This window comes from uncultured Porticoccus sp. (assembly GCF_963975625.1).
In the GTDB taxonomy this organism is placed as follows: Bacteria; Pseudomonadota; Gammaproteobacteria; order Pseudomonadales; family Porticoccaceae; genus Porticoccus.
Genome location: NZ_CAXBHS010000007.1, coordinates 1 through 115,343 on the forward strand (window position 1 = coordinate 1; position 115,343 = coordinate 115,343).

Genomic DNA, 115,343 nt, shown 5'->3' on the forward strand with positions numbered 1-115,343 from the left:
TCCTGCTCCTGCTCCTGCTCCTGCTCCTGCTCCTGCTCCTGCTCCTGCTCCTGCTTCTGCTCCAAGTCATTGTGCTGATCGGAGCTTGCGATATGGGCAGGCATATCAGCCTGAGGCGCGTCGACGAGGTTTTCGCGCGCGTCAAACACCTTGAGGCAGGCGCCGCACCGAACCAGCCCGTTGGCCGCCTGAAGATGGGCTGGCATAGCCCGGAAAGAAAGCGAGCAACTGGGGCAGCGGGTGATGATTTCGTTCATGGTTGGTTGCCGGGAAATCGCCTGAGTCGGATTAGCGTGAACAGGCCGCTAGTTTAGCGGTATGACTCAGCGCTTGATAGCGGTGAGTCTGACCCATTGCTCACGGCTGGCAGGGGGGGCGAAATCAAACCAGGGCGCATAGGCAGACATGACTTCGTCGGCCTGGGTGTCAATGATACCGGAAAGGCAGAGGGCGCCACCGGGCAGGGTGAGCGCGTTCAGTTTCGGCGCCAGCGATACGAGCGGCCCCGCCAGGATGTTGGCGATGACCAGATCAGTGGCGACCTGTGGTGCCTGCTCCGGCAGGTAGGTCAGTACCTTTTCTGGCGCCAGCTTATTGCGCTGGGCGTTGTCTGTGGTCGCCAGCAGTGCCTGATGGTCGATATCAATGCAGTTGGCCGAGTCTGCACCGAGCAGCAGGGCGGCAATGGCGAGAATGCCGGAACCGCAGCCGTAATCAGTGACGGTTTTCCCGGCCAGCTCAATGCCGTCGAGCCACTGCAGGCAAAGAAAGGTGGTCGGGTGTGTGCCGGTGCCAAACGCGAGTCCCGGATCCAGTAGCATGTTGATTGATGAGGGTTCCGGTGGTGCGAGCCAGCTCGGGCAAATCCATAGGCGTTTACCGCAGCGGATAGGTTGGTAGTGTTGCATCCACTCCCGCTCCCAATCGCGATCTTCCAACGGTGACCAGCGGTAATCAGGCAGCTGGCTACCCAGCTGCGCTGCCAACAGATGAGTCACCTCGTCAATAGATATACCCGCATCGAACAGGCCGGTAATCCGGGTTTGCTGCCACAGGGGGGTTTCTCCCAGAGCGGGCTCCAGGATGGGTTGGTCAGCATTGTCTTCGAAGGTAACGGAGACGGCGCCGCTGTCCAGCAGGGCTTCTTCAATGGTTTCGGCAGATTGGCGCGAGCTGTTAATGATCAATTGTAGCCAGGGCATATGACCTCTGTGGAACAAAAAGCCCCGGTATACGGGGCCTGGTTAAGCTGACTGGCTGAAAGCTCAGTGATATTCCTGGGGTTATTCTAGAGATTGAGCTTTTTTTCCAGATAGTGAATGTTCACCCCGCCCTTGCGAAAGTTGGCATCACAGACCAAGTCCCGCTGCAGGGTAATATTAGTTTTGATCCCCTCGATGTGCAGCTCGTCGAGGGCGTTGGCCATGCGTGACAGAGCCGCTTCCCGGGTCTGGCCGTAAGTGATGATCTTGCCGACCAGCGAGTCGTAATAGGGTGGAACGGTATAGCCCGCATAGATGTGGGAGTCGACGCGCACCCCGTTGCCGCCGGGTGGGTGGTAGGCAGTAATTTTGCCGGGGCTGGGCATAAAGGTAACAGGATCTTCTGCGTTGATGCGGCATTCGAAGGAATGCCCCCGAAAGATGATGTCGCTCTGGCGAAGGCTGAGCTTTTCGCCACTGGCGATCAGCAGTTGCTGTTTGACGATATCGACCCCGGTAATCATTTCGGTGACCGGGTGCTCCACCTGAACCCGGGTGTTCATTTCGATAAAGAAGAACTGCCCGTTTTCGTAGAGAAACTCGAACGTGCCCGCCCCCCGGTAGCCAATTTTTACACAGGCGTTGACGCAGGCTTCCAGTACTTGCTGGCGCGCATCATCGGGAATGCCAGGTGCCGGGGCTTCTTCGAGTACTTTCTGGTGGCGCCGTTGCAGGGAGCAGTCGCGATCACCGAGGTGAATGGCATTCCCCTGGCCATCAGAAAGCACCTGGACCTCCACGTGACGGGGGTTTTCCAGGAATTTTTCCATGTAGACCGTTTCATCGCCAAAGGCAGATTTTGCCTCTGATCGGGTCACCTGAATGGCTTTCAGCAGTTCACTTTCTTCGCGCACCACTCGCATGCCTCGACCACCGCCCCCTGCGGCTGCTTTGATAATCACTGGGTAGCCCACTTCCAGACCAACAGCGCGGCTGCGATCTTCATCATCGGTGAGGGGGCCATTTGAACCCGGCACAGTGGGCACACCCGCCTTGCGCATGGCGTCAATGGCCGCGACCTTGTCGCCCATCATGCGGATTACACCAGCCGTGGGACCGATAAAGATAAAGCCGCTTTTTTCTACCTGCTCGGCAAAGTCAGCATTTTCAGCCAGAAAGCCGTAGCCGGGATGAACCGCATCGGCATTGGTGATTTCCATGGCGCTGATGATAGCGGGAACATTCAGGTAACTCTGGCTGGAGGGGTTGGGCCCGATGCAGACTGTTTCGTCGGCCAGCAGCACATGTTTCAGGTTGACGTCGGTCTTGGAGTGGGCGGCCACGGTTTTAATGCCGAGTTCCTTGCAAGCGCGCAGAATGCGCAGTGCAATTTCGCCCCGATTGGCAATAAGCACTTTTTTCAGCATTGCTGATGCTCCTGTGGGCTACGGCTCAAATAATCATGACCAGGGGTTGATCGAATTCAACGGGCTCGCCATCTTCCACCAAAATGGCGCTAACGGTGCCGGCTTTGTCCGCTTCAATCTGGTTCATCATTTTCATGGCTTCGACAATGCAGAGTACTTCGCCAGCCTTGACCTGCTGGCCGACTTCTATGAAGGCGCTCGAGCCGGGTGACGGAGAGCGGTAAAAAGTGCCAACCATGGGTGATTTGACGGCATGGCCAGCGGGTTCGGCGGGCATTTCCGGCTCGGCAGTTGCCGTTGCCGCGCTCGTCGGGACAGCTTGCTGAGGTGCCTGCATCTGTGCGGGCATCATCATGGGCATCGACATGACGCCGGGGCCATTCCTGCTGATCCGGACAGACTCTTCGCCTTCCTTGATTTCGATTTCGCCAATATCGGACTCTTCGAGCAGTTCAATCAGCTTTTTGATTTTTCTAATATCCATCTGCGGTTGCTCCAAATGGTGTGAAAGTGTGAATCAGGAATCCAGTTGTTTCAGTGCGGCTTGCAGTGCCAGGCCATAGCCCAGGCCGCCCAGCCCGCAAATAACGCCTCTGGCGATGTCCGAGAAAAAAGATTGGTGCCGAAAGGCTTCGCGAGCATGTACATTGGACAGGTGAACTTCTATAAAGGGGATATCAACGGCCAGTAGTGCGTCGCGCAGGGCAATGCTGGAGTGGGTTAGCGCCGCAGGGTTGAGAATAATAAAGTTCACACCTTCCCTGCTGGCTTCATGTACCCGTTCCACCAGCTCGTATTCAGCATTGCTCTGTAGTGTCAGCAGATGGTGCCCCTGTTCCGCCGCCTGATCGGTCAGCTGTTGGTTGATATCCTGCAGAGTTTCGCTGCCGTACAGGGTTGGCTCGCGAGTACCGAGGAGATTCAGGTTGGGGCCGTGTAATACCAGTATGGTGGCCATAGTGTCCCCGCCGGTGGGATGTCATGAGAGAATTAACGAAGACCAGCTTCTGGGGCTGGTCAATGGGTGGAAGTCTGCAACAAAAATGAAAAGCTGTCCAATTTTTTATATTTTGCGGATTTTAGCTTCTTTTTGACACATGTTTAACGAAAATAACTGTTTTATCGCTATTGGTCTCAACTTGATCGGGCAGTTTTAGGCCTGTTTTCCGGTAGTTGGCTGAGGATGGCAGCAAATTCTTGATATATTCAGCAACTTCTTTGAAATGTGGCTTATTCTGTCGCCAACTGTGGCGATATGGCGGCCATTACGGTGCTTTCTGTCAGTAGTTGAGGCAAAATCACGGGCTGGCGGTGTCCTTTTCGGTAAAACAGGTAAAGGGGCACACCAGATCGCTGATGGAGATTGAGTAGCTGGGTGATCTCTGGATTATAGTTGGTCCAGTCACCCTTGAGGTACGTGATCTGTTGCTCGGCAAAAGCCGAAGTGATACGTGTGGAGCTCAACGCCATTTTTTCATTGGCGAGACAGGTGATACACCAGTCGGCCGTGAGATTGACGAAAACGGCGTCGCCCTGATCAAGCAGCTGCTGCAGTCTCGTTTCGGTATAGGGTTCCCAGTGGGTGGCCTGTGTCCCGCTGCCCCGGTAAGTTTGCCAGGGGAGAATCAGGGCAATGATGACGGCAGTCATCGCAACCAGTCGGGTGAATGGTGTTTTGCGCAGTTTGAGCAGCCAGAGGGCAAAGAGTATCAGGATAATACCCGTGACCATCGCGATGACCGTGTCGCTTCCCGCTTGCCTGCCCAGTACCCAGAGGAGCCATGCACCACTCAGGTAAAGGGGGAAGGCGAGGAACTCCTTGAACGTTACCATCCAGGGGCCGGGGCGGGGTAGCCTGGTGCCCAGCCATGGCCACCAGGACAGTAAGAGCAGCGGTAGCGCCATACCCAGACCCAGAAACATAAACACTGACAATGCTATCCAGACCGGCTGTACCAGCGCAAAGCCCAGTGCTGCTCCCATGAAAGGTGCTGTGCAGGGGCTGGCAACGACAGTGGCCAGCAAACCCGTCATGAAGGAGGATTGCAGGCTGTAGCCTGTGGTGGTGGTGTGGCCCAGGTTCATCAGTCCCGTACCCAGCGTGAGTAGTCCGGAAAAGCTCAAACCCATCAGGATGAAAAGATAAGCCAGCAGGCCGACAAACACCGGTGATTGCAGCTGGAAGCCCCAGCCCACTGCCTCACCTGTTTGCCGCAGTGCAATGAGAAGTCCTGCGATGGCGACGAAGCTGAGCACGACGCCCAGTGTGTACGCCAGGCCGTGCAGATGTCGGCCATGGGGGCTGAGATGATGGCTGGTGAGACTCAGTGCCTTGATCGAGAGTACTGGAAAAACACAGGGCATCAGGTTGAGAATGATGCCGCCCAGTAGCGCAAACAACAGGATGAGGTAAAGGCTTGTGGCGGACGAGCGCACTGGGGGCGGTTCCGCTGCCATAGCCACCGAGTCGACATCGGCGATGGATGCGATGCCGGTGTCCGGATCAATAGTGATTTTCTGGGTTCGGGGCGGGTAGCAGAGCCCCGCATCGGCGCATCCCTGAGACTCGACGAACAGGGTGCGAGCAGAAGGAGGCAGTGGCAGGTCAAAGGTAACCTGTTCATAATAAACGGTTAGCTCTCTTTCATAGTACTCGTCATAAATCTGCTTTCCCGCCGGAAAGTCTGGTTTGGCCTCAATCGGTTGCCAATCGTGGTCAAGCAGCTCAAAGCGGTGTTGGTAGAGGTAATAACCCGGCGCGATTTGCCAGTCCAGTGACAGTTGCCCGGCCTCTGTGGATGCTTCCAGCTGATAGGCCTCGTCAATGGGTAGGAAGGTGGCATCGGCTCCCAGTAGGTTGGCTGATGAGGACGAAGGGAATATCTGCTCTGCATTGGTGAGGCAGGCGACGGACAACAGAAAAATTGTCAGGATACTGGGGAGCCGTTGATGCATTCGGACTTCTCTGTAATGTTGTGGTCGTTTATTGCGGCCTGTAAATGCGGATTGAATCACCGCCCTCGAGCGAGCATTAAAAAATCTACGGCAGCGGGCAGCCATCAATATGCAGACCTTGTGACAGGCATTTGCGGAATCAGTTCGTATTGTACGGAGCCAGCGAGATAGAGGCGAGTCATTTGCCGGTACCAATGGCAGTGTTATAGTCGTCACCCAGAGCAGGAGAGAACAACTTGTCATTTTTGAAACGTTATTTTGTTATTTTTCCAATACTGCTAATGGCCCAGGTCAACGCCGGGGAACTGTTGGTGAGTGAGGCCTATATCCGGGGGTTGCCTCCGGGTCAGACGGTTACTGCGGCCTTTATGACGATCCGGAACGGCTACAATCATGATTGCCGCTTGCTGGGCGCCGACACACCGGTCGCCGATCGTGCTGAACTTCACCAGCACAGTCACCAGGGCGGTGTCATGTCCATGCGCCGGGTTCCGGGGCTGAGTATTCCCGCCGGTAGCCAGGTGAACCTGAAGCCAGGCGGTTACCATCTCATGCTGTTTGGTCTGAAGACGCCTCTGGTGGATGGAGAGGCGCATCCCCTCAGCCTGTTGTTTGAAACCTGCCCTGACGTTCAACTCAACGTTCCTGTGCGCGATGTATTACGAGAAGGTGGTGGCCGATGAAGATGACCGACAAGATCAAGTCATGGCGCAATGGCATTGCCGATGATGCCCGGGAGTTTCGTGCCGAGGGGGCTGTAACCGGTTTTCCCTGGTGGCGTACGGCCCTGTGGTTAGTAGGCGTATATCTGCTGGTGGTCTTCCTGATCGGATGGTATTGGACAGAAGAGCCACCATTATTTGATGTCAGTGAAAATGCTGCCCAGCGGGCTGAACGTCAGGTGTCGGGCAGCACCGCTACGGCCACCCTGATTACGGTAATTGAAACCCTGCTGGAAAAACGCGGCGGGTATTTGAGCAATGATATTGCGCCGCCCGGGATCTGGCTGGATAACCTGCCGAACTGGGAGTACGGGGTCATTATTCAGGTGCGTGATTTCAGTAAGGCCATGCGTGAGGCATTCAGCCGATCACGCTCCCAGTCTACTGAGGACGGTGATCTGGCATTGGCAGAACCACGTTTGAACTTCGACCATCACAGCTGGGTATTGCCTGCGACGGAGTCGGAGTACCGGGCCGGAATCCGCTATCTTGAAAGCTATCTAGCACGACTGGCTGACGACAATACCGGTGCGAGGTTCTACCCGCGCGCTGACAGCCTGCGCTACTGGCTGGGCACCGTCGAAACCCGTCTGGGGAGTCTCTCGCAGAGACTTAGTGCGAGTGTCGGTCAACGGCGAATTAATATGGACCAGATAGATATGGACAGGCAGGATACCTCAGGTCAGGCTTTTGAGGTCAATGTTAAAACGCCCTGGTTGGAGCTGGATGACGTCTTTTATGAGGCAAGAGGCACCACCTGGGCGCTGGTTCATCTACTCAAGGCCGTTGAGGTGGAGTTTGATGAAGTGTTGCGCAAGAAAAATGCCAGGGTCGGGTTGCAGCAGATTATTCGTGAGCTGGAATCGAGCCAGGAGCCTGTCTATAGCCCGATGGTGCTGAATGGTGGTGGGTTTGGCCTGCTGGCCAATCATTCACTGGTGATGGCGTCCTACGTCAGCCGGGCCAATGCTTCGATTATAGACTTGCGAGACCTGCTTGATCAGGGTTGATCGCGCTGTTTTGAGCAACAGCGTCAAAAGTGACTATGGTGCCTGCGACCTATGAGTGTTGATATCCAGTCTGAGTTCAGGCGTGATGCGCTGTTTGATCGCAGTCTGGAGAATGTGTTGCTCAACACCCAAACGGTGGGCGTGTTGTTGCTGGACAGTCGTCTGGTGATCAGATACTGGAATCAATGGTTGGGAGACTGGACCGGTATGTCGCCGGCAGATGTAGCCCAGCGCGCTTTTGACTCACTGTTCCCCGCTCTGGTTGGCGGTCCATTTGCCCAGGCGATAGATGAGGCCTTGTTTCAGGGTGTCGATACCCATTGGAATCAACGGGAGAATCCGGATTTTCTCGATTCGACCGATTCGATCATGGCAGGCAATCGTCGCGAGTTGCCCCTGCATCGCGTGAGCTTTACACCACTGGAATTACCCGATGTCGGCCACTGTTGTCTGATTCAGATAGACGAAGCGCCGTTTGACGCAACGCTGGATAAGGCGGTGCTCAAAGAGGAGTCCCGGCGAACGCCGACTTCAGCCGGTCAACGGTTTTCCGCCTACCTGGACACCGATCAGGTGCCCCTGCTGTTGCTGGACAGTCACCACCTTGTTCTGGATGGGAACGCACCACTGGAAGCCCTGTTTGGTTACAGTATTAGGCAACTAAAAAACAGACCGTTGCGGGTTTTGCTGCCGAGCATTAGTGCCGAGCTTGCCGATGATATCAAGGTGGTGCTGGAGGGCGGCGAAGAAAGGGAGCAGGGGGTTGCCCTGGAAGGGGCTACTGCGGATGGTGAAAACCTGTTGCTCAGGGTGAGCTGTTTCCCGTCCGTTACTCATCGTGATTGTCATGTGTTGCTGTTTCAGGATATTACACTTCAGTCGGCCAATCTTGAGGCCTTGTTCCATCAGCGAAAATTAATCAATACGGTGTTCAGTCAAGTGGTGGACGGTATTTTGTTGACCGACCGACACGGTCTTGTCGAGCATCTCAACCCCATTGGCATGGAACTGCTGGGCATCAACGATCCCCAGCCCAACCGTTATATTGATGATCTGATGACCTTGCTCAGTGAGTCCGGTGAGCCTGTGGAATCCCCCTGCCGGTCGGCTCTGACCCGCGGCAAGCCCGTCTCTGTTGTCGATAACGCCATGCTTTCTGTGCCGGGCCAACAACCTTTTCCAGTGGTAGCCACGGCGACACCACTGCGCAACCGGCTCAATCAGGTAACTGGTACCGTATTGGTGTTTCGCTCTGTCAGTGAAGCGCGACGGATCTCGACCCGCCTTACTTGGCAGGCGACTCACGACCCTCTCACTCAGTTGGCCAACCGTCGCCATCTGGAGAATGAGATCCTGCGGTCCATTGATGTGGCGCACTCAGACGACAGTACCCATACCCTGTTGTACATCGACCTCTATAATTTCTCCGTCATCAATGACACCTGCGGTCACAATGCCGGGGATGAGTTGCTCTGCCAGTTTGCCCGATTGCTCGAAAAGCAGGCCGAAAGCAGGGATGTGGTGGCGAGAATTGGCAACGATGAGTTTGCACTGTTACTGAATGATCGCACGGTGGAAGAGAGCCGTGAGGTCGCAGAGCAACTCCTCTGGCAGATCAAGGCGTTCAGTTTTCCTTGGGAGGAGCGGCGCCTGAAGATAGGTGCCAGCATTGGTGCCAAGGTGATTGACCGCAATACAGTTTCTGAAATTGATGTGCTGGTGGCGGCAGGCACGTCCTGTACTGCTGCCAAGGAATCGGGTCGCAATCGGATCAACTTTCAGTATCGCAGTGTCGAGGTGGCAGAGCGCCACAGTCTCGCTGAATGGATCCCCGTGATTACCGACGCGCTGGAGGAGGATCGCTTTGTCTTGTACTGCCAGCCGATTGTGCCGGTGGCAAGTCAGGACAAGGCCGCAGTTCGGCACTATGAAGTGCTGGTTCGCATGGTTGATCGCGATGGTTCCATCATCCTGCCGGGAAAATTCATTCCCGCCGCCGAGCATTATGGTTTGGTGGAAGAAATCGATCGCTGGGTGCTGAACAATATCTTCGCCTACCTGGAAAACAGTGCAAAGGCTGACCAGCGCTTCGCCGTAAATCTCTCAGGTAACACGATCAGTGATGAGGATCTTAAGGATTACATCATTGGCAAGTTTGAGACCACCGGTGTCAGTCCTTCGCAGTTGCAATTTGAAGTGACAGAGACCGCTGCTATCAGGCATTTCGACCGTGCCATGGACCTGATTCATGCCCTCAAGGACCTGGGTTGTTATTTTTCACTGGATGATTTTGGTAGCGGTCTCTCGTCACTGGGCTATCTCAAGGAGCTGCCGGTGGATTACCTGAAAATTGATGGCAGTTTCATCCGGACCATGGAATTAAACGAAGTGGGCTACTCCATGGTCAGCACCATTAATCACCTGGGGCATATCATGGGTATTGCTACTATTGCCGAATGTGTGGAAAACAGTACCCAGTTATCGATGCTTCAGGAAATTGGTGTGGATTACGCTCAGGGTTTTCTGATTGCCCGCCCGAAGCCGTTGGTTCAATTATCCTGATTCAGCTGCTGCGCCGACATGACCATTGTCGAGCAGGTTGAGCAGATGCGGGTATTGTTGATGGTCGAGTCGGGGACCATATTGGCTGACCACGCTGGCTGATGCCATGCTGGCGAGATGGCCGGCCACCTCGTGGCTGTGACCCTGTGTGATGGCGTAGAGAAACGCACCGGCAAACATATCGCCGGCACCGTTGCTGTCCACGGCGGTCACGGGGTAAGGCGGGATAGGGATCAGGGCATTGCCGTCGTAAACCAGAGCACCCTCCGCGCCGAGCGTGATAACAAAGGTTTTGGCGATCGTCTGAAGTCTTTCGGCGGCGGTGTCCAATATGTCTGTTCCGGTCCAGCCCAGTGCTTCGTCGCTGTTGCAAAACAGTAAATCGACCTGCTCACCGATCATGTCCTGCAGGCCGCCTTTGAAAAAAGCCACCATGCCGGGATCCGAGAGGCTCAGGGCCGTTTTGACGCCCTGCTGTTCGGCGATCTCCCTGGCGCGGATAGCTGCAGCACGGCCGGTTTCTGACGTGACCAGATAACCCTCGAGGTAAAGGTATTCCGACTGTGCGATCGCCTCGTGATTCAGCTCGGTTTCGGACAGGGTTTCGCTGATGCCGAGATAGGTGTTCATGGAGCGTTCGGCATCCGGTGTAATCAGTACCAGGCATTTACCGGTAATACCACTCGGCAGTTCACCATCGGTGTGGTAATCCACGCCGGCATTACTCAGGTCATCGAGGTAAAAGCGGCCGTTGTCGTCGTTGGCCACCTTGCAGGAGTAGAATGTCTTGCCACCAAAACAGCTAACCGCAATGATGGTGTTGGCGGCGGAGCCTCCGCTCGCTCTGCGACAGGCCGTCAGGTGATCCGAGAGTTGCTCCACCAGTTCAGACTGGCGCTCCTCATCGACCAGAGTCATGAGACCCTTGTCAACGCTGAGTTGTTGCAGGTCGTTATCGGTGACCTCTATCTCAGTATCCACCAGCGCGGCGCCGATACCATAGACGTGATATTTCTTTTTCATAAACTTGTGGCATTGAGGAAATCGACGGGGCGGCTATTATGCCCCGCTGACATCAGGAGTAAAGGTCGCCGGGCAGATACATTGTTGGCGATGCGGTAATTTGCAGGAGAATATGGTGGCCAGAAGGCGAAAGAAAAGCAGCAAGCGGGTGACCCGGGTACGCAGTGGACGACGCTGGCTAATAGGTCTGCTGATATTGCTAACTCTGATTGCAGCGGTGTCACTGCTGGTACTCGACGCCATGGTGTATCAGAAGTTTTCCGGGAAGAAATGGTCCCTTGCCTCCCATGTCTACAGCCGGGCACTGGAATTGTACCCCGGCCAGGCGCTCGCCCGTAAAGACTTGCAGTGGGAGCTGGAGAAGCTGGGCTACCAGCGGGTCACTGCCGCAAAAAAACCGGGGCAGTACAGCGTGGCGGCCGAACGAATCGAGCTGTTTTCCCGGGGGTTTGAGTTTTGGGATGGCAAGGAACCCGCCCAATTGATGCGGTTGAGTTTTGCCGGCCAGAAAATCCGTGCGCTGACCGATGCCACTGGCAAACCTGTTGATCTGGCTCGACTTGAGCCGGTGGTGATGGGTGGCATCTACCCTGCCCACAAAGAGGATCGGGAGCTGGTCAAGCTCAGCCAGTTGCCGCCATCGCTGGCTGATGCACTGCTGGCCGTGGAGGACCAGAATTTCTACGGCCATTACGGTGTTTCCTTTCGGGGCATTGCCCGCGCCATGCTGGCGAACCTGAAACAGGGCCGTGTGGCCCAGGGCGGTAGCACGTTGACCCAGCAGCTGGTCAAAAATTTCTACCTGAGTCACGAGCGCACCCTGTCGCGGAAACTGATGGAAGTGGTCATGGCTGTGATGCTGGAAATGCATTTCAGCAAGGACGAAATTCTCGAAACCTACATCAATGAAGTCTATCTGGGGCAGTCAGGTGCTCGGGCGGTGCACGGCTTTGGTTTGGCCAGCCGCCATTATTTCCAGCAGTCGATAACCGATCTGGATGTGCACCAGGTAGCGCTGCTGGTGGGTATGGTCAAAGGTGCCTCCTACTACAATCCGTGGCGTCAGCCGGAGCGGGCCATGGCCCGCCGTAATCTGGTGTTGGGAATGATGGCTGAGCAGGGCTTGCTGGATGCCGAGAGAGCCCGCTTGGCTCAGCAGCAGCCGCTGGATGTGATGGCGCAGTCCGATGGGGGCGGGCGTTGGCAGTACCCGGCGTATCTGGAGCTGGTGAAGCGCCAGCTGCGTCAGGATTACAAGGAGTCAGACCTGCAGACCGAGGGGCTGCGGATCTTCACTCACTTTGACCCTCAGGTACAACGCAAACTGGAACAGCGGATGACCAGCCGTATCGGCAACCTTGAATCCGGTTACCGTATCGAGCAGGGCAAGTTGCAGGGCGCTGCCGTGATTGTCCGGGTCGGAGCCGGGGAAGTGGTCGCCGTGGCCGGTGATCGACAGGCGGGTTATGCCGGTTTCAACCGCGCCCTGGATGCGCGACGCCAGATCGGTTCCACAATCAAACCGGCGGTTTATCTCAGCGCCCTGTCCCAGCCATCTCGTTACACCATCGCATCCATGATTGATGACAGCGAGCTATCCGTGAATTTGCCCAATGGCGATGTTTGGCAACCAAAGAATTACGCGCGGGAAAGTCACGGTCCGGTACCGCTCTATGAAGCGCTGGCCAATTCGTATAATCAGGCCACCGCCCGATTGGGAATGGATGTTGGCGTCGATCGCGTAGCCGAGACGGTCAGGCAGTTGGGTTATCAGGGCTCACTGCCGGCACTGCCGTCCCTGACCCTGGGGGCTGTGGCCATGTCTCCTCTGGAGGTCTCTCAAATTTATCATACGATTGCAGCCAATGGTTTCTACTCGCCACTGCGCGCCATTAACTCGGTTTTTACCTCCGTCAATGTGCCACTGAAACGCTACCCCTTCGAGGGGGAGCAGCGTCTTGATCCAAAATCCATGCACCTCCTGCACTATGCATTGCAGGTTGTCTTACGCGAAGGTACCGGAAAAACGGCCTATCAACGGCTGCCGGGGGAGCTGATGTTGGGCGGAAAAACCGGTACCACTAACGATCAGCGAGACAGCTGGTTTGCCGGCTTCAGCGGCAATTATCTGAGCGTGGTCTGGTTGGGGCGGGACGACAATGGCATGATGCCCTTGACCGGCGGCACTGGTGCTCTGCAGCTCTGGACCGACATTATGACGACGCTGGACAATCGCTCCATGGTTTTCAATCAGCCTGAGGGCGTTAGCTATTATTGGGTCGAACCCGAGGCTGGCCTCCTTAGTAGAGAGGGTTGTGCTGGTGCCAGGTACCTGCCGTTTATCGATGGCAGCCAGCCTACCCGGCAAAGTACCTGTCGCCCGAGTGCGATTGACGGCGTCATGGATTGGTTAAAGGATAAATTTCGATGGTAAACCCTATTCCTAAAGGCCTCCTGTTCGTGGTGTGGATGGTCGTTGCACTGGTCAGTGGTTGTGCGCCTGTTTATGCGCCCATCACTGAGTCGGGTTCCACTCCGCCACCGGAGGCTACCCCACCGTCGCCAGAAACTGAGCGGTCTCCGCCGGTTGCTGTGCCCGATGACGACGATAGGCGAATCACCCCTTCAGAGCCGGTTCAAGTGGCGCCAGGGGGCGCGGTAAGACGCCTGCTTGAAGAAGCCTGGCGGTACAATAAAGCCGGGGATTATGATCGCTCGAATGCCGTGGCTGAACGAGCGCTGCGTATTAATCATACTGAGCCGGAGGTCTATCTCGTGATGGCGTCTAACTATTTTGCCATGACCCGGTTGAGCCTGGCGGAACAACTGGCGCGACAGGGCCTACCTCTGGCCGGGCGGAATCCTGCCGTCAAGGCTGACCTCCAGTCACTGCTCGCGCGCATCAATGCACTTAAGTAGCACGACAGTAGCGCGATTTTCTTTAGATGTTGAGATCGACTTGTTTTTCCAGTTATTTCAGAACACTATCAGCATTTAAACAAAATCAAGCGTGGCCAGCCACACGATGAATAACAGCGGATCGACCGACAACTTGCGAGCAAACTCTGACAGGGGACTGACCGCTGTGCGTGAAATGACGCTGGCTTTCTCGCGGGATGCCATTAAAACGTTTCTGCACACCGTCCACGATCGTCTCATCGACTATGCCCAGAAACCCTCTGAAGAAACACGGGGTTTTGAGTTCCTCCATGCAAGGTCGCAAATCAGCAACCGGCACAATGAAATACTGCGTATTTTCGTGCGCGAGATGGATCGTTATTTTGATCTGTTCGCCTCCGGCGAGTTGCATGATCCCGCAGTTGAGGGCAGTGGTGATGAAACGCTGGCACTGATGAATCAGGATGTGCTTGAGGAGGATCTGGCGCTGTCGGCAATTCGCACCCGGGCCAATGTGGATTATACGGAACCGTTGTGGGTGCTGACGCGCCGCATGGTTAGGCTGGTTGGAGGAAAAAGCACGGAGCAACGGGTGCCTTTCTCGCCGGGGTGCTTCTGTCAGGCGCTGCAGCGATCCCTTGCGGATATCGATATCGAGTTGCCCGTAAAGCTGGTGATCTACAAATTGTTTGACCGGCAGTTTGTCAGGCAGCTGGCGGAGCTCTACGGGCAGTGCTCTGTGCGACTCGAAGAACTCGGTGTGCTTCCGGATCTTCGCTATCAGATCCAAAAGGCAGAATCGGCTGACTCTGCCCGGTTTACCGGGGCGCAGCCGCAGCAGCGACGTGTCCCTCAGTCGCCATCGCTGCAGATTCCGACACTGGAGGATGTGGTATCGCCTGCACCGCTGGCGTTGCCCTCGGAGCAGCTCTCCCCCGCTGAATACCAGAACCAGTTGCTCGACAGTATCCAGCTATTGCAGGATCGCCTGGTGGCTCGAACACCGGATCAGCGACCCGAGATCACCGGGCAGCCACTGCAATATTCGGCGCGCCAGCTGGTTGAGGCGACGGTTCAGTTGCAGCAATTCAATCAATTGATGGCTGCGGAGGTTCTGGAGGCTGCCCGGGAGATCAAGCCGTTTGACATAGCGCGTGCCAGAGAACAGCTGGTCAGCCAGCTTCAGCAGATCACGGACTCGGAAGAGGTCCCGGCGCTCGGCACAGACGATGCCCGTATTATTGATCTGGTGGGCATGCTGTTCGAGTACATCCTCAACGACGAGCAGATTCCCGATTGCGTCAAAGCCTTGCTCAGTTATCTGCATACACCTTTTTTAAAACTGGCGTTTGCCGAGTCGGACTTTTTCCGCCGACCAGATCATCCGGCCCGATTGTTGCTGAATGCGTTGGCCGATGCCGGCGCCAAATGGGTCAGTAACGATGGCTCCTGTGAATTCGACATGCTCGAACAGATCAGAAAAATGGTTCGTTCCGTGCTCGATCATCAGGACGTCGATACCAGACTGATGGCGTCGCTGTTAATGAGCATCAATAGCTTTGTACAGAAAGTGGAGCTGCGGGTGAAGCTGCTGGAGAAGCGGGCCATGGAGCAAGCCCGTGGTGAAGACCAGTTGTACGAAGTCAAACAGCGGGTCAACCGGGAGATTCACCAGCGTGTCGCTGAAAAAGAGATTCCCTCCGCCCCCCTATTGTTCCTGTTGCAGCCCTGGACTGATTACATGGTGCTGTTACTGCTCCGTTTTGGTGATGCCAGTGAAGTCTGGAGGCAGAGCTTGGAACTGATTGACGATATGCTCTGGGGGCTCGAGTTAACGGGCGCCGAGAGTGAATGGCGCCGCTGGCGTCAACATTACCCCTGGATGGAGTCACAAATCCAGAGGGGTTTCGACATGATCGGCTACGACGTCAATAAAGCGTTTAAGCTGAAGCGCTCCATTGATCGCATTTATCAATTGCGAGAGAAGAATCTGCAGCCAGAGGCCGCGCCCGCAGAGCTTCGCAACAAGCTGGTGCAACTGGCGGAGCGGCGTGCCAAGGAGCGCAGCCGGTCCACCGATCGGGAGAAGGCCGTGCTGGAAAAACTGCGATTGCTGGAGTTTGGTAGCTGGTTTCAATTTCGCGACGGGCGCCGTGAAAAAGTCGCCTGGTTTAATCCGGACTCCATGCAGTTTCTGTTGGTTGACCAAACCGGCAAGCGCACCGGCATGAAAAGTGGTCAGCAATTGGCGCAGGCAATACTCGCCGGTGATCTGCAAATCGTGACGGGCAAAACCAAGCCGTTGGTGGAGCGCACCATGGAGACCATTTTTAAGGATTTGAACCTGCAGGTTCAGTCGGTTTCCCAGAAGGACCGTCATGTGGGTTGAGCATGAGCGCAGGTGCTCAACACGCCACCAGCTGAATGTTGAGGTTGACGTGGTCGATCAGTTCAGCAGAGATTTACTCGGCATGTTGGTGGATGTTCATCTGGAGGGATTTCTGATGATGGGCGAGCTGTCTTTCCGTCCGAACAGGCTCTATCAGGTGGCTCTGGTCGCCCATGTTCCCGATCGTCAGCTCGAGGTGATCCCGATGGGTATTGATTGCCTGTGGACCCGGGCCATGGGTCAACAGGACAGGGTCTGGGCGGGCTGTCAGATTGTGGATCTTGCCCCGCAGGCCTGTGAACAGCTTGCCCGATTGATTGAAGACTTTTCTTCCGATCACTCGGTTCCAGCAGGCCGGGTGCTGTAGTGACGACGGCCGGCTGGCCGGGTCAACAGGATCAGCTTGAAACTGCGGTTTTCATCGAGTTTTTTTACGTCGAAGTCTGCCTCCGCAAAACGTTCCAGTGGCACGAAACGATTCACCACAAACAGTGCTCGTCCGCCGTTGCGAAGCAGCCTATGGCAGCTGGCGACAAACCGTCTGGTCAGCCCGTGTTCGGTGTTGAAGCCCTGGTGAAAGGGCGGGTTACAAATGACGGCATCGAAGTGCTGCGCAAGGTTGTCCCCGCAGTTTGAGGCGACGACCGTGCCTGTAATCTGCTGTTCAATAAAGTTCCTCTGACACGAGGCAACGGCGGCGGCGTTGTTGTCGGTGGCAGTGATTTCGGCATCGGTCAATTGTGCAGCCATGACAGAGAGATAGCCGTAGCCACAGCCGAGATCAAGCATGCTGGTTGGTGGTCGGTCGAGGCTCTGGAAAAAATCCTTCAGGTGCGTCGCCAGAAAAGCACTGCCCTGGTCAATTTTATTCCAGCCGAACTGCCCGGGTTTGCTGAACAGCAGTCCTCCCTCCCAGGTCACACAGGGTCTGATCAGCGCATACTGTTGATCCTCCAGTGCTGGTTCAGTGGAAGTCAGATGACGGACTCGGGCTCGATAGAGGCTGCCCTGCTTTTCCGGACGCTGCTGATCACCAAAATAGTGTCCGGCTTTCTCTGCATAGGTCTTGATGCCATCGTTTTTCGCACCGGTCATGGTCAGTACGCCCCCGGCTGGGAGCAGACGGCGTGCCTGGTTGATGATGTGGTGAACAACCGGTTTTTCCTTGGACACCCGATAGAGAATCTGGCTGAAACTGCCATCCGCGAAATGGTCGAAGTCAAAATCGCTGTATTCACTGTCAATACCCTGTGCACGACTGATTTCGTAGAGGTCGTGGCGATTGGTGACCAGCAGGATGTCCCGGTTTTGCAGTTCGTACAGTGGCGTATCGTGCAGGTTCTCGTCGGTCACCAAGAGTTGCCGACCCGATTCCTGTCGGAGCGGATCGAGCAATAATTGAAAAGCGGGATCAGTCAAGGGTGTTTACGCTCGCAATTTCGGTTTTCGTCAGTGCCCGGTATTCGCCGGGCTCAAGGGTGCTATCCAGCTCAATCCCCCCTACGCGGAGTCGGTGCAGGCGGAGAACGCTGTTGCCGAGGGAGGCGAACATACGTTTGACCTGATGATACTTGCCTTCACTGATCGTGAGCAGTGCCTCTGTATTGTCGATTAATTCCAGCGTGGCTGGTAGACAGCGGCGCTTTTCCCCCGCCAGCCATAGCCCACTGGCAAATTTTCCAATGATGCCTGCATCGAGGGGTTCAGCGACCCTGACCCGGTATGTTTTCAGGCATTGGCTGCGGGGCGAAGTGACCCGGTGGTTCCATTGACCGTCATCCGTGATCAGTAGCAGACCGGTGGCATCGATATCGAGGCGACCGGCAATTTGCAATTGCTCCGGCCGTGGTTCATCCAGCAAATCCAGTGCGGTAGGGTGCTTGCCGTCCCTGGTGACGGATACCACCCCGGCCGGCTTGTGGAGCATGAAATAGCGCATCACCGGTTTGCTGATAGGGTGCTCATCCACGCAGACCCAGGCGTCATCTCCGATAACCAAGCCCGGGTCGTGGGCAATTATTCCCTCGACTTTTACCCTGTTTGCCCTGATCAGGTGCTTGACCTGGGAGCGGCTGAAGTCGGTGGCATTGCTGATGAATTTGTCTAATCGCAAGCGTGTGGCAGCCATTGGTAAATACTCTGCAAGTGGGCTGAATGGACGACGCCCGGGCGTGCCTGCTGGGGGTCAGCCCCGGAGGCTGATGATTTCCCAGCCGCGCTGTTCCGCCACCTCGCGCAACGCATCACAGGGATCGACAGCGACGGGTCTATCGACAATCTGCAACAATGGTAGATCGTTGATGGAGTCGCTGTAGAAGCTGCTACCGACCAGGTTGTGTCCGGTCTCAGCCAGCCAGGCCTCAAGGCGTACAACCTTGCCCTCCCTGTAGCTGGGAATACCGGATACCCGTCCGGTATAGCGGCCATCCCGTTGCTCCAGCTCAGTAGCGATCAGCTCGGTAACGCCCAGTTTCCGACAGATGGGTTCCACGATGAAACGGTTTGTCGATGTGATGATCATGAGGAGATCGCCCTGCTCCCGGTGTTTCTGCAATAATCGTTCGGCACTTGGCAGCCACATCGGTGCAATGACCTCTTCCATGAATTGGTGGTGCAGTCGGGTCAGGTCGGCAGGTGTCAGTGTTGCCAGGGGTTGCAGGGCAAAGGCAAGGTAGTTGTTCATATCCAGAACACCGTTCAGATAGTCCTGATAGAACTGGTCATTCATGCGCCTGTAATGCGCCTTATCCACGATCTGGTGGTTGACGAGGAATTCTCCCCAGCCGTGATCACTGTCGCCTGCGATAAGTGTGTTGTCGAGGTCAAAGAGGGCAAGCGCCATGGGTTTCCCGAGAATGGTTAGTCAAAAAGGCGGCTTAGCTTACCCATAGATAAGGCTGTCCTCAACTAACTATTTGATGTAACTTCGTGGATAGGCGTTATTATTAAAATAACAGGGTAAGGGTTGGTTCGGTGGTCGATCGAGAAGGTTTTCGCCCGAATGTGGGCATCATGATTTCAGATGGTGCGGGCAGGTTGTTGTGGGCCAGGCGTATTGGTCAGGATGCCTGGCAATTTCCCCAGGGTGGCATTAATCCAGGAGAAAAGCCAGAGCATGCCATGTATCGAGAGTTGTATGAAGAAATAGGCCTGGAGCCCGATGATGTCGAGCTGCTCGCCTGTACCCGTGGCTGGTTGCGTTATCGGCTACCCAGGGCGATGCAGCGCAGACACAGTAAGCCACTGTGTATCGGCCAAAAGCAGAAATGGTTCATGTTGAAGCTGCTGGCCGAGGAGGATCGCATTAGACTGGATCTCAGCGGCAAGCCGGAATTTGATCATTGGCAGTGGGTGAGTTATTGGTATCCGGTCAATCAGGTTATCGAGTTCAAGCAAGAGGTGTATCGCCGGGCACTGAAGGAGTTGGCACCCATGCAATGCGAACTGGAGCGTCAAAGCTAAATGCTGGAATCACTCAGGAACATTGTTCAGCAGGTTAACGCTGCCAAGGACTTTGGCGAGGTGTTACGGCTGATTGTTCAGCTGGTGAAAGAGGTTATGGATACCGGCATGTGTTCGGTCTACCTCTACAGTCCAAGTACCAATAGCTATGTGCTGATGGCTACCGATGGCCTCAATCCAAATTCGGTGGGCAAGGTTCATCTGTCCAGTAGAGAGGGGCTGGTGGGTCTGGTGGCATCGCGGGCCGAACCGATCAATCTCGAAGATGCTGAAGTTCACCCCAATTTTGCCTTTTTCCCCGAAACGGGGGAGGAGCGTTTCCGCTCTTTCCTCGGTGCTCCCATTATTCACCACCGGAAAGTACTCGGTGTGTTGGTGGTGCAGCAGCAGGATCGCCGTCGCTTCGACGAGAGTGAAGAATCCTTTCTGGTAACCGTGTCGGCGCAACTGGCCGGTGTGATTGCGCATGCAGACGCTACCGGTGAGCTGGATCAATTGCTCAATCCCCAGCAGGCGGTTATTCACGAACGGATTTATCCCGGTGTGGCCAGTGCGCCCGGGGTGGCCATCGGTACCGTGGTGGTGATCTCTTCACCTGCCGACCTGAAAGCCGTGCCGATGAGAAAGGTGTCCGATACCGATGCCGAGTTGGCGTTGTTCCGTCATGCCATGGAGCAGACGAAAACCGATATCCGCGCTCTTGATCAGACGATGGTGAATAAACTGAGTGAAGAGGAACGCGCCCTTTTCGATGTTTATGTCCGGATGCTGGATGATCATTCCATGGGCGGTGAAGTGCTCAGTCTGATCAGGGAGGGTTTCTGTGCCCAGAGTGCCTGGTCACAGGTTGTACTGGGGCATATCCGTCTGTTCAAAAGTATGCAGGATGCCTATCTTCGCGAGCGTGCCTCTGATGTGGAGGATTTGGGGCGCCGGGTGCTCGCCTATCTTCAGCAATCGGAAGTCAAGCGTACTGTCTTTCCCGAGAGAATGGTCATGATTGGTGAGGAGCTGTCAGCGGCCTCCTTTGCCGACGTGCCACTGGAAAATGTGGCGGCCATTGTATCCGTGAAAGGATCCCGCAACTCGCATATGGCTATTCTCGGCCGCGCTATCGGTATTCCCACTGTCATGGGGGTGATGGATTTGCCATGGGGGCGACTGGATGGTGAAGAGGTCATTGTGGACGGCCACACCGGTCAGGTGATTGTCTCGCCCCGTGACGAACTGCTTCAGGCCTACACTCAGCAGATCTATGAAGAGAAGCTGCTTGCAGCCGACCTGGAAAAGCTGACGGATAAACCCTGTGTGACGGCAGACGGGCACCATGTCTCTTTATGGGTCAATACCGGCTTGCGGCTCGATTCCATGCTGTCACTGGATCGCGGCGCTGAAGGAGTTGGCCTGTACCGCACTGAAATTCCATTCCTGATGCTGGATCGCTTCCCCTCGGAGGAGGAACAGCGCAAGGCGTACCGTGAGCATCTGGAAATGTTCGCTCCTCGCACTGTCACCATGCGGACACTGGATATTGGGGGCGACAAGGATCTGCCCTACTTCCCCATTGAGGAAGAGAATCCGTTTCTGGGATGGCGCGGTATCCGTATTTGTCTTGATCATCCCGAGATTTTTCTGGTGCAGTTGCGCGCGATGATGCGGGCCAGCGAGGGGCTGAATAATCTCAGCATTCTGTTGCCGATGATTTCCAACGTTCCGGAGTTGGAAAGTGCGCTGCAGCTGATTTACCAGGTATACGATGAGCTGACAGAGGAAGAGGGTTACCAGATCGAAATGCCCAATGTCGGAGCCATGATCGAAGTGCCCGCTGCGGTCTACCAAATCAGAGAGCTGGCGCGGCGCGTGGATTTTCTGTCGGTGGGTACCAATGATCTTACACAGTACCTGCTGGCGGTGGATCGCAATAATCCACGGGTGGCGGACTTGTATCACGCCTGCCATCCCAGTGTATTGCGAGCCTTGCTCGCTATCTCTGAGGGCGCCAGGGGCGAGTGCACCCCGGTCAGTGTCTGTGGCGAGATGGCTGGCGATCCGATCGGTGCAGTATTGCTGATGGCGTTGGGTTTTCGGGTGTTATCGATGAGTGCCACGAATTTGCTTAAAGTGAAAGCGATACTCCGCCAGGTGAGTCTGGTGGAGGCGACGAAATTGCTGGAGGAGGTCATGCTGATGCCGGATGCCGATTCAGTCTGGCGTCACATGGAAAAAGCCCTGAAAAAGCCCGATCTTGCCGCCCTGTTTCGCGGCACGGCAATGCATTGAATCCCCGCCCCCTACTTTAACGCTTGCGGTCGAGGCTAAAGGTAAAGGACAGGCGCTGTCCCGGTCGGCCGCCCGGTTGATAATTCTGTTCGGTCATTTCCATAGTCCCTGCACGACTCATCAAAAGCACGCTGGTGCAGCGAGTGCCGTACCCATGACCACAGATAAAGGGTGGGGACAACATTCTTTCCAGTGCGATACCCACGCCTGTATCCGGCAGGACTTCATCGGCAAAAGGTGCCTGCCGTTGCAGGCAGGCTGCCAGGGAGGAAAAATCGGGCGTCTGCTGCCTTTGCAGCAATGCTGTCAACGCAGCTTTCGCATGTTCCGCTTTGGGCCAGGGGCTATCCAGCAGATGGTTGGACAATGAGTAGATGCCTGGCGGCAGAACCTTTGCAGCGCTGTGACGGTTTGAGCAATAGGCCAGTGTTTCGCTATCCCCGACCAGCAGGTTGAAGCCATTGTAGTCCGCCCCATGGCGGATAACCTGCCCGGCGTAGTCGACAGCCGGCATGCTGCCCAGTAAAAATTCCCGGGTGAGGTCGCCGCGGGATCGCGGGGCCGGGTTTTCCCGACCCTCCCGGTAATTGGTGACCCCGGCCCAGCGGCCGCTGCGGTTGACCCCGAGCCATGTACCACCGCCCTTCAGGTCCCGACCCGCCAGAATATCCGGCGCGTCTGTCCAGAAATGCAGCGGTGTCGAAGGCCGCTGGTGGTATTCATCGCGGTTGGCGACAACGATCAGCGGGTACTCGGAGTGGGTTTGCCAGGCCAGTATCATCAAACACATACCGTCATTGTACCCCACCCGGTGACAAGCTATGATCGCCGCAGAATATCCCGCTGTAGATGAACTGATTGCATGCTGAGCTATCCCCAGATTGATCCTGTCGCCTTTGCCCTCGGCCCACTGACGGTCCATTGGTACGGTCTGATGTATCTGGTTGGGTTTATCGCGGCCTGGTTGCTGGCGTTACGTCGCAGCGAACGGCCCTGGTCCCCGGTGCGCCGCACGCAAGTGGAGGATCTGGTGGTTTATGGTGCCTTTGGTGTGATCCTCGGTGGCCGTTTCGGGTATGTCATGTTTTACAATCTCGATAAATGGTTGTCGGACCCTCTTTGGTTATTCCGGATTTGGGAAGGCGGGATGTCCTTCCATGGCGGTCTTTTGGGCGTGCTGATGGCCCTCTGGCTGTTCAGTCGTCGCATCAATCAATCTTTTCTGGCACTGGGGGATTTTGTCACCATCATGGTGCCTATTGGTCTGGGATTGGGCAGGATAGGTAATTTTATCGGGCAGGAGCTATGGGGGCGGTATACCAGTTCGTGGCTGGGTATGGTGTTTCCCAATGATCCGTTGCAGTTGCCAAGACACCCTTCGCAGCTTTATCAGGCATTTCTGGAGGGACTGGTGCTGTTCCTGGTGCTGCTGTTTTTTACCCGGAAGCCCCGACCCGTCGGCATGGTAAGTGGGCTGTTCCTGGTGCTCTATGGCAGCTTTAGATTTGCCGTTGAGTTTTTTCGGGAGCCCGATGGCCATATCGGGTTTGATCTTTTTGACTGGGTGACGCGGGGGCAGCTACTCAGTCTGCCGATGATTGCCGTGGGCGTTGGCCTGATACTCTGGAGTTGGCTGCGGCAGGGTAATATCGATACCGTCCGTTAGTGGCGGAAGAGGGGCAAATATGAAGCAATACCTCGATCTGATGCGCCACATTCGGGATAGTGGTATTCGCAAGGAAGATCGCACTGGTACGGGCACCCTCAGCGTGTTTGGTTATCAGATGCGCTTCGACCTGACCGAGGGCTTTCCGCTGGTCACGACCAAGAAGGTTCACCTGAAATCGATCATTCATGAGCTGCTGTGGTTTATCCGCGGTGATACCAATATCCGATATCTGGTGCAGAACGGCGTCAACATCTGGAACCATTGGCCGTTCCAGAGCTGGCTCAACCAGACCGGGCAGGCCGACGACTATCCCATGTACAGCGCCGAGTGGCGCGAGCAGATGAAGCTGTTCGTGGCGAAGATTCGCGAAGATGAAGTCTTTGCCGCTCAATACGGCGATCTGGGGCCGGTCTATGGCCACCAGTGGCGCAACTTCGAGGGTGTGGATCAACTGGCTCAGGTGATTGGGGATATTCGCAGCAATCCGGATTCCCGCCGTCTGATCGTCTCAGCCTGGAACCCCAAGGACATTCCGGTGATGGTCAAGTCCGGCCTGCCACCCTGCCACAGCCTGTTTCAGTTTTACGTCACTGATGGGCGGCTGTCCTGTCAGTTGTACCAGCGCAGTGCCGACGTGTTCCTCGGAGTGCCGTTCAATATTGCCTCCTATGCGCTGCTGACTCTGATGGTGGCCCAGGTCACCGGTCTGAAACCGGGGGATTTCGTGCATACCTTTGGCGATGCGCATCTCTACGCCAACCACGTGCAGCAGGTGGAAGAGCAGCTGGGGCGGTCGCCTTTGCCGCTCCCTCGCATGGTCATCAACCCAGCTGTGACCGATCTGTTCGACTTCCGCTTCGAAGATTTCGAACTGCTTGATTATCAGTCCCACGCCCCGATTTCAGCGCCGGTAGCGGTGTAACCCGATGGTTTGTCTGACACTTTCCCTGATTGTTGCGATGGATCGAAATCGTGTTATTGGTAGAAATAATACGTTGCCCTGGCGATTGCCGGACGATTTAAGGTATTTCAAGTCGGTTACCATGGGCAAACCAATTCTGATGGGCCGCAAAACGTTCGAGTCCATTGGTCGGCCCTTGCCGGGTAGATTGAACATCGTGATCAGCCGGGACCCATGCTGGCGACACAGCGGGGTCTCCACGACTTCTTCTCTAGCCGATGCGATGGCACTGGCTGCTGCTGACCCCGGTGCTGTGGCCGCAGGAGAGGTGATGGTGATCGGTGGCGAGCAGATCTATCGCAGCGCCATTGAGCTGGCTGATCGGCTCTATATTACCCGGGTTGATACAGCGGTAGAGGGCGATGCCTTCTTCCCTGATTTCGATGAGACCTGTTGGCGGGAAGTGGCGCGAAAACAGCCGGAAAATCAGGCTGATATCCCCTACTACTTTCAGGTGCTCGAACGCCGCAGATGCTGATACCGGTTACAGTCGGACTATTTGCTTGTTCAGTAAATTGTAATGATAATGGTTAGCTTCTTCTGTTTTGGTTGTGTTGGAGTTTCTGTGATTTTCAATCGATTGCTTTCACGCTGCACGCCTGTAGGTGGCGTCACCGCCCGGGTTGCGGAAAACCGGGGTTGTGGCCCGCTCAGGGGTGTGTTACTGCTGGTTAGTGCTTCTCTGATGATATCCGTTGCACAGGCGACAGATGTCGATGATGTTGTGGCAGCGGAAAAGGCCAAGATTGGCGCCGCGAAATCGTCCCAGCAACGGGTGGACACAATCGCCGACGAAGCAGATGAATTGTTTCAGAATTTCAAGCAGGTCAACAAACAGATTGAGGGACTGAAGGTCTATAACGCCCAACTGGATGCGCAGTTGGCGGATCAGCGCCAGACCATCACCGATCTGGAGTCCTCTATCGAGAATGCCACATTGATGGAACGGCAGATCACGCCACTCACCCTCAAAATGATCAACGCTCTGGAGCAGTTTGTCTCTCTGGATATGCCGTTTCTGCTGGATGAGCGTCGCGACCGCATTGCCCGTTTGCACGCCAACCTGTCGCGTGCTGATTTGAGCAGTGCAGAAAAATTTCGTCAGGTGTTGGAAGCCTACAAAATCGAGAGTGAATACGGTGCCCGCATCGACAGCTACACGGACACCGTCATGATGGATGGCAAGCCTCGCGAGGTGATCCTGTTGCGTGTGGGCCGCATTGCGCTGATTTACCAAACGCCCGATCAGCAGATCACTGCGGCCTGGGATCAACGGAGTGGCAGCTGGCAGGTTCTCGACAGCGGTGATTATCGCAGTGCGGTCGCAGAGGGTATTCGCATTGCCCGAAAACGGGCGGCTGTGGATATGCTTCAGTTGCCGATTCCGGCACCGGAGGTGGTGCAATGAACCGCTCTTTCCTTCAATCACTGCTACTGGGGTTCGCCTTGCTATTGCCGGCATCCGGTGCCGTTCAGGCAGAGGATGCCGCTTCCCTGGATGAGCTGCTGACGCTGATCAAAAATGCCCGGCTGAGTGAGTCCAGAGAACAATCGGAACGGGAGGCAGCATTCCGGCGAGCCAGGTCCGAGCGGGCCGAATTGTTAAAGCAGGCAAAGGCTGAGCTCGCTGCAGAGGAGCGCCGCTCCGAAACACTGGAAAAGACCTTTGCTGAAAACGAAATTAAAGTGGCTGCCCTGCGCGAGCAGTTGCAGACCCGGCTCGGCTCCCTCAGGGAAATGTTTGGTCATTTGACGGCAGCTGCCGGGGATACTCGCACAACTCTGAACAACTCTCTGGTGAGTGCCCAGTATCCGGATCGTACGGATTTTCTTGATGATATGATCGAACGGATGAGTGGTAACACCCGTTTGCCTTCTCTGGACGATATTGAGCAGCTCTGGTACGAAATCAATCGTGAGATGATCGAGGGTGGGCGTGTGGTGAGCTTCCCTGCCACTGTGGTCACCGCAGAGGGTGAGCGAGTCCAGCAGCAGGTTGTGAGAGTCGGCCTGTTCAATTTGCTCTCGAATGGTGCCTATCTGCACTATCCGCCAGGAACCGGGATGATCACAGAGCTGCCGCGACAGCCGGGGCGCGATTACAGAAAAGCCGCGCAGACGTTACAGGCGGCCAAAGAAGGTTTTACACGTACCGGCATTGATCCCACCGGACCGAGTGGCGGCACTCTGCTGTCTGCCCTTATGGATAGTCCGGGTTGGCTGGAGCGCTGGCATCAGGGCGGCTGGATCGGTTATCTCATTACAGCACTCGGCGTGATAGCACTACTGCTGGCAGGTTGGCGTTTTGCCGTACTTTCCATCATATCCCGCCGGGTCACAGCGCAGCTGAACAATCCAAGCGCCGATCTCAACAATCCACTGGGCCGGGTGCTCAAGGTGGGCGAGGATCATCGTGGCGCTGATGCAGAATCGCTGGAGTTAAAACTGCACGAGCAAGTGCTCAAGGAGCGGCCCACTATTGAGTCAGGTCTGGGGCTGTTAAAAATCATTGCCATGGTGGCCCCGTTGATGGGATTGCTGGGTACTGTCACCGGCATGATTGTCACGTTCCAGGCGATTACCCTGTTTGGCACGGGCGACCCGAAAACCATGGCCGGCGGGATTTCAGCGGCACTGGTGACGACGGTGCTTGGCCTGTGTGTGGCGATTCCCACGGTGTTGCTGCATGCCCTGATTAACAGCCCGGCTCAGCGAGTGCTGCATATTCTGGAAGAGCAGAGTGCCGGCATTGTGGCAGAGCAAACCGAGGCTTGAGCCGTGTTGTTGTTGGAAGATATTGGCAAGTTTCTCGATGCCGGCGGACCTGTTCTGCTGGTTATAGCGCTGTTGCTGCTGGTGATGTGGACCCTGATCTTCGAGCGGGTATGGTATTTTCGCACGGTGCTCAGGAATGACATCCGTGTGGTGCTCGATTATTGGGAAACCCGCGCAGAGCGACGTTCGGTGAGGGCACACCAGATCCGTGAGGCGTTGATCTCCCGGGTGGCGCTGAAGCTCAATCGTAACCTGTCACTGATTCGGGCGCTGATGACTGTCGCTCCCCTGCTGGGTCTGCTGGGGACAGTGACCGGTATGATCGGTGTCTTCCAGGTATTATCCCTCAGTGGCGGTGGTGATGCCCGCGCCATGGCCGCTGGCGTCTCCCAGGCCACTATCCCCACTATGGCCGGGATGGTGGCAGCGTTGTCCGGGGTTTTTGCCAATACCTATTTGCGTCGCGTAGCCGAGCGGGAGCGGTTGCTGCTGGCCGACCATCTGACCATGGACCACTGAGGTAATGGACGACGATGCGTGACAGAATTTACCGACAGCCGGATCCTCCCCAATCGATTGACTTGACACCCATGCTTGACGTGGTTTTTATCATGCTGATTTTTTTTATTGTCACAGCCACGTTTATTCGCGAACCCGGTATTGATGTGGACCGTGCGGTCGCGGTTACCGGTGCCGGGCAAACACCTGCCATTCTGGTGGCGGTTGGTCAGGATGACAGCATCTGGATCGACCAGCAAAAGGTGGATCCAGGCAACTTGCGACTGCATATTCTGCGTCTGCGCACTGAAAATCCCCACGGAGGCCTGGTGATCCAGGCAGATGGCCGGGCGGCCATGGCAACCCTGTCCCAGGTGGCTGATGCAGCGCGCTCGGCCGGGATAGAGAACGTCTCCGTTTCCACCCGGAGTCCCTGAAACCCATGGTGTTGATGCGGTATGCACTGGCGGCAGTTCTCGGGTTGATCATGACGTTGGCATTGTTGCTGGGCATGCATGGGCTCATCACATCCTCGGGTGGGGCGGAGCCGGACAGGTCATTGCGCAAAATAGCGGATATCTGGCAACCGCAACGAACCATTGAGGAGCACCGCAAGGTAATCCGGCCGGAAAAACCCCGGGAGGCTGAGCGTCCGCCACCCCCGGTACCCGACCTTCAGGTCAATATTGAGACGCCGAAAGGTCCCGTCGATATGATGACGCCTGCAATGGAGGGCCTGCAGGTGGGGCTCGGCGGCTCATTTACCCGCGATTCGGATTACATTCCCGTCTATGTGCCCCAGCCCGATTACCCCCCCATGGCCCTGCGACAGGGTGTGGAGGGTTATGCGGTGGTGGAAGTGGTCATTACGGTGACCGGCAGCGTACGCGATGTCAAATTGCTCGAAGAGTCGCCCGCCAATAAGGGCTTTGGTAAATATGCCCTGAGAGCGGCAGAAAAACTCAAATACAAGCCCCGGGTTATTGATGGCAAGGCAGAAGAGGTCGCGGGTGTGTTGTATAAATTTTCTTTCCAGATTGCCAGGTAGGTAATGAAACTATTGCAACAGCGGATGGCGTTGGGTCGTTGGTGGCTACTGGTGGTACTGGTATTGGGGCCGGTCCAGCCTTGGGCTGTGTCAGAGGAGGCCGCCGAACAGCGACAGTATCAGGATACCAAAACCCGTCAGAGGCAGGCGGTGGGACAGGCCTGCGCCAATCAACTGGAGCCTCTTCAGACGGCGTTGCAAGGAGATAGTGCGCCGTCCCGGGCCCAGCTCGCCAAATTGATTGAACAGGTGGGTAAGCTGCTTGATCGACCCTGCAGTTCCAGTTATGAAAAATCACAAATCTACAACTTGCTGGGCTATAGCCACTATTCTCTGGAGCAGTATCCCCGCGCGATCGACAACTACCTGAAAATGCTCGCCGAGCCAGAGGTGGATGATCGGCAGAAAGTGGCTACCCGCTATACCGTGGCCCAGTTGTATTTCATACAGGAGGATTATGGCCGGGCTGCCCGACAACTGGAAACCTGGCTGACGGAAGCGCCGGAGCCGGGCAGTGATGGACGCATGTTGCTGGCCCAGGCGTATTATTACCTCAAGCGTCAGGATGAATCCCTGCGCCTGGTTAACCAGATCGTGGCGGAGGCCCTGTCCAGTGGAAAAATACCCAAAGAGAGCTGGTGGTCCCTGCAGCGTGTACTTTTCTACGAGCGGGGCGAGTATCAGAAAGTGATAGCGGTACTCAAACGATTGGTGACGCACTATCCCAACTCGCGTTACTGGCAGCAGCTGGGGGGGATTTTTGGTCAGCTTGAGCGGAGTGGCGACCAGCTTGCCGTGATGGACCTGCTGCATTTGCAGCGACAATTAAAAGATCAACGGCAGCTGCTGTCCCTGGCGTATCTCTATCTGGGTGCCGAGGTGCCTTTTCGGGCCGCCAGAATCATCGATGAAGGCATGAGCAGTGGTGTCATTGAGCCGACGGCAAAGAACCTGGAGACACTGGGTGGCGCCTGGCAGCTGGCGCGCGAGACCGACAAGGCGTTGCCGGTGTTGCAGCGGGCGGCCAATCTGTCGGATAGCGGAGCAATTGCTTCACGGTTGGCGTCTGCCTATCTGGATGCCAACGACAATTCGGCCGCCGTTCGGGAGGCGCGCAATGCCCTGCGCAAAGGCGACTTGTCCCGCCCGGCCCTCACACGTCTTACCCTCGGTGCGGCACTGGTCAACCTGAACTGCTATCGGGAAGCAGAGCCGGTATTTGAGGCAGCGGCAGCGGATCAAAATGTTCGTAAAACTGCCCGACAGTGGTTGCAATATGTTCGCAGCGAGGCGGCTCGCAGAGAAAAACTCATGGAGATGGACGCGGATATCGCGGGTTGCCAATCTATTTAGAGTCTGCGCACACGACCAATTGATCAGATAAAAAACCGGCCTTGTTGGCCGGTTTTTTTATATTGGCAGCCTTTGGCTATTTGATAGTGATCAGGTTCAGATCACGCACGGCGCCACGGTCGGCGCTGGTCGCCAGTGCGGCATAGGCCTGCAGTGCAGCAGATACCCGGCGAGGCCGTTTTTCCACTGGATGCCAGCCCAGGTCATCCTGTTCGACGCGGCGCTCCGCCAGCTGCTGGTCGCTGAGTGCCACGTTGATGGTGCGCCCGGGGATATCAATTTCAATGATATCACCATCCCTGACCAGGCCGATGGCCCCGCCGGCGGCGGCTTCAGGAGAGACGTGGCCGATGGACAGGCCGGAGGTCCCTCCCGAAAAACGCCCGTCGGTGATCAGCGCACAGTCCTTGCCCAGCCCTTTCGACTTGAGATAGCTGGTGGGGTAGAGCATCTCCTGCATACCCGGGCCGCCACGGGGCCCTTCATAGCGAATAATAACAACGTCGCCGGATTTGACCCGGTCGTTGAGAATATCCTCGACGGCCTGATCCTGGCTTTCACAAATATGGGCCGGACCAGAGAAAACCAGAATTGAGTCATCCACACCGGAGGTTTTCACCACACAGCCGTTGAGGGCGATATTGCCATACAGTACGGCCAGCCCCCCCTCCAGACTGAAGGCGTGCTCAAGGCTGCGGATACAACCGTTTTGGCGGTCGGCATCGAGAGAGCCCCAACGGGTATCCTGGCTGAAGGCCTGTTGGGTGGGGATGCCGGCGGGGCCGGCCTTGAAGAATTTTGTCAGCGCCTCGTCATTGTTGCGCATGATATCCCAGCTGGATAAGGCCGCCGCCATGGTCGGTGTGTGAACTGTAGAGACATCAGTGTGCAGCAGTCCCGCGCGATCCAATTCGCCGAGAATGCCGAACACGCCACCGGCGCGATGTACGTCCTCGACGTGATATTGCGGGGTGCTGGGCGCCACCTTGCAGAGTTGTGGCACTTTCCGCGACAGTCGGTCGATGTCGGCCATGGTGAAGTCCACATTCGCTTCCTGGGCAGCGGCCAGGAGATGGAGGATGGTATTGGTGGAGCCGCCCATGGCGATGTCCATGGTCATGGCATTTTCAAATGCCTCGAAGCTGGCAATGGAGCGGGGCAGTACGGCCAGGTGATCCTCTTCGTAGTATTCCCGAGCCATTGAGACGATGCGGCGACCCGCTTCTTCAAAGAGTCTGCGGCGATCCGCATGGGTCGCCAGTGTGGTGCCATTACCCGGCAGGGACAAGCCCAGCGCTTCGGTAAGACAATTCATCGAATTCGCTGTAAACATCCCCGAGCAGGAACCACAGGTGGGGCAGGCGGAGCGTTCATATTCATTGGCTTTTTCGTCGGAGGCCTCGGGGTCAGCGGCTATCACCATGGCATCCACCAGATCCAGCTTATGCTCGGAAAGCTTGGTTTTGCCGGCTTCCATGGGCCCGCCTGAGACAAAAATGGTCGGTATATTGAGCCGCATCGCCGCCATCAGCATGCCGGGGGTGATCTTGTCACAATTGGATATACACACCAGTGCATCGGCACAGTGGGCATTCACCATGTATTCCACCGAGTCGGCGATAATATCCCGCGAAGGCAGTGAGTAGAGCATGCCGTCGTGGCCCATGGCGATACCGTCATCCACGGCTATCGTATTGAATTCCTTGCCCACCCCGCCGGCTTTTTCGATTTCGCCGATGACCAGTTGCCCCATGTCTTTCAGGTGAACATGCCCCGGCACGAATTGGGTAAAGGAATTGGCAACGGCGATGATCGGCTTGTCAAAGTCGCCATCTTTCATGCCGGTGGCCCGCCACAGGGCGCGGGCACCAGACATGTTGCGGCCTTGGGTGGTGGTGTGTGAGCGATATACCGGCATGATTGGTCTCTTCTCTTTCGCAATAAAACAGGGCTTGAAGGATAGCAGAGACGGGCCCGGGTAATCAGCAGTTATAGGAGATTCTTGCAGAATATCCGGGAGTTGCGCTGAAAGTTGTACAGGGATTTGCGCTCGGCCGGCAATTCATCGAGCGAGCTGTCCACAAAACCCTTTTCCTTGAACCAGTCGCTGGCCCGGGTCGTCAGTACGAATAGTTGCCTGATGCCCTGCAGGGCCGCCTGGGTTTCCAGCTGTGCCAGCAGGCGACTGGCAAACCCGCGATTGAGAAAGTCGGGATGGGTTACCACACAGGCCAATTCCGCTGACACGCCATCCCTGAACGGGTAGATTGCCGCACAACCCACCAGCATTCCCTCGGCATGGAGCATGACAGTAAAGCGGGATATCTCCGTTTCGAGTAATTCCCTGGAGCGTTTGACCAGAATGCCTTTTTGCTCAAGCGGTTCGATGAGCTCCAGCAGCCCACCCACGTCATCAATCGTCGCCTGGCGAATCACCTCCCGGCCGTTTTTCAGCACCAGCGTGCCGCTACCTTCGAGAGTAAACAGCTCGGTGAGCAGGGCGCCGTTGTCTTCATAGCTGATGATGTGCCCTCTTAGCACCCCGTTTTCACAGGCCTGGTAGCAGGCCATCAAGGCATGCTGCAGCGACACGTTATCCTTCAGCACGTTGAGGCATTGGGGTACCTCGTTCAGTGACAGCATCTTCAACAGGTCGCCCTGTGGGGTTTTTACGCCACCACTCGTGCTGAAAATGATCAGTTTTTCCGCCCCCATGCTGACGGCGGTCTGGGTGGCGATATCCTCATAATTGAGGTTGTAGGCTTCACCGGTAGGTGAGTAACCGATCGGTGACAGCAGTACGATGGCCCCGTCTTCCAGTTGCCTCTGAATGGCTTTGTGATCGATTCGCCTCACCTCCCCGGTGTGGTGAAAATCGATGCCTTCGCGAACCCCCAGCGGTTTGGCCGTGATCAGATTGCCACCCAGTACCCGGATTCGGGCGCCGTGCATGGGCGAGTTGGTGGCACCGGTTGAGAGCTTGGCCTCAATGGAGATACGGGCGCTGCCTACGGCATCCTTGACGCAGACCATGGTGGCTGAATCGGTAATCCGTGTGTACTGGTCAAACTGTGGGCTAATAGCGCTGCCCTTCAGCCGTTCCGCAATCTGCGGCCTGGCACCGTGCACCAGTACCAGCTTTATGCCAAGACTGTGCAGCAGTGCGATGTCGTGGACGATATTAGTGAAATTGGCATGGGCTATGGCCTCGCCACCCAGGGCAAGTACAAAGGTTTTCCCCCGGTGCGTGTTGATGTACGGGGAGGTATCGCGTAGAAATTTTACGTAGTCGGACACAGTGTTGGCCTGAAGGTTATCCGGTGCCATTATAAGCAACAGCGACCGATCAGTTGTACCAGAAAATCAACCGTGGGTTGTATGCGGTCAATGGCCAGGTATTCATCGGGTTGATGTGCCTGCTCGACGCTGCCGGGCCCAAGTACCACCACATCCATCCCCAGATCTTTCAGATAGGGCGCTTCGGTAGCAAATGACACTGATTCGCTGGTGTGATTGGTCAGGGATTCACACATTTTTACCAGCGTGGAATCAGCGCCTGAAGCAAAAGCGGGGACACAGTAGTGCTCCAGTGAAATAGTGACCCCGTCACGCTCCCGAAATGGCAGGATGCGGTCATTTATCTGTTGCTGCAATGCCACGGTATCCATACCCGGCAAGACTCGAATTTCAAAGCCCAGTTCACAGTGGCCACAGATACGATTGGGGTTGTTACCGCCGTGAATGCAGCCCAGGTTCATAGTCGGATGGCCGACATTGAACATCGGGTTATGATGCTTCTCTCGCAGTTCGTTCCGCAGTGACAGTAGTTCGCCCATCGCGCTGTGCATGGTTTCCATGGCATTGCGCCCCAGGGTGGGATCACTGGAGTGGCCGGACCGACCCTCTATGATCAGCTTTTCCACCATGATGCCTTTGTGCATATTGATGGGTTTCATCCCGGTGGGCTCGCCGATCAGGGCATAGCGGGCTCTGGGTTTGCCCGCCGCGGCCAGAGCCAGTGCGCCGGACATGGAGGATTCTTCATCTGCCGTTGCCAGCACAATCAGTGGCTGTTGAAGTGTTTGACGGGAAAACGGTCTGGCGGCTTCAATGATCAGTGAAAAAAACCCTTTCATATCACAGGTTCCGAGACCATAGAGGCGTTGGTCTCGCTCAAGCAACTTGAAAGGATTGTGTGTCCAGCGGGCTTCATCGCAGGGTACCGTGTCGGTGTGACCCGCTAACACTAATCCGCCGGGACCACTGCCCAGCGTGGCGATCAAATTGGCTTTGCGGGGATCCTTCAGGGGCATGATGTCCACGGTAAAACCGAGATCTTCCAGCCAGCCCGCCAGCAACTCAATCACCGCCCGGTTCCCCTGGTCGAGGGCGGGATTGACGCTGCTGATTGATGGGGTGGCAATCAGCTGTTGCAGCATGGGCATAATTAGCATGGCATGCAGTGTACGGGCGGCGGGTTAAAAAGCAATTGCCACCGTGTGGCGAGGAGTTAAAGGCTTGTGGTGCGAGGCAGGTAGCAGGAGTGACTTACTTGCTGGATAGGGCTTTCATCAGTACACGGAGGTTGGATAGGGCCTCAACGTCGGAATATCCGCTCTCTATATCCTTGATATAGGCACAGGCCGCCTTTTGTGCGGCCTGCCTGGTGGGAAAAGGGCCGAGCATGCCATGGGTCTCGCGCACGGCAAAATACCAGGAACCGTTCATGCACTCGATACGTTCCGAACGAAAGTGGGTGGCGCTTTCCTCGCCGTGCCTGATGGTCATGACAGACTCCTTCACCTGCTGAAAACAGGGGCAATTCCCTATTCGAAGTATGCGTTAATTTTCCCCGGAAAGCCCGGGTGAGAAAACAAATATGTTTTGTTTGACCGGATTCGGTGAGGCGTATTGCTACTATGCGCGCGGTGATCATTGTCGCTACCACCCTCAGCCGTCATACTCTGATCTGTGAATCGGATAAATCGGGTAAATGTTATGGTACCAGCCGCTGAGATGCCGGAGCGCCAACTGGACCTGGGCAATGTGCTCAACGATCTGGTGGCCGATGGCCTGTTGTCGCGCAGTGATGCCAATATGCTCGCCGGAGCGCAGCGCAGCCGCGAGCAGGCACTGCTGCACCCGTTGGCCTATATCGCAGGTCAGCGTCCAGACAACCCCCTGGAACCCGGCAAGCAGCTCAATATCGATACTCTGACCCGCTGGCTGGCAGAGAAGGCCAACCTGGAGGTGGCACATATCGATCCATTACAGGTTGATGTTGCCAGGGTAACCGAGGTCATGTCTTTTCAGTTTGCCCGCCGCCACAGTATTCTGTGTATTGGCGTCAATGATACAGAATTGCTGATTGCGACGATGCAGCCATTTATCACTGAATGGATGGCAAACCTTGAACAGACCAGCCGCAAAACCATCAGGCGGGTGGTAGTCAATCCAGTCGACCTGGCCAAGTACACCGTGGAGTTCTACTCGCTGGCCAAATCGGTGTTTGGTGCAAAGGGCATTGCCGGCTCTAACCGGTCGGGTGTGACGAACTTTGAGCAGCTCTTGCAGATCGGCTCCCTCAAGGATCCCGATGCCCAGGACCAGCACATTATCAATATTGTGGACTGGCTGCTGCAGTATGCTTTTGACCAGCGGGCCAGTGATATTCATCTGGAACCGCGTCGGGACAAGGGCCGGATTCGCTTTCGCATCGATGGCGTGCTGCATCAGGTCTATGATTTACCCGACCAGGTGATGACCGCCGTCACCAGTCGCCTGAAAATTCTCGGTCGCATGAATGTGGCGGAAAAACGCCGCCCCCAGGACGGCCGGGTCAAGACTGTCACACCGGCGGGTGGCGAAGTGGAGCTGCGTTTGTCCACCCTGCCCACCGCCTTTGGGGAAAAGCTGGTGATGCGGATTTTTGATCCCGATGTACTGCTGCGCAGCTTTACCGATTTGGGGCTCAGTGGCGATGACCTGAAACGCTGGGAAACAATGACCGGTCGGCCACATGGTATCGTGTTGGTCACCGGCCCCACTGGCTCGGGCAAAACCACCACCCTTTACTCCACCCTCAAACGGCTCGCCACCGAGGATGTCAACGTCAGCACCATCGAGGACCCCATCGAGATGGTCGAGGACAGCTTCAACCAGAGTCAGGTGCAGCATAAAATCGAGTTCGATTTCGCCGCAGGCATTCGAACCCTGATGCGGCAGGACCCGGATATCATCATGGTGGGTGAGATCCGGGATCTGGAGACCGCGCAGATGGCGATCCAGGCCGCTCTCACCGGGCACCTGGTGCTGTCAACGCTGCACACCAATGATGCGCCCTCGGCGATCACCCGGCTGCTGGACCTGGGCATTCCCGCACACCTGATCAAGGTGACGGTCAACGGTGTCATGGCCCAGCGTCTGGTGCGGACACTCTGTCCGCACTGCAAGGAGGCGGTAACCGTTGATCCGGCGGACTGGGAGTCGCTGGTACGTCCCTGGAAAGTCAAATCACCGGCGACCATCTACCGTCCGGCAGGTTGCCTGGAGTGCCGAAATACCGGTTATCTGGGACGGCAGGGTGTCTACGAGATTCTGCCGTTGACGGAAACCATCAAACCGCTGATCACCTCGGATACCAATATTTCCGCACTGCGCCTGCAGGCCATGAAAGAGGGGATGAGAACATTGCGTCTCAGTGGTGCCCAAAAAGTGGGAGCCGGGTCTACCTCTGTGGAAGAAGTGATGCGTGTGGCCCCTGAATCGGGCGGTTAGAGCGTCCCCGGTCGTTGCCATGTCCGCTTCAATGCCAACAATACTATCCCGTCGAGTCGAGAACGCCGCGCTATGTTGAAAAGCCCCGAAGAACTACCGTCAGTCCTGCAGGAGCAATGGACGCTGCGCAGGCATTACTTTGCCGGGCGGGCCACCGCTGGGCAGGAAGACTGGCTGGCCTCATTACTTGAAAGCGGGGATACCTTGGCGCGACAGCTGCCATTGGTCTGGTCCTGCAGTGAATACGTTGCCGCCGCCTGTGCCGGCCAGCCGGCGATGTTTCAGGAGTTGGTGGAGTCCGGCGATCTCGAGGCCAGCTATTCCGATACCGCGCTAAAGGAGCGCCTTGCCCTGTGGCTGAGTGATGTCACCAGTGAAGATATGCTTCTCAAGGTGTTGCGGCAACTCCGGACGCGGGAAATGGTGCGCATTATCTGGCGGGATCTCACCCGATCAGCTGAGCTGGAGGAGACCACCGCAGACATGTCCCGGCTGGCCGAGGCCTGCCTGCAGGGTGCACTGGATTTCCTGTATCCCCGGGCGTGCGACGAATGGGGCACCCCGCTTGATGCCGATGGTGAGCCCCAGCAGCTGGTGATTCTGGGAATGGGGAAACTGGGTGCCCGCGAGCTGAACGTGTCCTCCGACATCGATCTGATTTTTGCTTACCCCGAAGCCGGCGAGACCCGCGGTGGACGCCGCAGCCTGAGCAACCAGGAGTTTTTCATTCGTCTCGGCCAGTGGCTGATCAAGGCGCTCGATACCCCCACCGCCGACGGCTTTGTCTTTCGTGTGGATATGCGTTTACGGCCCTACGGCCAGAGTGGCGCGCTGGTGCTCAACTTCGATGCTATGGAAGAGTACTACCAGACCCAGGGACGCGACTGGGAGCGCTACGCCATGATCAAGGCGCGGGTGGTGGCCGGCGACCGGGCGGCGGGCAGCAGGCTGATGGCGATGTTGCGACCCTTTACCTACCGCAAGTACCTCGATTTCAGTGCCTTTGAATCCCTGCGGGGCATGAAGACGATGATCAACAGGGAAGTGCAACGAAAGGGTCTGGTGAGTGATGTCAAGCGCGGTGCGGGTGGTATACGCGAGGTTGAATTTGTCGCTCAGGCCTTCCAGATTATTCGCGGTGGCCGCGACCGGCGGTTCCAGACGCCACCGCTGAAAGAGGTGCTGGAGCTGTTGGGGCAGGAGGGGTTGCTGCCGCTCGAAGACACCGAAAGACTCTACCGTGGTTATCGGTTTCTGCGCAATGTGGAGCATGTGCTGCAGGGGTGGCAAGACAAGCAGACCCAGTCATTACCGGGTGATGAGCTCGGCCAATGCCGGGTTGCTTACCTGATGGGTTGTACAGACTGGCATCAGTTTCTGGAACAGCTGGAAGAATACCGCCAGTTTATTCACCAGCTGTTTGAAGACGTGGTTGCCGAACAGCACCAGGGTGATGGGGGAGAAAATGTGCCTGAGGAACACCCGTTGGCGGAGCAGGTTTGGCAGGCTGTCGATGGCGATGAGTTAATGCCCGATGAGCTCGGGACCATGGGTTACGATCTGCCGGAAAAGGCGGCGGAGATGATCAACACGCTGCGCGGCAGCCGGTCGGTGCAATCCATGGCCAATGATACCCGCGGTCGGCTGGATAAGTTGATGCCCCAGCTGATCAGCACATGCGGGCAGCGGGACAATGCCACTGAAACCCTTGGACGGGTACTCAAGCTGGTGGAAGCCGTCGCCCGCCGCAGCGCCTATCTGTTGCTGTTGAAGGAAAACCCGGCGGCGCTGCAGAGCACCGTGAAGCTCTTTTCCGGCAGTTCCTGGGTGGCAGACCAGCTGGTTCGCTATCCGGCACTTCTCGATGAGTTGCTGGACAGCCGGACACTGTTTTCGCTACCGGAAAAATCAACCCTTGAGGACGAGTTGCATCAGCAATTGCTCCGGGTGCCCACCGATGATCTGGAATCCCAGATGGAAGTGCTGCGCTATTTTCAGCAGTCACACAGCCTGCGGGTGGCCGCCTGTGAGCTGGAAGAAATATTGCCCTTGATGAAGGTGAGCGATTATCTGACCTGGCTGGCGGAGGCGATCCTGAGCCATGTGCTGCAGTTAGCCTGGAATCAGATGGTGGAGCGGCATGGCTATCCGAAAACGGCGGAGGGCGACACGGCGGGATTTTTGATTGTCGGTTATGGCAAGCTCGGTGGCATTGAGCTGGGGCACGGCTCTGATCTGGATCTGGTATTCCTCCACGACGCCGATGCGGCGGCGTCCACCGACGGCGTCCACCCATTGGATAGCGCGACTTTTTTTGCCCGGTTGGGGCAGCGCATTGTGCATATTCTCACCGCCAAAACGTCCTCCGGCGACCTCTACGAAGTGGATATGCGCCTGAGGCCCTCCGGTAGCTCCGGCATGCTGGTTTCTTCCCTGACGGCATTTGAAAAGTACCAGTTGGGTGAAGCCTGGACCTGGGAGCACCAGGCGCTGGTGCGCGCCAGGCCAGTAGCCGGACCCGAAAAGCTGGTCCGGGCTTTTGCCGAGATTCGTCAGCGAGTGCTGGTGCTGCCGCGGCAAAGAGACAAGCTGATAGCTGACGTGCTGGAGATGCGCGGCAAGATGAAAAAACACCTCGCCAGTGGCAAGGCTGATCAGGACCGGGTGTTCAACCTGAAGCAGGATCCGGGAGGTATCGTCGACATCGAATTTATGGTTCAATTTGCGGTCTTGGCCTGGTCCCACGATATTCCCGATTTGACTCGCTGGAGTGATAACATCCGCATCCTCGAATGCCTTGAGAAAAGTGATGTCCTGTCAGTTGAAGATGTGGACATTTTGACCAGTGCCTATAAAAATTACCGATCTGCCGGACATCGACTTCAGCTGCAACAGGCGGAGCTTGTCGTCAGTGCGGCCGAGTTTGCGGCGCAACGGCAGCAGGTGGTGGCACTCTGGCATCGGTTGCTCGGAGAATAATAAACATCTGACCGGTGGTTCTTTCGGTCAGCCTGAATTTTTTAGGAGACACCCATGTCATTTGCCGATCGCGATGGCTATATCTGGTTTGACGGTGAGATGGTGCCCTGGCGCGAGGCCAAGGTTCACGTACTGACCCACACGTTGCATTATGGCATGGGAGTCTTTGAGGGTGTGCGCGCCTACCAGACGCCGGATCGCGGGGCGGCTATCTTCAGGCTCAAGGATCATACGGACCGATTGTTCAATTCCGCCAAGATCATGGGTATGAAAATGCCCTTCAGCAGGGATCAATTGAATGCAGCACAGAAACAGGTGGTGCTGGAGAACGACCTGCATGAAGCCTACCTGAGGCCCATGGCCTTTCTCGGTTCCGAAGGCATGGGTTTGCGGGCTGATTCCCTGCAGACCCACGTGATTGTCGCTGCCTGGACCTGGCCTTCCTACATGAGTCCGGAATCGCTGGAAAAGGGTATCCGCATTCGCACCTCGTCCTTCACCCGCCACCATGTCAACATTGCCATGACCAAGGCCAAGGCCAACGGTAACTATATCAACTCCATGCTCGCCCTGCGGGAAGCACTGGATTGTGGTTGTGAAGAAGCTTTGTTGCTGGATCCGGAAGGGTATGTCGCCGAGGGCAGCGGTGAAAACGTCTTCATTGTTCGTGACAATGTGCTCTATACACCGGAACTGACCTCCTGCCTCGACGGTATTACCCGAAAAACAGTCATGCAGTTGGCCGGGGAAGCTGGTTATCGGGTAGTGGAAAAACGGATCACACGCGATGAGGTCTATATTGCCGATGAAGCATTTTTCACAGGCACTGCGGCCGAGGTGTTGCCCATCCGAGAGCTGGATGGCCGCACCATTGGCGAAGGCGCAAGGGGTCCCATCACCGGGGAACTGCAGTCACAGTACTTTGATCTGGTGCGCGGTCTTCGCGGTGAGCACCAGGAGTGGCTTGCGCCGGTGGGGCAGTAAGCCCGGTTCCGCCGGGAAATTGCATGGTATCGGGTAAAAAAATTCTCATCATCGGCCCCTCGTGGATAGGGGACATGGTGATGGCGCAGTCCCTGTTTATTCTTCTCAAGCAGCAGTTTCCGGACGTTCAGATTCACGTGCTGGCCCCGGCCTGGAGTCGGCCACTGCTGGCGCGTATGCCGGAGGTCGAGCGGGCGATTGATATGCCCGTTGGGCACGGCAGCCTGATGTGGTCGGTGCGCCGCCGGATTGCCCGGGAATTGCGTGCCGAAGGTTACAGCCAGGCCATTGTGCTGCCGAATTCCCTCAAGTCAGCGCTGATTCCCTGGCTGGCCCGGATTCCTCTCCGGACCGGCTGGAAAGGGGAAATGCGCTATCTGCTGTTGAACGATCTCCGCCATCTGGACAAGCAGCAGTATCCCCTGATGGTACAGCGTTTTGATGCCCTGGCGTTGCCGGAGGGCACTGCGCTGCCGACCTCGTTGCCGGCCCCCGACCTGCATGCGAAAACAGACCGGGTTCCGGCATTGCGCCAGCAGTTTGGCCTTCAGGCCAATCAGAACATTCTGGCACTCTGTCCCGGCGCCGAATTCGGCCCCGCCAAGCGCTGGCCAGAGCAGCATTACACGACCGTGGCTGCTCACCAGATTGCCAGGGGCTGGCAGATCTGGTTGCTGGGCTCGGCAAAGGATCGCCCGGTGGCGCAGGCCATTATCGACGGTTTGCCCGAGCAGCAGCGGGACCAATGCCATAACCTGGCGGGTAAAACCAGCCTGGATGAGGCGATCGACCTGATGTCGGTCGTCGATGCCGTGGTGAGCAACGATTCCGGGTTGATGCACATAGCCGCTGCCCTGAACCGTCCGCTGGTGGTGGTTTATGGTTCCACCTCTCCCGCCTTTACGCCGCCGCTCAATGATGAGGTGGCGATTTTGTCAATTCCGGTGGATTGTGGGCCGTGCTTCAAGCGCGAATGCCCGCTAGGACACCTCAAGTGCCTCGTGGAGTTATACCCGGAACGGGTGACGGCGGCTCTCGATCGACTGGTGCCTGCACCATGACATCGATACTGTTGATTAAAACCTCGTCTCTGGGTGATGTGATCCACAGTTTGCCGGCGCTCACCGATGCGGCCGCCGCCATCCCCGACGTTCGTTTTGACTGGGTGGTGGAAGAGTCCTTTAGGGAAGTTCCGGCCTGGCACCCGGCGGTTGATCGGGTCATTCCGGTTGCCCTGCGGCGCTGGCGAAAACACCCGTTGCAGGCACGACGCAGCGGTGAGTGGTCCGAGTTCAAAAGCCGTATTGCCGAGCGCTCCTACGATGCCGTGATCGATGCACAGGGGCTGTTCAAGAGCGCGTGGCTGATCCGTTATGCACAAGGCCGAAGATTTGGTCTGGACCGCCAGTCGGCGAGGGAATCGCTGGCGGCACTGTTTTACCACCAGCCCATTGCCGTACCTCGAGACCAGCATGCAGTCGAGCGGGTGCGGCAGTTATTTTCAGCGGCGCTGGGTTATGCCATGCCGACGGGCTTCGGTGACTACGGTCTGGATCGTCAGGCCCTGGCCGGGCTCTCTTCGGGACAGCCCCAGGTGCTGTTTTTTCATGGCACCACCTGGTCGAGCAAGCACTGGCCTGAAATGTACTGGCGAGAGCTGGCTGAAAAGTTGGTCGAACGTGAAATCGGGGTTCAGCTGCCCTGGGGCAATGTCGAGGAAAAGGCCCGGGCAGAACGGATTGCCGAGGGCCTGCAGCGGGTGCAGGTACTGCCTCCATTGTCATTGGCCGGCATGGCCGGGGTGGTGGCGGGAGCACAGGCCTGCGTCGCCGTTGATACAGGACTGGGACACCTCGCCGCAGCGCTCAATGTGCCCTGTCTGTCGCTGTTTGGCCCCACCGATTCGGGGCTTACCGGCGCTTATGGCCTCTCGCAAGTTCATCTTGCCAGCAACTTTCCCTGTGCGCCCTGCCTGCAGAAAACCTGTCGATACCGGCCCACCGCTGAAGATGCACGGCTATTCGACCTGCAGCGCGAACAACCGCTATGCTTTACCCGTGTTGCCCCCGACAATGTGTTTGAGCGCCTGCAGAAACTGCTGGCGGACCACGGAGCGATTTGATGCAACTGGCGTTTTTACTCTACAAATATTTTCCGTTTGGCGGTTTGCAGCGGGATCTGGTCAGGATTGCACAAACCTGCCAGCAGCGCGGCCACCGCATCAGGGTTTATACGCTAAGCTGGCAGGGGGACGTGCCGGAGGGGTTTGAGGTAGTAACAGTGCCGGTGCGATCCTGGCTTAATCACCGCCGCTATAAAAAGTTTACCCGTTGGGTTGAGGCTGACATGCACAGGCGCCCGGTCGATCGGGTGGTCGGCTTCAACAAGATGCCCGGCCTCGATGTCTATTACGCAGCGGACCCCTGCTTCGAGGATAAATCCCGCCGATTGCGAAAGCCATGGTATCGCTACAGTCCGCGCTACCGGCATTTTTCTGCCTATGAAAGAGCGGTTTTCTCGCCTGCGGCAAAAACCGAATTGTTGATGATCTCGGCCACCCAGCAGGCCCTGTTCAAACAGTATTACGCCACGCCCGAGCACCGTTTCCATCTGTTGCCGCCGGGTATTTCTCCCGACCGGCGCGCTCCGGACAATGCCGCCGAGTTGCGGGTTGCCGCCCGCCAGAAGCTGGGCGCAGAATTCGCCCTGCCAGCCGATGGCTTGTTGCTGGTTCAGATAGGGTCAGACTTTGAGCGAAAAGGGCTCGATCGCAGTATTCAGGCTCTGGCGGCGCTGCCTGAAGCGCTGCGCGCCCGAACCCGGTTGGTGGCGCTGGGTTCTGACGATCCTGCGAAAATGCAGGGTCTGGCGGATCAGTTGGGCGTCGGAGCGCAGGTCTTTATGCCCGGCGGCCGGGCCGACGTACCGGATTTTTTGTTGGCGGCAGACCTGCTGCTGCATCCGGCCCGCCATGAAAACACCGGAACTGTGCTGCTGGAGGCTTTAGTGGCCGGCCTGCCTCTGCTGGTGACCGAAGCTTGTGGTTATGCTCATTATGTACTGGATGCGGACTGCGGTCGTGTAGCTACTCAGCCGTTCGACCAGTCGGCTTTCAACCGTCTGCTTGCGGAGATGCTGGCCAGTGACCGGGATCGCGCACGCTGGCACGACAATGCCCTGCGGTTTGCCGACGAGACCGATTTATACAGCATGCCCGAGCGCGCGGCGGACGTTATTCTGGGGAGCACAGCTTGAAGTTGTTTCTGGCAGAGCCCTTCGCGTCGCGATGGCGGGACAGCGATCCGTTTGAGGCGGCGTTTTCCCTGACCGGTGAACTGTTTCGGGATATGGGCGACCGTCGCACAACCCGTTTTGAGTGTGAAGGTGCCGCGTACTTCGTGAAAACCCATGCCGGTATCGGTATCGGGGAGTTGCTCAAAAACCTGCTCTATCTGCGCGCCCCGGTGTTGGGCGCCGAAAATGAATATCGTGCCATCTCCCGTCTGGCAGAGTTGGGGGTGGAGACCATGACGGCAGTGGCGTTCGGTCGACGCGGCTGGAACCCGGCCAACGAAAAATCCTTCCTGATTACCCGGGCGCTGGAGCCCACATTGCCCCTGGATGAATATTGCAATCCCCAGGTGCTTTCTGCCATGGGGGTGAGCGAACGTCGCGCCCTGGTGCGACGGCTGGCACGTATTTCCAGAACCCTGCATGACAACGGCATCAATCACCGGGATTACTATCTGTGCCACTTTCTGCTCGATACCTCTCCGGCAATGGACACGGTTGCCGTATCAAAGCGACCACTTTATCTGATTGACCTGCACCGGGTGCAGGTCCGTCACCGCACTCCCCGCCGCTGGCGACACAAGGATCTGGCGGCACTCTTCTATTCTGCGCGCCGGGTGGGTTTCGACGAACGGGATGTGGCTTGTTTTCTGGTGGAGTACAAACAGCAGCCCCTGCGAACGGCCCGCGACGAAAACCGTCGACTTTGGCGGGCCGTGCGCGAGGACGCCGATCAGCTACACCGCAAGGGCATCAGAAAGGGGTATCACACCTGATGTCCTGCTGGTTTGTTGACAGGGCGATTCTCAGTGAGGCCGCCGCAGAGCAATTCTCCTCACTGGACAGTGTCTTCGCCATTACCGGCCGGCGGGTTACCCGTTGCCCTATCAGTGAGTTGATCCTGACGGAAATCGACGGAAAATCCTATTACGTGAAACGCTATTCGCGGCGAGGCAAAGTCATACGGCGCTGGCTGGGGCGAAGCCGCGTCAGGGCTGAATGGGAAAACCTGCTGTTTTTTCGCGAACTGGGCCTCAGGGTGCCGCCCATCGCAGCCTATGGTGAATCCGGAGCCAGGGGCGTATTGATAACCGAGGAAGTGCCCGGCGCTGTCGACCTGCATTCACTGGTCAGACAGCGGCCCGAGTTACTGCGGGATCGCAACTGGCTGGCTCAGGTGATGGTTCAGGTGGCTGAGGTGGCCAAACGGCTTCATGCCGCCAGCTTTGCCCACAACGATTTGAAGTGGCGCAATATCCTGGTTGTCGGGGAGGTGACGCCAGAAGTGTATTTGATCGATTGTCCGATGGGGCAGACATGGTGGGGGCCGTTATTGGCTTACAAAAAGATCAAGGATATCGCCTGTCTCGATAAGGTGGCGAAATACTGCCTCAACCGAACCGCGCGATTGCGCTTTTACCTTCTCTATGTCGGTAGGGACCATCTCACTGCATCTGACAAGACATTCATCCGCAAGGTGCTGGTATTTTTTGCGGGGCGGGAATAGATGAAAACACAGTTTTTTCAGCTTGAGCCAGCGTTTACCGCGTTTTTTGAATCGCTGCACCTGGACCATTTCGCCGCCTGGTGGAATGCTGACATTGAGCGGGTGGACGAGCCTAACCTGACCCGCGGTGGCCGAAGCGAAGTGGGGCAGTTGTCGATTCCCGTGAGTGGTCAACGACAAACCTTCTATCTCAAGCGTCAGGCCAATTATAACTGCCGTACTCCCGGTAGTCCCCTGCGTGGTATTCCCGTTGCGTTGCGCGAGTGGCAGAAAATAAACTGGTTGAAAAAGCAGGGGATTCAGACACTTGAGGTTGTCTGCGTCGGGCGGGAAAGTCTCAGCGAGGACCGGGCGATTCTGGCCACTGCCGCACTTGAGCAGTTCTCATCTTTTGATATCTGGCTGGCCCGGTCGATGCCGGATCGTGAGCGCGCCAAGGGGCTGCGCGCATTGGGGCAACTGATCGGCCGGCTGCATGCCGCCGGGGTCAAGCACGGTTGTCTTTACGCCAAGCATGTATATTTCTCGGATCATGATTCCACTGAGTTGCGCCTGATCGATCTGGAAAAGTGCAAGCGGATCTTCAGCCGCTGGGGCGGCCTGCGAGATCTGGACACCCTGATCCGCCGCAGTCCATCCCTGACCCGGGATGAGCGTCGACTGCTCTACACCGCCTACAATGAGGAGTGTCCTTATCCCTGGTCCCTTGATTCACTGGAGCAGGCCGTGATGCGAAAAATGTATGCCAAGGAGGAAGTTCGGGATGAATGACCCGCTGACTCTGGATGCGCTGCAGCGCAGTGATCTTTCGTTGGCGGCACCGTTTTCCCTGCAGGCCAGCGGGCTTGACAACATGGTCTGTGAAGAGATTTATCGCCATCTCCCCGGTCGTCGACTGGTCTTCAGAACGCATTGGGGCGGTGCCCATGTACTGGTGAAACTTTTTTTTCGCCGCAAGGATTTTGACCGCGAACGGTCCGGTCTGCTGGCCATGCAGAATGCCGGTATCCCCTGTCCGGGAGAAGTCTGGATACTGAAGGACGGCAGTGGCAAAAGCGGTGATTTTCTTGCCACCGTGTTTCTTGAAGGTGCGGTAAGTCTGCGCCAGATATATGCGTCCCAGCCACGGGAGGCGATGCCGGCATTACTGAGCGATGCCGTTGCCATGATAGGCCGTTTGCACCGTGCCGGTGTCATGCAGGCAGATATTCATCTCGATAATTTTCTTTCCAGAGATGGCTCGCTCTTTATGATCGACGGCGGCGGTATTCAGCCGCTAAAAAAACCGCTGCACAATCTCGCCATGTTCTTTGCCCAGATGGTGCCGGAATATGATCAGCTGATGCCGGAGGTGATTCAGGCCTACGGAGTCGGTGCGCCGGAACCCGAACAGTTGCAGCCGCTGATTGCCAGAATGCGGGAAAAACGGATTCGCCACTATTTGGCGAAGACCATTCGCGATTGCACCCAGTTCCAGCGGCTGAAGGTCAGGGGTGCTTTTGTTGTGATGGCCAGACAGCGGGTCACTGATAGACTGTTACAGGTCATCACCCAGCCGGAGGTGGCTGTGGGGCAGGCGACCTTTCTCAAGCGCGGTAATACCGCGACTGTGATGAAGCTGGCCGGAGATAGCGGTAGCTGGGTGCTCAAACGTTACAACATCAAAGACGTCTGGCACGGGATGAGACGTGCTTTCAGGCGCAGTCGCGCCTGGATTTCCTGGCAGAATGCCTATCGGCTGGAACAGCTGGGCATTGCCACACCCAGGCCACTGGCCATGCGGGAAAACAGAGCTGGTCTCTTTCGTCAAGAGGCATACCTGGTTACCGAGTGGTCCAGTGGCGAGAGTTTGCAGGCCTGGTTGTTGCGGTATGGGCCCGCGGGGATTCCGGATTGGCTGGATCGGGAAGTCACTCGTCTGTTTGCTATCATGTGGCTGGGGCGAATCAGCCACGGCGACATGAAGGCCACGAACCTGATTGTATGCGGGGAGCAGCTCCAGTTGATCGATCTGGATGCGCTGCACCGCCATCGTTGCAAGGGGTTCTTCAAGACTGCATACGGTAGGGATTTGCAGCGTTTTATGGATAACTGGCAAGGCAATACCTGGCAGCATTTTGAGCAGCTGTTACGGCCTTATGCCAGTCAGTGCGGTATTAAACTCATCAATAAAAAGGTTTAACAGTGTCGACAATTGTTCTCGGTATCTCCGGTGCGCTGAATCACGATTCATCCGCAGCCCTGTATGTGGACGAAAAACTGGTGGCAGCAGCGGAAGAAGAGCGCTTTATCCGCGATAAGCATGCCAAGGGAAAAATGCCCTACCATGCAGCGAAATTCTGTCTGGAGTTCGCGGGTATCAAGCCGGAAGCCGTGGATGTGGTTGCCGTTCCCTTTGCGCCCATTTCACTGTTTACCCCGGCGCGCTGGCATTTTGCCAAGCGTTATTGGTACGCCCCTGACCGGGCACTGGATGCACTGCTCAACGGCAATCGCCGCTACCGTCGTTATCGCAACCGGGTCTTCGGCCTGCTTCGCGACCTGGGTATTGATCCCGCCAATGTGGAGTTCGAACCGGTAGAGCACCACCTGGCCCACGCTTCCAGCGCCTACCACCTCAGTGGTTTCAACGAAAAGACCGCCATCATGGGAGTGGATGGCAAGGGCGAATATGCCACCACCTTTTTTGGTTATGGCGAGAACGGAAAAATCCATAAAATCAAGGAGTTTTATGATCCGGATTCCCTCGGCGGCCTGTACGGTGCCATGACCGAGTACCTCGGTTTCGAAATGCTCGACGGGGAATACAAGGTGATGGGTATGGCACCCTATGGCGATTCGAGCAAATATGATTTTTCCCGGTTGATCGACTTCGATGGCAAGGATTTTCGGGTCAATACCAAACTGGTCAATACTGTGGGTCTGCGCCGCTACAAGCAGGACGGTGTCGGCTTCTATTTCAGTCCGCAACTGATTGACTGGCTCGGGCCGAAACGCGAGGGCGATATCGCCGACGAGCCCTACATTGACTACGCCGCCACCATTCAGGCCCTGTTTGAAAGCGTAGTGCTCAAACTGATGGACTATTACCTTGGCGATATTCTCCGGGAGACGGGCAAGCTGGCATTCTCTGGGGGCGGTGCACTCAACGTAAAGCTGAATCAGAAAATCATTGCCCGGGAAGAAGTCAAGGAGCTCTATGTGCAGCCGGCTTCCGGGGATGCGGGTACAGCGGTGGGTGCTGCCTCCTATGCGCTGGTAAAACGCGGCATTCAGCCGGAAGCCATGCAGCATGTTTACCTGGGGCCGAATTACAGCAACGAAGATTGTATCCGCGCCTGCGAGGTACATCCGAATAAGCCAGAATATCAAGTGATCGACCAGGTGCCGCAAAAAATTGCCGCACTGCTGGCAGAGGGTCACCCGGTGGCCTGGTTTCAGGGCCGGATGGAGTTCGGCCCGCGTGCATTGGGCGGCCGCTCCATTCTGGGTTGCCCAAGCGCTCCGGGCGTGGCGAACCGCATCAATGAGCAGATCAAGTTCCGCGAACGTTGGCGACCCTTCTGCCCCAGCATGCTTGATCGAGTGGCCCCGGAAATGTTCAAGATAGACCACCCGGCACCATTCATGACCTTTACCTTCGAGGTGAACGATGAGTGGAAAACCCGCGTACCGGAAGTGGTGCATGAAGACGGCACAGCCCGCGCCCAGGCCCTCAGGCGGGAGTACAACCCCCGTTACTATGAGTTGATGGAGGAAATGGAAAGGCTCACCGGCAATGGGGTGGTGTTGAACACATCGCTGAATCGTCGGGGTGAGCCCATGGTCTGTTCGCCGACCGATGCCCTGAATATGTTTTTTGGTTCGGATTTGCAGTATTTGATTATGGAAGATGTGTTGGTGATAAAAGCGGGCGCATGAAGCTAAATAACGAGGGAGAATGTCAGTGCTGCAACATTTGCTAAAAGCTGCGTACAGTAGTAAGAAAAGTTTATCTTACCATTTGGTCTCTAATATATTGAGATCTAGAAATAAAATAATAAAAAAACACCTTGGACGGAGGGTGAAAAAAGCAATCAAAATTTATGCAAAAAATACAAGGATAAACCTTGGTTTCAATAATATTATTGAAAATGAAAAAACAGAAGTTGAATGCTTCTCATCTGATCTCAGTACAGCAGTGGTTTATTTTAATGTAGCCCCGGACTGTATATACGAATTTTACAAAAAATATCTATTAGATGACTGTTTATTTTTAGATGTGGGTGCAAATGTAGGCATTCATACGTTAATCGCATTGGCTGCAAACAAGCGTGTTTTTGTTCATTCATTTGAGCCTTCGCCGAAAATATTTTCCAGGCTTGAAAAAAATATAAAGAAAAATACAGCCGACCGTGTTGAATTACATCAGCTGGCAGCTTCCAATAGCAATGGATTCGTTTTTTTTCAAGATTGTAGTGAGGAGGTAAATATTGGTATTTCGCATATTTCAAGCGAAAAAACAGGGATAAAAGTTCAATCTGTGACCATCGACTCGTTATTGAGCGATGTCGAGAAAAGGGTTTGTTTGGTAAAAATTGACGTTGAAGGTTATGAGCCGGGTGTTTTAGAAGGCGCAAAAAGTCGGCTTCTCAGAGATAAGCCAGTTATTACATTGGAATTTAATCGGCGTCATTATCCGCTGGAAAATATTTGTGAAAAAATTCCCTACGACCACGACATACTTCTCTGGGAAAGGTCTCGATTCACTCCTGTGACGGATTCTTCTGTGTTAAACAAAATTAAGAATGCTCGGGATATTGTCATTATTCCGAGAGATTAATTTTATTTGATATGGTTGGATGGAAAATTGGTTAGGTCGGTGGAAATAATCAAGGTCAGTCGAGGGAATCAGGTATTTGAGCTTTATAAGGCTAAGTCGACCTGGAGTAAAAGCACGACCGCAAAGCCCTCACCCTGCAAATTCTCCCCGCTGACAACCTAGTAGATCAGCTTTCGGATGCGCTTGGCAATATGGTCGGTTTTCACCTGTATGCTGGCGTAACTGCTAAAGCTCATGAATGCAAAAGGCTGGAACAGTTGTGTCGCGTTATATTGTTAAGTCCGCTCGTATCCGAGAAATGGACTTACCCAAAATGTTTTGTGCGCCGTAAGACCAAATGCAGGTCAAAAGTCGTGTTGCCATGCACCCAAATGCAACTCCTCAATTGCGTCTTCAGTATCGATTTTGAGACGTGCGTGCTGGAAACAGGTGGGGTGGGTGTGGCGACCGCATGCAGTGTCGGAATGAAGATCGAATAGGCTGGTTGAAAAGGTGTGCTGAATTCAGTCTGTTGCGCTGGTATTTGGACAAAAGGGTGTTTATATTTGCTAGAGACTAAAAATTAGAGAAAGAAGTTATCTAAAGATGGTGCAGCAATTTTTGTCTAATCCGGATTCTCCGAAAGGTTTGGTTGGCATTGGCGATGTTGATACCAGGCTCATACTGAGGGGTGGCTTGATCAGGTATACCAGCATTGCTGCTGGATAAGGGTAAAGCCTACAAGCTCAAAGAGCAGAGCATTATTACCATTGAAAATACCATTCTCTCAATTATGAAAAAATTCGTTAGGCCTTTCAGGTATGTCAGCAAATGGTGCCCCAACCCTTAATGTACTTATATGAGTGATCGTCAATATTACCGGCAAGCTCGCCCCGAGATGCTGGACCATATGGCCTGGAATGTTGGATGTTGCCTGGAGGTAGGTTGTGGCAGCGGCAATTTTGCTCAATTAGTAAAAAAGCATAAGAATGTCTCTGAGTATTGGGGTATAGAGATTGAAGAGCAATCTGCAAAAGAAGCAAAAAAAACACTAAACCGTGTTTTACTGGGTAACGCAGAAGAGTTGGTGGAGCAGCTGCCAAATAATTATTTCGATACGGTTGTATTCAATGACAGCCTAGAACATCTAGTAGATCCATTAGGTTTGTTGAAAATAATAAAAACCAAACTGACAGCCAAGGGTCACATAGTTGCCTCCATACCCAATGTCAGGTATTACAAAAACCTTTACAACCTGATTTTCAAAAAACAATGGTGTTATGAGGATTCAGGTATTCTGGACAGGACCCATTTGCGGTTTTTTACCCAGCAATCCATCATTGATACTTTCGCAGAGGCAGGGTTTAACGTTAACAGTATCCAGGGAGTTAATGGTACGAGAAAACTTAAAATAAGGTTACTTGGTCCTTTAACGTTTGGTTTGTTGGGTGATATCAGCTATCTGCAATTTGCAGTTAATGCTTGTGCAACTGGACACAAGGTCTAAAAGGTATTTTACGGCATGGTTCTTATGCAGTCCCCACTGGTAACCGTCATTATCGCATCCTATCAGCATTGTGACTTTGTTATAGAAAGTATCCAGTCCGTCATAGACCAGGATTATCCAAACATAGAACTAATCGTCATTGACGATGGTTCAACGGACGACTCGGTTGAGATTATCCAGCAGCTTGCAGCCCAATACTCATTCACTTTCAGGTACCGGGAGAATCGTGGCCTGGCAGAAACCCTGAACGAGGCGCTTGCAATGGCCGGCGGAAAATATATCTGCCAGCTCGGCTCTGACGATGTAATGCTGCCGGGTAAAACCCGTAGACAAGTAGAGTTCATGGAACGAGAGCCCGGGATTGCTGTTTCCGGTGGCAATGCGGAAATGATTGATGGCAAGGGCCGCATCATCGCAAATCGCAAACCGCCACCTGGTTACCGAGAAATCAGTTTTGAAAACCTGTTTGCAGAAACCGGCCCCGGCATATTCGCATCGTCGGCCATGATCAGGAAATCGGTGTTGGATGAATTGGGAGGCTGGAATGCCGATATACAGCTGGAAGATATGTATATGTGGTTCAAAGTCACTTCTCGCGGTTATCGAATGGTCGGATTAGGGGAAAACCTGATTAAATACAGGATTCATGGCGATAACACGTATAAAAAAGCCTGGAAGATGTACAGCGCATTGCTGAAAACAATTGAAGACTACAAGTCGCACCCTTTATATCAACAAGTGTATGCCAAACACACAAAAAGTTATTTTATTCGAGCCAGTAAAACTGACAGGGAAAGTGCAAAAAAAATACTATCCAACATACCGCTATCCTCCTGGGACCTGAAAATTACCCGTGCTGTGGTAAGAACATACTTGGGTATTTAGCCTCGATTTGCAGGTTGGAATCCTTCGGCACTGATCGTCCAGCAAGCTTCTTTGTAGAGAGCCGGGTCTGCCAGTAATTTTTCTTTGGGCTGATTTTTCCAGTCTTCCATCTTCCACATAAAAAAATGCAGATAGGGAAAGTCCTTATTCCCGGTTAAATTATTTGTCAGAAAGCCATTATTCCAAGTCCAGCAGGAAGGAAAATTTTTGCTGCCATCTATCCATGAAACCCGTGCGTGTGTAGTGCTAAAGGCTTCGCGAAATAGGGCCCGTCGATGCCGGGTATTAAAAAAGAAAATACTTTTGCGTAACCATGTGGGGAAATTTTTCCTCAGTAGGAATAAGCGAGAAAAATGATTTTCATCAAAAAAACAGTGGTTCGGGTTTTCAAAAACCTTTTGCCAGTCAGGGACAAGCTGGAAAGCGTGGCGTAAGTTATATGTGTTACGCAACAGGCATAAATGACCGGAAACCCGGGTATTGTGGGTGGAGATCAGGTCGTATTTTTTCAGCACGTCGGGGGTAAGCCAGTGGCGGAGCTGACCGTAAACAACGTCCATATCCCCAAAAGCAAAAAAATCGAATTCGCTGATCTCCTCGGCATGTATGAAACCGTAGGCAGGTTTTATATCACAAAGCTTGTATGGGCTCGATGGTTGGAAGTTGATACCCAGGACAGAGGAAACTTTCTGGCAGTAGTCATGGAAGCTGCATTCTATAAAACGCGCATTCGGAGGAGGGTTGTCAGGTAGGCCACAGTCGGTATAAAACAGCCAGTTAATGTCTGGATTATGGCTCAAAGATTCAAAAAAGAAATCAGACCAAAACGGCCACTGACCAAAATAGGGGATAATAATGCAAATAGAGGTTGGAGCTGGCGTCATGGAAAGAGCCGCCACAGTAATAATGGCAAGGGATAATCTTCGGGCCGGCGCAGATTACCTACGATGGATTTGTCAATGCTATTCCACCCCAAGTTGTGTTCAACGTGTTGTTGGCCAGCAGCAATACGTTTGGCTAATTCGGGGGAGGTGCTACGAGTGTGGTATTTTTTAAGAAATTCAGCCTTGTTTTGATAAAGCACAACGTTGTCCATATTTTTCAGGCCTAAAGCCGGTTTTTCTTGATTGTAGGCAGAGAATAACCAGCCGCAGGCGATGGATTCAAAATTTTTAATCATATGCCCACCCATACCAATATCCGCACTGGCATAAGACTGGATTCGGTTCAAGGTATGGCCATCCCCCATTATATAACCGAAGTTAAATGTAAAGGGTTAAGCCGCATCCGGCAAATACCTAGGCGACACTCGAACAATCGCTGAGCTAAATCGTTCATTATTGTATGCTCAAAGCCATTGCGTGGCCAGATATCGCGTATGTTCAATGGTTTTAACATGTGTAATTCGAGCTATGCGTAAAGCACAATTCGGTTAAATCACTCAGCAAAGACGTTTTGTGTGGGCTTGCCGGGTTGGCTATGTATGAGCTGAATATGCTGGGTATTTGCCCAACCAATATCTGGTTCATTGAGGTTGGTAGATTCAATGCGTCCGGTTTATCGCGTTTATTCCGGTGTTTCGACTGGATGCCTAGGTTAAGCTCTAATTCGCGGTAAATTCGATAAACCCGGTCTGGTGGTCTGGTGGTCTGGTATTTGGGCAAAAAGGATGCTTATACTTCTATACATAAAGGATCAGACGACGCTAATAACGACCTCTGCAAAAGTCTTGGCAAATATGGCGACTACTCGTCTGGTCATTGTTGGCGAAGGTCTCTTGAAATCTCAACTGGAAGCGCTGATCAAAAAATATCCACTAGAAAGCTTTGTCGAAATGAAAGGACGTGTTTTTGAGGCACACCTTTTTTTCGTGCCGGTTATCGGTTTCAATTGTAGTGGAGTCCCTGATGTGCGGGGAGAGGATGGATTATTGTTTCCTGCGACAGGGGTGAGAATTCTGGCAGTAGAGCTGGTTCAACTCTACCGGACTGAAAGTACGTTGGGTGCGGCCATGTCTGGCGCGCTGCTGGATCGTCTGAAAACCCACTTTACCTATCAGGCTGTGCGTGAGGCTTTCTGGAGCTCGCCATTTAAAAGGACTCTGTGGCTGAGATGAAAGTACTGTTTCTTGTGCAGAAAGAACAGCGTGTCATTCTTGACCGTTTTTACGATTCCATCTGTCGTCACCTGGGTGATTGTGAGTTGCGCTCGCTGACCTCAAGAGAACAGGATAATTTGAAGCAGTATTTTCACAATATTGATGTGGACGCCTATGAGCGCATTATTTTCTTTTTGCGCTTCAAAAAAGAAATCAGACAGGTACGGTTCATCCAGAGCATCCCCAATCTGGTTATTCTCGAGCACGATGCTTTCCAGAACTATATTGCTGGCAAGTATCGAGGGAAATTCAGTAAGCATTATCACAAGTTGCCATGGGCAAGAGTGATTTGTTCAGGTTATGAGGTGACTCAAAATCTGTGCTCGGAGGGGTTCGATGTTGAGTTTGTGCCAAAGGGTTATGATCAGGCGTTGTTGGGCAACCGAGGCCTGGAGCGGGACATTGAGTTGGGGTTCCTGGGCAGCATCGGCAATCAGATGTACGGCAAGCGCAGGTCGTTGTTGGAGGCATTGGCTGAACAGGAAAACCTGGTGGTCACCCGCACCCAGTCCGGTGATGAATATGTTGCGATGTTGAACCGAATCCGTATTTTTGTCGGTGCGGATGTGGGGTTTGGCGAATATATGATTAAGAACTTCGAAGCCATGGCTTGTGGTTGTCTGTTACTGACCTGGAACCAGGGCGAGCAGGAAAACCGGGCGTTGGGCTTTCGGGATATGAAAAATGTGGTGCTCTATAGTTCCATCGACGAGCTAAGGGAAAAGCTGGTTCTGCTTCGCACAACACCTGGTCTGGCGGAGAGTATTGCTTCGGCGGGCCAACGGCTGGTGGAACAGCACTACAGTTGGGAGGTTTTGGGGGGCAAGGTGGCTAAAGCAGTCCAATTGCCTTTGCGTAAAAAACATGTGAAACGCTTTATGGGATTTAAGCATTATTCACTCGGCACTTAAACATGATAGCTGACTTGAAAGCGTGATGGTGTTTAAGACGGCGTTCAACGTTTTGTCTGTTTTTTGCCGTATTATTAGCTCACAAGAACCTAATGGATTAAAGCTTACTAAAATGAAGGCGGAAAGAAAAAGGAAACTTCTTTGATAGCGAACATGATGTACAGCTCGGATGAGCGCCACAAGGCTACTCAGTCTATCCACAGATTAATTACCCGGGCATTGCAGGAGAAGGGCATGCCTGTCGATGAGTACTTTCTGGTGAAAGGTGAAAAGCCAGAATTAGCTGATTCGCATGTGCCGACCATCACCAGTGTGCGAGTCGCAAGGAAAAAAGGAATCTGGCGTTATCTCCCACACATGCTTTCGGGCAAGATAGAGCGTTTGTTGGTTTCTCGGAAGGTGGATGTTGTCGTCTGTGATGGCTTGGGGGTTATGCGGACCTTGATTCCTGTCATGAGGCATCTTGAGAGATTAAGTCTATTGGTAGTTCTTCATAGTCTGGTTAAATTTAAAGCAGAAGATCTGGATTTTTTACAGCATTATTCAGACCGAATCCGGTTGGTTGCAGTTTCGCCTTCTCTAGCAAGAGACGTGAAAGCAGAATATCCCTCCATACGCGAAATTACGAGTGCTGTGGCCAATAGCCTAAGTCCCGATTTTCAGGCGAACCTACTTGATAGAGGCCTAGCAAGGTCTATCTTGAACCTCCCCAAATCGGGACACTTATCTGTTGTGCTTTCTCGTCTTACGGAAAAAAAAGATGTTTCATTGGTTATTCAAGCCTTCGCCAAGGTCGTTTCAGAAAATCGTTATCTCGTGATTATGGGTGATGGGCCGCAAAGACCGGCTTTGACGCGGCTGGTAGCAGATCTGGGTATGGAGTCCCATGTGATCTGGTTGGGATGGGTTAATTCTGCCAGCCAATATCTTAGAGCTTTTGACTTGTTCGTCTCAGCATCGACTGCAGAGGGCTTTGGATTGTCTGTTCTGGAAGCCCATGCTGCTGGGTTGCCTGTGGTTTGCTCTAGGTTGCCAGCTCATGAGGACGCACTCGAGCATCACGCTGCTTTCTTTGATGTTGGTAATATAGAAGGTTGTGTCGAGCATTTGTCCTCAGTGGTTAATGGGGACGTTGTCTGTGATTTAAAAACCCGGTACGAGCAGTTTTCTTTGGGATATTTCGGATTGGTTTCTGAGTTGCACCCCTAAAAAGTCGTGAAACCTTTAATTCTTGTCTTGGGACTCCCTGTCCCATTTTGAAAGCGAGTAGTTAATTTCAATGCAGTGGATTACAGAGAGCAAGGCCCATAGAGTGGTTTACTGGCTAATGGGCGTGGGACTATTCCTTCAACTGAGCAGTAAGGTGCTGTACACGTCTGACAGTACAAATGGTGTGCACGTATATTTGTTACTAATTCTTCCTGCATTGCTGCTGACAGTTTGGAGCTTTTTGAAAAAAGAGAGCCTGTTTTTAGTGGAAGCAAAGAGATTTCTTGTTGCTGCCGGTCTCTTCATGACAGTTTGTAGCGTGTCTGCTTATTGGAGTGACAGTGGCCAATCTGTTTTATACGTCCTGAGGAAGAGCTTGGTTATTTTTCTCTACCTCGCAGCCATCATCTATTTGGTCACGGTAGCAAAATGGCAGCACATCAAGTTTTTCATCATGATGTTATGCGTTGTTGCCGCAGTGGGTGCATTGGTGTCCCTTTGCTATCAATTAGTTGTCCTCGATGAATCATTTGGTTGGCGAACTTTCAGAATCTACCGTATGGGCCATGGTGAGTGGATAGATTTAGGCTATCCGGTAATAGCCGGGATTTATTTTGCCCTGTTTGGCGTGTTGGCAGCCAGTTTAGTGGCGCTGGGGCACCAGAACCATTCCCAGAACTTGGTGCTGATGTTAGTGATACTGGTATTACTTCCCTATGTCTTTTTGACTTTTTCTCGAACATCCTGGATTGCCTGGGCGGTAGCTATCTGCTATCTGATGGTAGTGTTCCGACACAGGGCAACTATTGCTTTGGCAACAATTTTGGCATGTATTGCATTTGTAATGATCGCTATTTACCAAAATGAAATGGCTGTGGAAGTAACAGAAAGGCAGCTTTCCGGGCGGCCGCAAATTTGGCTGTGGACATTGCAGCATTTTCTTGAACACCCCCTCCTGGGTCATGGATTTGCTCATTCATTCTGGCCGGAAAAACCGTATGCACATGCGCACAATTTTTTTCTGCAAGTCCTTTTCGAGCATGGAATACTTGGATTGACTTGCTATCTTTTTATGTTGACTTCGGTATTTGCGGGTGTATGGCGCTATCGGCGAAATAAGCTGGTTTTGGCAGCATTTGCGTTGGTGATATATATACTGACAGCGATGATGGTGGATGTGCAGCATGTCATTACCCGTCCCGGCCTCTTCTGGAGTATTTTCTGGTTTCCACTGGCATTTACGATAGGTGCAGTAAATCGGGCTCAGTTGGCAGCCCCAATCAACACGCTATCTGAAGATTATTAAAAGTAACGCTGTCTTCTGGTAAGGGGAAATGTAGTCGTTCAGTAAACCTGGATATTGATTGGACCGGTTGGTGGTTTTCCGTAATCCGTATAAAAAACCAGTTGATATCCGGGTTATGTTGGCAGCTCTCAAGATAAAATTGATCCACTTGGACCACTTGCCGAAGTAGGGAATAATTTTTCAGAATAGATGAAGTTTTCGAGCCGGGTTGTCACTCTGTTTGAACTATTATTCCGAAGCAGCGGCAACCGGTTTGCTCAGAGTGCTAGTGACCTGAGGCAGTTGCCAGAACTGCTCCCTGATCGCGCAATCGGAGAAATGGTTTTGTAATCGTTGGAAGATCTGGTTGTGGTCTGCTTCTGTCAGCTGCTTTTGTGAAACCCGTATTAATCCTTCAGCCAGCGCGTCAGCGTCCCCGAAGGGGAACAGTTCGCCAGTGTCTCCTACCACCTCAGGGCCGCCGCCGCAGTCTGAACAGATAATCGGCAGCTCCGCGGCCATGGCCTCGAGCAGAACCATACCGAATGGCTCGTGATCCGAGGTCAGGGCAAATGCATCAAAGGCTCTGAAGTAGCGCCTTGCCTCAATCACGTTGCCCGGAAGCAGGACGCTGTCGCTGATATTGAGCTCAGCGGCGAGCGCCTTCAGTGGTTGCAGCAGTTTTCCGTCCCCGAGCATCACCAGCAGCGCGCCAGCGGGAAGATCGGGCAGCGCCCGGGCAAAACCCTTGATCAGCGTCTGCGGATCCTTGTCGGGGTGGAGTCGGCCAACGCTGCCCAGGACCCAGCTGTTCTCGGGTAGTCGGAGTTTATGCCGTGCTTCCTGACGGTCGAGCAGGTCCTGACGTGCGGTATCAACATCAATACGGTTGTAGAGTGTGATGATCCTGTCCTCGGGCCAGGCAGGCAGGTGGGATCGTATTTCATCGCGCACGGCGTTCGAGACGGCGAGCAACGTCAGCCGGGATTTGAATAGATTGCCCATAAGGCGGCGGCCAACGCGGTCAAAATCCCCAAAGGAATGACGCACACTGAAAATGGGCAGGTCTGTTGCCAGTAGTCCCACATAGGCAGATTTGGCGCGGTGAGCGATACAGGCAGAGAAAGGGTATTGCCGTGCGATTTTTTTGACTTCACTGATAACTGTCAGCTTGGCCCCTGCAAGCGCTTTGCTGTTGTGGCCGAGAAAAATAACTTCGTCAGAGCAGGCTTTTTTTGCAACCTCCGGGTCAGGTTCTCCGGTCATGAAAACGGTAATCACTTTATAGGGCGTGTCCTTGAACAAAACGGCATATTGCCGGGCACAATCCAGAAAGGGATCATAGTAGCAATGGCAAAGTTGCAGGATATATTGTTGATCACTGTTCATCTTCGGTTACACAAATGCTTTGCTGGGCAATGATTTCAATTCGTAGCGTGATAATACAATAAGTGGCAACCAGAAAATCAGCCAGTAGCCGCGGGGTCTGGAAATGACAGAATCGAGATTGACAAGGCCCATGGTACAGGCGAATGCAAATAGAATAGTGGCCACTATTACATAGGGGTTGGCCCGCAATTTCCAGCCAGTGAGCAATACCGTCAATATCATCAGTAGCAGCAGGGTGAGGCCGACAATGCCGCCGGACAGCAGGGCGCCAAGATAGACGCTGTGGTAGGCACTCCAACCGGCCAGCCCGCCTTCAGTGATATAGATGGTCGTTCCATGGCCATGGCCGAACCAGTAATGATGGAACTCCTTCAGATAGCCCGACCAGAGATGAAATCTGGAGCTCTGCCCCTTTTCGATATAGGCATCAATCAGTGGTGCGAGAAAAATGCAGGCTGCTATCAGTAGCATCAGGCCAAGTCCGATCAGCAAAAGCTTGGATCGGTTTTTGATGGGAGAATGGGCAACCATGACAAAACCGAAAAACAGGGTTCCGGCAATGGCCAAGCGGGTATGGGTCAATACCAGGGTGACCAGAAAAACCGTTAACGCAACCAGCAACAGCAGGATAGTGGACTTTCGCTCCCGGATGCCCGGTTCATAGAGAAGGCTGCCAAGACAGAGCAGGGCTCCTGCACCCAGACAAAACCCGGTGCGCACTTTGTCGACCAAAGGGCCGGGAATGGTAAATCGTCTGGTGAGAGGGTAATCCAGATAGAGGTAGTGGTAGGCCGCATAACAGGCGGCGGTAGTGCTGCCGGCAATAATCAGCCATTTGACGAGGCACTGTAGCCGTCGGTCTTCGCCGTTAAAAGTAAATAAAAAAATAACCCAGAAACTGACCAGATAAAAAATATCTTTTATCGGATTGAGAATGTCGCGGCTGCTTTCAGGTTCAGACCAGAGCAGGCTAAGCAAGGAATAACCCAAAAACAGGAATGAGGCGATTGCTATTCGTGATCCAAGCAGGGCGGACCATTTGCACAGGCCTTTGAAGGCGATTAATGGAAAGGCAATACAGACAAATAGTATGAATAATTTCAGGTGAAGGTTTTTTTCGGGGATAAAAAAAAGGCTTGTCAGCAAAAAAACAACGCTGTAAAAAAAGAGTGTTTTTGTCTTTTCTTCAAACTGTGAAGTCGCAATCATTGTGATGCTAAATCCAAAACGGTTTTTTTAGGGGAGGATGCGATAAGTCCGCTACTTCTGTTTGGTGTAGATGGTCGTCAATAAATCCTGCAGCTCATCTGTTGTAAAGGGGGAGCCCTCGCGGGCCTGGTATCCCTGAATAAAACCGGGGAGGAATCGCATGAGGGCCGCCATATCTTCGGGGTAGCGAGCAGTGTGCTGGAAATTCCTCAGTCGCAATTCCCTGTCCAGTGGCTTGTGGTATATCTTCATGTCGGCAATATCGATAAGTCCCAGCCGATTTTCCGGCGTGACAACAATATTTCCCATGTGCAATGAGCGGAAATGAATGCCCTGTTCATGCAACTCCCGGATAAACCTGCCCAGTTTGTTGATGAGGATGAGGTCTATATTGTCGCCAAGCTTCTTGAGCGTTTTGCCGGTTAACGGGGAGTAATGCACAGCGGTTCGGTGAATGCATGGAATGCGTAACAGCTCAATCACCGTCACTGTGGGGATCCCTTTTTCGAGCAGCTTCTGCGCATTGCGAATAAACCGCTTCGAGTAAGGGTATATCCGGGCCAATGATAAGAGGTGTCTCGCCCGAAACAGCTTCAAGTAGGTGCCATCGGATAAAAGTAAGACTTTTTCACCGAAAGGGTCCGACTCAATCACGGTGGCACCTTCCCGGAGGACCTGATACTCCTGCTTGGTCAGTTTTTTCATAAGACTCCGGTCCCTGCTGCGGGCCCATTATAAAGGTCGTGCCCTATGGTAAGATACCCTCAATTTACCCTTGGATAATTCCGATGAAATTGACTGTTCCTCGCTTTGACAAGGCTCAGGTTCTGGTGGTTGGTGATCTGATGCTGGATCGCTATTGGCATGGCAATACTTCTCGGATATCGCCTGAAGCCCCGGTGCCGGTTGTCAACGTAGCCCAGTGTGAGGACCGTATGGGCGGTGCAGGCAATGTGGCCCTGAATATTGCCACGCTGGGCGCCGGCGCATCGCTGGTGGCCATTGTCGGTCGGGATGAAGCCGCCACAGCGTTGCGGGCCCGTCTCGATTCTGCAGGCGTCCACGCGGATCTGCAAGTTTCTGACACAAAACCGACAATCACGAAATTGCGGGTGATCAGTCGACACCAGCAATTATTGCGTCTCGATTTTGAGGAAAGCTTTTCAGCAGCGGACTGCGATCAGTTGCCTGCCAAAGCCGCTTCCCTGTTGGTCAATGTCGGTGTACTGGTGCTGTCCGATTATGCCAAAGGGGCATTGCAACAACCCCAGGAGTTTATTCGTGCCGCCCGGGAGGCGGGTATTCCCGTGCTGGTGGATCCAAAGGGAACCGATTACGAGCGTTATCGTGGTGCCACACTGCTGACACCCAACTTTGCCGAGTTCGAGTCTGTGGTGGGGCCCTGTGAAAACGAACAGACACTGGAAGATAAGGGTGCCGCATTACTCGAGCAGCTGGATATCGATGCCCTTTTGATCACTCGCAGTGAGCAGGGGATGACCCTGTTGCGCAAGGGGGTGCGGGAACTGCACCTGCCGGCCAGAGCGCGTGAAGTGTTCGATGTTACGGGTGCCGGGGACACCGTTATTTCGGTGTTGGCCGCTGCACTAGCCGCCGGTGAGAATTTGCCCGAGGCCGTGGCCATGGCCAATATTGCCGCCGGCATCGTGGTGGGTAAACTGGGCACAGCAACCGTCAGCATGCCAGAGCTGCGCCGCGCCATTCAACAGGAGCAGGGCTTTGAGAGGGGTGTGGTTAATGAAGAGCAGTTAGCCGCCGATGTCGCCGATGCCCGTGCCCATGGCGAGCGGATTGTATTTACTAACGGTTGTTTCGACATTCTCCATGCCGGTCATGTGGGCTATCTGGAGCAGGCGCGGAAATTGGGTGACCGGCTGGTTGTTGCGATCAATTCTGATGCCTCCGTGACCCGGCTTAAGGGTGAAGGTCGTCCGATCAACCCGGTAGACCGGCGTATGACGGTTTTGGCGGGCCTGGAGGCGGTCGACTGGGTGGTCTCTTTTGAAGACGACACCCCGGAGCGGCTGCTTGAGCTGATCCGTCCTGACATCCTCGTGAAAGGGGGTGATTACAGCCGTGAGCAGGTAGTGGGCTGGCAAATTGTCGAAGGCTATGGTGGCCAGATCGCAGCCCTGGATTTTCTGGACGACTGCTCTACAACGGCTATTGTCAGCAAAATTCAGGAAAAGTAAGCAGTTACTTACTTACTTACTTACTGTTGACTGGATAGCCTTGTCAATATTATCTAGCAGGTGAGAGGGGTTAATGGTGCCGATAATCGCACTGCTCACGCCGGGATGCTGAAAAATCATCTGGAAGGTTTTTTGCACGGGATCCTCCCCTGTCGTCAGGGTGGCGTGGCCGCTGGCCAGTGCTTTCTTGATCAGGACGCCTTTGTGCTGTGCCAGGCAATAATCGACCACCGGCAATTCGCGGTCGTACTGAAGATTCCAGGTCACCATGACCGCATCGGATTTTTCGGCGGCTAGCAGCCCCCCCTCAATGGTTTTTGTGGACATGCCAAAGGCACGAATTTTCCCCTCTGTCTTCAGTTGGGCCAGCATATCCAGGGTGCCGTAGTCTCGTATGATGGCCTCATCGTTACCATCGGAGTGAACCAGCACGATATCGATCATTTCTGTGCAAAGGCGTCTCAGGCTGCGTTCAACACTGAAACGGGTGTGTTCCGGGGTGAAATCAAAGAAGGACTTTCCCTGCTCGAACTCCTCGCCGACCTTGCTGCAGATAACCCACGCCTCCCGCTGTCCTTTCAGCAGCTGGCCCAACCGGGTTTCACTGGTCCCGTAGGCGGGCGCGGTGTCGATCAGGTTAATACCCTGTTCCCGGGCGATGCCGATGAGTTGAGCGGCCTGTTGATCATCCGGTATGACAAAGTCATTGGGGTATTTAACACCCTGGTTGCGGCCGAGTTTTACGGTGCCGAGACCGAGAATACTCAGGTCGATGCCAGTGCTCCCAAAAGGTCTTCTGGGCAGCACCGCTATTCTCCGAAAACCGTATGCCACGGCGTCGTAGCCAGTGGTGGATGTCCGAGAAAACCAAGCTCGGGAATGGGTGCTGCTGAAGGTTGCAACAGGGATTGCCCCTGTATCAGGGCAATGGCCTGGTCGGCAAGGTTGGGGGTCAGGGTCAGCTTGGTGGGCCAGGCGACCATGATATTCGGGCAGTTCTCTGCCCGAGAGACAAATGCTTTATCGGGGCGGGCAAAATTGCGTTGTCGGGGTTCAGCGCGGTCCACCCGCAAGGTTGCCCACTGTGCGTTGCCGAGATCGACCCAGGGCATCAATGCAGCTAACTCATCTTTGGCTGCCCCGATCAGTTGTTCAGCTGTTTGGTGAACGCCCTTCTCTGCCAGACTGCCCCCCAGATACCAGACCTGAGCGCCGTCGGCGCAGGGGTGGCTGGATATTGTCAGTCGGGGCGTGGCTTCTGTTCCCAGGCAGTGGCCGTAGAACCGATGTGGGTAATGGTGTTTGATCATGACCTGATGCAGTGGTCGGCGCTGCATTTGTGGGGCGCTGATGCCGAGTTCGTTGAGCATCGCTTCATTGCCCTGACCCGCAGTCAGTACGAATTGGTGAGCGTCGAGCCGACGGCTCTGCTGGTTGTGCTCAAAGTTGATGGCTACAGATTGGTCGCCGTTACGAAGCCAGTGGGCATGTTGCCAGTCAATCTGAAAAATCCGTTCCGCGCAGTTATCGGCCAGCGCCTTGACCACCGTGGGGACATCGAGAACCATATCCACCAACTGGTAGAGGCTGCCCTTGAATGCACTGTGCTGGAAAATATCGGGCCGGTCCTTTTTGTCGACCCTGTTGACCCGGCCCCGGGTCGCCTTGCTGGCGAGAAAGGCGGTCATCCGCGACAGTGTGCTGCTGCTGGACCACAGATAAAAATGATCGCTGAGAATGGCCGCTCCACGAAGGTCAACGTCGCCTTCACCCGCGAGGCAGGCCCGCCAGTGATCCGGCATGTCGGCAATGGCTTCCGAGGCACCAGTGAGCCCGCCGCCGAGTGTATATTTTATACCGCCGTGAATCATGCCCTGGCTGGCGGCTGTCTGATCGCCACCCAGCGCCATTTGCTCAAGCAGTACCGCATTGTAGCCAGCCTCGACCAGCCTGTTGAGCAACCAGAGACCGGCGATACCTCCACCAATAATGGCGATATCGCAACTGAGGTCGGTGTGGTTTTGGCTTTTTTCCATAGAAAATAGAGGGTCTTGTTGCTGCTCGCCGAGCGATGAGTGGTGGGCCGGTCAGCCATTTGTTTTGACAGGCCACAAAGGCGCTAGTATACCCTGCCCAATATCTTTATGCTTTCCGCAAATCCGCCCATTACAGGGCAGGCAGGAGACAATTTTTTGGCACGTTTTTTTTATTCAGCATTGTTCTACCTGCTGATACCTCTGATTCTGATACGCCTACTGTGGCGAAGTGCCAAAGCCCCGGAGTATCGCCGGCGCTGGCCGGAACGCTTTGGTTTTTTGCCGACCACCAACCAGTCTACGACAACAAAAACCATTTGGGTTCATTCGGTATCACTGGGGGAGACGCTTGCAGCGGTGCCAATGATTCGGCGGCTTCAACAGCGCTATCCCGAGGCGCAACTGGCGGTGACCACGATGACGCCGACCGGCTCAGCCTGTGTCAAAAACACGTTTGGCGATACGGTCTATCACGTCTATGCGCCCTATGACCTTCCCTGTGCGGTGAATCGCTTTTTGCGACGGGTCCGCCCGGACTTGTTGATCATCATGGAGACCGAACTCTGGCCCAACCTGATTCACGGCTGTGCCGATCAAGATATCCCTGTGGTGCTGGCCAACGCCCGCCTGTCGGAAAAGTCGGCCCGTGGTTACCGGCGATTTGCCGCTCTGACGGGGCCGATGTTGCGGAGTATCAATTACGTTGCTGTGCAGCACGAAGAAGACGGCAATCGGTTTCTGGCATTGGGTTTGCCGGCACCACAACTGCTTGTGACGGGGAATATCAAGTTTGACCTGACGCTGGATGAGCCGATGCGGGCCAGGGCTGCGCGGCTGAAGGCCCAGTGGCAGGCCGGGTGTGGGCGTCCGATTCTGTTGGTCGCCAGCACACATCGCGGGGAAGATGATATTTTGCTCGATGCTTTTGAGCGGATTCGCCAACATGTCCCGGCACTGTTGTTGGTGCTGGTGCCCCGGCACCCGGAGCGCTTCGACGACGTGACACAGCGTTGTCTGACGAGGGGGTTAAACACTGTGCGCCGCAGTAGTGGAAAGCCCCCTGCTGAGACGGATCAGGTACTGATCGGCGATACCATGGGCGAACTGCTGGTGTTTTTTGGTGCCTGCGATATCGCCTTTGTCGGCGGCAGTCTGGTGCCCACCGGCGGCCACAACCTGATTGAACCGGCAGCCTGGCAGGTGCCGGTATTGAGTGGCCCACACCTGTTTAATTTTGCCGATGCTTCCAGGTTGTTGCTGGAGGCCGGCGGCATGGCGATCTGCAAAGATGCCCGATCAATTGCTGACAGCGTGACGTTGCTGCTGGGCGACCCCGAAACTGCCGCCCAGATGGGGGTGGCAGCAAAAATCGTGGCCGAGAAGAATCGCGGTGCGCTTGATCGGTTATTGGCGGTTATCGAACGCCAGCCTTGGTAACATTGATGGCGGGGTCCAGCCAGGCATTGAGCTGATAAATGTCTTCCGGACTCAATTGACCGGCTACTTCCTTCAGGCGCAACAGGCTGCCGATATAATCGAAACGTGCATTAGCGTAGTCGCGGCGTGCCTGGTAGAGGTTTTGCTGGGCGAGCAGCACATCGACAATGTTGCGAGTCCCCGCATCATAGCCGGCCTGCGTTGCTTCCAGCGCACTGGCTGCCGAGGTGATAGCCTGGTTTCTGGCGTTGACCCGGGCTTTGTCGGTGAGAACGGACAGGTGTTGGGAGCGGGCCTGCTGCACAGTGTTGCGTTGTGCGCCGGTAAAAATTTCCTTTGCTTCAACCGATTGATGAAAGGCCTGCCGGCGCTCGGCGCTGATCAGACCCCCGGTAAAAATGGGGATAGTCAGCTGCAGCCCCACCACATGGCCGTCCTGCTTGGTTTCCGACGGGCTGATGTAATACGGGTTGGGGGGATCACGGATATCCCGCCCTCTAAATTCACTTTTTGACTGATCGTCAAAATAGGATATCGAGCCCGACAAAGTGGGGGCATGCTCGTATTTTTTCGAGTTGGCGTTTTCTTCGGCTGCATCCCGCTGGTATTTGGTGGCCTGCAGTGTGAAGTTATTCTGCAGGGCAAACTGAACCCAGTCTTCGCGGCTGAGGGGTTGGGGATCGACAATCGGGAAATCCGGCATCAGACCCGCCAGTTGTTCATACCGCTGGCCGGTGAGTACGGTTAAACCCTCAAAGGCGATATCCAGTGCACCGCGGATTTCCAGGGTGTTTACCTTGGCACTATCAAAGGCCGCCTGAGCTTCGTGGACATCGGTAATGGGCAGCAGGCCCACTTCGAAGCGTTCTGTGGTTTGTTCGAGTTGCCGCTGGATGGCTTTTTGTTCGGCCAGGGCCGTTTCCAGATTTTCTCTGGCCCGCAGAACCTCAAAATAGGCGTCGGCAGTGCGGAGGATCAGGAGCTGCTGATCGGCGGCAAACTGCAGCCGGGCCTGTTCGCTGAGCGCCTTGCCCTGCTGAAAGGTGAACCAGGCGGGCAGGTCGAAAATTGGCTGTGTCAGGCTGATGGAATAGCCCTTTGTATCCGTATCCGTATGACCCTCACGACCGAAGACAGCGCCCTGTCCCAGCACGGTGGTGTTTGCTCCGTCAGACTCCAGTTCTTCGTACTCGCCTCTTGCGGTAATTTGTGGCAGCAGGCCGGCACGGGCAATATTTTTTGACTCACTGCCCGCCCGGAATGCAGCCTGAGCGGCCCGCAATTGTGGGTCGTGTTCCACCGCCTGTTCATAAATCTGAGACAGCGTCTCGCCGACGGCAAAAGGGCTGATCAAAACCAGTGCCAGACAGCGTAGATATTTCAAAGGGTGCATCGGAAATCCTTCCATCAGGTGGCTTGTCAGCGCGAGAGTCTAGCAGATTTTGAACATTGGAACATGGCCCTGTCCTTGGAGCTGGGTTTCGAAATAGCCTGCGCAGCTGATGAGGTTTCAGGTATTGTGAATGCTGGGAGTGACATGAGTTTGAGTCAGGAAAATTTGCCGGTTGGCCGTTTTTTGATGAGAGGATGTGCTGGTGGCGTGCTGGCCGTCAAGAGCCGTTTATTGCCCCTGAAAGCATGACCCGCGAATGGGTATCGGTTACAGTGTAAAAAAAGGGGGTTGGCTATGTCCGAGGCGGATCGCTACACAGGGAAGGATGTCGAGGTGCTCGGCCGTGAACAGCTGTTTCGTGGCTTTTTCTCGATGATAAAACTGACCCTGCGCCATAAACTGTTCTCCGGCGACTGGTCAGAGCCCATTGTGCGGGAATTATTCGAGCGGGGCAGTTGCGTGGGTGTGCTGCTCTATGATCCACAACATGAACTATTGGCTCTGGCGGAGCAGTTTCGTGTGGGGGCGCTGGAGGGCGCCGAAAGCCCCTGGTTATATGAGGTGGTTGCCGGGATGGTTGAACCGGGTGAACAACTCGAAGAGGTGGCCAGACGCGAGACCCTTGAGGAGGCGGATCTGATTCCCGATCGGCTGCTGCCGATCTGCGATTACTGGGTCAGCCCTGGTAATACCAGCGAGCGCATGTATCTGTTCTGCGCACTGCTGGACTTGAGTGCAGCGGGTGGCATTTACGGGCTGGATCATGAGTCGGAGGATATTAAGCTCCATGTTATGTCGCGGGCCGAGGCTTTTGACCTACTTGATGAAGGCCAGTGCAATAATGCAGCAACAACAATCAGTTTGATGTGGTTGCGCATGAACTATCCACATATTGTGTGACGGGGTACGCCATTTCTGATGCCGGGGAACAAAGCCTCTAAAAATGTGACTGAGTACAGTGATTGCCAAGATGAAAGTACGCTACAAAGTAGACCTGATCGGGTATATGGCCGAATGTGATGCGAATTACATGCGGCTCATGAAGCTATTTCCCGGCATGACGGATGGTGGCGAGCGCAGAATCGGTCTGTGTCACGACGGTGAGCATGTATTGCGGTTGATTGCGCGCGAGCAGACCGCTTACACCACGCTGCTTGAACTGTCTCAGGGCGCCCGGGATGGTGGCAGAGATGGTTGGTTTAAACTGCCGATACTGAAGTTGCGTCTTTATCACGATGCCCGCGTTGCAGAGGTGTTGTCTTGGGAGGGTGTCCGGCAAATCAGGCCTCGTTACGATTATCCCAACCGGCAGATGTATCATCAGGATGAAAAGGCACAATGGAATCGTTTTTTGGGAGAGTGGTTATCCCATTGCCTGAAATATGGTTATCATCTGGAGCCGTTATTCGGCGAAACGCCATACGGATGCGACTGACTGGCTTGCCGTTGCCAGTGAGTATTAAAGGGGAGTCGAATCATCTTGCAGCACAGCACCCGGCACATTGCCCGAATACTGCAATTATCGGATAGCCATCTCGGGCCCGGTCGTGATTTCAAATTGGCGGGCATCAACACTTATCAGAGTCTTGGTCAGGTGCTGAAGGCCCTGCCCGACCAGGATGTGGCGCCTGAGCTGTTGGCGGTGACCGGGGATATTGCCGGTGACGGTGATGAAGCTGCATACCATTTATTCAATGAAGTCATGGCAGAACAACCCCGGTCTTTTGCCTGGCTGCCGGGCAATCACGACGACTTCCCGCTGATGCGCAAAGTACTCCGTCAGCCGTTCAGGCGAGTCGTCGAACTGGGTAACTGGGTGGCAATTTTTCTGGTCAGTGCCCAGGCGGATGAGGTGGGGGGGCACTTGTCTGAGACCGAATTGGCTGAGTTGGCAGACCTGCTGCATCGCTACCGCGATGAGTATGTCCTGTTGTTTATGCACCATATGCCGGTTGAAATCAGCTGCCGGTGGCTCGACAAACACCGGGTTGGCAACCATGGACAACTGGCTGAGCTGGTGGCCAGGTGTCCCGGGGTCAGGGCACTTTTTGCCGGCCATGTACACCAGGCATTTTCGATCTCCTGGCAGGGCGTGGGTGTGCACAGTGCTCCTTCGACCTGTTTTCAGTTTGCCCCGGGCAGTGATGGTTTCGAATTGTCCGAGCAGCCCCCGGGCTATCGCTGGATTGATCTCTACTCGGATGGCCGCCTGAAAACCGGTGAAGGTTTCGTTGCCGGTGTGGAGCAGCAGGTGGACCATCGCTGCAGTGGGTACTGATATTTTCTGATCGTTAGGGCAGTTGGGCATGACCGTCACAGTCTGTCACTGTCCATCGATAGCGTTATAATCCCTCCTCGATTGCTGCTGCAGGCTGTATTTCAATCATGCCCCTCGTCTACATTCATGGTTTCAACAGTTCGCCCGCCTCGCTCAAGGCGCGTCAGACGGCGGCCTGGTTGCAGAAAAACTGTCCGGAGGTCTCTTTTGTCTGCCCGGCGCTTGCCAGCGATCCGGCAAGGGCCATTGCTCAATTACAGCTGGAAGTGGAAAAAGCGGGTGGGCCGGTGGGGTTGGTGGGCAGCTCAATGGGTGGTTACTATGCTACCTGGCTGGCAGAAAAATATCGATTGAAGGCGGTGCTGATAAATCCCGCCGTAAAGCCTTATGACATGATGGTGGATTATCTGGGTGTCAATGCCAATTACCATACCGGCGAGCGCTATCATCTGGAGCAGTGCCATGTGAATGCCGTAAAAGACCTGGAGGTGCCGGTATTGCAGAATCTCGCCAATTACTGGGTACTGCTGCAAACCGGTGACGAGGTGCTGAACTACAGACTGGCCGAGTCCCGATACAACGGCTGCCGAATGACCATTGAGCAGGGTGGTGATCACAGCTTTCAACACTATGAGCGACATCTGCCTGCCATTATCGAATTTTTGGGGTTAGCAACCGGGGTTTCATGAATAAGTATACCGCTGAAGATATTGAAGTTCTCACAGGCCTTGATCCGGTCAGAAAGCGTCCGGGAATGTACACGGATACCACCCGCCCCAACCATCTTGCCCAGGAGGTTATCGACAACAGTGTCGACGAAGCCCTTGCCGGTCACGCCAGCAAGATCGACGTCACGCTCTACCGCGATGGCTCTCTCGCGGTGGCTGACAATGGCCGCGGCATGCCCGTGGATATGCATCCGGAACAGGGCTTGCCGGGGGTGGAAGTGATTCTTGCCACGCTGCACGCGGGAGGCAAATTTTCCAACAAAAATTATCAGTTCTCTGGCGGTCTGCACGGTGTCGGTGTTTCGGTGGTGAATGCATTATCCAGCAAGCTGGAAGTGACGATTCGCCGCGATGGCCAGGTTTATCGCATGGGTTTTGCCGGCGGTGACAAGGTTTCTGATCTGAAAGTGGTGGACAGTTGTGGCCAGCGCAATACCGGTACCGAGCTGCGCTTTTTACCGGATCCGAAATACTTTGATACGGTCAAGTACTCGGTTTCCCGCTTGCGGCATGTGCTGCGAGCCAAAGCGGTGCTCTGTGCTGGGCTGACGGTAAATTTTACCGACGAGAACAGCGGTCAAACCGAAAGCTGGTGTTACGAGGATGGCCTGGCCGATTATCTGCAGGGGACGACCACTGGCTGGGAGGTGCTGCCGATAACCCCCTTCACCGGCAGTTACGCGTCCGAGAGCGAGGCCGTGGACTGGGCGCTGCAGTGGCTGCCTGATGGCGGCGAGTTGACCCAGGAGAGCTACGTTAATCTGATACCCACCACGCAGGGTGGTACTCACGTCAATGGCTTGCGCACTGGCTTGCTGGAGGCTCTGCGGGAATTCTGTGAGTTTCGCAATCTGCTGCCGCGCGGCGTGAAGCTGGCGCCGGATGATATCTGGGACAAATGCTGTTTTGTCCTCTCCTCCAAACTGGCAGACCCACAATTTTCCGGCCAGACCAAAGAGCGCCTTTCCTCTCGCGAAGCGGCGGCATTTGTATCGGGCGTGGTGAAGGATGCGTTCAGTCTGTGGTTGAATCAGCACACGGAAGATGCCGAACAGCTTGCCGAACTCTGTATCAACAACGCCCAGCGGCGACTCAAGGATAGCAAGAAGGTGGCGCGCAAGCGCATTACGGCCGGGCCGGCGCTGCCGGGGAAGCTTGCAGACTGTTCCAGCGACAGCCCCGAGCTGTCGGAACTGTTTCTGGTGGAGGGCGACTCCGCCGGGGGGTCTGCCAAGCAGGCTCGCAACCGAGAGTTTCAGGCGATCATGCCGCTGCGGGGAAAAATTCTTAATACCTGGGAAGTGGACAGTCAGGAAATCCTCGCCTCTCAGGAGGTACACGATATCTCTGTGGCCCTGGGCATAGACCCGTCGAGTGAAGGGTTGGCGACGCTAAGGTACCACAAGATCTGTATTCTCGCCGATGCGGACTCCGACGGTTTGCACATTGCCACCTTATTGTGCGCCCTGTTTGTACGGCACTTCCGGCCACTGGTGGCGGCGGGGCACGTGTATGTGGCCATGCCGCCCCTGTATCGGGTCGATGTGGGCAAAGAGGTTTATTACGCGCTGGATGAAGGGGAAAAAAGAGGCCTGCTGGATCGCATTGAAGCGGAGAAGAAACGAGGGAAAGTCAATGTACAGCGATTCAAGGGGCTGGGTGAAATGAACCCCATCCAGTTGCGTGAGACCACCATGGATCCGGACACCCGCCGGCTCGTTCAACTGACCATTGAAGCCGGTGACGATACCAATAGCCTGCTGGACATGCTGTTGTCGAAGAAGCGGGCGTCAGACCGCAAGGCCTGGCTGGAGCTGAGCGGCAATCTGGCGGATGTCTAGGCCCTGGCCAATGAGTAAGTGCGCGGTATGATTCGACGGAATGTTTCCGGGGAGAAAATTCCATGAAAAAGCTACAGATGTTTCTCCGCTGGAGTCTGATCAGCGTTGCGCTGCTGGTAGTTGTGGTGCTTTCACTGCTGCCGTTTATGATTCGCTGGCAAGGCACTGTCTGGCTTGAGCAGCAAGGGCTGGATGCCGATATCGGTTATGTGGAAATCCGCCCGATGCTGGGCACGGTGCAAGTGAACAACGTCCACATCCAGTCTCCCGACGGTGAGCGATTGATACTCGACCAGCTGTTGTTCGATATTGCCTGGAACCCCCTCTTTGAAAACAGCCTGTACATTGAAGAGGTATCCATTGAAGGGTTGACGCTTGATCTGGCGATGACGCCTTCCGGTCTGCGTGTGGGCGGTATCCCATTGCCCACCGACGAGGCCGCGCCGGATACAGCGGGCCCGCCACTGTTTGAGCGATTGGCGCTGGATCAGTTTCAGCTTCGCGATCTGACATTTTGTTACCTCCCGATGAATGAGCGCGGTGAACAGCAGGCGAACCAGTGTGCCGGGCTGGATGCATTGCGGCTCAGTGACCTCACCATAGCATTGGGTGAGATGCCCTCACTGTCGCTGCCCGGCGTATCACTCCGTGGGCTGCGCTGGTTTGACCGGCTTGACCCCCTGCAACTGGCGGCGGTCGAGTCACTGTCCGTCACCGGTCTGAGCAGTCCCGATATGACTCGCTGGCAGTTGGAGACGGTCAATCTTCAGTCGCTGGCTCTGTTGCCGGGGGACACGCCTGCCGTGCAACTGAATGAGCTGGTGTTGACCGGTTTCAACCTTGCGGAAGATGTGGAACTGAATTCCGTATCGCTTGATGCCCTTGCTGTCGGGCTGGCACTCGACCAGACCAATGGTCTGACATTTGCGCCGGCACTGCTGAAACGCGTGGGCCAGCTCTCGTCCGAGACTGCTTCCCAGGGGGCTGTCGATGCGAGTGGCGAGGCAGACGACAGGCAGATCAAGCTGAAGCAGTTTGCCCTGCGGCAACTCGACATTGCGGCTGACCGACCACTATTGTCTGCCGGCAAACTGCGGTTCAGCGATATGCGGTTGGCAGGTGCAGCGGTGGCGGTGGATACCCTGGCCCTCGGCCATCTCAACCTGCTCCCCGGTGCAGAGGAGGCACTGGCGTTGGACAGTCTTGAGGTGCGGGGGCTTGATGTGAACCGGGATGTCGCTATCGCCGGACTGACGCTGGGCGACCTTCAGGTGCGCCTGGAGACCGGCCCGCAGGGCGCACTGGCATTTGCACCAACGCTGATCAATCAGCTTGCGCTGACGCCGGAAAAAAATGATGGTGTCGCGGAGGGTGTTGAACCGCCAGCGGAGGAACCCGTTGCCATGGGTTTTGAGATGGGTGATCTGCAACTGGGATCGCTGGCCGTTTTCGCCGATCGTGAGTTACTGTCGCTCGATGCGCTCGGTTTGCAACAGTTGAAACTTGCCAGCGATCAGGTCGAGCTGGCCCGGCTGGAGGTGTCCACGGTGGATTTTCTTGCGCCCGCCCCGGGTACCGCCAAGGTGAGTCACTATGTGCAAATCCCCCGGTTATCCCTGGACAACCTAGCAAAAAATTCCGGTACGCTCAGTCTCGGGAAACTCCAGATAGGCGATCCCGAGATCTTTGTGCACCGCAATGCCGATGGCATGCTGTCGATGTTCAGCGAGCTCGCCGTTTTGCTGGGGCAGGATGACGAGCCGGCTGCGGGTGGGTCAGAGGATTCGCAACCCGCCACAGAAAACGCGCCGCCGTTAAAGCTGCAACTGGCGTCTCTGACGATTGGCGAGCAGGGCCGGTTGCACGTATTGGACGAAAGTGTGTCGCCGCCGCTGGATCAACACTTTACTGACGTTGATGTAAGGGTCAGCCATCTTGGCGGTGACAGACCTGATACCTCTGCTGATGTGAATCTGAATATGGCTCTGAATCAGTTTGGTGCGCTGTCCCTGGCAGGCCAGATTGCCCCCTTTGGCGACACCATAAGCACAGATCTCGAAGGGGAGATCAAAGGCATTGATGTGCGCGACATTTCCGGTTACGCAAAAAAATTCAGCGGTTATCACCTCGACCAGGGGCTGGTAGATGTCGACATGAGTGTCGATATTCTTGAAGATACCATTGATGCGGTGGTCACCACCCGCTTCCACAAGCTGCAGGTATCACCGGTGAGCAAAGCCGACCTTGAAGCGGGTGCCGCTGAGCTGGGCGTACCACTGGAGTTCGCCCTGTCATTGTTGCGCGATAAAAATGGCATGATCGAATTGAAGCTGCCGATTAGCGGCAATATCAATTCGCCGACTTTTTCCATCAGGCATATTGTCAACAAGGTCATGTTCAAGGTGATTAAAGAGACGGTGATCAATTATTACCTGCCTTTTGGGCTGGTGGTGAAGACGTTGGTTGGCGACAGCCTGGCCGGGATGGGGTTTGAGCCGGTGGTCTTTGCGCCGGGTACGGCGGCATTGGATGATGCCGGCGAGGCTAATCTCAACCGTCTCTCGGACATGCTGCAAAAACGCCAGCAGCTGCAATTGGTGTTCTGTGCGCCCGCTACCCTGCAGGACTGGGCCGCGCAATTTTCACCGGATGAGCTGGCAAGTCCGCAGTCATCAGAGGAAAATCCCCCGCCTCCCGACATCACGGCAGAGCAATCTGCCGGTTTGGCCGCGCTGGCCAATCAGCGCACCGCAGCCGCCAAGCAGTACCTGATTGATCGGGGTATTGATCAGGGGCAGATGGTCCTCTGTACTGGAAAACTTGATCAGACCAGTACCCTGCGCCCGGAGATGTCCATTACCGTTGGCCAGTAATCCATAACCGCAAACCCGTTGTCACCGCACGAGCAGTAAAATTTATGACAGAGACCACCATCATTAATCCGGCGATTGAACAGATACCGCTGCGCAGCTATACCGAAAAAGCCTACCTTGATTACTCCATGTATGTGATTCTCGATCGGGCATTGCCGCATATCGGTGATGGCCTGAAGCCGGTTCAGCGGCGAATCATTTATGCCATGAGTGAGCTGGGGCTCAAATCCACGGCCAAGCACAAGAAATCCGCCCGCACCGTGGGTGACGTCATCGGTAAATTCCATCCCCACGGGGACAGCGCGGCCTATGAGGCGATGGTATTGATGGCGCAGCCGTTCTCCTACCGCTATCCCCTGGTGGACGGCCAGGGTAACTGGGGTTCATCCGATGACCCAAAATCCTTTGCTGCAATGCGTTATACGGAATCGAAGCTGGCGCATTTTGCCGAGCTGCTGTTGTCGGAGTTGGCTCAGGGTACGGTTGACTGGAAAGCCAATTTTGACGGTACCCTCGATGAGCCCATCACACTGCCGGCACGCGCCCCCCATGTGTTATTGAATGGTACGACCGGTATTGCTGTGGGCATGGCTACAGACATTCCACCGCACAACCTGCGGGAGTTAATCAGTGCCTGCGTACATTTACTGGATCAGCCAGGCGCTACCACGGCGGAATTGTGTGAGCATATACAGGGACCGGATTATCCCACCGAAGCGGAAGTGATTACGCCCCGGGAGGATATCCTGAAAACCTATGAGACCGGCCGGGGCAGCCTGAAAATGCGCGCTGTCTGGCAGTCGGAACAGGGCGATATTATCGTCACCGGCCTGCCTTTTCAGGTATCTGGCGCCCGGGTTCTGGAACAGATTGCCGCCCAGATGCAGGCCAAAAAGTTACCGATGGTTGCGGATTTGCGCGATGAGTCCGATCACGAGAATCCGACCAGGCTGGTGATTGTACCCCGCTCCAACCGGGTTGATCTGGACGGGTTGATGCAGCATTTGTTTGCCACCACGGACCTGGAAAAGAACTATCGGGTTAACCTCAATATGATCGGAGTGGACGGTCGCCCCGAAGTGAAGCCCCTCAATAAAATTCTTACCGAGTGGCTCGCCTACCGCATGGATACCGTGCGCCGTCGGTTGCAGTTCCGGCTGGACAAGGTGGACCACCGGCTGCACCTGCTGGAAGGCCTGTTGATCGCCTTTCTGAATATCGATGAAGTGATTCACATTATTCGCAGTGAGGATGAGCCAAAACCGGTATTGATCCAGCGTTTTAGTCTCAGTGATATCCAGGCAGAGTACATTCTCGATACCAAGCTGCGTCAGTTGGCCCGATTGGAGGAGGTTCGCATACGTGCCGAGCAGGAAGCGCTGGCGGCGGAAAAACTCGAGCTGGAAAAAATTCTCGGTTCTGCAAAGCGTCTCAAGACCCTGGTGCGCAATGAACTGCTGGTCGTGGCCGATGAATTCGGTGATGAACGCCGTTCACCACTGACCCGCCGCGAAGAAGCCAAGGCATTTTCTGAAACCGAACTGCTGGTGTCCGAACCGGTCACGGTGGTGTTATCGGAAAAAGGCTGGATACGCGCTGCCAAAGGCCATGAGGTCGATGGTGCATCACTCAGCTATAAATCCGGCGATCGCTTTCTCTGTGCGGCCAGGGGGCGCAGTAATCAGTCAGTGGTTTTACTGGATTCCACCGGTCGAACCTATTCGCTGGCGGTCCACAACCTGCCCTCGGCGAGGGGGCAGGGTGAGCCCGTCACCGGTCGCCTTAATCCCCCTTCCGGCGCCGGTTTTGTGAGCGTGATAATGGGCGATGATTCGCAACAGGTACTGATGGCCACTGATGCCGGTTACGGTTTTATGGCCAATCTGGCAGACCTGCACAGTAAAAACCGGGCGGGTAAAACGACCCTGACGATTCCCAAGGGTGGTCGGGTCATCAAGCCGGTGGCGATTTCTGACCGTGAAAACAGTCTGGTGGTGGCTGTCAGCAACGAAGGCCGTATGTTGGCGTTTCCACTGGCAGAGCTCCCCCGTTTGGCGCGAGGCAAGGGAAACAAGATCCTCAGTATACCCTCCTCCCGAGTTCAGTCCCGGGAAGAGTTTATGGTGGCGGTGGCGGTCGTGACCCCGGCGCAGCAATTGCTGGTGTTCTCGGGTAAACGTCATCTGAACATCAGGGCCAGCGATCTTGAGCATTATCGCGGAGAGCGCGGCCGCCGTGGCAATAAACTGCCCCGGGGCTTCCAGAAAGTGGACAGGGTGGAGGTGGCCGGTAATGATTAACGCCGGTTTGGTCGCGTTGCTCACTTTGCTGTTTACCGGCTGAGTGATTTTCACTATATTTGAAGTGGTTAGAGCGGGGCTGCTGCCCACCGTATAAATCTCGTCCAGAGGATGAACAGATGGATAATAATAAGGTGTTGCTGGTTATTGCGTCGCTGTTACTGCCACCACTGGCCGTGTTCCTGAAAAAGGGAGCCGGTAAGGATCTGGTGATCAATATTGTGCTCTGCCTGTGCTTCTGGGTGCCGGGTATCCTGCATGCGCTTTGGGTGACGTTGGCCTGAACCGAAGATTGGCAGGGGGGTGACAGGAAGTTCGCATGGCATTCAGTCAATACAAGGTGATGGCAATCAGCGAGGGCGCCCTGGGAACGATTTTTCTCGGTGCCTCCGGCTTTCCCCTGAAAAAAATGGAAACGGTCCTCAACGAGCAGGCGGCTGAGGGCTGGCAGTTGGTTTTCCAGGTGGTGGAAAGCCGTCGTCTCTGGTTGTTCTGGGCACGTGAAACCGTCATCGTTACCCTGGGCAAATAACCGGTGGCTCTCCGCGACGAACAATGCCGGGAGGACCGGCTTCGCAACCGAATTGCGGAACTTCCCGCAGAGCAGCGCAGGGTTTTTCACGGGCGCATGGCGAGGCGTCTCAAAGATCCGGACAGCTATGCGGTGCTGAACTATTTGTTTATCGCCGGGTTGCATCATTTTTACCTCAGGCGCTGGTTTCGCGGTGCAGTCAATCTGGCTGTTTTTCTGGTCGGTCTGGCTTGCCTGCTCACTGGTCAATGGCGCTGGGGGCTTGGCTTGTTACTTTTGATTACGTTGATTGAATTGCCAGCGCTGTTCTGTTCTCAGCGCATTGTATTGCGATATAACAACGACCTGGCTGAATCGCAGTTAGCGGAGACTGGTCACAGTCAGAACTGATTTTTTACTTAATGGAGCGTGTGATGGAAACGATAGGAAATGCCATTATTTTTTATGGCCTGAAGGTTGTTATGGCAGCCGTTATCTTTTTTGTGGGTAAATTTCTGGCTGGCTGGCTGAGGGGCCTGGTAGCCGGTTTGATGAAAAAGAAAGACATGGATGTGGCGATTCAGCAGTTTGTCTCTACGCTGGTTTACTACGCACTTTTGACCTTTGTCTGTATTGCAGCACTGGGTCAGCTGGGTATACACACGGCCTCCCTGGTGGCCGTGGTGGGTGCCGCCGGTCTCGCCGTTGGCCTGGCTTTACAGGGCTCGCTGGCCAATTTTGCCGCCGGTGTACTGATTCTGATTTTTCGTCCCTTTCGTGTTGGAGACTATGTTGAAGTGGCCGGTGTCGGTGGTACGGTGTCGAAAATACTGGTATTTACTACCGAGCTGAACACCCCGGACAACAAGCGGATTGTGATTCCCAATGGCCAGGTGATGAGCGGCACCATTACCAACTACTCCACCCACGATACCCGCCGGGTCGACCTGGTTATCGGTATCAGTTACGGCGATGACATCGACAAGGCCAAGGCGGTGCTGCGTGAAGTGGTCGAAGCGGATGAGCGTGTGCTGGCAGATCCGGCGCCGAATATCGCGGTTACCCAGCTGGCGGACAGCAGTGTCAATCTGATAGTCCGGCCCTGGGTTGCCACGGGTGATTACTGGGGGGTCTACTGGGATCTCACAGAAGCCATCAAGAAACGCTTTGATAAGGAAGAGATTTCCATTCCCTTCCCGCAGCGCGATGTGCACTTGTACCCGGCGGCCGAAAACGCTTGAAGGTCAATGCTCAAGGCCCCTGTGAAGGGGCCTTTTTTGTTCTATAAATAGAGAGGCATATATGGGTATTCTTTCCTGGATCGTACTTGGCCTAGTGGCTGGAATTCTTGCCAAATGGATCATGCCGGGCAGGGATGGTGGTGGGTTTATTCTCACGGTGCTGTTGGGTATTGCCGGCGCTTTTGTCGGTGGCTGGATTGGTTCGCTACTGGGCTTTGGTGGTGCGGGTGGTTTCAGTTTAGCCAGTATTGCTACGGCCACGGTGGGCGCCATTCTGATCTTGTTGCTTTACCGGCAGTTGAGAAAATAGTGAATTCCGACACTTGTAGTGATTGACTGCTCCTCTTTCAATTTTTGCAAGCCCCGGCCCCCAAAAACGCAGCTTTTACCAAGCTGCGTTTTTTTAACGTATCAAATTGGTTGAATAATTGAGGGGTTAGGAGCGTGTTACCGGGCGCGATCAAAGCGTCGTTTGCGACGGTAGGGAAATACATCGACAATTTTGCCGTTGCGAATTTGTTCCTGCAGCCCCCACCAGAATTCCACATCATAGATATCGCTGTGCAGCGCTTGAAAGGCTTCCCGGGCAACGGGATTGCCGGAGAAGAATAACCGGAATTCCTCTGGAAAAATATCGTTGGTGCCCACGGTATACCAGGGGGTGGCAGACATCTCCTCCTCGTCAGTCTTCGGTTGAGGGATGCGCCTGAAGTGACACTCGGTCAATGGGCAGATTTCATCGTAATCGTAAAACACCACCCGGTTGTGGCGGGTGACCCCGAAATTTTTCAGCAGCATGTCACCCGGAAAAATATTTGCCGCCGCCAGTTGTTTGATGGCGTTGCCGTATTCTTCGATGATGTTACAGGTTTGTTGTTCATCAGCCCGCTGCAGGTAGATGTTGAGCGGTGTCATGCGGCGCTCGGTGTAGAGGTGCTTGATGATCAGCCGGTCTCCCTCGAAGGTCAGCAGGGAGGGTGCGACTTTCTGTAACTCGGCGAGCAGTTCGTCGGAGAAGCGATCCACCGGAAATGAAAAATTGGCAAACTCCTGGGTATCGGCCATCCGCCCGATACGGTCGTGCCGGGAGACCATGTTGTACTTTTCCCGCACGATTTCGTGGGTGACCTCCTTGGGTGGATCGAAGCGATCCTTGATGATTTTAAAGACGATATCGTAGGACGGCAGCGTGAATACCGACATCACCATCCCCTTGATGCCCGGTGCAATGACAAACTGATCCTGAGAGTTCCTCAGGTGACTGACAAATTCCCGGTAAAATTCTGTCTTGGCGTGTTTGGGAAAACCGATGGACGTGTAGATTTCGTTGTCGCCCTTGTGGGGCATCAATTGCTTTAAAAAATGCAGATAGAGGTAGGGCAGTGGGGCATCCACCATGAAGTGGGTTCGGGTAAAACTGAACACCACGCTCATCTCTTCCTTGTTGAAAATGGCTGTATCAATAAACAGGCCGCCTTTTTCATTGTTCAGTACGGGCAGCACCAGTGGAAAAAGCCGGTCGCCGTCGATGATGCGACCGACGATATAGGCCGCCTTGCTGCGATAAAACACCGAGTCAAGCGTATCAAATTTCAGTGCCGAAACCGGATTCTTCAGGTGGGGCAGTAGCTGCTCGTTAAATTCCTGCACGATGAAGTTCACATCCCTGGTGAGGTTTTCCGGTGGCGTAGAGAACTCTGCATCCAGCAGAATCTGCTCAAACACGGCGGCGATATCGTCAATACCCTCATAGCGCACGTAAATGCTGTATTCCGCTTCCGGTATCGACGCCATTTGTGAAGACAGTACGTAGATCAGATCATCGTCAATCTTGTCGTGATCATTGATGCAGCCAAATACGGAATTGAAAAAAGTCTCGGCAATTTCGTAATTGGGGAAGTTGAAAACCAGTTGGGTATAGACAGCCTTTGCCTGGCGCCATAATTCCAGATCGGTAATATCCTTATTGGTCACCGTGGCGAGCAGCTCCGATACCTGGCGCACTTTGGTCTTGTAGAGTTCCAGTCGGTCCACGTTGGCGCTCTGCACTGCATGCCAGTCGGCTTTTTCAAAGCGCGCCTTGGCGCCGAGAGTCATATTCAGGTAATCGGCAAAATAGCTGCGGAAGCCATTGAGGATGGTTTTCGACATCCGCCGCGCAGTGCTGTTACGAAAAAACCGGGGGTCCGGAGCGGTCATGGAATCAGTCCAGCTGGGTTATTCATCGAGCTTTAAATCAGCTTTCAGTTCTGCCAGTCGTTGCCGCGACACTTCGCGACTCAACGGCGGTTTCTCCGTTGCTTCCCCTGCGGGATCCGGTAAGGCCAACTGCCGACCCTTGCCAAGTTCGCGACATAGCCGCCGATAATGATCGAGAAACAGGGGGTAGCTGACCGTCTCTGCCTCATGGGCCAACAGGTACCAGCCAGTGGCCAGTCCGGCGTGATAGACCACCGGGTGAGACCAGTGATGAGCCGCTTTTGGAGAGGGCGCATTGCAGGCTTCGAGATACGCACTGCGCGGCGAGGGCAGCCCCGCCGGGTTCTGACAGGCCTCACAACATTGCAGCATGCGATTCAGCGTGGGCAGATAGTCGGATGTTTCGATCACCCGTTTGGCGCCCAGCAGAATCTGATCCCGATCGAAGTGTGCCAATGCGTCCAGCCACAGGCGTTTTGCCTGATTGAGCAGATCGGTATCGGAGTAGGCACTGTAGAACTGGTTGTGAAAGTTCAGCCGAAACAGGGCGAACACCTGATTGATGGTGTCTACCAGATGTTCCGGCAGGGGTTCTGGGCGCTCAGGGGGTCGCCCAGCTGCGGTCACTGAGTTCGTCGACGAGGGTGCGACTCCGCGTACTGCCTGGTCGATCAGATCGTTGTTGTTTTCCATCGCTTGAGTCCTGGGTATGTGTTTGGTGACGCGACCATTCCCGTTTTACCTGCTGCAGGAACTTGGTGTTCCAGGAGCCATAGAGCTGGCCGCTATCTCGCCAGTACAAAACAAATTCCGGTACCAGGCGTTTGGCAAAATCGCGTGGGATATTCGCCAACGTCAGCACCTCAAAAAGCTCTTCCCTGGGCTGCCAGTCCGCCGCCAGTGGGCGGGGCATGGTGTCCTGCTCCATCGTGTGTGTGAATCTGGCCCATTGGCGTTTCACATGCATGATAAAGCGGCTGTTCCAGGTGCTGGAGGATTCGCCCCGCTCCAGCCAGTAGAGGACAAACTCGGGGATGGCGTCCTCGACAAAATTACGGTTGATGGCCGCCTGTTGGGTAAGAATATCCATGGCATCCTGTGAGGGTTGCCAGTCCCGGCTCATAAGCGTGTCCTGACCGCGCTTGGCCGTTTCCGTCTGCTGTGCCCGCCAGAGACGCAGTACATGCTTGATAAATTTTGAGCCCCAGCTGTAGCGCGGCTCGCCACGCTCCGTCCAGTAAGTAATGAACTCCGGCAACTGGTCGGCAATGAACGCCGCTGGAATGTTGTACTGGGCCAGTTGTTGCAGAACGTCATTTTCCGGTCGCCAGTCAGGGGGTATGGGCCGGGTACTTTGGTGTGCCGGGGTTGCCGGAAGTGTGGCGGGAAATTCGCCGTGCTTCGTTGTATTGGTATTGCCGGCACACTGCTCATTAAAGGCAAAGCGCAATAGATTGCCCTCGGTCAGGGGGGGCGATGCTACCAGCAGAATGCCCTTGTCCCGAAGATTGCCGACGACTCGTTGCAGGTCAGCGAGACACCAAAAGGGGGTAAATTTCTGCAGTTGCCCGCTATCGATATTGAGCCACTCGTAGTCGCCCTGCCGTTCGGGCTTGCCATGACACATCAGCTCATTGAGTAATTGCAGTAAAACTGTCTCCTCCAGGCCAATGGTAGCGGCCAGGGAGGGAGAAATAATGAGCGGTTTTTCCGGGAGCAGTGACATGCTGACACTCTATCAGAAAGCGGTGGGCAAGTTTATCGGTCGCATTCGCTCAGAGGTGGTTTTCTATGTGGTTGCCGCATCGTTACAATAGCGCTTCAAAAAAAACAACAAACAGCAAGGTGGCAATGGAATGGTTCCGAAGCAGGTCAGTTTGGTAGGAAGGCGACCAGCAAGCTGGCTTTGTTGTGTCCTGTTGTCGCTCAAATGGCTGCCGGTATTGGCCGCTTCGGTCGAGGGTTATACTGAGGATGATCTGATCGCAGACATTCCGGTGGCTTTGTCTGTCACACGACTGCCCCAGTCAGTGACCGATACCTCCATGGCCGTTTCGGTTGTTGACCGATCCATGATTGAAGCGTCCGGATTTATCGAAATTCCCGATTTGCTGCGCCTTGTGCCGGGCTTTCAGGTCGGACTCAGCTGGCGTGATCACCATGCATCGGTGACCTATCACGGTCAGTCCGACGGTCTCTCGCGGCGTATGCAGGTTTTGCTCGACGGTCGTGTGGTGGTGGGATCACTGTTTGGGCTGGTGGATTGGGATCGGCTGGGAATCACTGTCGATGACATTGAGCGGATAGAGGTGGTTCGCGGTCCGGCGGGTGTTTCCTTCGGCTCCAATGCTTTCGTTGGCGTCATCAATATTGTGACCCAGAAACCCTACCACAATCCCGGCTGGCGGTTCAGCGCAACGACAGGCAGCCGCGACACCAGTCTGCTTGCCGCACGCTATGCCCATAGCGGTGATCAATTGGATTACCGGGCTTCCCTCAGTTACTTCAACACCGATGGCTTCCGCGGTGTCAATGACGAGTCGATCGCTCGTTCCGGTCGCTTTCAGGGGACTTTTCAGGCGACGCCTGAAACTTCCCTGGATTTTCAACTGGGTTACGCCGAGGGCCCCTGGGGTCGTGGCGGCAATGGTGTCTCTGTGGATCCTGTCGGCACCAAGGAAGCCAGCGAGCAATATGGCAGCCTCCGTCTGACCCGCACCACGGACCCTGGCAGTGCCTGGTATCTGCAGTTCGGCTTCAGCTCCGGTGAAGAAAACGATAAATTTTCTGCCGGGCTACTGTCGGACTTACTGGGGGTCGATCCCGCCGATATTGGTGGGGTGATCCCCGGTCAACAGGAACAGGAGGTGATTGGTCGCACCTTTGACTATCAGGTCAACCGGCGCGATATCGAGTTTCAGCAACTGTTAAATGGACAGCGCTACCGGATTGCCTGGGGCCTGGGTTATCGCAAGGATATGGTCAATAGCCTGGAAATCGTCGGCCAAAAAGAGTGGCAGGCCATGGAGACCTATCGGGCGCAGGGTAATATCGAGTACCGGTTGACTGATCAACTGTTGTTGAACGCCGGTGCCATATACGAAAAGAACAACATCAATCCCGGTGAGCTGTCCTGGCGGTTGGGCCTGAACTTCACCCCGATTGAGGGACATATGTTCCGGGTCTCGGTTGCGGAGAGCTGGCGGCAACCATTTCTGGTGGAGAATTTTCACAATATTGCCGTGCGGCTGAACGACGGTACCGAGATCGAAACTGTTCAGATAGCACCGGAGCCGATCGATGCAGAACGGCTGCGCAGTTACGAATTGGGTTATATCGGCAATTGGCTGGATGAGCGGTTGACCGCCGAGGTGAAATTCTACCGCGAAGAGTTTGAAGACGAGATTGAATTTGTCTGGGATCCCGCTTACCCGGAGGTGGCATCAATTTTTAATCAGGGCGCAATCCTAGACATCAATGGCGGCAGTACCGATATCGACGGGTTTGAAACTGGTGCGCGCTGGCTGGCATCCGATCGCACTCGCTTCTGGTTGTCCTATGCTTACGCCGACGCTGATCAGTCCAGTTTGCCGATGGCCTTTCGCAGCCTCTATCAAACGTCAGCGACACCACGCCATACCGCCAGTCTGTTGATGTCCCATGATTTCGGTCGCCACTGGCAGGTGAGTGCCGGTTATTACTATCTCGACGATATGGTCTGGATTCTGTGGGGCTCCGAAACCGATGCCTATCGACGGCTTGATGTGCGGATTGCCCGCCAGTTCCCGCTGCGCAATGCTGACCTGAAGCTGGAATTGATCGGTCAGAACCTCGGTGGCGATTACGTCGAGTTCAAGCAGGCCAACCGTTTTGAAACGCGGACATTTTTGCGTGCCACACTGCAGTTTCACTGATATCCCCACGGTCAAACCCCCTGATCGGGGGGTATCACATGGTAGACTGAAAAGCATTTTCGGGAGATTGTTACTTGGCCAGAAAGAAAACCACCGCCTATGTTTGTAACGACTGTGGTGCGGATTACACCAAATGGCAGGGGCAGTGCCCCGACTGCGGTGCATGGAATACGTTGACTGAAGTGCGTCTCGGCGCTGTTGTCACCTCGGGTAGCCGCAGTGGCGGTGGCTTTGCCGGGGCTGCCGACGGTGTGGTGAACACGCTGGCGGAAATCGATCTGGCCGATATTCCCCGTATCAGCGCGGGTAGTCAGGAGCTGGATCTGGTGCTGGGTGGTGGGCTGGTGCCCGGATCCTGCATTCTGGTGGGTGGCGAGCCGGGCGCGGGCAAAAGCACCTTGCTGCTGCAAACCCTCTGCAAACTGGCGGAGAGTCAGGTGGCGCTCTATGTCACCGGTGAAGAATCCCCGCAACAGGTCGCCATGCGGGCCCATCGCCTGGGTCTGCCGGTCAACCGGTTGCAGATCATGGCGGAAACCTCCGTGGAAACGGTCTGTGCCACTGCCGCGCGAGTGCAACCGAAGATCCTGGTGGTTGATTCCATTCAAGTCATGCAGCTTGAAGAAATCTCCTCGGCCCCCGGCAGCGTTTCGCAGGTGCGGGAATGTGCCGCGATGCTGGTTCGCTACGCGAAACAGACGGGCACAGTGCTGTTGCTGGTGGGTCATGTCACCAAGGATGGCAGTCTGGCCGGTCCCAAGGTATTGGAACACATGATCGATTGCTCGCTGATGTTAGAGGGGACCAGCGACAGTCATTTTCGCACCCTGCGCAGTCACAAAAATCGTTTCGGTGCGGTCAATGAGTTGGGCGTGTTTGCCATGACCGACAAGGGGCTGCGCGAAGTGGCAAACCCGTCTGCCATCTTTTTACAACGGGGTGATGAGGTGGCTTCCGGCAGCGTGGTCATTGTGGTCTGGGAGGGCACCCGGCCCCTGTTGGTGGAGCTGCAGGCGCTGGTGGATGACAGTCACCTGAGCAATCCGAGGCGCGTGACCGTGGGGCTGGAGCACAATCGCCTGGCGATGCTGCTGGCGGTGTTGCACCGTCACGGCGGAATCATGGTCGGTGATCAGGACGTCTTTGTGAATGTGGTGGGTGGTGTCAAGGTATTGGAGACCAGTGCCGATCTGGCGCTGATCCTGGCGGTTATTTCCAGCTTCCGCGACCATCCGCTGCCCCGCGATCTGGTGGTCTTCGGTGAGGTGGGGCTGTCCGGTGAGATCAGGCCGGTGCAAAACGGTCAGGAACGACTGCGAGAGGCCGCCAAACACGGCTTCACGCGAGCGATTATTCCCTTTGGCAATGCCCCTCGCCAGCCGATTAGGGGGATGGAGGTGATACCGGTGCGCAAGCTGACCGATGCGCTGGATGCCCTTGGCTAATGCCTCCCTGCCCGCGTCTCTCATGCAAAACCCAAATTGACTTTGCCCGGCTCCGGGCGTAAATTCCTCCACCTTGCTTAGGCAACAGGTTCTCGACGCAGCGTTCAGTGCGTCGAGTGAAACGGGAAGTCGGTGCGCTACATGACGCCAGTCAAAGGCAAACCCGACACTGCCCCCGCAACGGTAATTGAGTGAACCCGCAGTACGGGTTCAAAAGCCAGATCACACAGCCACTGTGCATATGCATGGGAAGGCGATCTGGCAGGGGAAACCGCTCATGAGTCCGGAGACCGGCCTGTCGCTACGCAAACGAACCACGGGGTGTGGTTGCGTTGGTGTCGACAGTTTTTCTGTTCCATCGCCAATGATAACTCCGTGGACTGATCTCACTCAGCACGCGTTCGGGGTCGAACGCCGGAGACCTGTCAATGAAAAAACGTCCCTCCGCCAGTTGCCTGGCACTCCTTGTCATTTCCTGTGCCAGCGCTCAGGCCACAGAAACAGCAATTGACGCTGAAACCGGTAAGAATAATCTTCAGGAGGTCGTGGTCACCGCGTCTCTGGCACCGGTTCAGTTGCAGCAGACCGGTAACGCCATTCATGTTATTTCCGCCCGGGATATCGAAACCAGTGGCGCCGCTGTAGTCAGTGACCTGTTGCGCGATGTGCCCGGTGTCGCCATCAACCGAAGCGGCCCGCTCGGTTCCACGACCCAGTTGAGAATGCGTGGTGCCGAAGGCAACCATGTGCTGGTGTTGGTGGATGGCGTAGAAGTGAACGATGGTGGCCAGGCCGACGAATTTAACTGGGCTCATATGTCCACCGCCGGAATCGAGCGGATCGAAGTGGTGCGCGGTGCACAGAGCGCCCTTTGGGGCAGCGATGCGGTGGCGGGGGTGATCAATATTATTACCCGCCAGACGGAGGAGCCCTTTCAGGCACAGGTCTTCTCCGAGGGCGGTAGCCACGGCATCAATCATACCGGCTTTACGCTCGGGGCCAGTGTCGGAACGGCCCACTTCAATCTCAGTGGATCACACCTGTCATCCGACGGCGACAACATTTCCCGTTCCGGCAGTGAAGATGACGGTTATCGCAACAGCACCCTTAATCTTAATGCCGGCTGGCGACCGCTGGACAACCTGGGACTGTCCCTGACGGCCCGCCAGACAGAGGGCGAAAATGAATTTGATGGCATTGATGACCTGATCACCGGTTTGCCGGAGGACGGCGATCTTGAGTCGGATTTCCGTCAGCGTTTTATACGCGCCCAGGCGGATTTGTCCCTGCTGGATGATCGCTGGCAGCATCGGGTCGCTCTGGCGGTCAGCCGCCACAACAATGAAAACTATACCGATGGCGAGAGCACTGGCTCGAACGCCACGCGAAAAAAACAGTACAGCTATATCACCAGTTTCAGTTGGGATGAGCAGGCCCAGCGCCTGTCGCTGCTGCTGGAACGGGAAACCGAGGATTTCCGCCAGCGAGGCCCGATTCTCTTTGGCGACCCGAATCAGAACCAGAGCCGCGAAACCGACAGTGTGGCACTGGAGTACCGGGTGGTGCTGTGGGATGACCTGACCCTGGGTGCCAGTGTGCGTCACGATGACAACAGCGAGTTTCAGAATGCCTACACGCGGCGCTTTGATGCCAGTTACCGCATCCCCGAATCGGCCACGCGTTTGCGTGCCAGCTGGGGCACAGCGGTGAAAAATCCCACCTTTTCAGAGCGCTTTGGCTTCTATACCAACTTTATCGGCAACCCCGATCTGCGTCCGGAAAAATCCACCAGTTGGGACATGGGTGTCGATCAGTCGCTGTTTGATGGCCGCTTGATGCTCGGCCTGACCTATTTTCGTGCCCGCCTGGAAAATGAAATCAACGGGTTTGTCTATGATCCGGTTGCCTTTGCCTTCACCGCAGAAAATGTCGATGGTAACAGCGACCGGCAGGGTGTGGAGCTGACCTTTGATGCCAGCCTGACACAGACCCTGTCCCTCAAGGGCAGTTATACCTACACGGATGCCACCGAACCTAACAGTGGCGGCCGGGATGTGGATGAATTGCGCCGCCCGCGCCATCTCGGTAGCACCACGCTGAACTGGCAGGTGGCCGAGCGCCTCAATATTGTCCTCAATGCCCAGTACAATGGCCACCAGGATGACCAGTATTTCCCGCCTTGGCCGCAGCCTTCGGCGCGTGTTGAGCTGGATGACTATACACTGGTGAATCTGAGTGCCCAGTATCAGGCGAGCAAATCACTGACCGTTTATACCCGGCTGGAAAATCTGTTGGATGAGGATTATGAGGAAGTTTTTGGCTATGAGTCGCTCGGTTTTGGCGCCATGGTCGGTGTTCGCTACAGTTTCAACCAATAAGTCACCGGATCAGGAGGGCAGGTTGTCGTGACCGATTTGAGCAGACCCGGCAAAACCCGGGTGTTGTTGTCTTGGAGCAGCGGCAAGGATTCCGCCTGGACACTTTATCAGTTGCAGCGGGATCCCACCGTGGAGGTTGTCGGGTTGTTGACCACCTACAATCAGGCATTTGCCCGCTCGGCCATCCACGGTGTTCGCTTGACCCTGGTGCGCGCCCAGGCGCAGGCTGCCGGGTTGCCGCTGGTTGAAATTCCTCTGCCGTGGCCGTGCAGCAACGAACAGTATGAGCAGGCCATGCGTGCCGGGCTGGATGAAGCCATGCAGCGATTCGTACCGGATGCGATTGCCTTCGGCGATCTGTTTCTGGAGGACATTCGCGCCTACCGCGAAAGCCGTATGGCGCAGACCGGACTCGACGTGCTGTTTCCAATCTGGGGCACGCCGACGGATCAGTTGGCCCTGACCATGATCAGCGGCGGCCTGCAGGCCGCTGTCACCTGCCTAGATCCCGCCAGGATGCCCCAGTCACTGGCGGGCGCCGCGTTCGATCTGGATTTTCTGGCGAAGTTACCGGCAACGGTTGATCCCTGTGGGGAGAATGGTGAATTCCACAGCTTTGCCTGGAGTGGACCGATGTTCAAATGGCCGATACGGGTTGCCGTGGGTGAAACAGTCATCCGCGAGGGATTTGTTTACACCGACCTGACGGCGGTGGTGGCTTGAGGATTGTCTCGCTGTTGCCCAGCGCCACAGAGATCATCTGTGGCATCGGCCTCCGCGACAGCCTGGTGGGGGTCACCCATGAGTGTGATTATCCACCCGACGTGGTGGGATTGCCCGTGGTGACTGCCTCCAGGATTCCCAAGGGGCTTGCCAGTAGTGAGATTGATACGCTGGTGAGCGACCAGCTGGAAACGGACACGGCGCTGTACAGCCTGAACGAGCCGGTGCTACGGCAGCTTGCCCCTGATTTGATCGTCACGCAGGCCCTTTGCGATGTCTGTGCGGTCTCTGCCGGTGAGGTGAACGACATGGCCTGTCAATTGCCCGGTAATGTCCGGGTGATCAATCTGGAGCCAGCCTGTTTGCGGGATGTTCTGGATACGGTGTTGCTGGTGGGTGAGGCGGCGGGTTGTACCGCGGCGGCCGCTACCTATCACGCCGAGCTCTGCCGCCGGGTCGATCGGGTGGCGGCGCGGACGGCGGCTGTGTCGGCACTGCGTCCCCGGGTGGCCATTCTGGAGTGGCTTGACCCGATCTATGATGGTGGGCACTGGTACCCGGAGCTGATCGAGCTGGCCGGTGGCATTCCCTGTTTTGGCGAACAGCAGCGGCCATCCCGCCGCCGCTCCTGGGAGGAGTTGGTGGCCGCGGTACCGGATGTGGTGGTGGTTTCGCTGTGCGGATTTGACTTGCAGCGCACGGCCCTGGATATTCCCCTGCTGACGGGCAGGTCAGGTTACGGTATGTTGCCTGCGACAGAGTCCGGTCAGGTCTATATGGTAGACGGCAACAGTTATTTCAGCCGACCCGGCCCCCGGCTGGTGGACAGTCTGGAAATACTGGCCAATCTGCTGCACCCCGAAATTCATCCACTGCCGCAGGGTATGATGGGCGCAGTGAAAATTCCGAACACCCCCTGAGGACATGCAATGACAGACAAACACCAGCAGAAGATGCAGAAGCTCAAGGAAAAAGTGGACGCCGGTATAGCGGCCGCAGACCAGGAGCGCGGTGTGATGGTTTTGCTCACAGGTGATGGCAAGGGTAAATCCAGCTCTGCCTTTGGCATGGTGATGCGGGCGTTGGGCTATCACTACAAGGTGGGCGTGGTGCAATTCATCAAGGGCGAGCAACTCTCGGGGGAAGAGCTTTACCTGCAGGAAAAGTGCCCGGAAGTGGACTTCTACCAGATGGGCACCGGTTTTACCTGGAACACCCAGGATCGCCAGGGTGATATGGAGGCCGCCCTTCGCACCTGGCTGGTGGCCAAGCGAATGCTGGCGGATGAAAGTTTCCATCTGGTGGTGCTGGATGAGCTGACCTACATGCTCAGTTTTCAGTATCTCGATGAGGCCGAAGTGCTGGATGCATTGCGCAACCGACCGTTCAGCCAGAGTGTGGTGGTAACCGGCCGCGGTGGCGGGGCCGGGCTGCAGGCGCTGGCGGATACCGTCTCGGAGATACGGGATGTCAAGCACGCCTATCGCGCCGGTATTATGGCGCGACGCGGTGTGGACTTCTGACGGGCCGACCGAGGAGCTGCGCGTTGCATCGTCTTCCCCCGCGGGCCTTTATGGTGGTTGCCCTGGTTTTGCTGGTGCTGGCTGTATTGCTTGGCTTGCTCGTGGGTCCGGTACAGATTGCCCCGGTAAAACTGCTGACGCTCTGGTCTGCTGATCAGGATATGGACGGCCGCGTGCTGGAACTGATCCGTCTGCCACGGGTATTGCTGGCGGCTCTGGTCGGCGCCTGCCTGGCCAGTTGTGGTGCCGTGATGCAGGGTCTGTTTCGCAATCCACTGGCCGATCCCTCCCTGATCGGCGTTTCCAGTGGCGCCTCGGTAGGCGCCAGTTGTGTAATTTTCTTCGGTGGTTTTGGCTTCCTGGGTTCCGGGTTGGGGCTGCCAGCCATTGCGATCGGTGCCTTTCTTGGCGGTATGGCTGCCACAGCCGTCGTTTACCGGCTGGCAACCTCGGTAACCGGCACCTCCGTATCCACCATGTTGCTGGCCGGAATTGCCATTACGGCACTGGCGGGGGCGGTAACCAGCCTGTTCAGTTTTTTCGCCGACAATGAAATGCTGCGTCGCATCAGTCTCTGGCAAATGGGCAACTTGGACAGTGCCAGTTGGCACCGTGTGATGGTGATTGCCGCGGTGGTGATACCGCTGGTATTGGTCCTGCCGCGCGAAGGTCGCGCTCTGAATGCCATGTTGCTGGGAGAATCCGAGGCCCGCCATCTGGGGATTGGCGTCGAGCAGCTGAAACGGCGATTGATCGTACTGACGGCACTCGGGGTTGGTGTGGCGGTGGCGGTGTCGGGTGTGGTCGCTTTTGTGGGGCTGATTGTGCCCCATCTGGTGCGGTTGCTGATCGGGCCCGATCACCGTTACCTGATTCCCGGTTCTGCCCTGTTGGGGGCGGTGTTGCTGTTGCTGGCGGATACCGGGGCCCGGACCCTGATGTCGCCAGCTGAATTGCCCACCGGGGTGATCACGGCCCTGCTGGGGGCACCATTCTTCGTTGCCCTGTTGCTCCGGCAGCGCCGGGATCTGGTGAGTTAGCGCGATGCTGGAAGCACAGGGTCTGTCATTTTCCATCGCCGGGTTTTCGCTGCTGCGGGATATCGATTTACGCGTGGAACCGGGCAAGGTCACGGCCATTATTGGTCCCAATGGGGCCGGTAAAACCAGCCTGTTGCGCCTGCTGACTGGCGAACAGCGGCCCACGGCGGGCAATATTGCGCTGAGTGGCCAGCCACTGGGGGACTGGTCGCCAACACAACTGGCCAGCGTCATGGCCGTGCTACCGCAGAGTTCGAGGCTCGATTTTCCCTTTACCGCCCGGGAGGTGGTGATGATGGGCCGCATTCCCCACGCCACCGGACTGGTCCGCGATACCGCCATTGTCGATGCAGCCCTGGCGGCTGTGGATGGCAGTTATCTGGACAAACGCTTTTATACCCACATGTCCGGCGGTGAAAAACAACGCGTTCAGCTGGCTCGGGTACTGGCCCAGATCTGGGAGCCGGTGGCCGACCATGCCCGGGTGCTGATACTCGACGAGCCCACCTCCTCTTTTGATCTCGCACACCAGCAACTGACCATTGCCAATATGCGCAGCTTTGCCGCCCAGGGGGTTGGCGTACTGGTGGTGATTCACGATCTGAATATGGCAGCTCGCTGTGCCGACCAGTTGCTGGTATTGAGCTGTGGGCGGATTGCCGCCTGCGGTTCGCCGCAACAGGTACTCACAGCCATGACGATCAAGCAGGTCTTCAATGTGGATGTGTCCATCGGTATCAACCCGTTGACGGGCACGCCACTGGTGATTGCCTGAGATGCCACGAACCCTGCTTGCACTGTTGTTGGCACTGTGTGGAGCTGCGGTGTCTGCAGAAATCCGTGTTCAGGATGATATCGGTGAACAGCTTGTGCTCGAGGGCCCGGCCCAACGGGTGATCACCATGGCGCCGCACCTGACCGAGCTGGTGTATGCCGTGGGTGGTGGGGACCAGATGACCGCTACCGTGGCCTGGAGCGATTTCCCCGCAGCGGCAAAAGCCCTGCCGGTGATTGGCTCCAACAATAAAATCAATTATGAGGCCCTGCTGCAATATCAGCCGGATCTGGTGTTGGTATGGCTGAGCGGCAATGGGGAGAGCATGATCAACCGGCTCAAATCCCTGGGACTTAATGTCTATGTCAACAAGCCCCGCCACCTGGACGATATTCCCCGCACTGTGTTGAATATCGGCAAGCTGTTGGGTCGCGAAGAGGCCGCCGAGCCTGTGGTTGGCCAGTTTCGCCGGGCCATGAAAGCACTGGGTGATGAGTACGGTCAGTCGCGCCCGGTGACGGTGTATTACCAGATATGGCAGTCGCCGCTGATGACCTTCGGTGGCAGCCACCTGGTCTCGGATGTGATGGCCCTGTGCGGCGGGCGCAATGCGTTTGCCGATACCGCAGGGCTGGTGCCAAGACTGGGCGTGGAATCAGTTCTGGCAGCCGATCCGGAAGTGATTGTGGTGGGACAGTACACGGAAGCCGAGACAGCGTTTGATTACTGGCGTCAGTGGCCACAGCTGCGCGCTGTAGCGGGGGGGCATATCTACGGTGTGGACCCCTATCTTTTGCACCGCCATACCCCGCGTATCGTCAAGGGTGCCCGGCAATTGTGCGAGGCCATCGACCGCGCCCGGTGACACAACGCCGGACCGCAGCAATATTGCACCCGGAAAAAAGCCGCCCGTGGGCGGCTTTTTTTTGCTGTTTTCCTCGACTGGAAAACCAATAGGAAACTACTCAGATATCGTAACCCCTCTCATCGTGCTGGGAGATATCCAGCCCCTGGGTTTCCTGCTCGTCGTCTACTCTCAGACCAACCATCAGGTTAACCAGTTTCAACAATGCAAAAGTCAGTACGGCAGTATAGACAAGCGTACTGAGTACTCCGATAAACTGGACTTTCAGTTGGGAATCCATCGCCATGCCCTCGGCATAGCCCTGACCGCTGAAGACGCCGAGATCGGCGGAGATGAATATTCCGGCTAGCAAAGTGCCGAGGATCCCGCCGATGCCGTGTACCGGGAAGACGTCGAGTGAGTCGTCAATCCGGAAGCGCAGTTTGAGTGCCTGGGTTGCAAAATAGCAGATGATGCCGGCGCTGAAGCCGATCAGCACTGCACCCCCGGGGCCGACAAAGCCCGATGCCGGGGTGATGGTGCCGAGACCCGCCACCATACCTGTAACGATACCCAGTACCGAAGGCTTGCCGTGTTTAATCCACTCCATCATCATCCAGGCCAGTGAACCGGTGGCGGCGGAGATGTGAGTTACCAGGATGGCCATGCCCGCGTCACCATTGGCGGCCAAGGCCGAACCGCCATTAAAGCCAAACCAGCCAACCCAGAGCATCCCCGCCCCGGTAACCGTCATGGTCAGGTTGTGTGGCATCATCGGCTGTTGCTGGAAGCCACGGCGGCGTCCCAGCACGATCGCCGTCACCAGCGCGGCGACCCCTGCGGTAATATGTACCACCGTGCCACCGGCAAAATCCAGCAGACCCATTTCAGCCAGCCAGCCACCGCCCCACACCCAGTGGGTGATCGGCACATAGACCACCAATAGCCAGAAGCAGCTGAACAGCATGACTGCCGAAAAACGCATACGCTCGGCAAAACCGCCGACAATTAGCGCCGGGGTGATAATGGCGAAAGTCATCTGGAACATGAAGAATACAGTCTCGGGAATATCCCCGGCCAAACTATCCTTCGTTACACCGGCCAGCATCACGTTTTGCAGGTTGCCAATCCAGGCGTTCATTGAACCGCCATCACCGAAAGCCAGGCTATAGCCGCAAATCAACCATATCAGTGAGGCCGCACAGGTAATGGCAAAGCACTGCATTAATACCGACAGCACATTTTTTGCCCTGACCAGCCCCGCGTAAAAAAGCGACAGACCGGGAATTGTCATGAACAGCACCAGCGCAGTGGCGGTCAGAATCCATGCTGTATTTGCACCATTAACGGTCTCTGTGTGACCCATAGTCGGTGCAAGCAAGCCTAATAACAGTGCATACAGGGTGGTGCGGTGTCTTACAGACCTGAACATAATTAATCCCTCACAGTATTGCACTATAAGTGTGCAATATTTTGGCTCATACCGGTGCGAATGCATCAGAATAGAGCGATTTTTTGTTTTTTTAGCCTTTAATAAGGCGTTCAGATAGGGTTTCGCAAATGCTGTGCCAGAAAAGTCGATTTGGCGCTATTATGGTGCTTGAAATTTTTTGGTCTCTGTATAGAGCGGATATCCATATGTTTGCTTGCCGACGACAAGGACTTGATTCAGGATTGATAGAAACCAGAAACTCACAAGAACCGGCGCGGTTCTGTGTCCGGAGGAGTAATGACCATGTCCAATGAAAATGATGACTTGCGTGACCAGCTGACCACGCTGCACAACGAGCTGGAAAAGGCAAAGACGCTGGATCCTGAAGACCGGGATATGCTGGGACATCTAATGTCTGACATGATACGCATTGCCCAAGGGGATCTCGAAAAAGAGCCTCACCATGAATCGCTGCGGGAGCAACTTGAGCGAAAAGCCGGTGAATTTGATCTGGACCACCCCCGCCTGGCAGGCGTCGTGCGTCAACTGCTGGATTCACTCGGGAAAATGGGTATCTAGCTCTGAGGCTCTAGCGGTCCGGGTTGATGGAGTCTATTGGGAAATGGAGAGCAGAGTCTTTAGTCTGATTGTAGTCGGCGCGCTGATTGCCGGCTGTGCCGGCTCCGATACAAATGAAGACAGCGATAACTACATTGGCTGGGTCTGTAGTGGTGCCAGACAAAGTGATGACTGGTCCTGTGATATGCGCGAAATCAGGAACGGTCGGGCGGTTGCCACATCAACAGTGGCGGCAGTAGGGGATGCGACAGTTTCCGATGGACAGGGCATCAGCCCGTCTTCCGAGCGGGACCGGCGGCACAACCTGCAGGTTGTCCATCCTCCCAGTCAGCACTGGCGAAATCAGCTACCGGGGCTTGACAGCACGCCGGTGATCCCCGAGTCGGCGTCTTCGACACTGGCAGAGCGTAACCTGAGGGAGCGGCCGCCCCGTGTCCCCGAGCCGGTGCCCTCAGTCGTGGCAAGAGAGACCTCACCTGCACCAACGCCTAAGTCCATTCCGCTGCCCCAATCCTCTGTCGCAGAACCGGTCGCTTATGCGCTGGGCGACGATATCGGAGGTGACTTGTCCATTGATGCCAAAAAACCGGCGTACACCCTGCAGTTGGCGGCCTTCAAGGATCCCTCCCAGATCCCACTATTTGTTGAGCGACATCACCTCGGTGATCTGGGGATACAGCAGTTTCAGTCCTACAGTGAGAAACAGCACTGGCAACTGCTGGTCTGGGGTACTTTTGAGAGTCCGGCCAAGGCGAGGGAGGCCTGGCGGGCCATCGCCAGACAGTATCCCGGCGTTGAGCCCTGGGTCAGATCAATGAGTTCCCTGGACATGGAATCCAGTCAATCGGTAGCTGCGGATGGTTGACCGGGCCGCCAGATCTCCCTCGGAGAGACTCACGGTATTCTACGAAGGTGCCTGCCCCATCTGCGTAAGAGACCGGCGCACTTATGAAAAGCTGGCCGGCGAGCGAGACGACGTCTGCTGGGTGGATATCACGGGTGCAGAAGCTCGATTGCGGGAGGCGGGTATTGATCCTCGAAAAGCCCTCACCGAGTTGCATGTGCAGGATGGAGAGGGCAATATCTTTTCAGAGATAGATGCTTACCGGTTGCTGATGGCGAGGATTCCGCTATTGAAGCCTCTCGGTTGGCTGATCGGGTTGCCATTGGTGCGCCCGATCCTGAGCAAACTTTATCGCTGGTGGGTTCGCCGCCGGTTGATACGTGACGGGAGGCTTTGATGGCTACCAACAGCGAGGTGATGGTCGGTAACCTGTTTTCGAACATTCCGGTGTTGACACTGGGTGAGCTGTTTGAGGACGTGATTGTTACCGACTTCACTCGCATCCAGCGGATTGTGTCCAGGGGGCAGAGTTCCCCGGAGGGTTTCTGGTATGACCAACCGGAAAATGAACTGGTGGTGATTATTCAGGGGAAAGGTGTGCTGGAGTTCGAAAATGGTGACCGAATGGACATGGAAGTGGGTGATTTTGCCGCCATTCCGGCACACCGCAAACACCGTGTTGCCTGGACCGATCCCGATACCGAAACGATCTGGCTGGCTATATTTTATTAGAGTCTGAGTTAACCGATTAAACGGCTGGTCATCAGCCAGGTAGCCAGCGTTCCCGCCAACAGAAATCCCGCTGCGTAGGCTAGCGCCCCCCGGCGAAAACCTCTGCTCAGGTGGGTCTGTTCCGCACTGCTGACGATAAAGGGCAGGCCGCTGTGTTCCGGCTGGCTCAACAAATGATCGGGTGGTGCGCCTGCCACCGCCGCCTGTTGCTCGCGCGCTTTTCCCAGAGCGGCTTCCCGAACGAGTTGCCATTCTCTCAGGTCAAGTTCTCCATCACGGTTGTGATCAAATTTCGTCAACAATGCCGGAAAATCCGTCTTCCAGTTTCTCAGGATATCACCGGCCAGCTGATCTGCCGACAATGTTCTCTGGCCCGTACTATCCGTCGTGAAATGCCCCAGCGTATAAAGTGGGTCGCCCTCCATAATCAGATATTCTGTGTAGCGATATCGGCTGCCAAATGAAATCACACGATTGAGACTGAAAAAGCCGTTATTGAGCTGCGCGGGTTTTGGGATGCCAATCGGGCGGCGGGTATTGCCATACCAGACCTGGCGGTGTCGGGTGCTGATATCGCCACCAGCCGGATCTACCTGGCAAATACCGGTGGTGTCCTGCAGATAAAAAGGTCGACTCGAGGCGCGCTTCTCAACGGTACTCCAGCGGCTGGATCTGCCGGTACGCTGATATTTCTCGATGGTGTAGCGCCACCAAAGACACAGGGTACTACTCAATGGTGCCAATTGCGGATGGCCCTGTCGGGTGGCCACGCCAATCAGCTCCGTGTAACCCTGACTGGCGGAGCGAATTTTTGAGGTGGGCATGTCTTCCACCAGTCGGGCGCGTTTCAGCAGGCGATAGCTTTTCCACAAACAGAACAACGAAATAGCAACGGCCAGTGTTAACCAGAGGGCAAATTCCCCAGTGGAGAGGTTTGCCACGCATTCGGCACAAAACAGGCTGTTATTGGCCACGCGGTATCAGCCTGGCACCAGCAAGGCATTGCGGGGGATAGTGGGCCGCCACATCACGAATGGAACAGTCCCTTGATGTCCACATCGGCAATCTGGGCTTCGCTGAATCGCAGCAGGTCGTGTGGGCCAAACTTGAAGAAACCGGCTACCAGCCTGTCCGGGAACTGTTCGATGCGGATATTGTTCTGGTTTACTACTTCGTTGTAGAGCTCGCGGCGGTCGGCAATAGCGTTTTCCAGATCTGAGATCCGCAGCTGCAGATGACGGAATGAATCATTGGCCTTCAGTTCCGGATAGTTTTCTGCCAGTGCAAACAGCTGGCCCAGTCCCCTGCGCAGGGCTGTTTCGGCAATACCCAGCGCCTGCATGTCACCATCCTGCGCCGCCGTGGCTACCTGGTTGCGAGCGCTGATGACCTGCTCCAGTGTGGTCTGCTCGTATTGCATGTACTGCTTGCAGGTTTCCACCAACTTCGGCAATTCCTCGAAGCGCTGTTTCAGTAACACATCGATATTTGACCAGGCTTGGGCGACCCGATGCTTCAGGGCTACCAGATTGTTGTAGATGACGATGCCGTAGCCGATGCCCAGTATCAGCAAGCCGAGCACAATAAAACTGAATATACCCATGACATTCACCTGTTTTAAAAGGGTCTGTAGCGGAAGGCTTTGAGAATAGGGGCTTTGGCCATTGGCGGCAACAAAACCTGAGCAAAACATCTGTGATGATTCGCGATGCCGGTAAGCGGGCATCTGAAATTATCGCAGTAGAGGGTTGCAGAGCTGCACACCCGGTATTGGTGTGAAGCCCTGCAAATTGTATGGGGCGGGGTCAGGTTTTCAGGCGCTTGTATTTCAGTCGTCTGGGTTGGGCATCCTGGCCTTTGCGCTTGATAAGATCCTCGTGGTATTCGGTGTAGTCGCCCTCGAAGAACACCACTTCGCTGTCGCCTTCGTAGGCCAGAATATGTGTGGCTACCCGGTCGAGGAACCAGCGATCGTGAGAGATCACCAGCACGCAGCCGGGAAAGTTCTGAATCGCCTCCTCCAGAGCCCGCAGGGTTTCGATATCGAGGTCATTTGAAGGCTCATCGAGCAGCAGCACGTTGGCACCCTGTTTCAGGGTATCCGCCAGATGCAGACGGCCGCGCTCCCCGCCGGACAGTTCGCCGACCCGCTTTTGCTGGTCGCTACCCTTAAAATTGAAGCGGCCCAGATAGGCCCGCGAAGGCACCTGATAATTGCCGATCTGCAGGATGTCCTGCCCGTCGGAAATGGCCTCCCAGACGGTTTTTTTGTCATCCAGGTTTTCCCGGCTCTGTTCCACAAAGGCAAGGTTCACTGTATCGCCCAGTGTGATGGAGCCGCTGTCGGGTTGCTCTGTGCCAGCGATCATCCGGAACAGAGTGGATTTACCGGCACCATTGCCACCGACGATACCCACAATTGCGCCCTTCGGAATACTGAGGGTCAGGTTGTCGATCAGCAGTTGGTCGCCAAAACGCTTGCAGACATTTTCCAGCTCGATGACCTTGTCGCCGAGTCGGGGCCCCGGCGGAATATAGATCTCGTTGGTTTCGTTGCGTGTCTGGAATTCCTGGGAGCTCATCTCCTCGAAGCGGGATAAACGGGCCTTGTTCTTGGCATGGCGGCCTTTCGGGTTCTGTCTCACCCATTCCAACTCATTCTTGATGGTGCGCTGGCGGGCGTCCTCCTGCTTCTGTTCAGTTTCCAGCCGTTTTTCCTTGGCCTCCAGCCAGGTGGTGTAATTGCCTTCGTAGGGAATGCCGTGGCCGCGGTCCAGCTCCAGAATCCAGCCCGCCACATTGTCGAGGAAGTAGCGGTCATGGGTCACAGCCACCACCGTGCCGGAAAATTCCTCGAGAAATTTTTCCAGCCAGAATACCGATTCGGCATCCAAGTGGTTGGTGGGCTCATCCAGCAGTAGCATATCGGGCTTTGACAGCAGCAGGCGACACAGGGCCACCCGGCGTTTTTCACCGCCGGACAGCTTGCTGACATCGGCATCCCAGGGCGGCAGGCGCAGGGCGTCGGCAGCCACTTCCAGAGTGTGGTTCAGATTATGGGCGTCCCAGGTCTCGATAATGTTTTCCAGCTCGCCCTGGCGTTTGGCCAGCTTGTCGAAATCCGCATCCGGTTCGGCATAGGCGGCGTACAGTTCGTCCAGTGCGTTCAGAGCGTCCACCGCTTCCCGTACACCGTCTTCCACGTTGCCGCGCACATCCTTGGCGGGGTCCAGTTGCGGCTCCTGTGGCAGGTAGCCCACCTTGATACCGGGCATCGGGCGCGCTTCCCCCTGAATGTCGGTGTCGAGTCCGGCCATGATTTTCAGCAGGGTGGATTTGCCTGAACCATTAAGGCCGAGTACGCCGATCTTGGCGCCCGGAAAAAAGGACAGGGAGATACCCTTGAGGATCTGGCGTTTGGGCGGAACGACCTTGCCCACCCGGTTCATGGTGTATACATATTGGGCCATGGAATGCTTGCCTGAGTTTTTGTTAAAAGAGTGGTGCCTGTCAGTGCCGATCGGGGTGTTATACCCGGCAGGGACGGAGCCGTTTGTCTCTCCTGTGGAGAATCAGCGAACAGGCCATATCAAGTGCGTGGATTGTAGCGGAAACTGAAACGGGTCAGAAGCACCCCGCCGGGTTCATGCTGGGGCGGCAAATGGCAATACGGTCTGTGAGAGCCACTGTCTGCTGGAGAAAATACTCAATACTCTGTCACCACACGATTGCGCCCAAACTTTTTCCCCCTGTACATTGCGTTGTCCGCAGCCTCAATGGACGCTTCAACGGACCGGGATGGGTCGAGCATGGCCACACCCAGTGACGCTGTTACCTGCAGAATGTGATCGGAGCCGTTGGGCTGGATTCGCTGGGCGGCAACGGCATGACACATCCGCTCGGCCACTTCCCGCGCTTCCTCCGGCGTTGTGCCGGGCATGCAAAGCAGGAACTCCTCTCCTCCATAGCGGTATATCCGGTCGTATGGCCGGAGAATGGCCTGCAGGCATTGCACGGTTGAGATGAGCACCCTGTCGCCGGCGAGATGACCGTGCTTGTCATTGACCTGCTTGAAGTGATCCAAATCCAGCATCGCCAGTGCGCAGTGCTGCCCTCGTCTCTGGCTCAGCGCCTGTTGTTCGCGAAGCCAGGGTAACAGGCTGGCTCTGTTTTGCGCCCCGGTGAGGGGGTCCTGGCTCTGGATAACTTCTGACAGCTCGTGTCGCAACGACTGGATCTCCAGTCGCATTTTGTCCAGGGCATTTTCGAATTGATCCAGCTGACCGGTGGTAACGGGTTTGTTATCCGAGACAAGCTGGAGCAGGGTGCGCGCATAGACGTGCATTTTTTCGTGGGCATCGCCGAGTGAGATAAAGGCAGGATGATCTCGGAGTAGAGCTGTGGAGACGTTTCCATACCACTGCCCAAAGCGACAATGCTGGTGCGCATCCGGCCTCAGGTCGGCCGGTTCCGCCGGCACCCTTGAAATGAGGATGCGCAGCAGGCTTTTGTACCATTGTTCGTGGCTGAAAATCGCCTGATCCAGTTCCGCGATGGCCGACTGCAATTCCTGCGTAGTAAAAGGGGGCATGATGGGACTCGTCCAGTGTTTGATGGTTCAGGCAGCCCGACCAACCTGCGCGGACGGCAATCCGGCGGCCTTCGAAACTGCTGTTGCGGGGCCGCCCCGTCTACTGTAGACCAAGGTGCGCCATGTTTTCCAGTTATTGAAGTCCGGCGATTGCCGGGACATGGCTGGAAAATTTGGATGTTCAGGGACAGAAAATTCAGGGGCAGAGCCATTGGCCATTGCCTGGCCTGCCGGTTTCGACTACAAAGAACATAGAATGCCGGTGCGCGCCGGCTGGCAGGAATAAACCGATGCCTGTAATCGAGCCTGGCGTCGTCGTGCAAACTGTCGAGCGTCAGACGTCAGCAAGGGTCTGGTTACGGTATGAGGCATACCGCCAGTAAATTCAAAGCCGACTACAGGTGAAACCCGCCATGACCATAAAATCAAAAGGCACAGACCGATGAGGGCGTCGATTGACCCTGTGGGGGATGGCGTCCAGCTCAGTGATATTGACCCGGATCGGGCGCTCAGGGACAAGGACGAATACAAACACCTGCTGGGCAAGTTGCAGGAAAAAATGCTGCAAATCCAGCTGGCCTATTATACCCAGGGCCGACGTGCGGTGATTGTGCTTGAGGGGGCAGACTGTGCCGGCAAGGGCGGTATTATCCGTCGACTCACGCAACCACTGGATGTGCGGGGCGTGCAGGTCTGGCCGGTCGGCGCCCCCAGTGAGGAGGAGCTTCGACAGCACTATCTGCAACGCTTCTGGCAGCGACTGCCTTCGTCGGGTTCCATTGCGATCTTCGATCGCTCCTGGTACGGTCGGGTGCTGGTGGAGCGTATCGAGGGCTATTGCAGTAAATCCGCCTGGCAACGAGCCTATGCCGAAATCAATGATTTTGAGCGGATGCTTCACGACGATGGGGTGCCGGTTGTCAAACTGTTGCCGGTGATTAGCAAAACTGAGCAAATGCGACGTTTTGAAGAACGCCTGCGCAATCCACGCAAGCAGTGGAAAATTACCAGCGAAGATATTCGTAACTGGCATCACTGGGATGACTACCAACAGGCATTTCAGGAAATGTTGGATAAAACCTCGACGGATTTCGCCCCCTGGCACCTGATTCCCGGCAATCGAAAATGGTTTGCCCGTGTCGAGGCCCTGAAAGTGGTGACCGAGGTGCTGGCCAGGGGGGTCGACATTTCAGTGCCGTTGTTGGAGCCGGAACTGATGCAGGAAGCGCTGGAAATGTTGCGCCGGGAGTTAAAGGATTCGTAACCATCCGCAATCGGTGCTTTCAGCCTGTTTGCCAGAATCTGATGCCAAAAATATCGAGAGGGGCGAGTAAAGCGATTATTGTCCAGATACGCAAAGGCTGAAAAGAGGCGGTATTTTTCTTGGCAGCCTACGTGCGTTCAGCCAGTAACTTTCCGGCTTTTTGTGGGGAGATGGGTTCTTTGACCAGAATTTCGTTGCCCGACCAGGGCTTGCCATCCATGGAGATGGCTACCAGTACACCCTGAATCGCGGTAATTTTCTTGTCCATGGGTTCCGAAAAGATATAGAACATTTCTTCGGAGTGGTTTAGCCCGCGCAGATGTACATAAATAAACCGGTCTTTTACCCTGATAGCACCTTTATATTTGAAGGGGTTTTCATGATTGAGCTCTTCGATTGTCACGCCGATGGAGCCGTTTAGTTTTCGTGCAATTTTCCACTTGTGGGAAACAAGTTTATCGGCATCTGTGGTGGAATAGCGGTATGAATAGAATTCACCCTTGTAAGCGAGCTGGATGAACGTCTGGTTTTCGATAAATGTCAGGAGTTTGTCGACAGCGTAACTGATCAGGCCACCAATGAGCGCCCCGAGAAGAAGTGTGCTCCAGTCCATGGTTATGTTCTCACGTTGGGAATTCGAACCTGGTTACACAGGCTCGAATAGTCAGCTGGATGATTACTTCCTGATTTTAATTTTGGCGGGTTGCCTTGCCATCGGAATGACCTCCTTTTGTGATATTCCTCGGTCGATTTTGCTGGATGCTGTCAGCGACATCAACGGAAATCTGTTTTTCCATCCTGTTGTCAGGTGTTAGAACCAGTCAGGCTTTCTTAATGATGCTGACAATATATAACAAAATAACAGCGCCAATGGTGGCCATAATAATCGAGCCTAATAAGCCGCCAGTGGTTATACCGAGCAAACCGAACAAAAATCCACCCAGTACGGCACCGATAATTCCCACAATAATGTTGGCTACGACGCCAAATCCACTTCCCTTTACGATGTTGCCAGCAAGCCAACCGGCCAGTGCGCCAACGGCTAAGAAGATGATTAAGCTGATGATATCCATGTTGCCTCCTGTATTAATTTTTAATGAAAAGGTATAGACCAACCACAAAACTGGCAGCACCAGCAATGTAGAGCGTCATGACCTTATCCGTCTCCGATCCTGTAACGGCCTGGGTTATTTCCGAGCCGATGGACTCCGACAGTTGATACCCCCAGAGTGCCAGCCCGGCGCCCACAACCAGAAGGATAAGGCCGATTATTTTTATTGTGCTTGCTGATCCCATTGCCATATTAAATACCTCACTGTTGAATGAAATGTTGGTCGTGAAAACGCTAACGCTTCAGTAACCGGCACGGAACAGTTGCTGCTTTTTAGTGCCCGGTGCCGAACACACAAAGTCATACTGGTTATAGTTCAGTTTGATCATCGGTAGAGCCCTGAGCTTTTGAACGTTGCCCGAATACACGAACGATGACATAGGCAATTAAGGCGAATACAAAAAATATGAGCAGCATCCATGCAATGGATTGCAATGACTCGATAATGGTTCGGTAGATCTCCAGCACCCAGCGATCAGAGGTCAACGCAGGTGGGGTGAAATGTTCCGTTGGCTCTCGCAGGAAGTTCTCAAGGTAGTGAATGCGAACACCGCCGGAGATACCTACCACATAGACGGCAAATTTCAGATAGGTAGTCCAGGCATAGGCGATATCGTTGGCAACTATTCGCTCAAGTATCCCTTTGATAGGCCTTGCAAATAATTTTGAAACGACGAAACACACAACCAGTGAAACCGCAAATGTGATGCCCAATAACGATAAAAACATTTTACTCTCCCCTAGCGCTATAGGCTGTCAATGCCAAGTCAGGCTGCAACCTCGCCCTGACAGTATAGTGGTTGGAGGTCGCGATCCAGTGTTGGTATCAATAATTATAGATAGACAGCCAATGGCCGGTATTTTTTGCCGGAAGAGAATTCACAGTTCGCATCACCATTTGGGGCAGGGTGTCGGTCAGCTTTGGGTCGGTTATACCTGGCCCCGTACCGGTTTATCGAATCCCAGATTGCCGAGTTCGATGCCCCGGCGGAAGTCGCGCATATGTTTTTCCATCCACTCTTCTGCTTTTTCCTGATCACCCGCGCAGATGGCATCGTAGACATGTTGATGGGCTACCAGGATACGTTCACCCGGTGACAGGGCGCGAATCACGGCACCCCAGGCGGGGTAGAACAGTTCGTTGAGGGGTGCGCGGGCCAGCAGCAGGGCGCTGTTGTGGGTGGCTTCGGCCACCAGGTTGTGAAATTCGATTTCCACTTCCAGCAGGACGTCGTGGTCGTCCATCACCTGTGCGGTGCGCGCCAGGTTGTCCGCCAGCAACTGTTTTTCTTCTTGGGTGGCAGACAGGCACGCCAGTTTGCCCGCCAGGGGTTCCAGCCCCATGGCCACCTGCCACAGTTCTTCGAAGGTCACCCGATGCATCAGCATGGCGGCGCTGACGGAGCGACCGATGGCCTCGGTACCGGGTCTCGTCACTACCAGCCGCTTGCGGTCTGCGCGCCCCAGAATGCCGACGTGCTCCAGCAGTCGGATCGCTTCCCTCACGGTGGAGCGGGTGACGCCGAATTGTTCGGCCAGATCGGTTTCGGTGGGGAGCAGTTCTCCCGCCTCAATATCGCCGGAAATAATGGCGTGGCGGATTTTCTCACTGACCAGTCGGTAGGCAGGTTGATGTGCCAGGGGGCCAAAGTTGACGGGTTGAGCCATGATGAATGATCCGTTGCCGACGGTCTGTTAATAGTGGCAGAAGGATAGCAGAATTTTCTAAATTGACATATTGTCGGACAATATGTCAGCATCGATTCATTCGGCTGATGTTTGGTACTGAATACCTATGATTAAAAGGCTGTGAACCTGACGGGCAGAGGGTGCTACCCCGGTTCTGCGTATCCGGTCTTGTAAAGGAGGTGACTGTGACAGAAGCAATGTGTGATAACCCTGCGCGCCCGGAGGTCGAGACCACGCCGCTGCGGATTGTGACGGCCACTTCGCTGTTTGATGGTCACGATGCCGCCATCAATGTGATGCGCCGGTTGATTCAGGGCGGCGGTGTCGAGGTGGTGCATCTCGGCCATAATCGCAGTGTCGACGAGGTGGTGCGGGCGGCGATTCAGGAGGATGCCGACGCCATTGCCATCAGCTCCTATCAGGGCGGCCACATGGAGTATTTCCGTTACATACTGGAATTGTTGCGCGACAATAATGCCTCACACATTCAGGTGTTTGGTGGGGGTGGCGGCACTATAACGCAAGACGAGATTGCCCAGCTCGAAGCTGAAGGTGTTAACCGTATCTATCACCCTGCTGACGGGATGAAGCTGGGCCTGACCGGCATGATTGATGATCTGGTGGCCCGAGCCCATCAGGCTCGCCGTCGTCCCTCCTCTTACCCCAAACAACCATCGCTGGATGATGATGTTGCGGTGGCGCAGATGATCTCTGCTATCGAAGAGGACGCCATTGCCCCCCCTGAATTGGCGCGACTGAAGAAGACCTGGCAACTGGCCGCCGGCAAAACCCCGGTGGTGGGTGTCACGGGTACCGGTGGTGCGGGTAAAAGCAGTACCGTGGATGAGCTGCTGAGCCGTTTTCTGTTGCAGCGCCCCGGCATGCGCATCGCCGTGCTGGCGGTGGATCCGACCCGCCGCCGCACCGGGGGTGCACTGCTCGGCGATCGTATTCGGATGAACAGCCTGTCCTCACCACAGATTTATATGCGCTCCATGGCGACCCGTCGCCAGCACCTGGCCACCAGTGAGATGCTCGGCGATGTCACCCTGTTCCTGAAATCCCTCGGCTACGATCTGGTGCTGGTGGAGACCGCCGGTATCGGCCAGAGTGATTCCGAGATTGTCGATCTGGTGGATTTCTCTCTCTATATCATGACCAGCGACTACGGCGCGGCGAGCCAGCTGGAAAAGATCGACATGATCGATTACGCCGACATGGTGATTCTCAACAAGTACGACAAGCGCGGTGCTGAGGATGCCTTGCGGGATATTCGCAAACAGTGGCAGCGCAATCACAATGCCTTTGCCGTGACTGCGGAGCAGATTCCGGTATACCCGACCATTGCCAGCCAGTTCAACGACCCCGGTCTGAACAGTGCCTTTTATCACCTGTGTCGCCTGCTGGTGGAAAAGAAGGCCCTGGATGAAAATCTCTGGGTGCCGCCCGCCGTTGATGGCGATATTGCATCGCGGTCCGTGGCGCTGATCCCTGGCAGTCGGGTGCGCTACCTGGCGGAAATCAGTGAGAGTGGCCGCCAGATCAAGGTGGACAATAACCACCAGGCAGAGCTTGCGGCCAGTGCGTTTCAGCATTATCAGGTATTGGCATCCCTGGGCGATCCGCTGTTACCTGAGCCGCTGGGGCTCTACTCGGCGGCGGCCATTAGTGACGGCGAGGCGGACAAGACGCTGTGTGCCCTGCGACGGGGTTATCAGGATGCCATCGGTGAGCTGAATGGCGAGTCGATCCGGCTGTTGCAGGAATGGCCCGCTCGCAAGAGCGGCGTGGAAGACGAACACTATTGTTATCAGGTGCGCGGCCGGGATATCAGTGGCGACAACTATGTGGAATCCCTCAGCCATCTGAAGATTCCCAAAATTGCAGCGCCCCAGTACAAAAATTGGGGCGAACTGCTGGCCTTTCTGTTGTCAGAAAACCTGCCCGGCAGCTATCCCTATACGGCGGGGGTGTTTCCCTATCGTCGCGCCGGGGAGGACCCCACCCGGATGTTTGCCGGTGAGGGCACCCCGGAGCGCACCAACCGGCGTTTTCACTACCTGTCCCGTGGACAATCCGCCACCCGACTGTCCACTGCCTTTGATTCCGTAACACTCTATGGTGCCGATCCGGATCCCCGCCCGGATATCTGGGGCAAGGTGGGCAATTCCGGTGTGTCGGTGGCGACCCTGGACGACATGAAAAAACTCTATTCCGGTTTTGATCTCTGTTCGCCCTCCACTTCGGTGTCCATGACCATCAACGGCCCGGCACCGATCATTCTGGCGTTCTTCATGAATACCGCCATCGATCAGCAGGTGGAAAAATACCTGAAAGACAACAATCTCTGGGATGAGGCGCAGCAGACAATCGATGCCTGGTTTGGCGATGAACCGCGTCCACAGTATGCGGGTCAATTGCCGGAGGGTCACGATGGCCTGGGGTTGGCACTGTTGGGCATTACCGGCGATCAACTGGTGGATACCGAGACTTACGAGCGTATCCGTACCGAAACCCTGGCGTCAGTGCGCGGCACCGTGCAGGCTGATATTCTCAAGGAGGATCAGGCCCAGAATACCTGTATTTTTTCCACCAGTTTTGCCCTGACCATGATGGGCGACATGCAGGCTTTTTTCATCGAACACAATGTTCGCAATTATTACAGCGTGTCGGTGAGTGGGTATCACATTGCCGAGGCGGGGGCCAACCCGATCTCCCAGTTGGCGTTTACCCTGTCCAACGGATTTACCCTGGTGGAGTACTACCTGTCCCGGGGTATGAAGGTGGATGACTTTGTGCCGAATTTCAGCTTCTTCTTTTCCAACGGTATGGACCCGGAATACACGGTGATGGGCCGGGTGGCGCGGCGCATCTGGGCGCGAGCCATGAAGGCCCGTTACGGTGCCAGCCCGCGCAGCCAGATGTTGAAGTATCACATCCAGACGTCAGGTCGCAGCCTGCACGCCCAGGAAATGAGTTTCAACGATATTCGCACCACGTTGCAGGCGCTTTACGCGATTTTCGACAACACCAACAGCCTGCACACCAACGCCTACGACGAGGCCATCACCACGCCCACCACCGAATCCGTGCGCCGAGCGGTGGCGATTCAATTGATCATCAACCGGGAGTTTGGCCTTAATATCTGCGAAAACCCCTGGCAGGGCTCATTTATTATTGATCAGCTGACAGATCTGGTCGAGGAGGCTGTCTACAGCGAATTTGAAAAAATCTCCGAGCGCGGTGGCGTATTGGGTGCCATGGATACTATGTACCAGCGCGGCAAGATTCAGGAAGAGAGCCTTTATTATGAACACCGCAAACACGACGGCTCTCTGCCGTTGATTGGGGTCAATACCTATTTGCCGGAAGCCGGTACAGAGGAAACCATTGAGGGCCGCGAACTGGCCCGCTCCGACGATGCCGAAAAGCAGCAGCAGGTGGATAATCTGAAGGCCTACCAGACACTGCACAGCGGACAATCCCCAGCCGCTCTGGGGAAGTTGCAGCGGGTAGTTCTGCAGCGGGAGAACTCCTTCAGCTGTCTGATGGAGACCGCCAAATGCTGCTCACTCGGACAAATGAGCATGGCCCTGTATCGTGTTGGCGGGTTGTATCGGCGAAATATGTGAGGGTGGTGACCTGATCTCGCAGAATTGCGACCAATGAAATGTCACTATGGTTATTCCCAAAAAGTCACTTATTTGATCTTTAACCCCGCAATGGGCCAAACTGATCCCATCAATGCTGTTGGTGCCGTGGGTATGTATTGCCGAAGCGGGCCTGTGGCTTCAATGCCTACCAGGACAGGAGGCTGTTGTTTGGCTCGCACACCACGGAGGAGGATCGCGGTATTTCCCCGACAGAGGGGATGGATGTCAAAATTCATGCCGGGTGTTTCGGGGTATAATCTCTTCGCCAAGTGGTGAGTCAATTGCCTTTTTCGGAAGGGACGCAGCAGCATGCTTATTTTGGATTTCAGGGGTGCAGGTCCAGCAGGAAGACAAGGCTACCAATCGTTTGGCATTCAGTACGCACTGGCGGCTGGTATATCTTCGGTATGGAGCCCCACGCTGCCCGATTTGCTGAAGTATCAGGAATAACTGGATTTTTATGTCTGAGGTTTATCCGGAAACAGACTCTGTCAGCCCAGCTGAGCTGACAGACGTGATCGAAAACTCCCTGGAGCAGGCGGTTGGCCGGTTGGAGTGCAGTCGGGATGTTGACAAACTTGCGGCGACGTCTGAAGTGTTGGAGCTCTGTCGTCGATTGATGGTGCAGCCGGGAGGCATTGAGCGACTCTATTTCTGGGCCCCCAGGCTCGATTGCGCCGGGGTATTTTGGGGCTCCGACTGGCAAGACCCTAAAACGTTGCTGGCCAGTCTGGTGGCTAATACTCTTGAGCTGGGTGACCAACAGACGATTATGATTGAATGTCTCAGTCAGTTGCGGGCGCTATCAGTGGCGAATGGCAGCTATGTCCGGGCCGGGTTTTCAGCAGAGCAGGCGCACCATTTTCTTTCTCAGGTACTGGCACATAACCTGAGCAAAGTGTTTTCTGCCGGTGTGTCTGAGGCAGAGAGGCAGAGCGAGCCCGGTATGACGCAGATAGTTAATACGCTGCTGCGTTTTCTGGTGGAGCACGTTGGCTACGAGAATATTCTGGGTAATCTGACCGATGAAATCTGGCGCGTTCTCGGCCAGCGGCCGATCCAGGTCAGTCATGTCAAGGCCATGATCACCCAGATCGCGATTACACTGGCCAATGGCGATTACAGTCTCGGCGATGCCCGCCTTGGGGCAGACCGGCTGATTTCGGCATTGTACGGCCCCACCAAGACCAGCCTGGGCGATTTTGGAATACCCCACTATCGGGAATATCTTGCCGCCATGGATTTCAATGCCCTGCAACAGGAAGCCCGCGGGTTTGCCCGGGCCATGCATGATGTGGGGCTGGTCTCCGATTACCATGCGGCGTTTTTGCGCTGGCTGCTGGAAAATGAACGGGTTGAGTTGATTCCCGATGCGCTGGGTCTGAGCAATACCGGGCTGGATTCACTGCAATGTTACAGCAAGCTGGTCTATCAGCTGATTGAAGAAGCCATCTACCCTGAAACCGCCCAGGCGGTTTACGGACTGGCCATGTTGCTGGAGCGCGGCGTCCTCTTCATTCCGCCGATTGGCCCCGGTCTTTGGCGGCAGATATCGCTCGATCTTTCCGAGAATGCCAACGCTGCGATCAGTGCGGCCTTTGGTCACGCGCTGCCGGCACGCGTCTTCTTGCTGGCCGGGACCATTTCTGTACTCGGGCAGCCCCTGGGGCTCGGGCAGGGCAACAATCCCACCTGCCAGTCGGTGCGTGCGATTTCCATGTGGTCATTCAATGCCCCCGACTACCTGCTGCATCTGATTGATCAGGTTGGCCATTTTGATGGCATGTTGATGCACTTTGAGGGCGCGCCCATCAATTCCGCAGTGTTGCCAGTGGACCTGACGCGAGCGGTGCCAATTGACAGCGACCCGGTTTCCAATTTGCTGGTGCCACATCTTGATCGTATTTATCTCCAGATGGGGCGCCTCTGCGCCGACCGCGGTGAGGATCCGCACCGTTGGATCAATCCGGAGTTTCACGGCTGGTGGGTGGGTCGTGGTTTTAATATTGCTGTCGACGTGGCCACCGGTAAGCTGCACGACTACGATGGTTTTCTGCGCAATTTCTTTGCCTGTTATCATCCGCTCAACAATGGCAACCAGTTAGTGATTCACCCCCAGCCGGCAGGTTTGGCAGTGACCGACAGCTCAGCGAGGTTTGTGGGCTGGCATGCCATTACCATTCTGCGTGTGGCGCTCGATCAGTCGGGAGAAATGCGGGTTTATTTCTATAACCCGAACAATGACAGTGGGCAAAACTGGGGCAATGGCATCAAGGTTTCAACTCAGGACAATGGGGAGCGCTATGGTGAGTCTTCGCTACCCTTCAATCAGCTGGCCTCCCGGCTGTATATTTTTCACGATGATCCACTCACATCCAATGCTGTCTGGGGTGTGGCAGAGGAAGAATTGCAAAATGTCAAAGAAATGGCTTTTTCAAGCTGGGCTTCTGACCGCATAACTTGATGGTTAAGGGCTGGCCGCTGGGTAAGGTGATATCTTACCGGTGAGTCAATAGCGTCCAACGCATTGCATTTAGCTTGGGATTCGCTGGTGGATTTGTGTACAATTCACGCTCTTTTTCCCCAGCCACCAGTGTGAGATCCATGTTCGATAAAGATATCAGCATTGCCAGCTTTGACCCCGAAATCTGGGCTGCCATTCAACACGAAGAGCAGCGTCAGGAAGAACACCTCGAGCTGATTGCTTCCGAGAATTACACCAGCCCAGCAGTCATGGCTGCTCAGGGCACCAAGCTCACCAACAAATACGCGGAGGGCTACCCCCACAAGCGCTACTACGGTGGTTGTGAGTTTGTTGATCAGACCGAGGAGTTGGCCATTGAGCGGGTCAAGGTACTATTTGGTGCCGGCTATGCCAATGTCCAGCCCCATTCCGGTTCTCAGGCCAACAGCGCGGTCTATCAGGCGCTATGCATGCCGGGTGATACCATCCTTGGTATGAGCCTGGATGCCGGTGGGCATCTCACCCATGGTGCCAAACCGAATTTCTCGGGCAAGATTTACCATGCTGTCCAGTATGGACTCGATCCGGAAACCGGTCTGCTGGACTATCAGCAGGTCGAGACACTGGCGCTGGAACACAAACCAAAAATGATTGTGGCCGGCTTCTCTGCTTATTCAGGGATACTGGATTGGGCTAAATTTCGTGAGATCGCAGACAAGGTGGGTGCCTACCTGCTGGTCGATATGGCCCACGTGGCAGGTTTGGTGGCCGCAGGCGTTTATCCCAGCCCGATTCCCTATGCCGATGTGGTAACGTCGACCACCCATAAAACCCTGCGGGGCCCTCGCGGCGGTATCATTCTGACCAATAGCGAAGAGTTGGCGAAAAAAATTAATTCGGCGGTATTTCCCGGTGGCCAGGGTGGTCCCCTGTGCCATGTGATTGCTGCCAAGGCGGTATCTTTCAAGGAAGCGATGACCGAGGATTTTCGCACTTACCAGCAGCAGGTGGTGAAAAATGCCAAGGCCATGGCTGGTGCCTTTATGGAGCGCGGTATTCGGATTGTCTCCAAAGGCACTGAAAATCACCTGATGCTGGTGGATCTGATCGGTAAGGACTATACCGGTAAGGATGCCGACGAGGCCCTTGGCCGGGCCTTCATCACCGTCAACAAGAATGCCGTACCCAATGACCCCCGCTCACCGTTTATCACCTCGGGGCTGCGGATTGGTACGCCGGCAATTACTACCCGTGGGTTTGCCGAGACGGAGAGTATCCAGCTCACCCACTGGATCTGTGATGTGCTGGACAGCCTGGAGAATGGTACCGCTGAGCAGGTAATTCCACAGGTGAAGGAAAAGGTGCTGGAGATCTGCGCCAGATTCCCCGTCTATGGCTAAATGACCGCCGCGACCAGATGGTCAGAAAAGCCCTGCTCAAGCGGGGCTTTTTGTTTCTGATTAGGTTCTGATGGAAGGTGTCGTTTTGTCCCTGTGGCCGGTTTTACAGAGCGGGTGGCAATGACAAGATGTGGTACCATTTGCGCCTGTTCGAATTCATTGGCAAAGCCCATGCACTGTCCTTTTTGTAGCGCCGACGACACCAAGGTGATTGATTCCCGGCTGGTTGCCGAAGGCGATCAGGTACGACGTCGGCGCGAGTGCCTCTCCTGCAAGGAGCGCTTTACCACCTATGAGGTGGCAGAACTGCTTATGCCAAGAGTCATCAAGCGTGATGACGTGCGCGAGCTGTTTGACGAGGACAAGCTGAGGGCGGGGTTGTTGCGTGCGCTGGAAAAAAGGCCCGTGAGCATTGAACGTATTGAAGCAGCCATTTCCCATATTCAGCATCAGATCCGCGCTACCGGGGAGCGTGAGGTGACGTCCCGAATGATTGGCGAGCAGGTGATGGAACAGTTGCGCGAGCTCGATGAAGTGGCCTATGTCAGATTCGCCTCGGTCTATCGCAGCTTTCAGGATCTGAATGAGTTTCGTGCAGAACTGGATCGGCTGGAAAAAAACCTGCCTGATATTAAAGGTGCCTGAAACCGGTGAGCAGTCGTCTTGATTTGAGCCTGATGGCCAGGGCACTGCAACTGGCGGCCCGGGGGCGCTACACCACAATGCCCAATCCGGCGGTGGGTTGTGTTGTTGCCAGCGGTGATCG

The 115,343-nt window shown here is 55.3% G+C and carries 107 protein-coding genes and 1 riboswitch (1 of these 108 running past the window's edge); of the genes, 70 read left to right on the forward strand and 37 right to left on the reverse strand.

Annotation, left to right across the window (positions count from 1 at the left end):
- From AACZ64_RS07615 to AACZ64_RS07640, 6 genes are all read right to left on the reverse strand, one after another.
- On the reverse strand, window positions 1-257 hold a 257-nt coding region (locus AACZ64_RS07615; protein WP_339639853.1), incomplete at its 3' end, for an MJ0042-type zinc finger domain-containing protein.
- 66 nt (window positions 258-323) lie between these two features.
- The gene (gene prmA / locus AACZ64_RS07620; RefSeq protein ID WP_036859029.1) at window positions 324-1,202 is read right to left on the reverse strand and encodes a 50S ribosomal protein L11 methyltransferase; all 879 of its coding nucleotides are present in this window, start codon (window positions 1,200-1,202) and stop codon (window positions 324-326) included.
- A gap of 86 nt (window positions 1,203-1,288) precedes the next feature.
- Entirely contained in the window at window positions 1,289-2,629 is a 1,341-nt protein-coding gene (gene accC / locus AACZ64_RS07625; protein WP_036859031.1) for an acetyl-CoA carboxylase biotin carboxylase subunit, read from the reverse strand.
- Between the two features lie 25 nt (window positions 2,630-2,654).
- Complete coding sequence (gene accB / locus AACZ64_RS07630) at window positions 2,655-3,113, reverse strand: acetyl-CoA carboxylase biotin carboxyl carrier protein (protein ID WP_036859033.1); 459 nt, start codon at window positions 3,111-3,113, stop codon at window positions 2,655-2,657.
- A gap of 33 nt (window positions 3,114-3,146) precedes the next feature.
- A complete protein-coding gene (gene aroQ, locus AACZ64_RS07635; RefSeq protein WP_293615029.1) occupies window positions 3,147-3,587 on the reverse strand; it encodes a type II 3-dehydroquinate dehydratase in 441 nt (146 codons plus the stop codon).
- Window positions 3,588-3,859: 272 nt separating this feature from the next.
- On the reverse strand, window positions 3,860-5,584 hold the full coding sequence (locus AACZ64_RS07640; protein WP_293615030.1) for a protein-disulfide reductase DsbD: 1,725 nt from the start codon (window positions 5,582-5,584) through the stop codon (window positions 3,860-3,862).
- Between the two features lie 236 nt (window positions 5,585-5,820).
- On the opposite strand from AACZ64_RS07640, the gene AACZ64_RS07645 reads away from it, so the two are divergent.
- Genes AACZ64_RS07645 through AACZ64_RS07655 form a run of 3 tightly spaced genes read left to right on the forward strand, consistent with a single transcriptional unit; the run spans window position 5,821 to window position 9,878 of the window.
- Window positions 5,821-6,267: a copper chaperone PCu(A)C gene (locus AACZ64_RS07645; RefSeq protein WP_051921180.1), complete on the forward strand. Its 447-nt coding sequence runs from the start codon at window positions 5,821-5,823 to the stop codon at window positions 6,265-6,267.
- Window positions 6,264-7,316: a DUF2333 family protein gene (locus AACZ64_RS07650; RefSeq protein ID WP_200877033.1), complete on the forward strand. Its 1,053-nt coding sequence runs from the start codon at window positions 6,264-6,266 to the stop codon at window positions 7,314-7,316. Before AACZ64_RS07645 ends, AACZ64_RS07650 begins: the two co-directional genes overlap by 4 nt.
- A 51-nt stretch (window positions 7,317-7,367) precedes the next feature.
- Window positions 7,368-9,878 carry an EAL domain-containing protein gene (locus AACZ64_RS07655; RefSeq protein ID WP_339639854.1) on the forward strand — a complete coding sequence of 837 codons (2,511 nt, stop codon included), beginning with the start codon at window positions 7,368-7,370 and terminating at the stop codon, window positions 9,876-9,878.
- On the opposite strand, the gene AACZ64_RS07660 is transcribed toward AACZ64_RS07655, so the two are convergent.
- Complete coding sequence (locus AACZ64_RS07660) at window positions 9,870-10,901, reverse strand: adenosine kinase (protein WP_036859038.1); 1,032 nt, start codon at window positions 10,899-10,901, stop codon at window positions 9,870-9,872. The two genes, AACZ64_RS07655 and AACZ64_RS07660, sit on opposite strands and share 9 nt — an antisense overlap.
- Window positions 10,902-11,016: 115 nt before the next feature.
- Here AACZ64_RS07660 and mrcB point away from each other — a divergent pair, with 115 nt between their 5' ends.
- From mrcB to AACZ64_RS07680, 4 genes are all read left to right on the forward strand, one after another.
- Window positions 11,017-13,335, forward strand: coding sequence for a penicillin-binding protein 1B (gene mrcB / locus AACZ64_RS07665; RefSeq protein WP_293615033.1), 2,319 nt, complete (start codon window positions 11,017-11,019; stop codon window positions 13,333-13,335).
- A complete protein-coding gene (locus AACZ64_RS07670) occupies window positions 13,329-13,820 on the forward strand; it encodes a hypothetical protein (protein WP_036859041.1) in 492 nt (163 codons plus the stop codon). Before mrcB ends, AACZ64_RS07670 begins: the two co-directional genes overlap by 7 nt.
- Before the next feature lie 106 nt (window positions 13,821-13,926).
- Window positions 13,927-16,188, forward strand: a complete 2,262-nt coding sequence (locus AACZ64_RS07675; RefSeq protein ID WP_339639855.1) for a DUF1631 family protein — start codon at window positions 13,927-13,929, stop codon at window positions 16,186-16,188.
- Window positions 16,178-16,555 carry a PilZ domain-containing protein gene (locus AACZ64_RS07680; protein WP_036859045.1) on the forward strand — a complete coding sequence of 126 codons (378 nt, stop codon included), beginning with the start codon at window positions 16,178-16,180 and terminating at the stop codon, window positions 16,553-16,555. Before AACZ64_RS07675 ends, AACZ64_RS07680 begins: the two co-directional genes overlap by 11 nt.
- On the opposite strand, the gene AACZ64_RS07685 is transcribed toward AACZ64_RS07680, so the two are convergent.
- From AACZ64_RS07685 to AACZ64_RS07695, 3 genes are read right to left on the reverse strand one after another with little or no spacing between them, the layout of a single operon-like run.
- Window positions 16,525-17,607 carry a methyltransferase gene (locus tag AACZ64_RS07685; RefSeq protein ID WP_339639856.1) on the reverse strand — a complete coding sequence of 361 codons (1,083 nt, stop codon included), beginning with the start codon at window positions 17,605-17,607 and terminating at the stop codon, window positions 16,525-16,527. The two genes, AACZ64_RS07680 and AACZ64_RS07685, sit on opposite strands and share 31 nt — an antisense overlap.
- Window positions 17,600-18,316, reverse strand: coding sequence for a pseudouridine synthase (locus AACZ64_RS07690; protein WP_339639857.1), 717 nt, complete (start codon window positions 18,314-18,316; stop codon window positions 17,600-17,602). The genes AACZ64_RS07685 and AACZ64_RS07690 overlap by 8 nt, the downstream gene beginning before the upstream one ends.
- A gap of 57 nt (window positions 18,317-18,373) precedes the next feature.
- Window positions 18,374-19,030: an HAD family hydrolase gene (locus AACZ64_RS07695; RefSeq protein WP_293615036.1), complete on the reverse strand. Its 657-nt coding sequence runs from the start codon at window positions 19,028-19,030 to the stop codon at window positions 18,374-18,376.
- A 131-nt stretch (window positions 19,031-19,161) separates the two neighbouring features.
- On the opposite strand from AACZ64_RS07695, the gene AACZ64_RS07700 reads away from it, so the two are divergent.
- Together AACZ64_RS07700 and ptsP are read left to right on the forward strand one after the other, a co-directional pair.
- Window positions 19,162-19,650, forward strand: a complete 489-nt coding sequence (locus AACZ64_RS07700) for an RNA pyrophosphohydrolase (RefSeq protein ID WP_036859049.1) — start codon at window positions 19,162-19,164, stop codon at window positions 19,648-19,650.
- A complete protein-coding gene (ptsP, locus tag AACZ64_RS07705) occupies window positions 19,651-21,930 on the forward strand; it encodes a phosphoenolpyruvate--protein phosphotransferase (RefSeq protein WP_293615037.1) in 2,280 nt (759 codons plus the stop codon).
- 16 nt (window positions 21,931-21,946) lie between these two features.
- Here the strand turns inward: ptsP and AACZ64_RS07710 are convergent, their stop codons facing one another.
- The gene (locus AACZ64_RS07710; protein ID WP_293615038.1) at window positions 21,947-22,720 is read right to left on the reverse strand and encodes an NRDE family protein; all 774 of its coding nucleotides are present in this window, start codon (window positions 22,718-22,720) and stop codon (window positions 21,947-21,949) included.
- A 72-nt stretch (window positions 22,721-22,792) separates the two neighbouring features.
- Here AACZ64_RS07710 and lgt point away from each other — a divergent pair, with 72 nt between their 5' ends.
- From lgt to AACZ64_RS07755, 9 genes are all read left to right on the forward strand, one after another.
- Entirely contained in the window at window positions 22,793-23,596 is an 804-nt protein-coding gene (lgt, locus tag AACZ64_RS07715; RefSeq protein ID WP_036859054.1) for a prolipoprotein diacylglyceryl transferase, read from the forward strand.
- A 19-nt stretch (window positions 23,597-23,615) separates the two neighbouring features.
- A complete protein-coding gene (thyA, locus tag AACZ64_RS07720) occupies window positions 23,616-24,521 on the forward strand; it encodes a thymidylate synthase (RefSeq protein ID WP_036859055.1) in 906 nt (301 codons plus the stop codon).
- A 4-nt stretch (window positions 24,522-24,525) separates the two neighbouring features.
- On the forward strand, window positions 24,526-25,038 hold the full coding sequence (locus tag AACZ64_RS07725; RefSeq protein ID WP_036859056.1) for a dihydrofolate reductase: 513 nt from the start codon (window positions 24,526-24,528) through the stop codon (window positions 25,036-25,038).
- A gap of 87 nt (window positions 25,039-25,125) precedes the next feature.
- Entirely contained in the window at window positions 25,126-25,968 is an 843-nt protein-coding gene (locus tag AACZ64_RS07730; protein ID WP_293615039.1) for a DUF3450 domain-containing protein, read from the forward strand.
- Entirely contained in the window at window positions 25,965-27,335 is a 1,371-nt protein-coding gene (locus tag AACZ64_RS07735) for a MotA/TolQ/ExbB proton channel family protein (protein ID WP_036859059.1), read from the forward strand. Before AACZ64_RS07730 ends, AACZ64_RS07735 begins: the two co-directional genes overlap by 4 nt.
- Window positions 27,336-27,338: 3 nt before the next feature.
- Window positions 27,339-27,854, forward strand: coding sequence for a MotA/TolQ/ExbB proton channel family protein (locus tag AACZ64_RS07740; RefSeq protein ID WP_036859062.1), 516 nt, complete (start codon window positions 27,339-27,341; stop codon window positions 27,852-27,854).
- Window positions 27,855-27,868: 14 nt separating this feature from the next.
- Window positions 27,869-28,270 (forward strand): biopolymer transporter ExbD, encoded by a 402-nt coding sequence (locus AACZ64_RS07745; protein WP_293615040.1) that lies wholly within the window; start codon window positions 27,869-27,871, stop codon window positions 28,268-28,270.
- Between the two features lie 5 nt (window positions 28,271-28,275).
- Complete coding sequence (locus AACZ64_RS07750) at window positions 28,276-28,881, forward strand: energy transducer TonB (RefSeq protein WP_293615041.1); 606 nt, start codon at window positions 28,276-28,278, stop codon at window positions 28,879-28,881.
- 3 nt (window positions 28,882-28,884) lie between these two features.
- Window positions 28,885-30,234 (forward strand): PAS sensor protein, encoded by a 1,350-nt coding sequence (locus AACZ64_RS07755; RefSeq protein ID WP_293615042.1) that lies wholly within the window; start codon window positions 28,885-28,887, stop codon window positions 30,232-30,234.
- Between the two features lie 76 nt (window positions 30,235-30,310).
- Here AACZ64_RS07755 and ilvD read toward each other — a convergent pair whose 3' ends face one another.
- The 4 genes from ilvD to AACZ64_RS07775 form a co-directional block, all read right to left on the reverse strand.
- On the reverse strand, window positions 30,311-32,152 hold the full coding sequence (ilvD, locus tag AACZ64_RS07760) for a dihydroxy-acid dehydratase (RefSeq protein ID WP_293615043.1): 1,842 nt from the start codon (window positions 32,150-32,152) through the stop codon (window positions 30,311-30,313).
- 71 nt (window positions 32,153-32,223) lie between these two features.
- The gene (argA, locus tag AACZ64_RS07765; protein ID WP_339639858.1) at window positions 32,224-33,531 is read right to left on the reverse strand and encodes an amino-acid N-acetyltransferase; all 1,308 of its coding nucleotides are present in this window, start codon (window positions 33,529-33,531) and stop codon (window positions 32,224-32,226) included.
- Window positions 33,532-33,560: 29 nt separating this feature from the next.
- Entirely contained in the window at window positions 33,561-34,679 is a 1,119-nt protein-coding gene (gene argE / locus AACZ64_RS07770; RefSeq protein ID WP_339639859.1) for an acetylornithine deacetylase, read from the reverse strand.
- A gap of 103 nt (window positions 34,680-34,782) precedes the next feature.
- A complete protein-coding gene (locus tag AACZ64_RS07775; RefSeq protein ID WP_293615045.1) occupies window positions 34,783-35,022 on the reverse strand; it encodes a DUF6316 family protein in 240 nt (79 codons plus the stop codon).
- Window positions 35,023-35,232: 210 nt separating this feature from the next.
- Between AACZ64_RS07775 and AACZ64_RS07780 the strand changes: the two genes are divergently transcribed.
- The 14 genes from AACZ64_RS07780 (at window position 35,233) to AACZ64_RS07845 (ending at window position 52,965) form a co-directional block, all read left to right on the forward strand.
- A complete protein-coding gene (locus tag AACZ64_RS07780; protein ID WP_293615046.1) occupies window positions 35,233-37,011 on the forward strand; it encodes a GspE/PulE family protein in 1,779 nt (592 codons plus the stop codon).
- Between the two features lie 72 nt (window positions 37,012-37,083).
- Entirely contained in the window at window positions 37,084-39,990 is a 2,907-nt protein-coding gene (gene glnE, locus AACZ64_RS07785) for a bifunctional [glutamate--ammonia ligase]-adenylyl-L-tyrosine phosphorylase/[glutamate--ammonia-ligase] adenylyltransferase (protein ID WP_293615047.1), read from the forward strand.
- Between the two features lie 54 nt (window positions 39,991-40,044).
- A complete protein-coding gene (locus AACZ64_RS07790; protein ID WP_293615048.1) occupies window positions 40,045-40,974 on the forward strand; it encodes a branched-chain amino acid transaminase in 930 nt (309 codons plus the stop codon).
- Between the two features lie 23 nt (window positions 40,975-40,997).
- Window positions 40,998-42,035 carry a lipopolysaccharide heptosyltransferase II gene (gene waaF, locus AACZ64_RS07795; protein ID WP_293615049.1) on the forward strand — a complete coding sequence of 346 codons (1,038 nt, stop codon included), beginning with the start codon at window positions 40,998-41,000 and terminating at the stop codon, window positions 42,033-42,035.
- Window positions 42,032-43,096: a lipopolysaccharide heptosyltransferase I gene (gene waaC, locus AACZ64_RS07800; protein ID WP_293615050.1), complete on the forward strand. Its 1,065-nt coding sequence runs from the start codon at window positions 42,032-42,034 to the stop codon at window positions 43,094-43,096. The genes waaF and waaC overlap by 4 nt, the downstream gene beginning before the upstream one ends.
- On the forward strand, window positions 43,096-44,229 hold the full coding sequence (locus AACZ64_RS07805) for a glycosyltransferase family 4 protein (RefSeq protein ID WP_293615051.1): 1,134 nt from the start codon (window positions 43,096-43,098) through the stop codon (window positions 44,227-44,229). The genes waaC and AACZ64_RS07805 overlap by 1 nt, the downstream gene beginning before the upstream one ends.
- Complete coding sequence (gene rfaP, locus AACZ64_RS07810; protein ID WP_293615052.1) at window positions 44,226-45,041, forward strand: lipopolysaccharide core heptose(I) kinase RfaP; 816 nt, start codon at window positions 44,226-44,228, stop codon at window positions 45,039-45,041. The genes AACZ64_RS07805 and rfaP overlap by 4 nt, the downstream gene beginning before the upstream one ends.
- Window positions 45,041-45,772: a lipopolysaccharide kinase InaA family protein gene (locus tag AACZ64_RS07815; RefSeq protein ID WP_293615054.1), complete on the forward strand. Its 732-nt coding sequence runs from the start codon at window positions 45,041-45,043 to the stop codon at window positions 45,770-45,772. The genes rfaP and AACZ64_RS07815 overlap by 1 nt, the downstream gene beginning before the upstream one ends.
- A complete protein-coding gene (locus AACZ64_RS07820; RefSeq protein ID WP_293615055.1) occupies window positions 45,773-46,543 on the forward strand; it encodes a lipopolysaccharide kinase InaA family protein in 771 nt (256 codons plus the stop codon).
- Complete coding sequence (locus AACZ64_RS07825; RefSeq protein WP_293615056.1) at window positions 46,536-47,954, forward strand: lipopolysaccharide kinase InaA family protein; 1,419 nt, start codon at window positions 46,536-46,538, stop codon at window positions 47,952-47,954. The genes AACZ64_RS07820 and AACZ64_RS07825 overlap by 8 nt, the downstream gene beginning before the upstream one ends.
- A 2-nt stretch (window positions 47,955-47,956) precedes the next feature.
- Window positions 47,957-49,693 (forward strand): carbamoyltransferase, encoded by a 1,737-nt coding sequence (locus AACZ64_RS07830; RefSeq protein ID WP_293615057.1) that lies wholly within the window; start codon window positions 47,957-47,959, stop codon window positions 49,691-49,693.
- Window positions 49,694-49,835: 142 nt separating this feature from the next.
- The gene (locus tag AACZ64_RS07835; RefSeq protein ID WP_293615058.1) at window positions 49,836-50,594 is read left to right on the forward strand and encodes an FkbM family methyltransferase; all 759 of its coding nucleotides are present in this window, start codon (window positions 49,836-49,838) and stop codon (window positions 50,592-50,594) included.
- An 838-nt stretch (window positions 50,595-51,432) separates the two neighbouring features.
- Window positions 51,433-52,080 (forward strand): class I SAM-dependent methyltransferase, encoded by a 648-nt coding sequence (locus AACZ64_RS07840; protein WP_272992651.1) that lies wholly within the window; start codon window positions 51,433-51,435, stop codon window positions 52,078-52,080.
- A 15-nt stretch (window positions 52,081-52,095) separates the two neighbouring features.
- Window positions 52,096-52,965, forward strand: coding sequence for a glycosyltransferase (locus AACZ64_RS07845; protein WP_272992650.1), 870 nt, complete (start codon window positions 52,096-52,098; stop codon window positions 52,963-52,965).
- Here the strand turns inward: AACZ64_RS07845 and AACZ64_RS07850 are convergent.
- Window positions 52,962-53,849: a DUF6625 family protein gene (locus AACZ64_RS07850; protein ID WP_272992648.1), complete on the reverse strand. Its 888-nt coding sequence runs from the start codon at window positions 53,847-53,849 to the stop codon at window positions 52,962-52,964. The two genes, AACZ64_RS07845 and AACZ64_RS07850, sit on opposite strands and share 4 nt — an antisense overlap.
- A complete protein-coding gene (locus AACZ64_RS07855; protein ID WP_293615060.1) occupies window positions 53,846-54,196 on the reverse strand; it encodes a hypothetical protein in 351 nt (116 codons plus the stop codon). The genes AACZ64_RS07850 and AACZ64_RS07855 overlap by 4 nt, the downstream gene beginning before the upstream one ends.
- Before the next feature lie 438 nt (window positions 54,197-54,634).
- Between AACZ64_RS07855 and AACZ64_RS07860 the strand changes: the two genes are divergently transcribed.
- From AACZ64_RS07860 to AACZ64_RS07875, 4 genes are all read left to right on the forward strand, one after another.
- Window positions 54,635-55,081, forward strand: coding sequence for a hypothetical protein (locus AACZ64_RS07860; RefSeq protein WP_272992643.1), 447 nt, complete (start codon window positions 54,635-54,637; stop codon window positions 55,079-55,081).
- Window positions 55,078-56,034: a glycosyltransferase gene (locus AACZ64_RS07865; protein ID WP_272992641.1), complete on the forward strand. Its 957-nt coding sequence runs from the start codon at window positions 55,078-55,080 to the stop codon at window positions 56,032-56,034. Before AACZ64_RS07860 ends, AACZ64_RS07865 begins: the two co-directional genes overlap by 4 nt.
- A gap of 234 nt (window positions 56,035-56,268) precedes the next feature.
- Window positions 56,269-57,243, forward strand: coding sequence for a glycosyltransferase (locus AACZ64_RS07870; protein ID WP_272992639.1), 975 nt, complete (start codon window positions 56,269-56,271; stop codon window positions 57,241-57,243).
- Between the two features lie 70 nt (window positions 57,244-57,313).
- Window positions 57,314-58,549 carry an O-antigen ligase family protein gene (locus AACZ64_RS07875; protein WP_272992638.1) on the forward strand — a complete coding sequence of 412 codons (1,236 nt, stop codon included), beginning with the start codon at window positions 57,314-57,316 and terminating at the stop codon, window positions 58,547-58,549.
- Window positions 58,550-58,777: 228 nt separating this feature from the next.
- Here the strand turns inward: AACZ64_RS07875 and AACZ64_RS07880 are convergent, their stop codons facing one another.
- From AACZ64_RS07880 to AACZ64_RS07890, 3 genes are all read right to left on the reverse strand, one after another.
- The gene (locus tag AACZ64_RS07880) at window positions 58,778-59,917 is read right to left on the reverse strand and encodes a glycosyltransferase (protein WP_293615061.1); all 1,140 of its coding nucleotides are present in this window, start codon (window positions 59,915-59,917) and stop codon (window positions 58,778-58,780) included.
- A 6-nt stretch (window positions 59,918-59,923) separates the two neighbouring features.
- Complete coding sequence (locus tag AACZ64_RS07885) at window positions 59,924-60,895, reverse strand: hypothetical protein (RefSeq protein ID WP_339639860.1); 972 nt, start codon at window positions 60,893-60,895, stop codon at window positions 59,924-59,926.
- A gap of 282 nt (window positions 60,896-61,177) precedes the next feature.
- The gene (locus tag AACZ64_RS07890) at window positions 61,178-61,831 is read right to left on the reverse strand and encodes a hypothetical protein (protein ID WP_293615063.1); all 654 of its coding nucleotides are present in this window, start codon (window positions 61,829-61,831) and stop codon (window positions 61,178-61,180) included.
- Window positions 61,832-61,914: 83 nt separating this feature from the next.
- On the opposite strand from AACZ64_RS07890, the gene hldE reads away from it, so the two are divergent.
- Window positions 61,915-63,339, forward strand: a complete 1,425-nt coding sequence (gene hldE / locus AACZ64_RS07895) for a bifunctional D-glycero-beta-D-manno-heptose-7-phosphate kinase/D-glycero-beta-D-manno-heptose 1-phosphate adenylyltransferase HldE (RefSeq protein WP_293615064.1) — start codon at window positions 61,915-61,917, stop codon at window positions 63,337-63,339.
- 12 nt (window positions 63,340-63,351) lie between these two features.
- Here hldE and AACZ64_RS07900 read toward each other — a convergent pair whose 3' ends face one another.
- Both AACZ64_RS07900 and AACZ64_RS07905 read right to left on the reverse strand, forming a co-directional pair.
- A complete protein-coding gene (locus AACZ64_RS07900; RefSeq protein WP_293615065.1) occupies window positions 63,352-64,146 on the reverse strand; it encodes an aldo/keto reductase in 795 nt (264 codons plus the stop codon).
- Window positions 64,147-64,148: 2 nt separating this feature from the next.
- Window positions 64,149-65,375: an FAD-dependent oxidoreductase gene (locus AACZ64_RS07905; protein ID WP_293615066.1), complete on the reverse strand. Its 1,227-nt coding sequence runs from the start codon at window positions 65,373-65,375 to the stop codon at window positions 64,149-64,151.
- Between the two features lie 156 nt (window positions 65,376-65,531).
- Between AACZ64_RS07905 and waaA the strand changes: the two genes are divergently transcribed.
- On the forward strand, window positions 65,532-66,812 hold the full coding sequence (waaA, locus tag AACZ64_RS07910) for a lipid IV(A) 3-deoxy-D-manno-octulosonic acid transferase (protein ID WP_293615067.1): 1,281 nt from the start codon (window positions 65,532-65,534) through the stop codon (window positions 66,810-66,812).
- Here the strand turns inward: waaA and AACZ64_RS07915 are convergent.
- Entirely contained in the window at window positions 66,790-68,205 is a 1,416-nt protein-coding gene (locus AACZ64_RS07915) for a TolC family outer membrane protein (protein ID WP_293615068.1), read from the reverse strand. The genes waaA and AACZ64_RS07915 overlap by 23 nt on opposite strands.
- Between AACZ64_RS07915 and AACZ64_RS07920 the strand changes: the two genes are divergently transcribed.
- From AACZ64_RS07920 to AACZ64_RS07980, 13 genes are all read left to right on the forward strand, one after another.
- Window positions 68,200-68,454: a hypothetical protein gene (locus tag AACZ64_RS07920; RefSeq protein ID WP_293615069.1), complete on the forward strand. Its 255-nt coding sequence runs from the start codon at window positions 68,200-68,202 to the stop codon at window positions 68,452-68,454. The genes AACZ64_RS07915 and AACZ64_RS07920 overlap by 6 nt on opposite strands.
- A 45-nt stretch (window positions 68,455-68,499) precedes the next feature.
- Window positions 68,500-69,105 (forward strand): NUDIX domain-containing protein, encoded by a 606-nt coding sequence (locus AACZ64_RS07925; RefSeq protein WP_293615070.1) that lies wholly within the window; start codon window positions 68,500-68,502, stop codon window positions 69,103-69,105.
- A 70-nt stretch (window positions 69,106-69,175) separates the two neighbouring features.
- Window positions 69,176-69,640 (forward strand): DUF1249 domain-containing protein, encoded by a 465-nt coding sequence (locus AACZ64_RS07930; protein ID WP_293615071.1) that lies wholly within the window; start codon window positions 69,176-69,178, stop codon window positions 69,638-69,640.
- A gap of 45 nt (window positions 69,641-69,685) precedes the next feature.
- A complete protein-coding gene (locus tag AACZ64_RS07935; protein WP_293615072.1) occupies window positions 69,686-70,483 on the forward strand; it encodes a phosphodiesterase in 798 nt (265 codons plus the stop codon).
- Between the two features lie 107 nt (window positions 70,484-70,590).
- Window positions 70,591-71,172 (forward strand): YqiA/YcfP family alpha/beta fold hydrolase, encoded by a 582-nt coding sequence (locus AACZ64_RS07940; protein WP_293615073.1) that lies wholly within the window; start codon window positions 70,591-70,593, stop codon window positions 71,170-71,172.
- Window positions 71,169-73,052 carry a DNA topoisomerase IV subunit B gene (gene parE, locus AACZ64_RS07945; RefSeq protein WP_293615074.1) on the forward strand — a complete coding sequence of 628 codons (1,884 nt, stop codon included), beginning with the start codon at window positions 71,169-71,171 and terminating at the stop codon, window positions 73,050-73,052. The genes AACZ64_RS07940 and parE overlap by 4 nt, the downstream gene beginning before the upstream one ends.
- A gap of 62 nt (window positions 73,053-73,114) precedes the next feature.
- Window positions 73,115-75,925 (forward strand): DUF748 domain-containing protein, encoded by a 2,811-nt coding sequence (locus AACZ64_RS07950; RefSeq protein ID WP_293615076.1) that lies wholly within the window; start codon window positions 73,115-73,117, stop codon window positions 75,923-75,925.
- Between the two features lie 44 nt (window positions 75,926-75,969).
- Window positions 75,970-78,225: a DNA topoisomerase IV subunit A gene (gene parC / locus AACZ64_RS07955; RefSeq protein WP_293615077.1), complete on the forward strand. Its 2,256-nt coding sequence runs from the start codon at window positions 75,970-75,972 to the stop codon at window positions 78,223-78,225.
- 119 nt (window positions 78,226-78,344) lie between these two features.
- Complete coding sequence (locus AACZ64_RS07960; protein ID WP_036859114.1) at window positions 78,345-78,509, forward strand: YqaE/Pmp3 family membrane protein; 165 nt, start codon at window positions 78,345-78,347, stop codon at window positions 78,507-78,509.
- 35 nt (window positions 78,510-78,544) lie between these two features.
- Window positions 78,545-78,757 carry a DUF4177 domain-containing protein gene (locus AACZ64_RS07965; protein ID WP_293615078.1) on the forward strand — a complete coding sequence of 71 codons (213 nt, stop codon included), beginning with the start codon at window positions 78,545-78,547 and terminating at the stop codon, window positions 78,755-78,757.
- Between the two features lie 3 nt (window positions 78,758-78,760).
- Entirely contained in the window at window positions 78,761-79,147 is a 387-nt protein-coding gene (locus tag AACZ64_RS07970; protein WP_293615079.1) for a TM2 domain-containing protein, read from the forward strand.
- A 23-nt stretch (window positions 79,148-79,170) separates the two neighbouring features.
- Window positions 79,171-79,977, forward strand: a complete 807-nt coding sequence (locus AACZ64_RS07975; protein ID WP_293615080.1) for a mechanosensitive ion channel domain-containing protein — start codon at window positions 79,171-79,173, stop codon at window positions 79,975-79,977.
- Between the two features lie 61 nt (window positions 79,978-80,038).
- On the forward strand, window positions 80,039-80,287 hold the full coding sequence (locus tag AACZ64_RS07980) for a GlsB/YeaQ/YmgE family stress response membrane protein (protein ID WP_293615081.1): 249 nt from the start codon (window positions 80,039-80,041) through the stop codon (window positions 80,285-80,287).
- Between the two features lie 137 nt (window positions 80,288-80,424).
- Here the strand turns inward: AACZ64_RS07980 and aceK are convergent, their stop codons facing one another.
- Genes aceK through AACZ64_RS07995 form a run of 3 tightly spaced genes read right to left on the reverse strand, consistent with a single transcriptional unit; the run spans window position 80,425 to window position 83,902 of the window.
- Window positions 80,425-82,176, reverse strand: a complete 1,752-nt coding sequence (aceK, locus tag AACZ64_RS07985) for a bifunctional isocitrate dehydrogenase kinase/phosphatase (protein WP_293615082.1) — start codon at window positions 82,174-82,176, stop codon at window positions 80,425-80,427.
- Between the two features lie 18 nt (window positions 82,177-82,194).
- Window positions 82,195-82,869: a replication protein P gene (locus tag AACZ64_RS07990; protein WP_339639861.1), complete on the reverse strand. Its 675-nt coding sequence runs from the start codon at window positions 82,867-82,869 to the stop codon at window positions 82,195-82,197.
- Window positions 82,778-83,902 carry a DnaT-like ssDNA-binding domain-containing protein gene (locus AACZ64_RS07995; protein ID WP_293615084.1) on the reverse strand — a complete coding sequence of 375 codons (1,125 nt, stop codon included), beginning with the start codon at window positions 83,900-83,902 and terminating at the stop codon, window positions 82,778-82,780. The genes AACZ64_RS07990 and AACZ64_RS07995 overlap by 92 nt, the downstream gene beginning before the upstream one ends.
- Window positions 83,903-84,032: 130 nt before the next feature.
- On the opposite strand from AACZ64_RS07995, the gene AACZ64_RS08000 reads away from it, so the two are divergent.
- The 9 genes from AACZ64_RS08000 to AACZ64_RS08040 all read left to right on the forward strand — a co-directional run bounded on the left by AACZ64_RS08000 (window position 84,033) and on the right by AACZ64_RS08040 (window position 94,839).
- Entirely contained in the window at window positions 84,033-86,090 is a 2,058-nt protein-coding gene (locus AACZ64_RS08000) for a TonB-dependent receptor (protein WP_293615086.1), read from the forward strand.
- A gap of 74 nt (window positions 86,091-86,164) precedes the next feature.
- Window positions 86,165-87,535, forward strand: a complete 1,371-nt coding sequence (radA, locus tag AACZ64_RS08005) for a DNA repair protein RadA (protein ID WP_293615087.1) — start codon at window positions 86,165-86,167, stop codon at window positions 87,533-87,535.
- 69 nt (window positions 87,536-87,604) lie between these two features.
- Window positions 87,605-87,849: riboswitch (cobalamin riboswitch) on the forward strand.
- A 114-nt stretch (window positions 87,850-87,963) separates the two neighbouring features.
- Entirely contained in the window at window positions 87,964-89,913 is a 1,950-nt protein-coding gene (locus AACZ64_RS08010) for a TonB-dependent receptor (RefSeq protein WP_293615088.1), read from the forward strand.
- A gap of 27 nt (window positions 89,914-89,940) precedes the next feature.
- Window positions 89,941-90,636: an adenine nucleotide alpha hydrolase gene (locus AACZ64_RS08015; RefSeq protein WP_293615089.1), complete on the forward strand. Its 696-nt coding sequence runs from the start codon at window positions 89,941-89,943 to the stop codon at window positions 90,634-90,636.
- Window positions 90,637-90,650: 14 nt separating this feature from the next.
- Window positions 90,651-91,556, forward strand: coding sequence for an ABC transporter substrate-binding protein (locus AACZ64_RS08020; RefSeq protein ID WP_339639862.1), 906 nt, complete (start codon window positions 90,651-90,653; stop codon window positions 91,554-91,556).
- A 9-nt stretch (window positions 91,557-91,565) separates the two neighbouring features.
- Entirely contained in the window at window positions 91,566-92,159 is a 594-nt protein-coding gene (gene cobO, locus AACZ64_RS08025; protein ID WP_293615092.1) for a cob(I)yrinic acid a,c-diamide adenosyltransferase, read from the forward strand.
- A gap of 50 nt (window positions 92,160-92,209) precedes the next feature.
- Window positions 92,210-93,199 carry an iron chelate uptake ABC transporter family permease subunit gene (locus AACZ64_RS08030; RefSeq protein WP_293615159.1) on the forward strand — a complete coding sequence of 330 codons (990 nt, stop codon included), beginning with the start codon at window positions 92,210-92,212 and terminating at the stop codon, window positions 93,197-93,199.
- A 4-nt stretch (window positions 93,200-93,203) separates the two neighbouring features.
- Complete coding sequence (locus AACZ64_RS08035) at window positions 93,204-93,974, forward strand: heme ABC transporter ATP-binding protein (protein ID WP_293615093.1); 771 nt, start codon at window positions 93,204-93,206, stop codon at window positions 93,972-93,974.
- A gap of 1 nt (window position 93,975) precedes the next feature.
- Window positions 93,976-94,839, forward strand: a complete 864-nt coding sequence (locus AACZ64_RS08040) for a cobalamin-binding protein (protein WP_293615095.1) — start codon at window positions 93,976-93,978, stop codon at window positions 94,837-94,839.
- A 100-nt stretch (window positions 94,840-94,939) separates the two neighbouring features.
- Here AACZ64_RS08040 and AACZ64_RS08045 read toward each other — a convergent pair whose 3' ends face one another.
- Window positions 94,940-96,184 carry an ammonium transporter gene (locus tag AACZ64_RS08045; protein ID WP_293615160.1) on the reverse strand — a complete coding sequence of 415 codons (1,245 nt, stop codon included), beginning with the start codon at window positions 96,182-96,184 and terminating at the stop codon, window positions 94,940-94,942.
- 369 nt (window positions 96,185-96,553) lie between these two features.
- Between AACZ64_RS08045 and AACZ64_RS08050 the strand changes: the two genes are divergently transcribed.
- Genes AACZ64_RS08050 through AACZ64_RS08065 form a run of 4 tightly spaced genes read left to right on the forward strand, consistent with a single transcriptional unit; the run spans window position 96,554 to window position 98,405 of the window.
- A complete protein-coding gene (locus AACZ64_RS08050; RefSeq protein ID WP_293615096.1) occupies window positions 96,554-96,829 on the forward strand; it encodes a DUF4404 family protein in 276 nt (91 codons plus the stop codon).
- 43 nt (window positions 96,830-96,872) lie between these two features.
- Window positions 96,873-97,694: a hypothetical protein gene (locus AACZ64_RS08055; RefSeq protein ID WP_293615097.1), complete on the forward strand. Its 822-nt coding sequence runs from the start codon at window positions 96,873-96,875 to the stop codon at window positions 97,692-97,694.
- The gene (locus tag AACZ64_RS08060) at window positions 97,687-98,070 is read left to right on the forward strand and encodes a DUF393 domain-containing protein (protein WP_293615099.1); all 384 of its coding nucleotides are present in this window, start codon (window positions 97,687-97,689) and stop codon (window positions 98,068-98,070) included. The genes AACZ64_RS08055 and AACZ64_RS08060 overlap by 8 nt, the downstream gene beginning before the upstream one ends.
- The gene (locus tag AACZ64_RS08065; RefSeq protein ID WP_293615100.1) at window positions 98,070-98,405 is read left to right on the forward strand and encodes a cupin domain-containing protein; all 336 of its coding nucleotides are present in this window, start codon (window positions 98,070-98,072) and stop codon (window positions 98,403-98,405) included. Before AACZ64_RS08060 ends, AACZ64_RS08065 begins: the two co-directional genes overlap by 1 nt.
- Window positions 98,406-98,413: 8 nt before the next feature.
- Here the strand turns inward: AACZ64_RS08065 and AACZ64_RS08070 are convergent, their stop codons facing one another.
- The 4 genes from AACZ64_RS08070 to AACZ64_RS08085 form a co-directional block, all read right to left on the reverse strand.
- Window positions 98,414-99,379, reverse strand: a complete 966-nt coding sequence (locus AACZ64_RS08070; RefSeq protein WP_339639863.1) for a GIDE domain-containing protein — start codon at window positions 99,377-99,379, stop codon at window positions 98,414-98,416.
- Between the two features lie 53 nt (window positions 99,380-99,432).
- A complete protein-coding gene (locus tag AACZ64_RS08075) occupies window positions 99,433-100,008 on the reverse strand; it encodes a LemA family protein (protein WP_293615103.1) in 576 nt (191 codons plus the stop codon).
- 202 nt (window positions 100,009-100,210) lie between these two features.
- Window positions 100,211-101,875 carry an energy-dependent translational throttle protein EttA gene (ettA, locus tag AACZ64_RS08080; protein ID WP_339639864.1) on the reverse strand — a complete coding sequence of 555 codons (1,665 nt, stop codon included), beginning with the start codon at window positions 101,873-101,875 and terminating at the stop codon, window positions 100,211-100,213.
- A gap of 236 nt (window positions 101,876-102,111) precedes the next feature.
- Window positions 102,112-102,996, reverse strand: a complete 885-nt coding sequence (locus tag AACZ64_RS08085) for a diguanylate cyclase (RefSeq protein ID WP_293615105.1) — start codon at window positions 102,994-102,996, stop codon at window positions 102,112-102,114.
- Between the two features lie 442 nt (window positions 102,997-103,438).
- On the opposite strand from AACZ64_RS08085, the gene AACZ64_RS08090 reads away from it, so the two are divergent.
- Window positions 103,439-104,260, forward strand: a complete 822-nt coding sequence (locus AACZ64_RS08090) for a polyphosphate kinase (RefSeq protein ID WP_293615106.1) — start codon at window positions 103,439-103,441, stop codon at window positions 104,258-104,260.
- Window positions 104,261-104,387: 127 nt separating this feature from the next.
- Here the strand turns inward: AACZ64_RS08090 and AACZ64_RS08095 are convergent, their stop codons facing one another.
- The 5 genes from AACZ64_RS08095 to AACZ64_RS08115 form a co-directional block, all read right to left on the reverse strand.
- Entirely contained in the window at window positions 104,388-104,873 is a 486-nt protein-coding gene (locus AACZ64_RS08095; RefSeq protein ID WP_339639865.1) for a hypothetical protein, read from the reverse strand.
- A gap of 208 nt (window positions 104,874-105,081) precedes the next feature.
- Window positions 105,082-105,333 carry a GlsB/YeaQ/YmgE family stress response membrane protein gene (locus AACZ64_RS08100; RefSeq protein WP_036859178.1) on the reverse strand — a complete coding sequence of 84 codons (252 nt, stop codon included), beginning with the start codon at window positions 105,331-105,333 and terminating at the stop codon, window positions 105,082-105,084.
- A 13-nt stretch (window positions 105,334-105,346) separates the two neighbouring features.
- Window positions 105,347-105,562, reverse strand: a complete 216-nt coding sequence (locus AACZ64_RS08105; protein WP_051921190.1) for a DUF3185 family protein — start codon at window positions 105,560-105,562, stop codon at window positions 105,347-105,349.
- 118 nt (window positions 105,563-105,680) lie between these two features.
- Window positions 105,681-106,100: a hypothetical protein gene (locus AACZ64_RS08110; protein WP_339639866.1), complete on the reverse strand. Its 420-nt coding sequence runs from the start codon at window positions 106,098-106,100 to the stop codon at window positions 105,681-105,683.
- A 201-nt stretch (window positions 106,101-106,301) separates the two neighbouring features.
- Entirely contained in the window at window positions 106,302-107,039 is a 738-nt protein-coding gene (locus AACZ64_RS08115; protein WP_339639867.1) for an FCD domain-containing protein, read from the reverse strand.
- A gap of 206 nt (window positions 107,040-107,245) precedes the next feature.
- On the opposite strand from AACZ64_RS08115, the gene AACZ64_RS08120 reads away from it, so the two are divergent.
- The 3 genes from AACZ64_RS08120 (at window position 107,246) to glyA (ending at window position 114,577) form a co-directional block, all read left to right on the forward strand.
- Window positions 107,246-110,692 carry a methylmalonyl-CoA mutase family protein gene (locus AACZ64_RS08120; RefSeq protein WP_339639868.1) on the forward strand — a complete coding sequence of 1,149 codons (3,447 nt, stop codon included), beginning with the start codon at window positions 107,246-107,248 and terminating at the stop codon, window positions 110,690-110,692.
- Between the two features lie 481 nt (window positions 110,693-111,173).
- Entirely contained in the window at window positions 111,174-113,177 is a 2,004-nt protein-coding gene (locus AACZ64_RS08125) for a hypothetical protein (protein WP_293615108.1), read from the forward strand.
- Between the two features lie 140 nt (window positions 113,178-113,317).
- The gene (glyA, locus tag AACZ64_RS08130) at window positions 113,318-114,577 is read left to right on the forward strand and encodes a serine hydroxymethyltransferase (protein ID WP_293615109.1); all 1,260 of its coding nucleotides are present in this window, start codon (window positions 113,318-113,320) and stop codon (window positions 114,575-114,577) included.
- On the opposite strand, the gene AACZ64_RS08135 is transcribed toward glyA, so the two are convergent.
- Window positions 114,574-114,750 (reverse strand): hypothetical protein, encoded by a 177-nt coding sequence (locus tag AACZ64_RS08135; protein WP_293615110.1) that lies wholly within the window; start codon window positions 114,748-114,750, stop codon window positions 114,574-114,576. The genes glyA and AACZ64_RS08135 overlap by 4 nt on opposite strands.
- On the opposite strand from AACZ64_RS08135, the gene nrdR reads away from it, so the two are divergent.
- Window positions 114,749-115,222 (forward strand): transcriptional regulator NrdR, encoded by a 474-nt coding sequence (nrdR, locus tag AACZ64_RS08140; protein WP_293615112.1) that lies wholly within the window; start codon window positions 114,749-114,751, stop codon window positions 115,220-115,222. The genes AACZ64_RS08135 and nrdR overlap by 2 nt on opposite strands.
- Before the next feature lie 5 nt (window positions 115,223-115,227).
- Window positions 115,228-115,343 carry the beginning of a bifunctional diaminohydroxyphosphoribosylaminopyrimidine deaminase/5-amino-6-(5-phosphoribosylamino)uracil reductase RibD gene (gene ribD, locus AACZ64_RS08145; RefSeq protein ID WP_339639869.1) on the forward strand. The gene runs 1,003 nt beyond the window's last position, so the window shows 116 of its 1,119 coding nt (coding positions 1-116); it begins with the start codon at window positions 115,228-115,230; its stop codon lies beyond the right edge, outside the window.

Coding starts and splice junctions, on each gene's coding strand:
- AACZ64_RS07915 (WP_293615068.1), bottom strand. CDS start 68,205: ATGCACCCTTTGAAATATCTACGCTGTCTGGCACTGGTTTTGATCAGC.
- AACZ64_RS07990 (WP_339639861.1), bottom strand. CDS start 82,869: ATGGAAAACAACAACGATCTGATCGACCAGGCAGTACGCGGAGTCGCA.
- thyA (WP_036859055.1), top strand. CDS start 23,616: ATGAAGCAATACCTCGATCTGATGCGCCACATTCGGGATAGTGGTATT.
- AACZ64_RS07640 (WP_293615030.1), bottom strand. CDS start 5,584: ATGCATCAACGGCTCCCCAGTATCCTGACAATTTTTCTGTTGTCCGTC.
- AACZ64_RS08135 (WP_293615110.1), bottom strand. CDS start 114,750: ATGGGCTTTGCCAATGAATTCGAACAGGCGCAAATGGTACCACATCTT.
- AACZ64_RS08075 (WP_293615103.1), bottom strand. CDS start 100,008: ATGGGTATATTCAGTTTTATTGTGCTCGGCTTGCTGATACTGGGCATC.
- AACZ64_RS08040 (WP_293615095.1), top strand. CDS start 93,976: ATGCCACGAACCCTGCTTGCACTGTTGTTGGCACTGTGTGGAGCTGCG.
- AACZ64_RS07965 (WP_293615078.1), top strand. CDS start 78,545: ATGGCATTCAGTCAATACAAGGTGATGGCAATCAGCGAGGGCGCCCTG.
- ilvD (WP_293615043.1), bottom strand. CDS start 32,152: ATGCCGGTATATCGCTCACACACCACCACCCAAGGCCGCAACATGTCT.
- AACZ64_RS08105 (WP_051921190.1), bottom strand. CDS start 105,562: ATGGCAATGGGATCAGCAAGCACAATAAAAATAATCGGCCTTATCCTT.
- AACZ64_RS07805 (WP_293615051.1), top strand. CDS start 43,096: ATGCAACTGGCGTTTTTACTCTACAAATATTTTCCGTTTGGCGGTTTG.
- AACZ64_RS07650 (WP_200877033.1), top strand. CDS start 6,264: ATGAAGATGACCGACAAGATCAAGTCATGGCGCAATGGCATTGCCGAT.
- AACZ64_RS07735 (WP_036859059.1), top strand. CDS start 25,965: ATGAACCGCTCTTTCCTTCAATCACTGCTACTGGGGTTCGCCTTGCTA.
- AACZ64_RS07670 (WP_036859041.1), top strand. CDS start 13,329: ATGGTAAACCCTATTCCTAAAGGCCTCCTGTTCGTGGTGTGGATGGTC.
- AACZ64_RS07930 (WP_293615071.1), top strand. CDS start 69,176: ATGAAAGTACGCTACAAAGTAGACCTGATCGGGTATATGGCCGAATGT.
- AACZ64_RS07865 (WP_272992641.1), top strand. CDS start 55,078: ATGAAAGTACTGTTTCTTGTGCAGAAAGAACAGCGTGTCATTCTTGAC.
- AACZ64_RS08065 (WP_293615100.1), top strand. CDS start 98,070: ATGGCTACCAACAGCGAGGTGATGGTCGGTAACCTGTTTTCGAACATT.
- AACZ64_RS08045 (WP_293615160.1), bottom strand. CDS start 96,184: ATGGGTCACACAGAGACCGTTAATGGTGCAAATACAGCATGGATTCTG.
- AACZ64_RS07725 (WP_036859056.1), top strand. CDS start 24,526: ATGGTTTGTCTGACACTTTCCCTGATTGTTGCGATGGATCGAAATCGT.
- AACZ64_RS08050 (WP_293615096.1), top strand. CDS start 96,554: ATGTCCAATGAAAATGATGACTTGCGTGACCAGCTGACCACGCTGCAC.
- argE (WP_339639859.1), bottom strand. CDS start 34,679: ATGCCCATGCTGCAACAGCTGATTGCCACCCCATCAATCAGCAGCGTC.
- AACZ64_RS07710 (WP_293615038.1), bottom strand. CDS start 22,720: ATGTGTTTGATGATACTGGCCTGGCAAACCCACTCCGAGTACCCGCTG.
- AACZ64_RS07870 (WP_272992639.1), top strand. CDS start 56,269: ATGCCTGTCGATGAGTACTTTCTGGTGAAAGGTGAAAAGCCAGAATTA.
- ptsP (WP_293615037.1), top strand. CDS start 19,651: ATGCTGGAATCACTCAGGAACATTGTTCAGCAGGTTAACGCTGCCAAG.
- AACZ64_RS08060 (WP_293615099.1), top strand. CDS start 97,687: ATGGTTGACCGGGCCGCCAGATCTCCCTCGGAGAGACTCACGGTATTC.
- cobO (WP_293615092.1), top strand. CDS start 91,566: ATGACAGACAAACACCAGCAGAAGATGCAGAAGCTCAAGGAAAAAGTG.
- AACZ64_RS07695 (WP_293615036.1), bottom strand. CDS start 19,030: ATGGCGCTTGCCCTCTTTGACCTCGACAACACACTTATCGCAGGCGAC.
- AACZ64_RS08030 (WP_293615159.1), top strand. CDS start 92,210: ATGGTGGTTGCCCTGGTTTTGCTGGTGCTGGCTGTATTGCTTGGCTTG.
- AACZ64_RS08035 (WP_293615093.1), top strand. CDS start 93,204: ATGCTGGAAGCACAGGGTCTGTCATTTTCCATCGCCGGGTTTTCGCTG.
- waaC (WP_293615050.1), top strand. CDS start 42,032: ATGACATCGATACTGTTGATTAAAACCTCGTCTCTGGGTGATGTGATC.
- waaF (WP_293615049.1), top strand. CDS start 40,998: ATGGTATCGGGTAAAAAAATTCTCATCATCGGCCCCTCGTGGATAGGG.
- glyA (WP_293615109.1), top strand. CDS start 113,318: ATGTTCGATAAAGATATCAGCATTGCCAGCTTTGACCCCGAAATCTGG.
- hldE (WP_293615064.1), top strand. CDS start 61,915: ATGAAATTGACTGTTCCTCGCTTTGACAAGGCTCAGGTTCTGGTGGTT.
- AACZ64_RS07690 (WP_339639857.1), bottom strand. CDS start 18,316: ATGGCTGCCACACGCTTGCGATTAGACAAATTCATCAGCAATGCCACC.
- AACZ64_RS08115 (WP_339639867.1), bottom strand. CDS start 107,039: ATGGCTCAACCCGTCAACTTTGGCCCCCTGGCACATCAACCTGCCTAC.
- accC (WP_036859031.1), bottom strand. CDS start 2,629: ATGCTGAAAAAAGTGCTTATTGCCAATCGGGGCGAAATTGCACTGCGC.
- parE (WP_293615074.1), top strand. CDS start 71,169: ATGAATAAGTATACCGCTGAAGATATTGAAGTTCTCACAGGCCTTGAT.
- AACZ64_RS07790 (WP_293615048.1), top strand. CDS start 40,045: ATGTCATTTGCCGATCGCGATGGCTATATCTGGTTTGACGGTGAGATG.
- prmA (WP_036859029.1), bottom strand. CDS start 1,202: ATGCCCTGGCTACAATTGATCATTAACAGCTCGCGCCAATCTGCCGAA.
- AACZ64_RS07880 (WP_293615061.1), bottom strand. CDS start 59,917: ATGAACAGTGATCAACAATATATCCTGCAACTTTGCCATTGCTACTAT.
- aroQ (WP_293615029.1), bottom strand. CDS start 3,587: ATGGCCACCATACTGGTATTACACGGCCCCAACCTGAATCTCCTCGGT.
- AACZ64_RS08055 (WP_293615097.1), top strand. CDS start 96,873: ATGGAGAGCAGAGTCTTTAGTCTGATTGTAGTCGGCGCGCTGATTGCC.
- AACZ64_RS07905 (WP_293615066.1), bottom strand. CDS start 65,375: ATGGAAAAAAGCCAAAACCACACCGACCTCAGTTGCGATATCGCCATT.
- AACZ64_RS07675 (WP_339639855.1), top strand. CDS start 13,927: ATGAATAACAGCGGATCGACCGACAACTTGCGAGCAAACTCTGACAGG.
- AACZ64_RS07815 (WP_293615054.1), top strand. CDS start 45,041: ATGTCCTGCTGGTTTGTTGACAGGGCGATTCTCAGTGAGGCCGCCGCA.
- parC (WP_293615077.1), top strand. CDS start 75,970: ATGACAGAGACCACCATCATTAATCCGGCGATTGAACAGATACCGCTG.
- AACZ64_RS07780 (WP_293615046.1), top strand. CDS start 35,233: ATGGTACCAGCCGCTGAGATGCCGGAGCGCCAACTGGACCTGGGCAAT.
- AACZ64_RS07750 (WP_293615041.1), top strand. CDS start 28,276: ATGGTGTTGATGCGGTATGCACTGGCGGCAGTTCTCGGGTTGATCATG.
- AACZ64_RS08125 (WP_293615108.1), top strand. CDS start 111,174: ATGTCTGAGGTTTATCCGGAAACAGACTCTGTCAGCCCAGCTGAGCTG.
- AACZ64_RS08100 (WP_036859178.1), bottom strand. CDS start 105,333: ATGGATATCATCAGCTTAATCATCTTCTTAGCCGTTGGCGCACTGGCC.
- AACZ64_RS08090 (WP_293615106.1), top strand. CDS start 103,439: ATGAGGGCGTCGATTGACCCTGTGGGGGATGGCGTCCAGCTCAGTGAT.
- AACZ64_RS07960 (WP_036859114.1), top strand. CDS start 78,345: ATGGATAATAATAAGGTGTTGCTGGTTATTGCGTCGCTGTTACTGCCA.
- aceK (WP_293615082.1), bottom strand. CDS start 82,176: ATGACCGCTCCGGACCCCCGGTTTTTTCGTAACAGCACTGCGCGGCGG.
- AACZ64_RS08085 (WP_293615105.1), bottom strand. CDS start 102,996: ATGCCCCCTTTTACTACGCAGGAATTGCAGTCGGCCATCGCGGAACTG.
- AACZ64_RS07975 (WP_293615080.1), top strand. CDS start 79,171: ATGGAAACGATAGGAAATGCCATTATTTTTTATGGCCTGAAGGTTGTT.
- AACZ64_RS07995 (WP_293615084.1), bottom strand. CDS start 83,902: ATGTCACTGCTCCCGGAAAAACCGCTCATTATTTCTCCCTCCCTGGCC.
- AACZ64_RS07925 (WP_293615070.1), top strand. CDS start 68,500: ATGTCCGAGGCGGATCGCTACACAGGGAAGGATGTCGAGGTGCTCGGC.
- AACZ64_RS08010 (WP_293615088.1), top strand. CDS start 87,964: ATGAAAAAACGTCCCTCCGCCAGTTGCCTGGCACTCCTTGTCATTTCC.
- AACZ64_RS07655 (WP_339639854.1), top strand. CDS start 7,368: ATGAGTGTTGATATCCAGTCTGAGTTCAGGCGTGATGCGCTGTTTGAT.
- AACZ64_RS07755 (WP_293615042.1), top strand. CDS start 28,885: ATGAAACTATTGCAACAGCGGATGGCGTTGGGTCGTTGGTGGCTACTG.
- AACZ64_RS07775 (WP_293615045.1), bottom strand. CDS start 35,022: ATGACCATCAGGCACGGCGAGGAAAGCGCCACCCACTTTCGTTCGGAA.
- AACZ64_RS07745 (WP_293615040.1), top strand. CDS start 27,869: ATGCGTGACAGAATTTACCGACAGCCGGATCCTCCCCAATCGATTGAC.
- AACZ64_RS07680 (WP_036859045.1), top strand. CDS start 16,178: ATGTGGGTTGAGCATGAGCGCAGGTGCTCAACACGCCACCAGCTGAAT.
- AACZ64_RS08000 (WP_293615086.1), top strand. CDS start 84,033: ATGGTTCCGAAGCAGGTCAGTTTGGTAGGAAGGCGACCAGCAAGCTGG.
- AACZ64_RS08095 (WP_339639865.1), bottom strand. CDS start 104,873: ATGGACTGGAGCACACTTCTTCTCGGGGCGCTCATTGGTGGCCTGATC.
- lgt (WP_036859054.1), top strand. CDS start 22,793: ATGCTGAGCTATCCCCAGATTGATCCTGTCGCCTTTGCCCTCGGCCCA.
- AACZ64_RS07890 (WP_293615063.1), bottom strand. CDS start 61,831: ATGAAAAAACTGACCAAGCAGGAGTATCAGGTCCTCCGGGAAGGTGCC.
- glnE (WP_293615047.1), top strand. CDS start 37,084: ATGTTGAAAAGCCCCGAAGAACTACCGTCAGTCCTGCAGGAGCAATGG.
- AACZ64_RS07845 (WP_272992650.1), top strand. CDS start 52,096: ATGGTTCTTATGCAGTCCCCACTGGTAACCGTCATTATCGCATCCTAT.
- AACZ64_RS08110 (WP_339639866.1), bottom strand. CDS start 106,100: ATGTTTTTATCGTTATTGGGCATCACATTTGCGGTTTCACTGGTTGTG.
- AACZ64_RS07940 (WP_293615073.1), top strand. CDS start 70,591: ATGCCCCTCGTCTACATTCATGGTTTCAACAGTTCGCCCGCCTCGCTC.
- AACZ64_RS07980 (WP_293615081.1), top strand. CDS start 80,039: ATGGGTATTCTTTCCTGGATCGTACTTGGCCTAGTGGCTGGAATTCTT.
- AACZ64_RS07950 (WP_293615076.1), top strand. CDS start 73,115: ATGAAAAAGCTACAGATGTTTCTCCGCTGGAGTCTGATCAGCGTTGCG.
- ettA (WP_339639864.1), bottom strand. CDS start 101,875: ATGGCCCAATATGTATACACCATGAACCGGGTGGGCAAGGTCGTTCCG.
- nrdR (WP_293615112.1), top strand. CDS start 114,749: ATGCACTGTCCTTTTTGTAGCGCCGACGACACCAAGGTGATTGATTCC.
- AACZ64_RS07825 (WP_293615056.1), top strand. CDS start 46,536: ATGAATGACCCGCTGACTCTGGATGCGCTGCAGCGCAGTGATCTTTCG.
- AACZ64_RS07850 (WP_272992648.1), bottom strand. CDS start 53,849: ATGACGCCAGCTCCAACCTCTATTTGCATTATTATCCCCTATTTTGGT.
- AACZ64_RS07860 (WP_272992643.1), top strand. CDS start 54,635: ATGCTTATACTTCTATACATAAAGGATCAGACGACGCTAATAACGACC.
- AACZ64_RS07875 (WP_272992638.1), top strand. CDS start 57,314: ATGCAGTGGATTACAGAGAGCAAGGCCCATAGAGTGGTTTACTGGCTA.
- AACZ64_RS07840 (WP_272992651.1), top strand. CDS start 51,433: ATGAGTGATCGTCAATATTACCGGCAAGCTCGCCCCGAGATGCTGGAC.
- AACZ64_RS07820 (WP_293615055.1), top strand. CDS start 45,773: ATGAAAACACAGTTTTTTCAGCTTGAGCCAGCGTTTACCGCGTTTTTT.
- accB (WP_036859033.1), bottom strand. CDS start 3,113: ATGGATATTAGAAAAATCAAAAAGCTGATTGAACTGCTCGAAGAGTCC.
- AACZ64_RS07660 (WP_036859038.1), bottom strand. CDS start 10,901: ATGAAAAAGAAATATCACGTCTATGGTATCGGCGCCGCGCTGGTGGAT.